The 85,190-nt window shown below is 54.4% G+C and carries 64 protein-coding genes, 1 tRNA gene, 3 pseudogenes and 2 riboswitches; of the genes and pseudogenes, 38 read left to right on the top strand and 30 right to left on the bottom strand.

Translation table 11 applies throughout. From position 1 onward, the window contains the following. From PGR91_RS12955 to PGR91_RS12945, 3 genes are all read left to right on the top strand, one after another. Positions 1 to 326, top strand: a 326-nt coding sequence (locus PGR91_RS12955; protein WP_270399380.1) for a hypothetical protein, incomplete at its 5' end; no start/stop codon positions are given. Between the two features lie 334 nt (positions 327 to 660). Further along, positions 661 to 1,080 carry a Fur family transcriptional regulator gene (locus PGR91_RS12950; protein ID WP_118657256.1) on the top strand — a complete coding sequence of 140 codons (420 nt, stop codon included), beginning with the start codon at positions 661 to 663 and terminating at the stop codon, positions 1,078 to 1,080. Between the two features lie 2 nt (positions 1,081 to 1,082). Next, positions 1,083 to 2,549, top strand: a complete 1,467-nt coding sequence (locus tag PGR91_RS12945; RefSeq protein WP_101573923.1) for a catalase — start codon at positions 1,083 to 1,085, stop codon at positions 2,547 to 2,549. 146 nt (positions 2,550 to 2,695) lie between these two features. On the opposite strand, the pseudogene PGR91_RS12940 reads toward PGR91_RS12945, so the two are convergent. The 9 genes and pseudogenes from PGR91_RS12940 to PGR91_RS12900 form a co-directional block, all read right to left on the bottom strand. Continuing rightward, positions 2,696 to 3,147 (bottom strand): annotated as a pseudogene (locus tag PGR91_RS12940) (alcohol dehydrogenase); the annotation flags it as partial. Positions 3,148 to 3,189: 42 nt separating this feature from the next. Beyond that, a complete protein-coding gene (locus PGR91_RS12935; RefSeq protein ID WP_118657255.1) occupies positions 3,190 to 5,193 on the bottom strand; it encodes a hypothetical protein in 2,004 nt (667 codons plus the stop codon). Between the two features lie 19 nt (positions 5,194 to 5,212). Next, positions 5,213 to 7,330, bottom strand: a complete 2,118-nt coding sequence (locus PGR91_RS12930) for a hypothetical protein (protein WP_259336748.1) — start codon at positions 7,328 to 7,330, stop codon at positions 5,213 to 5,215. A gap of 18 nt (positions 7,331 to 7,348) precedes the next feature. Further along, positions 7,349 to 9,118, bottom strand: a complete 1,770-nt coding sequence (locus PGR91_RS12925; RefSeq protein WP_118657254.1) for a PKD-like domain-containing protein — start codon at positions 9,116 to 9,118, stop codon at positions 7,349 to 7,351. Between the two features lie 31 nt (positions 9,119 to 9,149). Continuing rightward, positions 9,150 to 10,322 carry a YncE family protein gene (locus tag PGR91_RS12920; protein ID WP_101573929.1) on the bottom strand — a complete coding sequence of 391 codons (1,173 nt, stop codon included), beginning with the start codon at positions 10,320 to 10,322 and terminating at the stop codon, positions 9,150 to 9,152. A gap of 15 nt (positions 10,323 to 10,337) precedes the next feature. Continuing rightward, entirely contained in the window at positions 10,338 to 10,517 is a 180-nt protein-coding gene (locus tag PGR91_RS12915) for a hypothetical protein (RefSeq protein WP_145996580.1), read from the bottom strand. Between the two features lie 225 nt (positions 10,518 to 10,742). Beyond that, positions 10,743 to 10,948, bottom strand: a riboswitch (cobalamin riboswitch). Between the two features lie 647 nt (positions 10,949 to 11,595). Continuing rightward, a complete protein-coding gene (locus PGR91_RS12910; protein ID WP_055205163.1) occupies positions 11,596 to 11,964 on the bottom strand; it encodes a winged helix DNA-binding protein in 369 nt (122 codons plus the stop codon). A 239-nt stretch (positions 11,965 to 12,203) separates the two neighbouring features. Then, on the bottom strand, positions 12,204 to 12,680 hold the full coding sequence (locus tag PGR91_RS12905) for a hypothetical protein (protein ID WP_118657253.1): 477 nt from the start codon (positions 12,678 to 12,680) through the stop codon (positions 12,204 to 12,206). A 14-nt stretch (positions 12,681 to 12,694) separates the two neighbouring features. Beyond that, positions 12,695 to 15,136 (bottom strand): FAD-dependent oxidoreductase, encoded by a 2,442-nt coding sequence (locus PGR91_RS12900; RefSeq protein WP_118657252.1) that lies wholly within the window; start codon positions 15,134 to 15,136, stop codon positions 12,695 to 12,697. A 312-nt stretch (positions 15,137 to 15,448) separates the two neighbouring features. On the opposite strand from PGR91_RS12900, the gene PGR91_RS12895 reads away from it, so the two are divergent. From PGR91_RS12895 to PGR91_RS12885, 3 genes are all read left to right on the top strand, one after another. Next, positions 15,449 to 15,652 (top strand): hypothetical protein, encoded by a 204-nt coding sequence (locus PGR91_RS12895; RefSeq protein ID WP_118657251.1) that lies wholly within the window; start codon positions 15,449 to 15,451, stop codon positions 15,650 to 15,652. Between the two features lie 384 nt (positions 15,653 to 16,036). After that, positions 16,037 to 16,465 carry a DoxX family protein gene (locus tag PGR91_RS12890; protein ID WP_101573941.1) on the top strand — a complete coding sequence of 143 codons (429 nt, stop codon included), beginning with the start codon at positions 16,037 to 16,039 and terminating at the stop codon, positions 16,463 to 16,465. An 83-nt stretch (positions 16,466 to 16,548) separates the two neighbouring features. Continuing rightward, positions 16,549 to 17,355, top strand: a complete 807-nt coding sequence (locus PGR91_RS12885) for an alpha/beta hydrolase (RefSeq protein WP_101573943.1) — start codon at positions 16,549 to 16,551, stop codon at positions 17,353 to 17,355. Positions 17,356 to 17,452: 97 nt separating this feature from the next. Here PGR91_RS12885 and PGR91_RS12880 read toward each other — a convergent pair whose 3' ends face one another. After that, complete coding sequence (locus PGR91_RS12880; RefSeq protein ID WP_055205090.1) at positions 17,453 to 18,268, bottom strand: hypothetical protein; 816 nt, start codon at positions 18,266 to 18,268, stop codon at positions 17,453 to 17,455. Positions 18,269 to 18,350: 82 nt separating this feature from the next. After that, positions 18,351 to 19,247 carry a 1,4-dihydroxy-2-naphthoate polyprenyltransferase gene (locus tag PGR91_RS12875; RefSeq protein ID WP_118657250.1) on the bottom strand — a complete coding sequence of 299 codons (897 nt, stop codon included), beginning with the start codon at positions 19,245 to 19,247 and terminating at the stop codon, positions 18,351 to 18,353. 106 nt (positions 19,248 to 19,353) lie between these two features. On the opposite strand from PGR91_RS12875, the gene PGR91_RS12870 reads away from it, so the two are divergent. From PGR91_RS12870 to PGR91_RS12855, 4 genes are all read left to right on the top strand, one after another. After that, positions 19,354 to 20,064, top strand: a complete 711-nt coding sequence (locus PGR91_RS12870; RefSeq protein WP_101573947.1) for a class I SAM-dependent methyltransferase — start codon at positions 19,354 to 19,356, stop codon at positions 20,062 to 20,064. A gap of 639 nt (positions 20,065 to 20,703) precedes the next feature. Then, a complete protein-coding gene (locus PGR91_RS12865; RefSeq protein ID WP_118657249.1) occupies positions 20,704 to 22,515 on the top strand; it encodes a hypothetical protein in 1,812 nt (603 codons plus the stop codon). A gap of 161 nt (positions 22,516 to 22,676) precedes the next feature. Beyond that, complete coding sequence (locus PGR91_RS12860) at positions 22,677 to 23,549, top strand: ComEC/Rec2 family competence protein (protein WP_118657248.1); 873 nt, start codon at positions 22,677 to 22,679, stop codon at positions 23,547 to 23,549. Positions 23,550 to 23,629: 80 nt separating this feature from the next. Beyond that, positions 23,630 to 24,952, top strand: coding sequence for a hypothetical protein (locus PGR91_RS12855; protein WP_259336747.1), 1,323 nt, complete (start codon positions 23,630 to 23,632; stop codon positions 24,950 to 24,952). A gap of 97 nt (positions 24,953 to 25,049) precedes the next feature. On the opposite strand, the gene PGR91_RS12850 is transcribed toward PGR91_RS12855, so the two are convergent. Beyond that, on the bottom strand, positions 25,050 to 26,222 hold the full coding sequence (locus PGR91_RS12850) for an FN3 domain-containing metallophosphoesterase family protein (protein ID WP_055205095.1): 1,173 nt from the start codon (positions 26,220 to 26,222) through the stop codon (positions 25,050 to 25,052). A 290-nt stretch (positions 26,223 to 26,512) separates the two neighbouring features. Here PGR91_RS12850 and rbsK point away from each other — a divergent pair, with 290 nt between their 5' ends. The 3 genes from rbsK to PGR91_RS12835 are packed head-to-tail and all read left to right on the top strand — an operon-like array spanning position 26,513 to position 29,212. Beyond that, on the top strand, positions 26,513 to 27,439 hold the full coding sequence (gene rbsK, locus PGR91_RS12845) for a ribokinase (protein ID WP_118458272.1): 927 nt from the start codon (positions 26,513 to 26,515) through the stop codon (positions 27,437 to 27,439). A 26-nt stretch (positions 27,440 to 27,465) separates the two neighbouring features. After that, the gene (locus tag PGR91_RS12840; protein ID WP_118657246.1) at positions 27,466 to 28,467 is read left to right on the top strand and encodes a GRP family sugar transporter; all 1,002 of its coding nucleotides are present in this window, start codon (positions 27,466 to 27,468) and stop codon (positions 28,465 to 28,467) included. Between the two features lie 43 nt (positions 28,468 to 28,510). Beyond that, positions 28,511 to 29,212 carry a hypothetical protein gene (locus PGR91_RS12835; RefSeq protein ID WP_118458268.1) on the top strand — a complete coding sequence of 234 codons (702 nt, stop codon included), beginning with the start codon at positions 28,511 to 28,513 and terminating at the stop codon, positions 29,210 to 29,212. 7 nt (positions 29,213 to 29,219) lie between these two features. Here the strand turns inward: PGR91_RS12835 and ispG are convergent, their stop codons facing one another. After that, positions 29,220 to 30,815: a (E)-4-hydroxy-3-methylbut-2-enyl-diphosphate synthase gene (ispG, locus tag PGR91_RS12830; protein ID WP_118657245.1), complete on the bottom strand. Its 1,596-nt coding sequence runs from the start codon at positions 30,813 to 30,815 to the stop codon at positions 29,220 to 29,222. 77 nt (positions 30,816 to 30,892) lie between these two features. Here ispG and recG point away from each other — a divergent pair, with 77 nt between their 5' ends. The 3 genes from recG (at position 30,893) to PGR91_RS12815 (ending at position 34,968) form a co-directional block, all read left to right on the top strand. Continuing rightward, positions 30,893 to 33,004, top strand: a complete 2,112-nt coding sequence (gene recG, locus PGR91_RS12825) for an ATP-dependent DNA helicase RecG (protein WP_118657244.1) — start codon at positions 30,893 to 30,895, stop codon at positions 33,002 to 33,004. A gap of 96 nt (positions 33,005 to 33,100) precedes the next feature. Then, positions 33,101 to 33,922, top strand: coding sequence for a DUF3108 domain-containing protein (locus PGR91_RS12820; protein WP_259336746.1), 822 nt, complete (start codon positions 33,101 to 33,103; stop codon positions 33,920 to 33,922). A gap of 41 nt (positions 33,923 to 33,963) precedes the next feature. After that, complete coding sequence (locus tag PGR91_RS12815; RefSeq protein ID WP_055205100.1) at positions 33,964 to 34,968, top strand: hypothetical protein; 1,005 nt, start codon at positions 33,964 to 33,966, stop codon at positions 34,966 to 34,968. Positions 34,969 to 35,281: 313 nt separating this feature from the next. Here PGR91_RS12815 and PGR91_RS12810 read toward each other — a convergent pair whose 3' ends face one another. Continuing rightward, the gene (locus tag PGR91_RS12810) at positions 35,282 to 36,148 is read right to left on the bottom strand and encodes a UbiA-like polyprenyltransferase (RefSeq protein ID WP_118657243.1); all 867 of its coding nucleotides are present in this window, start codon (positions 36,146 to 36,148) and stop codon (positions 35,282 to 35,284) included. A gap of 61 nt (positions 36,149 to 36,209) precedes the next feature. Here PGR91_RS12810 and lepA point away from each other — a divergent pair, with 61 nt between their 5' ends. Both lepA and PGR91_RS12800 read left to right on the top strand, forming a co-directional pair. After that, a complete protein-coding gene (lepA, locus tag PGR91_RS12805; RefSeq protein ID WP_101573965.1) occupies positions 36,210 to 37,997 on the top strand; it encodes a translation elongation factor 4 in 1,788 nt (595 codons plus the stop codon). Between the two features lie 168 nt (positions 37,998 to 38,165). Further along, positions 38,166 to 38,238: transfer RNA gene (locus PGR91_RS12800), tRNA-Gly, on the top strand. Positions 38,239 to 38,364: 126 nt separating this feature from the next. Here PGR91_RS12800 and PGR91_RS12795 read toward each other — a convergent pair. Then, complete coding sequence (locus tag PGR91_RS12795) at positions 38,365 to 40,743, bottom strand: ABC transporter permease (protein WP_055205103.1); 2,379 nt, start codon at positions 40,741 to 40,743, stop codon at positions 38,365 to 38,367. Positions 40,744 to 40,991: 248 nt separating this feature from the next. Here PGR91_RS12795 and PGR91_RS13620 point away from each other — a divergent pair. Both PGR91_RS13620 and PGR91_RS12785 read left to right on the top strand, forming a co-directional pair. Continuing rightward, positions 40,992 to 41,273, top strand: a pseudogene (locus PGR91_RS13620) (hypothetical protein); the annotation flags it as partial. Between the two features lie 513 nt (positions 41,274 to 41,786). Beyond that, positions 41,787 to 41,987, top strand: a riboswitch (cobalamin riboswitch). Between the two features lie 143 nt (positions 41,988 to 42,130). Next, positions 42,131 to 43,528, top strand: coding sequence for a threonine/serine ThrE exporter family protein (locus tag PGR91_RS12785; RefSeq protein ID WP_055205105.1), 1,398 nt, complete (start codon positions 42,131 to 42,133; stop codon positions 43,526 to 43,528). A 28-nt stretch (positions 43,529 to 43,556) separates the two neighbouring features. Here PGR91_RS12785 and PGR91_RS12780 read toward each other — a convergent pair whose 3' ends face one another. Genes PGR91_RS12780 through PGR91_RS12770 form a run of 3 tightly spaced genes read right to left on the bottom strand, consistent with a single transcriptional unit; the run spans position 43,557 to position 46,002 of the window. Further along, on the bottom strand, positions 43,557 to 44,090 hold the full coding sequence (locus tag PGR91_RS12780; protein WP_101573993.1) for a methylated-DNA--[protein]-cysteine S-methyltransferase: 534 nt from the start codon (positions 44,088 to 44,090) through the stop codon (positions 43,557 to 43,559). A 7-nt stretch (positions 44,091 to 44,097) separates the two neighbouring features. Further along, positions 44,098 to 45,282 (bottom strand): MFS transporter, encoded by a 1,185-nt coding sequence (locus PGR91_RS12775; RefSeq protein ID WP_118657261.1) that lies wholly within the window; start codon positions 45,280 to 45,282, stop codon positions 44,098 to 44,100. Positions 45,283 to 45,327: 45 nt separating this feature from the next. Then, entirely contained in the window at positions 45,328 to 46,002 is a 675-nt protein-coding gene (locus PGR91_RS12770; RefSeq protein WP_259336745.1) for a FadR/GntR family transcriptional regulator, read from the bottom strand. A 710-nt stretch (positions 46,003 to 46,712) separates the two neighbouring features. Here PGR91_RS12770 and PGR91_RS12765 point away from each other — a divergent pair. The 10 genes from PGR91_RS12765 to PGR91_RS12720 all read left to right on the top strand — a co-directional run bounded on the left by PGR91_RS12765 (position 46,713) and on the right by PGR91_RS12720 (position 58,930). Further along, positions 46,713 to 47,246, top strand: coding sequence for a UpxY family transcription antiterminator (locus PGR91_RS12765; protein ID WP_172970798.1), 534 nt, complete (start codon positions 46,713 to 46,715; stop codon positions 47,244 to 47,246). Positions 47,247 to 47,303: 57 nt separating this feature from the next. Further along, complete coding sequence (locus PGR91_RS12760) at positions 47,304 to 48,158, top strand: hypothetical protein (protein WP_101573997.1); 855 nt, start codon at positions 47,304 to 47,306, stop codon at positions 48,156 to 48,158. A gap of 183 nt (positions 48,159 to 48,341) precedes the next feature. Beyond that, positions 48,342 to 49,856 (top strand): oligosaccharide flippase family protein, encoded by a 1,515-nt coding sequence (locus PGR91_RS12755; protein WP_118458262.1) that lies wholly within the window; start codon positions 48,342 to 48,344, stop codon positions 49,854 to 49,856. A gap of 154 nt (positions 49,857 to 50,010) precedes the next feature. Continuing rightward, the gene (locus PGR91_RS12750) at positions 50,011 to 51,120 is read left to right on the top strand and encodes an NAD-dependent epimerase/dehydratase family protein (RefSeq protein ID WP_101574001.1); all 1,110 of its coding nucleotides are present in this window, start codon (positions 50,011 to 50,013) and stop codon (positions 51,118 to 51,120) included. A 35-nt stretch (positions 51,121 to 51,155) separates the two neighbouring features. Further along, the gene (locus PGR91_RS12745) at positions 51,156 to 52,892 is read left to right on the top strand and encodes a thiamine pyrophosphate-binding protein (protein WP_101574002.1); all 1,737 of its coding nucleotides are present in this window, start codon (positions 51,156 to 51,158) and stop codon (positions 52,890 to 52,892) included. A gap of 37 nt (positions 52,893 to 52,929) precedes the next feature. Next, positions 52,930 to 54,054: a polysaccharide pyruvyl transferase family protein gene (locus PGR91_RS12740; RefSeq protein WP_145996583.1), complete on the top strand. Its 1,125-nt coding sequence runs from the start codon at positions 52,930 to 52,932 to the stop codon at positions 54,052 to 54,054. Positions 54,055 to 54,291: 237 nt separating this feature from the next. After that, positions 54,292 to 55,374 carry an EpsG family protein gene (locus tag PGR91_RS12735; protein WP_180951586.1) on the top strand — a complete coding sequence of 361 codons (1,083 nt, stop codon included), beginning with the start codon at positions 54,292 to 54,294 and terminating at the stop codon, positions 55,372 to 55,374. Continuing rightward, positions 55,367 to 56,488: a glycosyltransferase family 4 protein gene (locus PGR91_RS12730; protein WP_101574007.1), complete on the top strand. Its 1,122-nt coding sequence runs from the start codon at positions 55,367 to 55,369 to the stop codon at positions 56,486 to 56,488. Before PGR91_RS12735 ends, PGR91_RS12730 begins: the two co-directional genes overlap by 8 nt. Beyond that, a complete protein-coding gene (locus PGR91_RS12725) occupies positions 56,485 to 57,624 on the top strand; it encodes a glycoside hydrolase family 99-like domain-containing protein (RefSeq protein WP_101574009.1) in 1,140 nt (379 codons plus the stop codon). The genes PGR91_RS12730 and PGR91_RS12725 overlap by 4 nt, the downstream gene beginning before the upstream one ends. Positions 57,625 to 57,799: 175 nt before the next feature. Then, positions 57,800 to 58,930, top strand: coding sequence for a glycosyltransferase family 4 protein (locus tag PGR91_RS12720; protein ID WP_101574011.1), 1,131 nt, complete (start codon positions 57,800 to 57,802; stop codon positions 58,928 to 58,930). A gap of 155 nt (positions 58,931 to 59,085) precedes the next feature. On the opposite strand, the gene PGR91_RS12715 is transcribed toward PGR91_RS12720, so the two are convergent. The 4 genes from PGR91_RS12715 to PGR91_RS12700 form a co-directional block, all read right to left on the bottom strand. Then, positions 59,086 to 61,830 (bottom strand): alpha-L-rhamnosidase, encoded by a 2,745-nt coding sequence (locus PGR91_RS12715; protein WP_219618099.1) that lies wholly within the window; start codon positions 61,828 to 61,830, stop codon positions 59,086 to 59,088. A 10-nt stretch (positions 61,831 to 61,840) separates the two neighbouring features. Continuing rightward, positions 61,841 to 62,974, bottom strand: a complete 1,134-nt coding sequence (locus PGR91_RS12710) for a sialidase family protein (protein ID WP_118657242.1) — start codon at positions 62,972 to 62,974, stop codon at positions 61,841 to 61,843. A gap of 128 nt (positions 62,975 to 63,102) precedes the next feature. Then, positions 63,103 to 63,771, bottom strand: a complete 669-nt coding sequence (locus tag PGR91_RS12705) for a YczE/YyaS/YitT family protein (RefSeq protein WP_101574045.1) — start codon at positions 63,769 to 63,771, stop codon at positions 63,103 to 63,105. Positions 63,772 to 63,908: 137 nt separating this feature from the next. Beyond that, positions 63,909 to 66,626, bottom strand: a complete 2,718-nt coding sequence (locus PGR91_RS12700) for a hypothetical protein (protein ID WP_118657241.1) — start codon at positions 66,624 to 66,626, stop codon at positions 63,909 to 63,911. A gap of 369 nt (positions 66,627 to 66,995) precedes the next feature. On the opposite strand from PGR91_RS12700, the gene PGR91_RS12695 reads away from it, so the two are divergent. Genes PGR91_RS12695 through PGR91_RS12685 form a run of 3 tightly spaced genes read left to right on the top strand, consistent with a single transcriptional unit; the run spans position 66,996 to position 71,764 of the window. Next, a complete protein-coding gene (locus PGR91_RS12695) occupies positions 66,996 to 70,238 on the top strand; it encodes a glycosyl hydrolase (RefSeq protein ID WP_118657240.1) in 3,243 nt (1,080 codons plus the stop codon). Positions 70,239 to 70,249: 11 nt separating this feature from the next. After that, positions 70,250 to 71,029 (top strand): 4Fe-4S binding protein, encoded by a 780-nt coding sequence (locus tag PGR91_RS12690; RefSeq protein ID WP_101574020.1) that lies wholly within the window; start codon positions 70,250 to 70,252, stop codon positions 71,027 to 71,029. Between the two features lie 57 nt (positions 71,030 to 71,086). After that, positions 71,087 to 71,764, top strand: a complete 678-nt coding sequence (locus tag PGR91_RS12685; protein ID WP_101574022.1) for a DUF2461 domain-containing protein — start codon at positions 71,087 to 71,089, stop codon at positions 71,762 to 71,764. 11 nt (positions 71,765 to 71,775) lie between these two features. On the opposite strand, the gene PGR91_RS12680 is transcribed toward PGR91_RS12685, so the two are convergent. From PGR91_RS12680 to mtaB, 7 genes are all read right to left on the bottom strand, one after another. Continuing rightward, positions 71,776 to 72,426, bottom strand: a complete 651-nt coding sequence (locus PGR91_RS12680; protein WP_055205115.1) for a lactate utilization protein — start codon at positions 72,424 to 72,426, stop codon at positions 71,776 to 71,778. A gap of 152 nt (positions 72,427 to 72,578) precedes the next feature. Then, positions 72,579 to 73,544, bottom strand: a complete 966-nt coding sequence (gene floA, locus PGR91_RS12675) for a flotillin-like protein FloA (RefSeq protein WP_101574024.1) — start codon at positions 73,542 to 73,544, stop codon at positions 72,579 to 72,581. 27 nt (positions 73,545 to 73,571) lie between these two features. Next, complete coding sequence (locus PGR91_RS12670; RefSeq protein ID WP_055205169.1) at positions 73,572 to 74,078, bottom strand: NfeD family protein; 507 nt, start codon at positions 74,076 to 74,078, stop codon at positions 73,572 to 73,574. Between the two features lie 162 nt (positions 74,079 to 74,240). Beyond that, on the bottom strand, positions 74,241 to 75,803 hold the full coding sequence (locus tag PGR91_RS12665; RefSeq protein WP_118657239.1) for an SPOR domain-containing protein: 1,563 nt from the start codon (positions 75,801 to 75,803) through the stop codon (positions 74,241 to 74,243). Positions 75,804 to 75,863: 60 nt separating this feature from the next. After that, positions 75,864 to 77,309, bottom strand: coding sequence for a TrkH family potassium uptake protein (locus PGR91_RS12660; RefSeq protein WP_172970801.1), 1,446 nt, complete (start codon positions 77,307 to 77,309; stop codon positions 75,864 to 75,866). A 6-nt stretch (positions 77,310 to 77,315) separates the two neighbouring features. Further along, complete coding sequence (locus PGR91_RS12655) at positions 77,316 to 78,068, bottom strand: hypothetical protein (protein ID WP_055205118.1); 753 nt, start codon at positions 78,066 to 78,068, stop codon at positions 77,316 to 77,318. A gap of 53 nt (positions 78,069 to 78,121) precedes the next feature. After that, positions 78,122 to 79,429 carry a tRNA (N(6)-L-threonylcarbamoyladenosine(37)-C(2))-methylthiotransferase MtaB gene (gene mtaB, locus PGR91_RS12650; RefSeq protein ID WP_118657238.1) on the bottom strand — a complete coding sequence of 436 codons (1,308 nt, stop codon included), beginning with the start codon at positions 79,427 to 79,429 and terminating at the stop codon, positions 78,122 to 78,124. 121 nt (positions 79,430 to 79,550) lie between these two features. Between mtaB and PGR91_RS12645 the strand changes: the two genes are divergently transcribed. The 5 genes from PGR91_RS12645 to fmt are packed head-to-tail and all read left to right on the top strand — an operon-like array spanning position 79,551 to position 84,517. Further along, the gene (locus tag PGR91_RS12645; RefSeq protein ID WP_055205120.1) at positions 79,551 to 80,390 is read left to right on the top strand and encodes a metal ABC transporter permease; all 840 of its coding nucleotides are present in this window, start codon (positions 79,551 to 79,553) and stop codon (positions 80,388 to 80,390) included. Next, on the top strand, positions 80,374 to 81,846 hold the full coding sequence (locus tag PGR91_RS12640; RefSeq protein ID WP_118657237.1) for an LptF/LptG family permease: 1,473 nt from the start codon (positions 80,374 to 80,376) through the stop codon (positions 81,844 to 81,846). Before PGR91_RS12645 ends, PGR91_RS12640 begins: the two co-directional genes overlap by 17 nt. 42 nt (positions 81,847 to 81,888) lie before the next feature. Continuing rightward, positions 81,889 to 83,121, top strand: coding sequence for a bifunctional 3,4-dihydroxy-2-butanone-4-phosphate synthase/GTP cyclohydrolase II (locus tag PGR91_RS12635; RefSeq protein WP_055205122.1), 1,233 nt, complete (start codon positions 81,889 to 81,891; stop codon positions 83,119 to 83,121). A 24-nt stretch (positions 83,122 to 83,145) separates the two neighbouring features. Beyond that, on the top strand, positions 83,146 to 83,532 hold the full coding sequence (locus tag PGR91_RS12630; protein WP_153498284.1) for a VOC family protein: 387 nt from the start codon (positions 83,146 to 83,148) through the stop codon (positions 83,530 to 83,532). 16 nt (positions 83,533 to 83,548) lie between these two features. Beyond that, entirely contained in the window at positions 83,549 to 84,517 is a 969-nt protein-coding gene (gene fmt / locus PGR91_RS12625) for a methionyl-tRNA formyltransferase (protein ID WP_118657236.1), read from the top strand. A gap of 25 nt (positions 84,518 to 84,542) precedes the next feature. On the opposite strand, the pseudogene PGR91_RS12620 reads toward fmt, so the two are convergent. Further along, positions 84,543 to 85,190: pseudogene (locus PGR91_RS12620) on the bottom strand (hypothetical protein); the annotation flags it as partial.

Here is an 85,190-nt window from a genome sequence, read left to right as displayed (position 1 = left end):
TGTCGGGGCGCTGGGCATTGCTTCGTACCGAGCATTACTGGAGCGACGGCCGCCGTCCGGGCGCGTGGCTTCCGGGCGAGATTTTCGAACCGGGCGTCGTCGTGTGGGATTTCGGCCCGGACGGTCTGCTGGACCGTTACGAATCGTATCTGAAAGTCGCTACGGTTCCCTATGCGTTCGACCGACCGCGCGGGTGGCTGCTGCACGAAGGCCGCCCGGTGCTGGTCGATAAGCTGACCCCGGTCGAACTGGAGTTTCTCGACTGGTCGGACATGGGGACGGGCCCCGTCGTGCGTTTCGTATTCAAAAAGGAGGAGTTCGTTTAGCGCCGGGAGCGCGCAAAAGAAGACCCTGCGGCCGCAACGGGAATTGCGGCCGCAGGGCTTCCTGCGTTTCGGTCGTCTGAAATCCGGCCGTACGGCGCGTCTGTGCCCGTGCGACCGGACGGTCAGCGGATTTCGTTCCGTCCGCTGCGAAGCGTCAGGTTCCGGTCGCCGTGGCGGTAAGTTTTTTCGAGTCCTTCGGGCAGGACGATCGCCCCGTTCTCCCGGAAAAGCCTTGCCCGTATTTCGTCTTACGAATATTTGCAGGCGTTGTCGATCTGTTTTTAGATGCAATTTTTTTGCAACTGATAATTTTTATATTTATATTGCGATAGATATGGAACGGAAAACGGATATAACTCAGGCAATCAAGACTGCGGGACTGAAAGTCACCCCGCAGCGCAGGACGGTTTACGAGGTGATGCAGGAGCTGCGGCATGCTTCCGTCGATACGGTTATCGAGAAAGTGCGCGAACGCAATCCGGATATCACGGTGTCGACTATTTACCGGATTCTGGATTCGTTTTGTAGGGCGAAGGTGCTCTCTTCGGTCGGCAATCCCGCCGATGGGAAACATTATTTCGACATAACGGTCGGGAATCACCATCACCTGTTCGACGGACAGAAGATTGCGGACTACGACGATCCGGAGCTTACACGGCTGATTTATCGCTATCTGGCAGGAAAATTGCCCGGCGACACGAATATCGACAAGATACAGGTGCAGATTATTATTAACCATTTAAAATCCGAATGATTATGGAAAAGAAAAAAATGACTACGGCTTCCGGTCGTCCAGTGGCCGATAACCAGAACGTACAGACGGCCGGCCGGCCGGGTCCGATGCTTCTGCAAGATCCCTGGTTTTTGGAAAAACTTTCGCATTTCGACCGCGAGGTGATCCCCGAACGGCGTATGCATGCCAAGGGTTCGGGCGCTTACGGTACGTTCACCGTGACGCACGACATTACCAAGTATACCCGCGCCTCGATCTTCTCGGAAGTAGGTAAGAAAACGGAATGCTTCGTGCGTTTTTCGACCGTCGCCGGCGAGCGCGGCGCAGCCGATGCAGAGCGCGACATTCGCGGTTTCGCCATGAAGTTCTATACCGAAACGGGCAACTGGGATCTGGTGGGCAACAACACCCCGGTTTTCTTCCTGCGCGATCCGCTGAAGTTCCCCGACCTGAACCACGTCGTCAAGCGCGATCCGCGCACCAACATGCACAGCGCCAACAGCAACTGGGACTTCTGGACTTCGTTGCCCGAAGCGCTTCATCAGGTGACTATTACCATGAGCGATCGCGGTATCCCCGCTTCGTACCGCCACATGCACGGTTTCGGCAGCCATACGTTCAGTTTTATCAACAAGGACAATGTACGCACCTGGGTGAAATTCCACTTCAAGACCCTGCAGGGGATCAAGAATCTTACCGACGAAGAAGCTATGGAATTGATCGGCCGCGACCGGGAATCGCATCAGCGGGACCTTTACGAAGCCATCGAGCGGGGCGACTTTCCGCGCTGGGAACTCAAAGTACAGTTGATGACCGAGCAGGAGGCCGACGGTTACCGCATCAATCCGTTCGACCTGACTAAGGTATGGCCGCATGCGGACTTTCCGCTGCACGATGTCGGCGTGTTGGAACTCAATCGCAATCCGGAAAACTATTTTGCCGAAGTCGAACAGTCGGCCTTTAATCCGATGAACGTGATCGACGGTATCGGTTTCTCGCCCGACAAGATGTTGCAGGGCCGCCTGTTCTCGTACCGCGATGCCCAGAACTACCGCCTCGGGGTCAACCACGGTCAGATTCCCGTGAACCGTCCCCGATGCCCGTTCCATTCGTACCACCGCGACGGGATGATGCGTACCGACGGTAACAATGGCTCGGCGATCGGTTATGAGCCCAACAGCTACGGCGAGTGGCAGGACAGCCCCGAAATGAAGGAACCGCCTTTGAAGCTGCACGGCGACGCTTACAACTACAACGAGCGCGAATACGACGAAGATTATTACAGTCAGCCGGGCGATCTGTTCCGATTGATGTCGCCCGGACAGCAGAAGGCGCTGTTCAAGAACACGGCGGCCAACATGGGCGACTCGGAACTGTTCATCAAGCAGCGGCACGTACGGAACTGCTATAAGGCCGATCCGGCTTACGGTCGAGGCGTGGCCGAGGCGCTGGGTATTTCGCTGGAAGATGCGCTCCAATCGGCAAAGTAATATTGTGAGAACGAACTAATCTCTTTTCCTGACGGGTATGCTGGTGGCGCTACTCGTGGCCGGGGCCCATCACTGACAAAATCGATGCTATTTATTTTTACTGCAAACGGGGGTACAAATTTGTACCCCCGTTTGCAGTAAAATGCTCCGTCCTGCCGGCTTTCGAAAAGGCGGTATGCCTCCCCGATCCGGCTCAATGGAAAGCGGTGCGTAATGAGCGGCATGGTGTCGATCTTGCCCTGTCCGATCGGGCGCAGTCGCAGCCATCCATGCCGCCGATACAGAAGGTGAGGTTCTTGCCATACATATCCGCTAAAAGCAGTGTCTGCGGCCGGTCGTAAAATGCCACTGCGGTGACGACGACCTTGGGCCGAACGCACTCCCAGGGCAAGCGGAGCGTATCGACGGCTCCCGCCGCTTCCAGCGCCGCGTCAGCCCTTCCGCGATCGCTGTGGTGCAGTGCGAAATCCCGGCATACCTCCGGTTCGGTAACCAGCGCATCGGAGTAATATTCCCGCACGAAACGAATCCATTCGGGCGACTTTTCACAGACGATGATGCGCCGGGAGTATTTCAGCAGCACGCAGAGTAGGGTGCAGTTCACAAAGCCGGGGCTTTATCGGTATAACGTTAAAATCTGTTAGGGCTTTGTGAAATCGCCGTTTTTTAAATCTGAGTATTTAGGATTATAAGCGCATTCGGTCACATTCCACCGCGTAGCATCGATATAAGGAACCAAAGCCGTGAACCCTGAGAAATCTTTCAGGCCTTTCAGGTTGTCGACGGTAACGCTGTTTACGGAAGTCAGCTTCCCGAAATCGAGCGATGTGATCGCCGTATTCGGCTTGAGAAGAGCTATGGTAGATGTCGGGCCGACAAAAAGATTTCCTCCGACGGCGGTAAGGGCCGGCATACCGATGGATTGCGGTGTGCCCGGACGTCCGGTTGCAAAAGTCATGTTGCCGCCGATCGTTTCCAGAGCAGGCAAGGTAAAAGACGTCGCTTTTGTCAAGGTGGTGATAACCGCTTCGAATTCGCCTCCCACCCGCTTTAGGTTCGGCATTTCGAAGGATGGGCAGCCGCCCATTTTGGTCAGGGTCAAATCACCGAGGATCTCTTCGACGGGCAGCGACACGGCATCGGACGGATTGGCGTTGATCGTCAATCCGCCCATTACCCGAAATCCTTCGATAACGGGCAGTTTAGTAGCCGAACTATTATTCAGGTTTAGCGTGCCTTCAAAACGGTCGGGACCGATGATCTTATCGATCAGCATACTGGAACCCGAAAGCGTGATATCGCCGGTGATGCCGGATTGGGTGAAGTCCAGTTCTCCTCCATCGACAGGAATATTGTTCAGTCCTAGACCGCCTATGTTTTTCAGAGTCCCCAGCTTGTCGAAAGAAAAGGTCAGTTCCTTCACCCCGTCCAGGCTCAGTATCCCGCCTACGGTTTCGAGTTTGCCGAATACGCCCAGATCGGACAGGGTCATCGAGGTCAAAGTAAGATCACTCGTCACGGTCGTCAGGGAGGAAAAGTCGAGCGAAGTGAGGCTGCTATTGCAAATGATGCTCCAGGCTTTTTTCAGCGTAGGGAATTTATAGGAGGTCAATTGGCTGCACCTCTTGAAGTCGATGCTATAGGAGGTCGTCTCTTCCAGCGCCGGACAAGAGAGTTCGGTAAACTCCCTGCAATCTTCCAAATATATTCCGCCCACGATTTTCAGGGCCGGAACATCCAACTCGACCAATTGTCGTAGACTGTATAAATATAACCGTTTCCCGATGGTTTGAAGCGCGCCCAGCGAGATTTTTTGCACCTGTGCCTGGTTATTGTTGAGCTGTTGAATCTGGAGTTCTCCACCGATCGAAACGAGGGCGGACAACGATATTTCTTCCATTTTGTCGGCTTTCAGTATGAAATCCCCGTCAACCCGTGAAAGGCCCGCAAGATCCAGCGACGTGAGTTCGCCGCTGCATATTTCGGCGTTCATGCTTACGGCCTCCAGCGCGGGCAACGAAAGGCTCTGCACCTCGTCGGCCAGACTGCTCAATCGAAGGGCTCCGGTGCGCTGTAGGTTTTCGAGCTTTATTTCCGGCAGGGTACAGTATTCGCCTATGGTCAGGATGTAACGCACGTTTTTAAGGTTCTGCAATCCGTCGAGATTGGTAATGGGATCGTCTTCCGACGTTTCGGTTCCGACCGACAGGTTCCCGTCGATCGTTTCTATGCCCATCGTCGCAAACGCATCTACCGACGCCTGGGTGTTCAATACGAAATCTCCTTTCGTGTCGGCTTCTGTACGTACCAGCGAATAATGATAGGTTCGCTGCGTCTGGTTGTACGATACGGCTGTGAAATCACGGGACGCCTCCCAATCCGTAATCGAAGCCGGATCGGGCGAAACCGCCACGTGTTCGCAGGTTTCCAATACGACCGCGGCTCCGGACAGATCGGCACCGGCCGGAACGGTAACGGTTATGTTGTTATCGGCGATAATAGCCGGCCACTCCTGCTCCCCGTTTACCAGTTTAAAAGAGGTGATATAGTTGTCGCTCCCTACGAAGTCGTTGTTCTCCTTTTCGCACCCTGCCAACAGCAGTGAAAAGAATGCGACGCACAGTAAATTGATCTTATTTTTCATGATATTTTGTACTGTTTGGTTAATTATTGCCTTCCGGAGTGTATTTTCCATCGAGCATATCCTGATAAGTCGGGTCGTAAACGCCTTGCCTTGTCTCCCATGTCGTCTCGTTCAGGCTCGGGATGACCTTTTTGAATGTCGAAAAATCGGTCATCCCGATGCGGCTGATATATACCGACCCGGCCGATTCAAGGTTGTCGAAATTCCAACTGGATATTCCCGTGCTTGCACCCAGATTACGGTTTATAATGGACAGTTTTCCTCCAACGGTCGTCAGGGCTGAGAAATCCAGCGATCCTGGGCCTGTTTGAGTGGATACTTCGATCTCTATACTCCCGCCTATCGAGGTCAGGGCGGGAACGGAAAATCCGTCCGGGAATATTCCTTTTATATCCAGATTGATACTGGCGTCACCGGTGATGGTTTCCAAAAGCGGGAAATTGAAAGTACGCACATCCTCCGCTTTGCTGGTGTAGAGTCCGCCGAAAGTCAGGCCGCCTATGCTGACCAGATTCTGAGCGTTTACCTTGCGGAAATATTGATGGTTCGTATATATGCGTAGTAAGCCTGTAATACGGGTAAGGTTCCCAAGGTCGGCCACCTCTATTCCCATCGTGGTGAACTGTAGGTTAAGGCTCCCGATCTGCTTGATCCCTTCGAAAAGGGGCATTTTCGTGACTCCGAAATAGTTGGTTCCGTCCATCGTAACGTCGCATTCGAGCACTTCGGGGCCGACGATCTTCGGCACGTTGAGCGTCGATCCGGTCAGTTGCAGTTTGGAAGTTACCTGAAGGTTCGTCAGGTCGAGTTCGCCGCTGATAGGGATGCGGTCGAGTATCAGTTCGCCTACGCTTTGCAGCGACTCCATTCCGTCGAAAGACTCGACCAGTTCCATATTCGTCAGGGATATTTTAGCCGCCGTTTTCAGGGACTTGAACCCGTCGAGGTTCATAATGGTCAGGGTCTGAAGGTCGAGGATGCCCACCTCGGCAAGGGCGGTGAAATCGACAAAACCTACCGTGCCGTCCAGGATATTGACGCTGCCCGCTTTTTTCAGGGTCGGAAATTGCACTTCCGACAGCGAATTGTTACCCGAGAGGGTCAGTTCCCCGGTCAGGTTTTCGAGTATCGTATTGGTCAAATTGGATATCTTGACACATCCGGTCATGCTGAATCCCCCGGCGGAGGCCAGATCAGGCAGATCGACCGCGGTCATCTGGGGAATATCCGAAAGGGAAAGCGTACCCCCCAACTCTTTCAGGGCCGGCAGGGAGAATGTCTCCAGTTTCGTACCGTTGCGGCCGGATGTAAACGAGAGGTCGCCCCGTACCGTCTCCAGCGAGGTCAGGTCTATGGCATTCAGTTCATCTGTATTGACGGTCATATTCCCGCCGACACGGACCAGTGCCGGCATTTCGATCCGCTGTATATGGGGTTGCCTGATCGTTATCCCGGATACTACTTCAGTCAGCGAGGGCAGGACGATGTTTTTCAGGTTTTTGCAGATAATATTATTGCCCCTGTCATCTGTCGTGCGCGTCAATCCGTACATGCTGCGAAGGCTTTTCAAGTTCAGGGTTTCCCCGGCGAACGTTTCGTTGACGATGACGTTATACTCGACCTCCAGCAGGTTTTCCAGTCCTTCCAGGTTGCGGATGGAATCGAAGGCCGGGCCCCCTTTTTCCGCGCCGATGATCAGGTTCCCCCGGATGACGTCTATTCCCGAACGGGCGAATGCGTCCACATCGGCCTGCGTGTTCAGTACGACGTTGCCGTCGGTGCTGACTTCGGGATGAATGATGCGGTAGCGGTAGATCCTGTCGCTGTTGTTATACGAAGTGGCGATGAACTGGTATTCTTCGCCCCAATCGGTTATGGTCGACGGATCGGGGGTCAGCCTCATGTTCTCGCACAGGACGATATCGGGTTTCCCCTGGCTCAGGTCGGTGCCTTTCGGGACGGTAAGACGGATCTCGTTATCCAGTATGACGGCCTTGTAATTTTCCGAACCCACTTTCATTTCGAACGATATGATGTGGTTGTCCGTTCCGGCGAAATCGCTCTCCTCCTTGCTGCATCCGGCCAGTATCAATCCGGCGAGCGAGGCGCAGAAAATATTTTTCAGTATATTTCTCATGGTTTAATGTTGTTAAGATTATTGAATCGCGGCTTCCGGATCGAGAGATGCGTAGCCGAATACCTCGGTCGAGTTTTCGCCCAGTGCGCCGGCCGAAACGTTCAGGGCCGTATGCACCTTGATAAAGTCGATATATTTCAGGTTTGCCGGTTTCCCGTCCGGGGTGATGGCGTCGCTGATACGGATACGGTTGCCCGAGGCAGTTTGCTGGGTCATGGGATTCTTTGTTGTTATGAGGTCTGTCGTACTGTAATTGTCCACATAGCCCCAGTCGAACGATTTGTTTTTCCAGATACCGCCTTCCTGCACCGTCCTCGGTTCGAGGCGCGTTCCGCGGAGCGTGTAGCTGTTCGGCCTGATCCATTTCGGATACATGGACGAAGTTCCGTGATTGATAAAGCCCATGCTGCCGTTGTTTCCCTGGTTGTCCGACCAGCGGATAGCGGATTTTTCGGAACGGTAATAAGTGATCGCGTAATCCTGGATCGTTTCGGGTTTGCCCGTTTCGCTGCCTTTCACTTCGTACCACGTATCGTTGGGAAGTCCGTCGCCATTCTCGTCCTGCATGACGTATACGATACCGGGTTCGGAACTTCCATCGAACGGGTTGCCGAACACACAGAAATCATAATCGCCGTTGCTGCTGACAATGCTGTGGCTGCAATATACGGTCAGGTAGCCGCCGAAACCGCCGAGGCTGACGTAGTTGCCTTCGTTCAGGCGTTTTTGGGCGTATGCATTGGCTTCTTCGTAGGTAGTCGCTTCATAACCCGCATTGACGAACTGGCCCGGAGCAGCCACGAATTCCATGACGGTAAAGCGTTCCGTGCCGGCATAAGGGCGGAAGCGGTTCATTTCATTGTCCGTACCGACGCAATTTACCTGGATCGTTGCGGATGCGGTATTGCTTTCGCTTTGGGTAAGATTCCGGGAAAACACGGACCGGACCTGTGGCGTATGATTGGTAACGGTCAATTTTACCGTGTATTCCTTTTGTTCCGCAGGCGTGAAATTGAAATACGGGGTTGTAACGCCTTCCTGCTCGATGTCGTCCACGCTCCAACTGTAAGTCGGATCGACCGCATTGACGATAATGGGCTTGAGGAAAACGGAACGCCCTTCCATTACTGTGCGGGGAGCCGATTTGATGTGGGAAACAGGATCGGTCGTCTCGATTCTAAGCGTCGGGCTCTCTTCGACGCGGACAATCGTTTCGTACTCGGTTGTTCCGTCTTCGTTGGTAGCCACAAGCTTTACCTGGTAATCGCCCGTTTCGGTCTTGGTGAAAACCTGATCTTTGTCCGTCCCCGCCTTTTCATTGTCGATATACCATTGGTAGGTCGCCCCCTCGCTGTTCTGTACATCGGGCGAAAGGGTCAGTTCCGTATTCACATAAGTGACGATACCGCCTTCGGGCACAGCCAACGATATGACGGGAGGCGCCATCTCAAGGACGTCGACGCGCATCTCTTTTTCGGCATAACCGTTCTTGGTGTCAACCCTCAGCGTAACGTAATACTCGCCCGTTTTGTCCGAGCGGAAAATACAGACCGGTTGCGTACAGATGATTTTCCCGTCCTGTTTCCACGAATATATGCCGCCGTCGCCGTGTTCCACGGTGGCTTCAAGCACGATATCGCGGTTGACCTTTCCGGTGTAGATGCTGGTCGAACTACTCAATGTGATTTTCGGCGCGAGTGCATCGTTCACATCGTCTTTGCTACAGGCTGCGAACAAAATACAGCCGAGCAACAGGCATAACCAAGATGTTTGGTACATGTTTTTCATAGCGTAATAAATTATAAATGTTGATTATGAACTATTCCAGAGGTCGGAGTTTCCGTTTGGTAAATGCAAAATGGGCGGGAATATCCCCCGTAGTAGCCGACCATTTTTTCATGCCTTGGGGCGAGAAGCAGTATATCGTTCCCGGTGTTACGTAGTCCCGGGCATCGGTAGCGAAGATTTCACGCGTAACGGGATTGACCGCTATCCCGTATGGTGAGACTATGCTTTTTTCCGTTCCGTCTTTAATAAAATTGCGGGAGACGATCTTTTTCGTTTTGACGTTGACGATGGCATACGATTTTTTCCATGAATTGGTAACGTAGCTCCATTCGTTACTGTAAACATAAAGGGAATCGCCGCACCGGGTCATTTCACTGTTGGGAAGCAGATCCAGCACGTCGGTCACTTTATCCGTCCGGCTGTCGATAACAAGGGTTTTCGACGATGTCCCGTAATAATCTCCGCGGGACGAAACCCATATCTGGCCGTAGACATCCAATTCCATTCGGTGGAGATTGATGACGCCGGTTTCTATTTTTTTTATTTCGGTGAATGTCTCCAGGTCGACCACCGACACCGTACAATCATAATTCGGGTACCGGTATCCGCCTGAATTGGCTACGTATAGTTTATCTCCGGCCACCACCATTTCTTCGGGCTGGTATCCGACATCGCATGTACCTATTATCTCGAGGGTTGCCGTATCTACCTTGGCAATGTATCCGAGCCGGTAATTAGGATCGGATTCCACTACCGGGCCAGCATAAGAACTCACATAAGCATATTTGCCTTTGAACGCGATATAGCGGCAGTTGGGAATAGAAAAAACACCAATGTGCTTAGCCGTATTCACATCCATTACTTCGACGAAATTGGAGCAGTTGATGACGGCATACAAACGGCTGCCGTATATCTGCAAATCATTGCCCACATCGCCGAGCTCTTTCACTACTCCCGGATTGCGTTCTGCATAAATATTTTTGGTATATACTCCGGTTTCATAATCGAAATAATCGAGCGTGGCTTTATTGTTGCCCATATTGCCTTCGTTGAGCAGGAAAAAACCCTTGATCTCGCCGGGATTTGGATCCGGATAAACTACCTGTAAGGATGTCGAAGGGACAATCTCCTCCTCTTTGCGACAGGATGTAACGCACACGATTGCCGCCAGTATCAGGACATATATCAGTTTGTTGTTTTTCATATCGTTATGTTTATTTTAATTTTTAAATTCGTCCCGTGCATCAGGTAGCACTTGGGCGATCTCGTATTGTTGGTTGAAAATATTGTTGACTTCAGCCGTAATCCGTATGCCTACCCGGTTCCACTGAAAATTCTTGGACAACGACATATCGCGGGTGTACCACGGCTGTGAGTTGTTCACCGGTATAGAGGCCATAATCTTTAGCCGATTGGAACCCTGCCGAGGAATTGCCGCACGTTCTATATCCGATATCCCAAAAGGGAAATCATGATTTTTCTTTTGTTGCAAGGTGTTTATTTTCAGTTGTTTGTGTGCAAAGTTATTCGTTTATACAATTTACCTCTGCAATTGACCGAACAGAACAAACGCACTGAATGTTTGAGAAAGTCAATTACCTACCGCCCGTGTTCCCGCAGGGGTAAATCTTCGTTGTCGCAAGGCAGGTCTTCTGACTCGTTTCCTCCGCTGCGCCTTCCCAGTTTAAAACCAGTGGCAAAGAGTGCGCGAAGTTGCCCAATCAGGGCTGAAACTCACAGCAACGGGTATTGTCGCCGATTCTCACGGCATTCCCTTATTATTTCCGGCAACAGAATAACTTCCGGAAAACCTTGCGACGCAAAGTTAAAAAAATATTTGTTTTATCGCTTTAAAATACAATGGAACATATTGCCAGATATGTGGAAGAAAGACATTTTATTCAAACGAGGACTTGCCGGTATCGGCTGGTGTCTGTCTTACCTGCTACGTAACGAGCAGGTCGAAAGCGACATGAATAGTATTTTGAGGGCTACCGATGCCGTGATTTTTCGGCGAATGGTTACGATGATTCAAGAGCCGCTACTACGGGATCTGTCCCGTTCGGTCGGGATCGGACTCTATGCAGTGAACAGGGATAGTCGTTTGTTTCAGGAGTTGTTGCGACGTTATGTTCTGGAATTATGTAGTCTGAGACAAAGGATCTAAGTACTCGCACAGCCGTTTGGAACGATTGCGGGCTTTATTCGACCGAAGGGTAAAATTGCAGATAAGCATCCCGATATCGCGCATTCATTCGATGTGCAAGACTATTTTTACGATTTACTGGAAGTCATGCCTATACAGGATCTCGATCTGAAATCGCAGTTTCTTATGGTAGATAAGGAAATTTGTCGTCCCGTAGCACTGAACGAACTGAATCGCCGCGCCCGCTGGACGGTCGAAAATGTGAAAGTCCTGCAATCTGAGGGGGCCGTACAGGCATTCAATACCAGTGTAACTTCATATGTTAACAACTCTACTCGGCTGTTCCGCTCCGTTCCAGTAACTCCAGAAGCGGCGGGGCGATTTCAATCTGTTCGCATTTGAGGGACGAAATCAATTCCTTTCCCTTCGGGGTTAACGAAAAATACATCTGACGCTTGTCTTTTGTGCCTATCACGCGCTCGACCAGTCCTTTTTTCTCGACCGAGCCGATCACTTTCGAGTTGTTCGACGAAGTCAGTCCCAACAGCTCGCCGATTTCTCCCGAAGAGAGGCTGCCGGCTTTGAGCAACGAACACAGCGCCATTCCTTCGTTCAAACAAATTCCGTATGTTTTTTCAAATCCTTGCTCGAATTGGTTGACTGCGCGCTGAATGTCGCGTATTTTACATAGTCTATCCATGTCTTTGACGTTTCGATGCATGTTGCAGTATTTTAGTTATTTACCGCATTCGGTTTTCAAAAAGTTATTTATTGTCTTTTCTCTTTTTGGAACAGCCCGAACAACAGCGCCCGTCGACGCATTCCGGGCGACGAGGCGATCGGGCTCGCAGCCTACAAGTCCTCGATAGAGATCTCCGCCGGGTGAATCGTGGCAATACTGAGCCGGATGATCCCAAACCTGTTCATGATCCTTTCCGTTTAGAATGCAAAAGCGGCATGTACGCCGGCCGACACATGGGAGTGATCCCGCGTCCATGCGTAACCTACGACCGGGCCGAAATGAAAGCCCCCCAGATGAATCGCTTCGTAAACGGCCTCGGTGTGCAGGGAAAACTTCGCTTTGTCGACGATCGATATGCCCGGCATCAGCGACAGTTGAAGATCGTTCAGTACCTGAAATCTCGCTCCTGCGCCGATCTCCCAATGACGCTCCTCGCCGGGAATGAATTCTATTCCGGCGCCCAGGGCCCAGCGACTGTGCGGGGCGAGCGTCCTGAAATAGTGCGCGTGGATCGCCGGAGCCCACTCTTTATGCTCGATGCCGTATGCCGCGCCGAGGCTCAGTCCTGCTTCGTTTCGCGGGTGGGCGTGCTCTCCGTGTCCCGCTCGCTCTTGCGCCCGGAGACCGAGGACGGAGGTTGCCGCCGCGAGAACGACTAAAATTCCTTTTTTCATAGCATATGTCGGTTTTAGACGAACAGGTTTACATTCGCTCCTTCGGCACGCTCCATGTAGGTCGCAACGCCGCCTACGGTCGCTTCGTCCAACAGCTCTTCGCGTTTGACACCCATGACGTCCATCGACATCTGGCAGGCGATAAATTCCACGCCGCTGTCTATGGCCTGTTGCCGTAACGATTCGAGCGAGTCGATACCCTTTCGTTTCATGATGTGGCGCATCATCCGGTCGCCGATTCCCAGCATACTCATTTTGGAAAGGTGTAATTTCAGTGAACTTGACGGTAGCATCATGCCGAACATGCGTCCGAAAATATCCTTTTTTACCTTCGGCTTAGCGACTTTCTTGATCACGTTCAATCCCCAGAACGTAAAGAATATCGACACCTTCTGTCCGGTAGCCGCCGCGCCGTTGGCCAGCACGAATGTGGCCAAGGCTTTATCCAGGTCGTCGCTGAACATGATGAGCGTTTTGGCTTTGCCGTCGCACGAGGTGGCCGTCCTGCACGCTTGGGGCGAACCTTTTTCAATGACGACCGTATATTTGCCCTTTTCTTCCGAATTGGATATCAGGATGTTTCCGGTCGTGTTGCACCATGCCTGCGCGTCGCGCGAGAATCCGGCGTCGGTGGCGACCATTTCGATTCGTTCGCCTTCGCCGATCGAGTCGATCGCCTGTTTGATCTTCATGACCGGGCCGGGGCACTGCAATCCGCAGGCGTCGATTTTCAAGGTTTTTATCCGCTCCCCGGTATGCTGCGTATCCGTTTTGCCATTCGTTCTGATCGTCGCCGTTTTATTTTCGATCGGCGCGGTCGCCGTCGCATAGGTTTTGTATCCGCCCGACAAGTTTTTGACACGGGTAAACCCGTGTCCCGTCAGAATTTTCAAGGCCAGGTATCCCCGTAGACCAACGGCGCAATAGATGTAAATCTCTTTGTCGCGCGGCAGTTCGCCGATCCGGCCGCGAAGCTCGTCCAGCGGAATGTTCACCGAACCGGGGATCGCTCCGAAGGCGTGTTCCTCGCGGGTACGCACATCCAGAAACAGCGTGTCGCAGCGATCCGCTTCCGCCATTTGCCGCCAGGTCGCCACAGGCATCGCCCCGCTGATGATGTTGCCGGCCACATAGCCGGCTATGGCGATCGGGTCTTTTGCCGATGAAAAAGGAGGGGCGTAAGCGTGCTCGACTTTTATCAGATCGTAAACCGTGCCTCCCTGCTTGATCAGCAGGGCAATCTGGTCGATACGCTTGTCCGCTCCGTCGTAGCCCACGCACTGACCGCCGTAGAGTTTGCCGCTCGCGGGGTCGAAGGTCAGCTTGAGGGTCAGCGGCAACGCATCGGGATAGTACCCCGCATGCGAGGCCGAATGGGTGGTCGAACTGGCATACGGAATGCCGAACTGTTTGAGCCGCTTGGCCGCAAGTCCGGTCGAAGCCACCGTCATATCGAACACCTTGGCGATAGAAGTTCCTATCGCCCCTTCATATCGGGTCGTATTGCCGAAGACCATGTTGTCCGCCACGATGCGTCCCTGGCGGTTGGCGGGATTGGCCAGGTAATTTAGCCAGGGTTTGCCTGTCAGCGGATGCGGAAATTCGATGGCGTCTCCCACAGCATAAACATCCGCCGCCGAAGTCTGAAGATAGTCGTCCACCCAGATGCCTCCCGTCTCGCCGATCCTGAGTCCGGCTGCTTTGGCCAGTGCCGTTTCGGGACGGATGCCGATCGAAAGGATAACCAGGTCGGTCGCGATACTCTTCCCGCTTGTGAAAAAGACCTCGATTTTGTCGTCCCGTTTTTCGAAGCGTTCGACGCTCTGCTCCAAATAAAGGTGCACCCCTTTTTGTAACAAGTGTTGGTGCACATGCGAGGCGATGGAGAAATCGACCGGCGCCATCACCTGATTGCCCATCTCTACGATCGACACTCCCGCTCCCGCGCGATGCAAGTTCTCGGCCATTTCCAATCCGATAAATCCCGCGCCCACGACGACAGCGCTGGCGACCGTTCGTGTAGTTATATAGTTTTTGATACGGTCCGTATCGTCGACGTTTCTCAGGGTGAAAATTCCTTCGCTGTCGATGCCCTTCAGCGGCGGACGCACAGGCGAAGCGCCCGGCGACAGGAGCAGCTTGTCGTAGCTTTCCGTATAGGTCGATCCATCCGCACGGCGCACTTCGACGCTCTTTGCCGCGGTATCGATGCCTACCGCCTCGTTTTCGATCCGCACGTCGATATTGAATCGTCCGCCGAACGAAGCCGGGGTCTGTAAAAAGAGTTTTTCCCGTTCGGCGATCGCGCCGCCGATATAATACGGCAGACCGCAGTTGGCGTACGAGATGTATTTGCCTTTTTCGAGTAGGACGATCTCGGCCTCCTCGTCTGCCCGACGAATCCTGGCCGCCGCGGTTGCACCTCCCGCGACGCCTCCGATAATGATATGTTTCATATAGCCTGTTTGAAAATTATTTACAATGCGATCTAATGGAAGATACTTCTGTAGGAAAGTAATGGCGCAAAGGTGCGAATTGTTTTCCGATAAAACAAGATTCCTGTGGAAAATAATTTCCGGATTTGTATCGTTGTTCTTTTAATGATTTTATAATTAGTATATTATGTCTTTTGTGGGGCGGGTATGCGTTTAAAAATAATGACGTGACAACAGATGAGGGGCGGGAAATAGGTCTTTTTGAAACGGTCAATAGGGCCGGAACGACTTAAAATATGCTATCTTTGCGGCTCAGCCGTAAATTGACATGAAGTGAAAACAAAAAGAATTACCGAACGCGATTACGTCAAAGCCAGTCGCAGAGGAAGCCGCGAGGCCGAGATCGAGAATCACAACCGTCCGATCTGTTTCAGTCGGATACACAAATCGAAAAAGGTCTACGACCGCAAACGTCGGAAGGCAGATGATAAAAGGCATCTGCCTTCGTCGTTTTACCGGGTCGGACGAATTTGGTAAGCGGACGGTGTCGATATTAAAGATATTTTCCGTCAAGGGAATATCCCTGATTCGTTGCGTTCCGCACTTTATTCGCACAAATCCGGCAGTATAGAATCCCAAAATATTACGGTGTTTCACCGAAAAAGATCTAGGCGCTTTGTCCGTTATTCTGAGCGATCAAAAAGTCAATCGGTTTCTACCGAATTATTTTTATTAAATTTACGGTTGTAGCCGTTCGTCGACGAAAGCCGGAGAATCGTATCGTGCGGGGCCGGGTTCTGCGGTTGCGCGTGAAACGCGCCGGGCGTCGAAAGGGATCGGTTCTTCGATTCGGCAGGACGGCGCGTTTCGTGGCAAAGTATTTGATAAGCTTGTAGTTGGTATGAATTTAAATTGAATGTTATGTTATATCGTTTTTTATTTCCCGTTAGACCGGAAGGCGCGAAGACGTCGCTGTTATTGTTGGCGGCGAGGGTTATTTTCGGCGTATTGCTGATGTCGCACGGGTTGCAGAAGTGGGCCGGATTCGCGCAGATGGCCGATGTCTTTCCCGATCCGTTGGGCGTCGGCAGCCGTTTCTCGCTGATGCTGGCCATATTCGGCGAGCTGGTTTGTTCGTTCGGTTTTTTGATCGGCTTTTTGTACCGCCTCGCGATGATCCCGATGATTTTTACGATGGCGATGGCCTTTTTCGTGATTCATAGCCAGGATGCCTTTGCCGTTCGCGAGTTGGCGTTGGTGTACCTGGTCGTTTTCGTGCTGATGTACATCGCGGGGCCGGGCAAGTTCGCCGTCGATCGGTATTTTGCGGTGAAAGAGCGCGGCCGCTGAGCCGACGAACCGGCGGCAGGCGCGCGGGGAACGGGCTTCGCTCGCTGCGCGTGTCGCGTTTCAGATAGATAAAAGATGAACTGATGGAAGAATTCGGATCGATTTGCCGGGAGGTGCTTTTGTGGCCCGAAGGCGTGCCTTCGTCCAACGGCCTTTCTGGAGCGGAGCAGACGCTCGGGCCGGGACTGATCGGCAATGTTTCCGTCCCCGTGTTATACGTTTATCCGGCCTCGCAGCCGTGCGGGCAAGCCGTTATCCTGTGTCCGGGCGGAGGATTTCGGGGCGTGGCCGTGGAGCACGAGGGCCGCGCTTTCGCATCGTGGTTCAACGAGCGGGGCATTACGCTGGCCGTATTGAAATACAGGTTGCCGAACGGCCGCCGCGAGATTCCCGGAGAGGATATCCGCCGGGCGGTACGCCTGTTGGAAGAGCGTTCCGGAGAGTTGCGCATCCGGTCTCTGGGGGTGATGGGGGCCTCCATCGGAGGCTATGTCGCGGCGTCGGCGGCCCTGTTCCCGGAGACGGGAATGCGACCGGATTTTCAAATCCTGCTTTATCCGGTTATCAGTATGCGGGACGGGCTGACGCATCTTCCCTCGCGCGAGCGGTTGATGGGACCGCACCCTTCCGGGGATGAGATCGCCGCATGTTCGCTCGACCGGTATGTTTCCCCGGAGACGCCGGCCGCCTTTATCGCGCTGGCCGGGGACGACCAGGCCGTTACGCCCGAAAACAGCCTGCTGTATTACCGGGCCCTGATGGATAATCGGGTTCCCGCTTCGCTGCATATCTATCCCGAGGGGGGACACGGTTTCGGGTTCAGCGATACGTTCCGCTATAAGCGGCAATGGCTCGCCGAACTGGAGAAATGGCTCGACGGGTTGAGGTAGCGCTATTTTGCGACGGGCGTCCGCCATAAGAAAACCGTTGCGCGGAATGCGGTCGGAAATGCGTCTTCGTATTTTGCCGGATTCTCCCGGGGCCCGTTTATTTGCGGGGCAGGGCGATTTCGGGCAGCGGGCCGGGGGCGACCGGTTCGACGTTGATCAGCCGCAGGTTGTCGAATACGGTCTGCTGCGCCACTTGTCGCAGGTATTCCGCCTGCTGCTGCGGAACGCCCGCCCGGATCTCCGAGGCGTACGGTTTGCCGTAGATAACGCTGAAAATTACGTTCGCCGCGAGCAGCGTGCCCGCTTCCGACGGATGGCTTCCGTCCGGCATATACAGTTCGTATTCGGGTTTCTCGCTCCGTACCCGCATCCAGGCCAGTCCTACCGGCGCGCACCAGCCGCCGCTGCGGTAAGCCATCTCCAGGTAACTGGTCGCCAACCGCTGCTGCATACCTTCGTAGGTCGCTACCGGCGGATAGTGGTTCCCGTAAGTCTTACTGCCTTCTTTGCGTCCCCAGGTCATGTAATAGATTACCCGCGCCTGCGGACTTCCGGCGTGAACGAGACTGTCCAGCGTCCGGGCGGGCCGGTACGTTCCCTCGGCGACCAGTTCGGTCGGCAGGGCCGGGGCTTCGCTCTGCTCCTGTAGGACGACGTAGTCCCATCCTCCGGCGGCGAGCATCCGAAGCAGTTTCCCGTTTTGCAGGTGGCCGGTAAAGCGTTGGCTGCCCTTGGTGCAGGCCGTCGCGTCGATCGGAAAGCCGACGCTTTCGCCGATTTGCGACACCAGATCGGGAAGGTTATGATAAAAGGTATAACTGTTTCCGATGAAGAGCACTCGGATCGGTTGGGATTTCTGGGCCGCCAGGGCGGTTCCGGCAAGCAGGAAGACGAAAAGCAGAATTTTTTTCATGATAAAGGATTTTGGTGGTTACGGTAACGGTTCAAATCCCATGCCCGGCGGATCGTTCCGCCGGAGCCGCTCGTTCGCCGCATTACCGCAGGATCAGCCCCGCGGTTAGCAGTATTCCGAAAATCAAGATGTTACGGGACGTTTTTCCCAGGATGAGATTCAGTTCCCGGCCTTCGCGGATTCGTACCATCCGTCGCCAGGCTGCCAGGTGAAACGGCAGGTAGGCCAGCGGGAGTAGCCCCGCCGCGAAATACCCGCCGGAGAGCAGCGTCAGACAGAGTCCTGAGGCGACTATTCCCAGCGTCAGGTACGCCAGGCTGCCCGCTTTCGGGCCGAAACGCACGACCAACGTCCGTTTGCCGCTCTGCGCATCCTGCTCGCGATCCCGGTAGTTGTTTACCATCAGCAGCGTATCGATCACCATTCCGCAGGCCAGCGAGACGACCGTTACTTCGGTCGTCCATCCGTGACACAGCACATAGTAGGTGACTCCGACCGGAACGAAACCGAAAAAGACGATCACCAGCCCGTCGCCCCAGCCGTGGTAGGCCAGCGGGTACGGCCCGGCGGTGTACAGGAATGCGAATACGACGCAGACCGCTCCGACGACGATCAACTCGGTTCCTCCGTAAAAAAGCAGGCAAAGGCCCGTCGCGCAGGCGGTCGCGGTAATCAGGGCGATTCCCCGTTTCATGGCGCGCGGCGAAATCCAGCCCTGCGCGCAGGCTCGTTCGGGCCCGAGGCGGTCTTTGCGGTCGCTTCCTTTGCGGTAGTCGAACAGGTCGTTGATCAGATTTGCGTCGATCTGCATCAGCAGCGCGAACAGCAGGCAGAGCAGAGCGGGAATCCACCGGAATCCGCCTTCCGCCAGCGCCAGCGCGCATCCCAGCAGTACGGGAACGGCTGCCGCGGGGAGCGTTTTCGGGCGCGCCGCAAGTATCCAGGCGCGCATCGAGTGGGGGCGGACGGTTTGTTTCATAGGGTGTGGTATATTTATGCAAATGTAGGATTAATTTTGTGATAATTAACGTTATCTTTGCTATGAATGTCCGGGTTTTCCGGATATGGAATTCAATTTATAAGATATGCGGGAAAAATCGAGTGTGGAAGAGATCCGGGAACGCTTCGATCACGATGTCGAGCGTTTTTCGAATTTGCAGAGCGGACAGGTTTCGACTGTCGATGCGGCGTTGTCGCTGGAATTGATTACCGAAGCCGCGGCGCGTCTGACGCCTTTGGCGACGGATCTGCTGGACGTGGGCTGCGGGGCGGGAAACTATACGCTCAAAATGCTTTCGAAACGGCCGGGGCTTCATTGCACGCTGCTCGACCTGAGCCGCCCGATGCTCGACCGGGCCGTCGAACGCGTTTCGGCCTGTTCGGCCGGCCGGGTCACGGCGGTGCAACGGGATGTCCGCGAGGCCGATCTGGGCGAATGCCGGTACGATATCGTGCTGTCGGGAGCCGCGCTGCATCATTTGCGCGGGGACGAGGAGTGGCTGACCGTGTTCGCCCGGTTGTACCGGAGCCTGCGTCCGGGCGGCTGCCTGATGATTTCCGACCTGGTCGCGCAGCAAACGGAGGTACTTTCCGCCTATTTTCGGGAGCGTTACGGCGATTACCTGACCGTTCTGGGCGGAACGGAGTACCGCGACAGGGTGCTGGCTTACGTGGAGCGGGAGGATTCTCCCCGGCCGTTGAACTACCAACTCGACCTGATGCGCGAAGTCGGTTTCCGCGAGGTGGAGATCCTGCATAAGAACGTATGTTTTGCGGCTTACGGCGGGGTGCGGTAACCGACGATTGCTCCTGTCCGTTTTTTCGTCCGGGAGATTTCGCAGAACTCCGGAGGAAAAGAGGATGCCGATTCTCTCGTTTTAATCCCGTTTTTGTCTTTTTTCGGAAAACGAAAAAAGGCGGGTCGTGTATTCCAGGCGGTGAAAAACGGGCTGTAAATCCCGTTTCGGTTTTGTTTTTTACGGAAAATGCGAAAAAAGTAATGAAAATGTAACGGGAATTTGTTGTTTATTTAGAAAATTAAATCTAATTTTGAAAACAGAGGTTCGTAAAAGAGGATAGAGCGAACGAAAAAGCGTCGTAACGGCGGCGATTAGTTCCGGTTTGCGAAAGTAATGAACCGAGTAAAAGTAAGAGGCGCTCTCTGTAACGGTAAAGTGCGGTTTTTGTATATTTTTAATAAATTATGAAAAACGTGGATGGCATTTGTTTTTTAACGGTTGTTTTTTTTGAAATTCGAACGGGAGAAAAATCTTTTTTAGGTAGCATAGCTTAACCGTTTAAGTAGTAGTAATGGCGGACCGGACCGCGAAAAAAGCAACGGATTGAATACGAGACGATACCGAATGAAGTAACAAACATAATCTATTAACCATTAATTACTTTTGGCAGAAATGCCGCTTTAAAACTTGATGCGTATGAAAAAGTATTTATTGTTGTTGGCGTCAATCGCCACGATGGGATTCGCCGCTACTTCGTGTAGCGACGAGAAGAACGACGGCGGGGAGGACCCCGATCTGACGACTCCGATCGAGTTGTCCGGCGTCGTGATCCCGACTTTCCAGGAATCGATGAAGGGAGCCAATGTCACGATCCAGGGCAAAGGTTTTCTCGGTAAGGACAAAATCGCCCTTACGCCCCGTCCCAGCGGTACGGCCGTCGAGGTCGCTCCGGCGGAAATTACGGCTTCCAAGCTGGTGTTCAAGTTCCCGAGCGATCTGGCCACCAGCGAAGAAGGTTGGACGCTGACGCTCAAGCGCGGTACGCAGAGCAAGGAAATCGGCACGATGATGCCCGAAGATCCGGAAGACCCCGAACTGACGACGCCGATCGAACTGTCGGACGTGGTGATTCCCGATTTTACCGAATCGATGAAAGGCGCCAGCGTTACGATCGACGGCAAAGGTTTCCTCGGTAAAGACAGGGTGGAACTTAAACCCGTTTCGGGCGGCGATGCCGTGGAGGTTACCAATTCCGAAGTTACCGACGCCAAACTGGCGTTCACGTTCCCCGACGACTTGGCCATCGACGAACAAGGCTGGACGCTGACGCTCAAACGCGGTACGCAGAGCAAAGAGTTCGGTACGCTCAAACCGGTCGATCCGGCGGACGATCCCGATCTGAACACCCCGATCGAACTCGCTTCCCTGTCGGTTCCTTCTTTCGTGGAATCGATGGTAGGAGGGAACGTGACGGTTACCGGCCGCGGTTTCCTGGGCAAAGATAAAATCGTTCTCCAGCCCCGGTCCGGCGGCGACGCCGTAGAGACCGTATCCGGCGAGATTACCGACGCCAAACTGGTGTTCGCGTTCCCCGCCGACCTGGCTGTCGATGCCAAAGGCTGGGTGATGACGCTCAAGCGCGGTACGCAGACGCAGGAACTGGGATGTTTCCGTTCCGCGGTAGGACGCTTTATGGTTCCCGATGCCGCATTCCGCGAATATTTGCAGAGTCTCGTTCCGGACAATAAGTACCTGTTCGACGAAAAGGGCAACGCTTACAAACCCGATGCGGCCGAAGTCGTATTCCCGGACGAAGTGAAATACGAATCTACTTATAAGACGCTGAACCTTATCGATAAAGCGGTGACTTCGGTGGAAGGCTTGGAAGGATTCCCGGATGCTGCGAACATCAAATTCTTCTCGCTGGACAATTCCAAGTTGCAGTCGCTCGACATGACGTTGTTCCCCAACTGCGAAAGACTGGAAGCCCGGAATACGGGAACGCTCGAAACCGTGAATTTCGGCGCCGTGGGAGTCGCTCCAGCCAACGAATTGCGGTATCTGCATCTGAACGGAAACAAAATCAAGAGGCTCGACGTCAGCAACGTTGTGAAGCTTTGCGAACTGACGATCATGGACAATCCGCTCGAATACCTCGATATCCGGAACATGATGGCCAATGCCGACGGATACATGTATTTGTGGAAAAAACCGGGTCGCGCGGCTGTTAATTTCGAATTTACCGAAGATACTTCCGTAGAACGTACGCTGAAGGTGGAATACTACTGGTGGAGATGCGTTTCGCAGTCCAATGTCGATACGGTGGGCGCCGAGCTTACCTGGGTGACGGATAACCCGGCCATCGATGCGCTGAATGCCGGCGTAATCGTGGAATGCTGGACTTACTGGGGCGAAAACGGGCAACCGCAGACCTTGATGCACACGCACAACAAGAACGGCGAGAACCACGAGATATGCGATTTGTATCCGGGTTCGCTCCATCCTTAACTGCGGAGATCGAAACGCTTTAAAACTGAAAAGAATGTCCGTGAGAACGGACATTCTTTTTTCCGATTTTTTTTTGAAATATCCGTTGCGGATTCCTGAAGCCGGCCGGAGGCCGGAATGCACGGGGAACGGACGGAAAAAATTCGTTACACGATTTCGATATGAAGAACAAATTGATCGTATGCCTGCTGTGCGGCCTGATGTCCGCCTCTTTCACAGCGGCTAAAAAGCCCGGTTTCGCCGTATGGCAGCTTTGCGCCCAGGGGCCTTCCCAGATGAATTCCTACGTGTTCGTGACCGACCGGGGACGGGTGGTCGTGCTGGACGGGGGAACCGCTGCGGACGCGCCTTTTTTGCGAGGATTCGTGGCCGCCCTGGGCAACCGCGTCGATAAATGGATCGTCACCCATCCGCATGTGGATCACATGGGGGCGCTGACCGAAATCCTGAAAGATCCTCGACAAATGATTATCGACACGGTTTATCAGTCGCCGATGACCGACGAGCAGCTCCGCACGGACATGAACCGCAAAAAGCTTGCGGACGCTTACTACGAAGCGCTCCGGGATTCCGGCCTTCCGGTCGTAAACCTGACCGAGCCGGGACTCGAGATGAAGATCGACGGCATGAACCTGAAAGTGCTCGGCGTCGCCCATCCGTCCATCCTGACGAATGCCTACAACAATGCGAGTATCGTGCTGAGGGTGTGGGACCGGAAAAAGTCGATGGTCTTTCTGGGCGATACCGGCGTCGAGAGCGGCAAAATGCTGCTCGAAGGTACTTATAAACCCCTGTTGGATTGCGATTACCTGCAAATGGCGCATCACGGCCAGCAGGGATGCGACGAGCATTTCTACAAATCGATCCGGTTCCGCGCCTGCCTGTGGCCTACGCCGCTGTGGGTATGGAACAACGATGTGGGCGAAGGTTTCGATACGGCCTACATGAAAACGATCGAGACCCGCCGCTGGATGGACGAGATCGGCATTACGGAACATTATATCAGTTGGCAGGGGATCGTGAAGATCGAGTAGGGGAATTTGCGGCGCGCGCGCCGTTTGGCCGCTTTGCCCGGCGGACAGCCCCGTTTTAACCGAATAAACTACTGATTGGCATGAAAAAATTGTTTTACTTGTGCGCGGCTGCGGCCGTCCTCGTTTTCTCGTGCGGCAAGGACGAAACGTCTTCGAAGGGCGGCGACGGGCAGCGGCCCGCTCCTCCGGATACCACCGCCGTAACGCCTCCGGATACGACCGGCCGGCCCGATCCGGATCCTTTTCCCGAAAAGCTGCCTTCGCCGGGCCGGATTCCGATCGTCGCCTGGCACGGAGTGCGGGCGAGCCAGGTTAGCGTAGCCCGTTTCCGGGAAGCCGCCGAACTGGGCATCACCGTGAATTACACCCGTTTTTCGGATACCGAGACGGCTTGCAAGGCGCTCGAATACGCCGGGCAGGCCGGCGTGAAGCTGATCGTCGAGTGCGATGCGCTGTATTCGGATACCCGGCGCGAAGCGGCCGTGAAAAAACTGATGAGGTATCCGGCCCTCGAAGCCTATTTCTGCAAGGACGAGCCGCTGTGCAGCGAGTTTCCGACCATTGCCCGGATGATGAACGCGGTCCAGGCCGTCGACCCGGATCACTACTGCTATGCGAACCTGTTCCCGGGCGGGCCTGCGGAGCATTTGCAGGCCTTGGGCGTCGCTACCTACCGGGAGTACGTGCAGCGCTACTTGAACGAGGTGCCCGCCGCTTTTCTGTCGTTCGACGAATATCCGTTGGTGACTAATCCGGGTTCTTCGGTGCGTCTGATCAAAGACACTTGGTACGAGGATCTCGAAATCGTTGCCGACGAGGCCCGGAAGGCGAATAAGAAGTTTTGGGCTTTCGCGCTGACATGCCCTCACGTGGTGTATCCCGTTCCGACTTTGTCCGATCTGCGGTTGCAGTTGTACAGCGATCTGGCTTACGGGGCGCAGGTGCTGCAATACTTTACTTATTGGACGCCGACGGTGTCGGGCGACTGGAATTATCGGATGGCGCCGATCGCCGAAGACGGAGCCCGTACGGCGACGTACGATCTGGTGAAAACCGTGACGAGTGAAATTCAGCGATTGAGCGGCGTTTTCCTCGGAGCCAGGGTTGTTTCCGTACGCCATACGGGGACGTCCGTTCCGAAAGGAACCGTTCGGCTGACCGACCTGCCCGAACCGGTCAGGCGACTGGAAACCGAGGGAAGCGGAGCGGTCGTTTCACAGTTGGAAAATCAGGGGTATACGTTCCTGGTGATCGTTAACCGCGATCCGAATACTGCCATGGGGCTTCGTTTCGAAGCGGAGAGCCGGGTACGGCAGGTACTGAAAAACGGTTCGATCGTGCCGGCGGACGACATTACCGAGATGACGGTTGATCCGGGCGACGCCGTGATCTACATGTGGTAGCGGGTTCCTTGTCCGCATATACGGCAGAAGCCGTATTCTTCGACAGAATACGGCTTCTTTTTTCGAGTGACGGCTCCATGTCTTTTCGGCTGGCCGGCTATTGTTTGGCTTTCAGCGTCAGTTCCTGAACAACCTGTTTTTTAGTATCTTTGACCTTCAGGTTCAGTGCGTCGGCCGTCGCTTCGACTTCGACCGCCCGGTCGTTCGAGTTGATCAGCACCGGGAAATCGCATTCGGTTTGGCCGGCCGGCAGGTAGTGGTACGAATGCAGGTGGCCGCACAGCATCAGGTCGATCCCGGCGTCGTTGAGCACCGGCAGGAAATGCTTCTTGACGTCGAGCGGCCCGTGCCACGTGCTGTTGACCGGCGGAACGTGTATGATCGCCACCTTGAACGGGGCCGTGCGGAACGCTTCGCTCGCGACGGTTTCCTTCAGCCAGGCCACCTGATCGGCGCGGTAGCGGTCGAAGTCGGACAGCCCGTAATATTCGATGTCGCTGTCGGGCTTGTCTTCTCCGCCGTCCATCACGACGAAAAATACGGGCCCCTGGCGGAATGCGTAATACGGTTCGCCGGTCGGGGTGGGGAAGTAGTCGAGGTAATGATCCGAGAACAGGCCGCGCGTTTCGTGGTTGCCGCGTGCGAACAGGAACGGGATTTCGGCGGCGAACAGTTCGGTCGAACGGCGCAGAAAGCCGTCGATCAGTTGTTGTTCGCTGCTCATGTTGTTGACCATGTCGCCGTTGAAAAAGACGAAGTCGCGCTGCTCTTTTTTGACGTCCGACAGCAGCGTCGCCAGCATGTCGCTGTTTTCATGGATGTCGTTGACCACGGTGAACGATACGCTTTGCTGCGCGGCGTCCCGCGTTTTGAAGCGGTACGGTTTTTTGCGGTAGACGTCCGAGCAGATCGTCTGTCCGTAGCTGACTTTGTACGGTTGCAGTTCGGTCACTTCGCGCGAGCATACTCGGTAGCGGTAAAACGAGGCGGGCTTCAGTCCGGTGATCCGCACCGTATGCAGTCGTCCCACCGTCCGTTTGCCGAGCTTGGTCTGGTAATACTGCGGGCGTTCTTCGGCGTAGAAGTGGTCTTCGCCGTCGGGTGCGGCTTCGACCCACGACAGCGCGTCGGCGGAGGTTCCCCAGATTACGGTGGCTCCGTCGGCCGTCACGTTTTGTAGATAGGGGCCGAAGGTGATCTGAAACGGAGTTTGCGCTCCGGCCGACAGGCCGAGGAAAAGCGCGGTAAGTAAAATGCAAAATTTTTTCATGACGGGTTGTTGTTCAGGTTGGATTTGTCCGGGCAAAGGCGGCAGGCCTTTTGCACGGATCGGTAAAATTAGCAAAAATGGCCGGAAAAATCCAATTCCCGCGGCAAAATACCGGAATTCCGCTCTCGGCGGCGTCCGGAAGCGGATGCTACGGACGGTGCGGAAAAGCTGTCCCGGCGGTCGCTTTTTACAATCGGTCCGTTTTTTGGGAGTTTAAATATTCGGCGTCCGGGTTGCTTTTTCGGAAAATAGAGTTTAACTTTATCAAATCAATCTAAAATAGTGTCGCGATGAATGGGTTAAGAAAAGGAAAAATTCTGGTGGTCGGCAGTACCAATACCGATATGGTGGTCAGAACCGAACACCTGCCGCGGCCGGGGGAAACCGTACTCGGCGGAACTTTTTTGATGAATCCCGGCGGCAAAGGGGCCAACCAGGCCGTTGCGGCGGCTCGGCTCGGGGCCGACGTGATTTTCGTTTGCAAGACCGGCAACGACATGTTCGGCATCACCACCCGCCAGCAGTTGGCTCAGGAGGGCATCGATACCCGTTTCGTGTTCATCGACGATCATAATCCGTCGGGGGTGGCGTTGATTTCTGTCGACAGCCGCGCCGAAAATACGATCGTCGTGGCTTCCGGGGCCAATGCGAATTTGCTGCCGCTGGACGTGGCCAAGGCCGAAACGGCGTTGGATGATTGCGATATCGTGCTGATGCAGCTCGAAACGCCGATGACGACGATCGAATACGTAGCCGCCGAAGCCGCCAAGCGCGGCAAGCGGACGGTGCTCAATCCGGCTCCCGGCGCCGCGCTGTCGCCGCAATTGCTCAAAAGTCTTTACCTGATTACGCCGAATGAAACCGAGGCCGAGATCATTACGGGTATCCGGATCCACAATGCCGAGACCGAAGCCGAAGCGGCCCGCAGTATCCGGGCGATGGGCGTGCAGAACGTGATTATCACGCTCGGTTCGCGCGGAGCGTATATCTGCAACGACCGGTTCGACGAAGCGGTTCCGGCGCAGAAAGTGCGGGCGGTCGATACGACGGCAGCCGGGGACGTATTCAACGGGGCGCTGGTCGTCGCGCTGTCCGAAGGCAAAAGCCTTGAGGAAGCCGTGCGTTTCGCAAGCCGCGCATCGGCGATTTCGGTGACTCGCATGGGGGCGCAGTCGTCGATTCCGTATCGCAGCGAAGTCGATCGTTTCGTTCCGTAGGATGTCGAACTTTTAAAAACGAAATTATGTATATCGTAAACAATTACACGTTGGCCGTGATTTTCTGCGTCGTCACGATGATCTGCTGGGGATCGTGGGGAAATACGCAGAAACTGGCCGCCAAAGCCTGGCGTTACGAATATTTTTACTGGGACTATGTGATCGGGTTGCTGCTGTTTTCGATCCTGTCGGCCTTTACGCTCGGTAGCGTCGGCTCCGAAGGGCGCAGTTTCCTGCCCGATCTGGCGCAGGCCGACTGGAGCAATATCGGCAGCGCGCTGCTCGGCGGCGTGGTGTTCAATGCGGCGAATATTCTGCTGGCGGCGGCTATCGCGATCTGCGGACTGTCGGTGGCGTTCCCGGTCGGGATCGGGCTGGCTTTGGTGCTCGGCGTGCTGGTCAACTATTTCGGGGCCGCGAAGGGCGCGCCGTTGTTCATTTTCATCGGGGTGGCGCTGATCGTCGTAGCCATCGTACTGAACGGACTGGCCTACCGGAAAATGCTGACCGGCTCGAAGAAGGTTCCCGCCAAGGGGATCGGGATTTCGATTGCAGCGGGCGTAATCATGGCTTTCTTTTACCGTTTCGTCGCGGCGTCGATGGATCTTACGAATTTTGCCGATCCGGCTCCCGGGAAGCTGACGCCCTATACGGCCGTATTCGTCTTTGCCGTGGGAGTGTTCGCCAGCAACTTTATCTTCAATACGATTGCGATGAAACGTCCGGTCGAGGGCGAGCCGATCTCGATCGGCGGCTATTTCCGGGGCAGTGCGAAGACGCACCTGGTCGGTATCTTGGGCGGTGTGATCTGGTGCGTCGGTCAGTCGTTCAGCATGATCGCTTCGGAACAGGCCGGGGCTGCGATTTCCTACGGACTGGGGCAGGGAGCCACGCTGGTCTCCGCCATGTGGGGTATCCTGGTCTGGAAAGAGTTCAAAGGCGCTCCGAAAGCGTCCGACCGACTGAATGCCTGGATGTTCGTTCTGTTTATCGTCGGACTCGGGTTCCTGATCTACGCGGGGGCTTGAGCGGAAAGCTGGCATCGAAACACTAGCCTAAAAATAGATTCCGATGAGAACGATTGCGAAAAAGTTATTTTGCCTGGGATTTATCGAGTTGCTTTTGTCGTTGATGGTGTGTAGCGACGCACATGCTACCGTTTACGACGCCGATAGATTCGTCAAATGTCCGAAGTGCGGTCATATTTTGCGCGAAATTAGTTGGAGTTCGGGCAATACGTTTAATTCGACGCTATGGTCGGATGGGAAGCTCGATGCGCCGATGCTGCCGTCGGTGCCGTCGTTTGTGCAGTGTCCGGCGTGCGGAGAATTTTTCTATCCGAAAGACAATCATTGCGAGCTTTCACGGCAGCAGGCCGACAAGGTCGAAAAAGAGTATACGAAAGCGCTTAATTTTAGTCAGTGGGTAAGAGCGTTTCCGTTGATCGGGGACAAAAAAATAGCTTACTGGGGTATCTGGCATACTTATAACGATTTTCTCCGCAGCGGAGATAAGGCTTCGTACGATCGGTTACGCAATGTATTTGTTCTTTATGCGTCGAAATTTATCGACGAACTTGATTCGACGCGGGACAAAGACCGTCTTTTCAAAGCCGAATTGTGCCGCGAAATCGGCAGGTTCGACCGGTGTGTCGAATTGCTCGACTGTAAGCAGTTTCCCGATAATATGAAATCTTTTGCTGATAAAGTAAAACAGGCGGCCCTGCGCAAGGACCGCGCTTTGTTCAAAGTCTTCGAGCCGCAAAAAAAGTAAGGGGGAATCAACGTTCCATTTGCGACTTCTCGATCAGTTCGAGCAGCGCGTCGATGGCCTGCTCTTCGGGGATGTTGCGGCGTACCACTTCGCGGCCTTTGTACAGCGTGATCCGTCCGGGGCCGGAGCCTACGTAACCGTAGTCGGCGTCGGCCATTTCGCCGGGTCCGTTGACGATGCACCCCATCACGCCGATCTTCACGCCGACCAGGTGTCCGGTGCGCGCTTTGATCGCGGCCAGCGTTTTTTCGATGTTGTATAATGTCCGTCCGCAGCTCGGGCAGGCGATGTATTCGGGTTTCGAAATGCGTACCCGCGCCGTTTGCAAGATGTCGAGGCTCAGTGCGTCGATTTCGCTCTGCAGGATGGCCGGATTGAGGTTCTCGATCCGAATGGCGTCGCCGAATCCGTCCAGGAACAGCGGGCCGAGATCGGCCGCCGCTTTGATTTGTAAAACTTCCGGATCGCTTTCGTCGTACGTGCGTTGGATAATGACCGGGTTGGTCAGCCCGCGTCCGGCCATCGTCAGCAGCGCGGCCCGCTGCTCGGCGATGCCGTTGAGGTTGTTTGTTTTCAGCAGCACGATGCGTCCCCGGGGAATCCGGTCGACCGTCCGGATATCGGCTTCGAACAGCGTTTCGCGGACGGCGGCCGGGATTTCGCTCCAGATCGCAACCTGTGCGTCGCCGCCGATACCGCCGATTTTTTCGGACGGGCGTTTGCGGTAGCTGTAAGGCGAATACAGGGATTCGTCTACGGCAGGGATCGGCGCATGGTTTTCGCGGCCGGCGAAATAGTCCGCCAGCATCCGCGCCACCGGAATCTCGCGTTCGGGGGCTTCGGTCAGCGAAACGCGGATCGTGTCGCCGAGCCCGTCGGCCAGCAGCGCGCCGATGCCCGCAGCCGACTTGATCCGTCCTTCGCGGTCGTTGCCCGCTTCGGTGACGCCCAGGTGCAGCGGATAGCGCATCTCCTCGGCGCGCATGGCCGCCGCCAACATCCGGTAGGCCTGCACCATCACGCGGACGTTGCTCGATTTGACCGATAGCACCACCCGGTCGAACGCCGCCGCGCGGCAGCGGCGTAAGAATTCCATCGCCGAGGCGACCATTCCCTCGGGCGTATCGCCGTAGCGCTCCATGACGGCCGGGGCCAGCGAACCGTGGTTGACGCCGATACGCAGCGCGGCTCCCCGTCTTTTGCAGATGGCCAGCAGTTCGTCGAACTGACCGCCCTTGTCGTTGAAGTTGCCGGGGTTGATCCGTATTTTCTCGACATGCTCCGCCGCGACGAGCGCCGCCGACGGCAGAAAATGGATGTCGGCCACCAGCGGAACACGGCATCCGCGCCGGTCGAGTTCGGCGCGGATGGCGCCGAGGTTTTCGGCCTCGCGGCGGCCCTGCGCCGTCAGGCGTACGATTTCGCCGCCGGCGGCGGCGATCCGTTCGGTCTGCGCGACCGAAGCGGCGGTGTCGTTCGTGTCGGTATTGGTCATCGACTGGATACGGATCGGGTTGTCGCCTCCGATAGCGGTGTTTCCTATCTGAACGGCAACGGTTTCCCGCCGGCTGTACCGGGTCAGCGAATCGCAAAATTTCTCCATGTAGCGTTTAAATTTTTCGCAAAGTTACGAAACTCTGCCGCAGATTCGGTATCTTTGATCCAAATTCGCGACGGAAGATGGGTTATATTCTCGACAACGACGTCAAGTTTCTCACCGGAGTGGGGGAGCGGCGCGCCCTGCTGCTGCAAAAGGAGCTCGGTATCCGCACGCTCGGCGACCTGCTCTACTACTTTCCGTTCCGTTACATCGACCGCAGCCGCATCTGGCGCATCGGCGAGATCGCCGACGATTCGCTGACTTATATCCAACTCCGGGCACGCATCACCGGTTTCCAGCATGTAGGTTCCGGGCCGAAGAAGCGTTTTATCGCCGTCGTTGCCGACGGTAGCGGTACGGCCGAACTGGTGTGGTTCAAAGGGATCAACTGGATCGAAAAACGGCTCGAAGCGGGGCGCGAATACATTATTTTCGGACGGCCCGCTTTTTTCAACGGCGCGCTGAACCTCGTGCATCCCGAGGTGGAATCCGTGCTCGAACAGGCGAACCGTTTCCATGCCGAAGTGCAGGGAGTGTACAGTACGACCGAAAAGCTGAACAACGGGCAACTGGGCACGAAGGCGATCTATACGCTGATGTGCAATCTGTGGCCGCAGGTCGAGGGACATCTGCGCGAGACGCTGCCCGGGGACGTGATGAGCCGTTACGGGTTGGTGCCGTTGCGCGACGCGCTGTACAACATCCATTTTCCGACTTCGCAGCAGGCGTTGCGGGCGGCCGAATACCGGCTGAAGTTCGAAGAACTGTTCGGCATCCAACTGAATATACTCCGTGAGCAACGCGGTCGGAAAGCCCGTAACGACGGGTTTCTGTTTCCGGCGGTCGGTCGCTTTTTTAACGGTTTTTACAACGAAAAACTGCCGTTCCCGCTGACCGGAGCGCAGAAGCGGGTAATCCGCGAAATCCGGCAGGATACCGTCACCGGCCACCAGATGAACCGGTTGCTGCAGGGCGACGTGGGCAGCGGCAAAACGCTCGTCGCGCTGATGAGTATGCTTCTGGCATGCGACAACGGTTTTCAGGCCTGCCTGATGGCGCCGACCGAGATTCTCGCGACGCAGCATCATGCCACGCTGTTGCGGATGCTCGACGGACTCGGCGTGCGGGTGGAGTTGCTGACCGGATCGACCCGGAAAAGCGAGCGGACGGCGTTGGCCGAAGACCTGCTTTCCGGCGACGTGCATATTCTGGTCGGGACCCATGCGCTGATCGAGGATACGGTGCAGTTCAAAAACCTCGGGTTCGTGGTGATCGACGAGCAACACCGTTTCGGCGTCGAGCAGCGGGCGCGGCTGTGGAACAAAAACCGCCGGCCGCCGCACGTGCTGGTAATGACCGCCACGCCGATCCCGCGTACGCTGGCGATGACATTGTACGGCGACCTGGACGTGTCGGTGATCGACGAACTGCCGCCGGGCCGCAAGCCGATCCGGACACTGCACTACCGCGATGCGCACCGGTTGCAGGTGTTCGGTTTCATCCGCAACGAGATTAAAAAAGGCCGTCAGGTCTACATCGTCTATCCGCTGATCAAGGAATCCGAAAAAATGGATTATAAAGACCTTGAGGACGGTTATGCCGGTATTACGCAGGCGTTCCCGCCGCCGGAGTACGTGACGGTGGTCGTGCACGGCAAGATGAAGCCGGCCGACAAGGACTACGGCATGAACCTGTTCAAGCAGGGCGTCGCGCACATCATGATCGCCACGTCGGTGATCGAGGTCGGCGTCGACGTGCCCAATGCGTCGATCATGGTGATCGAGAGCGCCGAGCGGTTCGGACTGTCGCAGTTGCACCAGTTGCGCGGGCGTGTCGGACGCGGCGGCGAACAGTCGTACTGCATTCTGATGAGCGGCGACAAACTATCGTCCGATTCGCGCAAGCGGCTCGCGGCGATGGTGCGGACGACGGACGGTTTCGAATTGGCCGAGATGGACTTGCAATTGCGCGGTCCCGGCGATCTTTCCGGGACGCTGCAAAGCGGTTTGGCCTTTGATTTGAAGATAGCGTCGCTGGGTAAGGACGGGCAGATCCTGACGTTGGCGCGCGATGCGGCCGAACGGGTGCTGGCCGACGATCCTGAGCTTGCGAAGCCGCAAAACAAGCTGTTATGCGAATTGGCGGCAAAATATGTTTCGAAAAAAGAGACGGATTTCAGCATGATTTCATAACTTTCGGCGCGATTATCCGTTATTTTTAGGACGGAGTACGCGCAGTCGGGTGATTGCGGATCCGGTTACGGAGAATTGAACCGTGGGGAAAATGTTATGAGACGATTTTTTTATCTGTTTGTGTCGGCCGTAGCGATGGCCGTTCAACTTCGGGCGCAGGATGCGTTCGACGGCAGGGCGTTCGGCGACGGCGAACGGTTGGAATATGCGGTGAGTTACAAAGTGTCGTTCGTGATGACCGACGTGGCCGAAGTGATTATCGCCACGTCTTCGAAGGATTACAAGGGGCAGCAGGCTTTTCAGGTCGATGCGCTCGGCAAGACCTATCCGTTTTACCGTTGGTTTTTCGATTTGAACGATCAGTATGTCAGTATTCTGGATTCCGTAACGCTGCGTCCGCTGGAGTTGCAGACCGAGATCCGCGAAGGCAAGTACCGCTATTCCAGCAGTTTTGTTTACGACTGGGAGCAGTACGTGGTGAACAATACCTTCCGGAACCATAAGAACGAGAACAGCAACCACAAACAACTGAAGCTCATCGACGGCAGTTACGATGCGCTGGCGCTTTTTTTCAATCTGCGCGGGTCGGATCTGAGCGAGTTGGAGAAGGCCGGCGGAGCCGGGACGATGAACCTTGTGCTGGAGGATACGATCCGCGTGATCCGTTACAAGTTGCTCGGACGCGAGAACAAGAATGTCCGCGGTACCGGGAAATTCCGGACGCTGAAGTTCCGCTGCCAGATGGCCACTTCGACCGGCGAGTCGTTTGAGGACGGCAACGAGTTCACGCTGTGGATCACCGACGACCGCAACCGGATTCCGGTTTACGTCGAGTCGCCGATCCGCGTCGGTTCGATCCGGGCGCGGCTGCTGAAGTACGAAAATCTTAAATACCCGCTGGATAGCAAAATAAATTAAAAAGTTATTATATTTGCAACTGAAAGATATCTTTTGACGTTATGGAAGATTACAATCAACAGCAGCCGTACAATAACCAGGGTTACGGGAATCAGAACTACGGTAACCAAAACTATGGCAACCAGAACTACGGAGGCCCGAATTACGATTACAACAACAATTACGATCCTGGATACGACGGCGGCGGCCCGAACAAGTCGGTCAAAGGATTGAAGATCATGATTATCATCATGGCGGTGATCCTGGTGGCGCTGTCGGCGATCTACTTTATGCAGGTCAAGCAGATGCAAGAGGATTTCGCTATCGAACGGGATACGCTGACCAGTCAGCTCACTTCGCTGCTGAACGATTACGACACGTTGAAAACGCTGAACGATACGCTTTCGGTTCATTACGAGGGCGAACGGCAGAAAGCCGATTCGCTGTTGCAGACCCTGCAGAAGGAGCGCCGTCTGAGCTATGCGAAAATCCGCGAATACGAGAAAAAAATGACCTATATGCGCGAGGTGATGACCGGGTACATCCGTCAGATCGATTCGCTCAATACGATCAATAAAAAGTTGGTCAGCGAAAACAGCTCGATCCGAAAGAAAATCCTGGATTACCGCCTGCGCGCCGAGTCGGCCGAGGAGAAATCGCAGGAGTTGTCGACGAAGGTGCGGCAGGGTTCCGTAATCCGGGCGCGCGACATACGCCTCGTGGCGCTCAGTAAGTCCGACCGCGAAGTGTCGCGTGCGAACCGCGCGGAACGGCTCCGGGTCGATCTGGTGCTGGTAGGCAACGAACTCTCCACGCCGGGCGAGCGGAACGTTTATACGCAGATCATCGGCCCCGACGGCTATCCGCTGGTGAACGGCAGCAACGCGCTGTTCGATTTCGAAGGCAGTTCGATCACCTATTCGGCGATGCGTTCGGTAGATTACCAGAACAATGATCTGAATGTAAGTCTCTTCTATAACGGGCCGGGGATTACCAGCGGGAAATACCAGGTCAAGATCTATACCGACGGGCATATGATCGGTTCCAGCGAGATTTCGCTGCGATAGAAAAAAAGAAGAATAATCATATAGAAACGGGCGGGAAGTCGATACGGCTTCCCGCCTCGTTTTTTGTAGGTTCGTTCGGGGGGATACTCGGGAAACAAAGGTCGGGCCGCGGAGGCGGGATATGCGTTGCATCGGTTTTTTCTCCTTTGCAGATGTCTCTGCCCATAGACTTGCCGGGGAAGATCGGAATGCGACGATTCTACGGGAAAGGCGCGGACGATCCTTTCGTTCGGGAGTTCTCGGAACGGACAGGTTTTGTCCGGCCGGCTCGTTTATTTGCCGTCGGCCGGCGTATGTTTCCGGCAGAAGCGTTTTAGAAACACAGGTCGGCGATCGTGAAAGCGGCGTAGCAGACGCTGGCAATGCCGTTCGTCGTTCCGAATGCCAGACCGATCCGGGAGAGGTTCTTCGGAGACACCAGCAGGTGTTGGAAGATCAGCAATCCGACGAACAGTCCCGCGCCGATCCAGTACAGCGTGCCGCCCCCGTAATACAGTCCGGCGACGACGACCGCGTAAACGCTGATCAGGTGCAGCAAAATGCTGATCAGGATGCCTCCCCGTACGCCGAAACGCGCCGGGATCGAGTGCAGCGAATGACTGCGGTCGAACTCGACGTCCTGCAGGGCGTAGATCACGTCGAACCCGCCGCACCAGGTGATGACCAGTCCGGTCAGCAGGACGGGGAAGACGGCTATTTCGCCCGTTACCGCGATGTAAGCGCCCACCGGAGCGATTCCGAGCGCGACGCCCAGCACGATGTGACACCAGGCCGTAAAACGTTTCGTAAAACTGTATCCGACCAGCACCAGCAGTGCTGCCGGCGCGAGGAAAAATGCCAGCCGGTTGATCCACAGCGCGACGGCCAGGAACAGCGCTGCGTTGACGATCACGAAGATCAGCGCCCGGCGCGGGGTGATTATGCCCGCCGGGATCTCCCGGTTGCGGGTGCGCGGGTTCAGCGCGTCGATCCGCCGGTCGGCATACCGGTTGAATCCCATCGCCGTGTTGCGGGCGAACACCATTGCCAGCAGTACCTTTACGAGCAGCAGCAGCGAAAATTCCGCATCGGTCGTTTGCAGCGCATAGGCGTAGCCGACCAGCGCGAACGGCATGGCGAAAATCGTATGGCTGAACTTGACCATCGAGGCGTATCGGGAAACGGTTTGCGGACGAATCATAAGGGTGTTTTTTTCAGGATTCGCAAAAATAACTAACTTTGCGTAGCTTTAAAAAGAATGTATGAAGAATATCCGGAATTTTTGTATCATAGCCCATATCGACCACGGTAAAAGCACGTTGGCGGACCGTTTGCTGGAGATGACCAAGACGCTGACCGCTCGCGAGTTACAGGCGCAGGTGCTTGACGATATGGAACTGGAGCGGGAGAAGGGGATCACCATCAAGAGCCATGCGATCCAGATGGAGTATGCCTATCGGGGCGAGAAGTACGTGCTGAACCTGATCGATACTCCGGGGCACGTCGATTTCTCGTACGAGGTATCGCGTGCGATCGCATCGTGCGAGGGGGCGTTGCTGGTGGTCGATGCTACGCAGGGGATTCAGGCTCAGACCATTTCGAACCTGTATCTTGCGCTGGAGCACGATCTGGAGATTATTCCGGTGCTGAATAAGATCGACATGGACGCTGCGATGGTCGACGAGGTGAAGGACCAGATCGTCGACCTGCTCGGGTGCGATCCCGACAGCATTCTGGCCGCTTCGGGCAAGACCGGACAGGGCGTCGAAGAGGTGCTCGGAGCCATTATCGAGCGTATTCCGGCTCCGCAAGGCGATCCGCAGGCTCCGCTGCAGGCGCTGATTTTCGACTCGGTGTTCAATCCGTTTCGAGGCATCATCGCCTATTATCGGATTTTCAACGGCTCGCTGCGCAAGGGCGAGCGTGTCAAGCTGTTCAATACCGGCAGCGAATATTCGGCCGACGAAGTGGGCGTACTGAAACTCAAGATGGCTCCGCGCGACATGATGAGTACCGGCGACGTGGGATATATTATTTCCGGGATCAAAACCTCTGCCGACGTCAAGGTCGGCGATACGATCACTGCGATTGCCAATCCGTGCAAGGAAGCCATCGCCGGGTTCGAGGATGTGAAACCGATGGTTTTTGCGGGACTCTACCCGGTCGAGACCGACCAGTACGAAGACCTGCGCGCTTCGCTCGAAAAACTGAACTTGAACGACGCCTCGCTGACTTACGAGCCCGAATCGTCGCTGGCCCTCGGGTTCGGTTTCCGCTGCGGTTTCCTGGGGTTGCTGCATATGGAGATTATTCAGGAGCGTCTGTATCGCGAGTTCAATATGGACGTCATCACGACCGTGCCGAACGTGTCGTACAAGGTGCATACCAGTAAGGGCGAAGTGATCGACGTGCACAATCCGTCGGGGCTGCCCGAACCTACGCTGATCAGTTCGATCGAAGAGCCCTATATTCTCGCTCAGATCATTACGAAAGCCGAGTTTCTCGGCAGCGTTATCAAACTCTGTATCGACAAGCGGGGAACGTTGCTCAACCAGGTTTTCATCACGCAGGATCGTGTCGAGGTCAATTTCGACATGCCGCTGGCCGAAATCGTGTTCGATTTTTACGATAAGTTGAAAAGCATTTCGCGCGGTTACGCATCGTTCGATTATCACCAGACCGGTTACAAACCGAGCAAGCTGGCCAAACTCGACATTCTGCTGAACGGCGAGCCGGTCGACGCGCTGTCGTCGCTGACCTACGTCGATCATGCTTACGATTTCGGCCGCAGGATGTGCGAGAAGCTCAAAGAGTTGATTCCGCGTCAACAGTTCGATATCGCTATACAGGCTGCCATTGGCGCTAAGATCATCGCCCGCGAGACGGTCAAAGCGGTTCGCAAGGATGTGACGGCCAAGTGTTACGGCGGCGATATCAGCCGCAAGCGCAAACTGCTCGAAAAGCAGAAAAAGGGGAAGAAGCGGATGCGCCAAGTCGGTAACGTAGAAGTTCCGCAGGAAGCGTTCCTCGCCGTGCTGAAAATGGATTGACGTTTCGCTCCGGGGAAAGCGGTTTCTTCCGGGCTGTCCGTACCGGCGCCGACGGTTCGTAAACGGGGATGCCGACAGCCGGGTTGCCGTTTTTTGAGAAAATGCGTTGTTTTTGTCTGAAAATACTTGCTAAAACGGATAAAAAAACGGATATTTGCAACGCTCAATGCGGAAATAGCTCAGTTGGTAGAGCATCAGCTTCCCAAGCTGAGGGTCGCGAGTTCGAGTCTCGTTTTCCGCTCTTAAAGCCTTGATAAAGAGGCTGCAAAAGACAGAAAAATCCTTATGTATCAATGATATGTAAGGATTTTTTCTTTTTAGGCCCCTGAAAGGAAAAGCAGGAAAAGACCGGGGTACGTAATCTGGTTTATTCCGATTTCAGGTTGTTGACCGGATTCTCGTTGGCTACTTTCCAGGTGCGGTAAACCACGCAGGCGGTGACGATGATGCAAACGCTCAGGCCGCCCGCGATAAAAAACAAAGGGTTCTGCGGAACTTTCTCGGCAAATTGCCGTTGCCAGTATTCCGAAACGAAGTAGGAAATGCCGCAACCCAGCAGGGCTGCCGGGAGGGTTATCCTCAGAATGTCCCCGAGGAAAATCCGGAGAATGGTTCGTACCGATGCGCCGTTTATCTTGCGGATGGCTATTTCCTTGCGGCGGCGGTTGATCTCATCATTCGTATAACCGATTAGGCCGATCAGCGAGATGATTACCGTAATCAGACCTCCGATCGTAACATAGATCCAAAGCATACGCGAACTCTCGTACAGTCCGGCTATTCTCGAGGAGTAAAGCGTCAGCTCCAGTTCCGCATCCGGCATCAATTCTTGCAATCTGGAATCCGCTTTTTCTACGGCTTGCGCCGTCATCCTGCGAAACTTCACGAGCAGGTATCTCGACGGAATGCGCCGATCCTGGCGGCCGTAGAGCATGACGGAGGGCCGATCGTCCAGGTTGCCGGCCAACGATCCGATGCGGTAATTCTCGTATACGCCGCAGATCGTAAAGTCTCTCTGCTCGTGCCCCGTGATCGAGATCCGCTTGCCGACCGCACCGTCGGGCCAATCCGCGAAATCCTTCATCCGATCGACGAAAGAGCGGCTTACCATAATTTCATTGGAATGGGATACTTCTTCCGTAAACGAACGTCCTTCGACGACCGGAATTTCCATCAGGGCCAGAAATCCGTCGCCGACGCGGAAATGATCGGCGATCTCGAAACAGGTCTGGTCCGTGCCGGGTAACATCGCCGCGCCGCCCGGCATTTGGCCGAACGGCAGTCTTATGCAGGAAGACACTTGTTCCACTTCCGGAAGTTTTTCGATTTCGTCGGTCAACATCGTTCGAGCCGTCGAATCCAGATCGGTGACCGCGCAGTAAGCCAGGCGATCGTACGAGTATCCCGGATCGCTGTTCAGCATATGCCGGTGTTGTTCGCCGATTACGATCAGCAGCGAAACCAGCAGCGCCGAGGCCGTAAATTCCATGAACAGCAATCCCTGCTTCCAATGCCGCTGGTTTTCCTTGAAATTGCGGAAGGCGGACGCTACCGGAATGCGGGCGAACAGCATGCCGGGGACGAACCCGGTTACGAAAAATACAATGGCGCAAATGCCCGACAGGATGAAAGCTCCTTTGGAGAAGAACAAGGCGGCAAGCGAAACGTTCAGCAATCCTTCGACGGTGTCCCGGCACGCGAGGATCAGCAGGACGGCCAGAGTGAGCGAAAGAATCATATGTACCAGCGTTTCCGACATCGTCATACGGTGGATGTCGGTCCCGGATGCGCCGTACGATTTAGTCAGGGCGATTTCTTTGCTACGGTTCACGATCGCCGAGATCGCAATCAGGATATAATTCATCACGGCCGTGAACAGCAGCGCGAAAGCGAGGATCGCCAGCATGACGGTCATGTTCCGGATATTGGCTTCGCCGGTATGCACTTCCCTTATAGGTTTCAGGAAAAATGCCAATCGGTCGACGCCGGCATTTTGCAGGGCTTGGGGGACGATGTGTTTTTGTTGCATCCGGTCGATGGCCGGACGCAGGGTTTCGGGCGTGACGCCGGGGGACAGAAGCACATAGGTTAGGTAGTGGCGGCCGAACCAGGCCAGGAAGCCTCCGTCGTCCGCTTCCTCCAATGTGACCAGTACGTCGTAGCGCAAGTGCGAGTTTTCCGGCGGATCTTCGAATACGCCTCCGATGGTCAGCGTCATCTCCGGTTTGTTGTCGGAAGCGATGACCGTGCCTTCTGCCCGGTCGATTCCTCCGAGCTTTTCGGCGAACGAGCGCGAAATCATCGCATAGCCGGGCCGGGCCAATACCTTTTTCGGATCGCCCGACAGTACCGGACGCGGCAGCACGTCGAACAGGCAACTGTCGGCCATCAGGATGCCGCCGATCGAGTAGCGCCGCTTATCGGACGTTATGAATTTGTTCCTGTCTCCGCCGATATGGGTCAGCCGGGTTGCGGCTTCGATGCCCGGTACTTCCTCTTTCATGGTCGGAGCGACGATTGCCGAAACGGATTCGCTGACCTTCGACTCGTTTTCGTTGCTCGTGTAGCCCGTCAAACGATAGATCCTATCCGCATTCGGATAAAACGAGTCGTAGGATTGTTCGAAATAGATCTTGGCAATCAGTACCAGACCGATGGCCAATCCGATACTCAGCGAGACGATTTTTGTTACGTTATGCCGTCCCCTTTTGAAGAGCGAGCGTATGGCGATGTTCAGATCCCTCATATTGGTCGTCGGTTTTTATTTTTCCGCTTTGGATCCGGCGGAGTGCTTTTTCAATCGATACAGCAATGTTCGAAAATAATGCCGCGATGTGCTAATGTTTGTAATACAGGATTTTATGTTGTGTGGTTCGATCCGGGTGTGTAAAATTAATGGACACTGTTGAATGAATCCTTTACAGATGAGGGCAAAAGAGTGTTAAGAACCTGCTCGGAAGTCGGATGGATTGAAAATGAACGGATGGAAAAACGTGGAGCCTGGAAAGACGCAAGAAACTGGCCGGACTGCCCTCGAAATACGGCGTCGCGGTACAGGAAGACAATCCGTACGGCGAGCTAAGATTCGAAGGAGCGTCTTTGCCGTCGGTAAAGTCTTTCGACACGACCGGCAACGTCCCGTGCACGGGACGTTTTTCTAAAATTTTCTGCCCCGGATTCCGGATCGGCTGGATCGCCGGAGACAAGAACGTTATCCGCAAGTACGTCCTGGTTGGTCAAACAGGGAACCGACCTGCAATACGATGGCCCAGATGACCATCGTCCGGTATCTACAACGGTACGACATCGACCGGCATATCGGAAAGATAGTCGAAGTGTACAAAAGGCGCAGGGACGTTGCGGTCGGATCCATCGAACGTTACTTCCCCGCGAACATAAGATTCATTCGGCCCGAAGGCGGACTATTTATCTGGATCGAACTTCCGACAGGGATTTCGGCGCGCGAAATTTTAAACAAATGCCTCGAAAAAAAATAGCTTTCGTTCCGGGCAGCTCTTTTTTCCGAACGAGCATAAAGAGAATATCCTCAGGATCAATTATTCCAATATACCCGGAGACCGGATCGAGAAAGGACTTAAAATCTTCGGGGAGGTCGTCAAAGAATATATCGGCAAATCCGAATGACCTTTTCCGGCGACCGTCCCGGCGCGCAAACCTCGAAAAACGCTCTTCCCGAAGGGAGTTTTTTATTTGCCTTTCTCGCCCGAAAAAGTTCGCAGGTTGCCCTAAAATATCGCGGCGGATCTATTTTAATTAATTTTAAAAACTTATCTTTGCCTCGGAATCGGTTCCGGGGGCGCTTTTCTGTCGTCCGGATTAAAAGGGAATCGGGTGAAAATCCCGGACAGTCCCGCTGCTGTGAAGCTCCGTTTACGCTTTGATCATACGATACCACTGGTTTCGAAAGGGGCCGGGAAGGTTTCAAAGCGGGAGTCAGTCAGAAGACCTGCCGTTCGTAAAAGGCTGTTTTTGCTCGTGGGTTTAGAAAAATAGCGAAAAAAATTATCCTCGTTTTGAGAAATATACGGATGAGAAAGTATGTCAGCGTCGTAGTGGAACTTTTGAACACCGGCACGGCAATGCCGGTTTGTCGGATGTAAAGAGAGGCGGTTATGGAAAAGACATCACAGTATTCGGAAAAACTTTTGCACCGGAAGCTCGACCTGCTGCTGCGTACGGGCAAGCTATTGATGGAAAGCGCGGCGGACACGAGCCGCATCATGCGCAACATGAAACGCACGGCGGCCTACCTGGGACTGCCCGACGAACACCTGCATATTTACATCAACTACAACATGCTGATGGTAAACCTGGGCGACGAAGAACATTCGTTTTCCAAATTCCAGAGTTGCGAAAAACACGGCATCAACATGACTGCTATTTCCGCCGTCAGCAAACTCTCCTGGAGAGCCATCCGCGAGGACTATTCGCTGGAAAAATACGAGGAGGAGCTGGAAAAAATCCGTACCCGCAAACGTAACTACACCCCCTGGCAGGTAGCCGTCGGCGCGGGATTCGCCTGCGGCGGGTTCTGCATCCAGTTCGGTTGCGACTGGCCGGCCTTCTTCTACGCTTCGGTGGCCGCTATCCTGGGGTTCCGCTTGCGTGCGGTGCTCAATGATCTGGGTTCCAATCACTTTATGAATATTGCCGTCGCCGCCTTCGTCTCAACGTTGCTGGCATGGGTTTCCACGTTTATATCGACGCTCGCACTGCCCGGACCGCTCCATGCCGTTCTCCATTCCGATACGCCGTGGCATCCGCTGATGGCCTGCGCTCTTTTCATCGTCCCCGGCGTCCCGCTGATTAATTTTGTAAGCGACATGCTGGATAACTACGTGCAGGTGGGTATCACACGGGCCGTCAATACATTGCTCATCGTGGTCGCCATGTCGTTCGGCATCGCGCTGGCCATCCACGTCTGCGGGATCGACAACTTCGTGAAGGATCTGAGCATGACGCCGCATCACACCTATTTCGAATTCGCCGTAGCGGCCGCCATATCGGCCGTAGGATTTTCGATGATCTTCAATATCCCGCGCCGGTTGCTCTGGGTGGTGGCCGTAGGAGGCGTCATCGCCGTTTGCTCCCGCAACTTTGTCAATCTTGGCCCGAGCAACCACAATATCGGACTGGACATGGGTCCAGTAATCGGTTCTTTGGTCGGCTCGGCCCTTATCAGCATCATCGTAACGCGGGCGGTGCATTGGTTCCACACCCCTCACCATTGCCTATCGATTCCCAGCGTCATCCCGATGATCCCGGGCGTGCTGATGTATCGGGCGCTGTTTGCTTTCATCGATATGCGCGGCGTGGTGGGCGAAGTCACCGTAGCGATGAACAATGCCATCCAGGCCTCGCTTATGATCCTTTGCATCGCTATCGGCGTGGCCATCCCGAACATTTTTGCACGCCGCTGGATCACTCCCAAACGTCAAAAACAGTTGAAACTGCTCATCGAGCGGCGCAGGCTGCACGGTAAGTTCGTCAACCTGACGGACATCGGCTAAACGAGAAGACGCGACAGCGGCCGGCCGCCTACAATGCGGTCCCTTTTTTCGGAACGAACAATCCCGACATTTCCGCCCGTTCGAGATTCAGAAGCCGCACTTTCCGCGTAATGCCGCCCGCATAACCCGTCAGGCTTCCGTTGCTCCCGACGACGCGGTGGCAGGGCACGACGATGCTGACGGGATTGTGCCCCACGGCGCCGCCTACGGCCTGCGCCGATACGTTCCGTACTCCCTGTCGCCGGGCGATCTCCCGCGCGATCTCCCCGTAAGTGACGGTTTCCCCGTACGGGATTTGCCGCAGCACGTCCCAGACGGCGAGCCGAAACGGCGAACCTTGTAGGTGCACCGGCGGCGTAAAACCGGGGATGCCGCCGCCGAAATAACAGTCCAACCATTCCCTGACCTGCCCGAATACCGGCAGCATTTTCTCTTCGTGCCGGGCCGACAGCGTGTCGGCAAAGTATTTCTGCCCGTCGAACCACAGCCCTGTCAGGCCTTCGTCGTCGGCTGCGATCGTGATCCCGCCGAGGGGCGACCGGTATTTAAAAGTGTACTGCATCGCTGATTTATTTATTGGTTTTCTTCGATTCGATATTAGGCAGAAAGCCCGTTATTACACCCAGCAAAGGCAACAACGTACTGATCTGAAAAATATACTCGATGCTGGTTTTGTCCGCCAGCCAGCCGAAAAAGGCGGAACCGAGTCCCCCCAGCCCGAACATCAGTCCGAAAAATACTCCGGCGATCATGCCGACCTTTCCCGGCATCAGGTCGGTCGCATAGACCAGAATCGCCGAAAACGCCGACGAGATGACAAGGCCGATCACGACCGCCAGTACGATGGTGCAGGCCAGGTTGGCATAGGGAAGCATCAGCGTGAAGGGAGCGGCCCCCAGAATGGAACCCCAGATCACGTATTTCCGTCCGATGCGGTCGCCCAGCGGCCCGCCGAAGAATGTTCCGACCGCCGAAGCCGCCAGAAATGCGAAAAGACAGTACTGCGCCCTCTGTACCGACATCGAAAATTTATCCATCAAAAAGAACGTGAAATAGTTGGTCATACAGGCGATGTAAAAATATTTCGAAAATACCAATACGCCCAGGATAATGAGCGCGGCCCGGATTTTTCGCTTCGTAAGTCCGTGAGCCGGCGCCGCCGCCGTTGCGACGGTCTTGCGTGCCGCTACGGCCAGCCGCCGTTTGTACCAGTTCCCGATCTTAATAAGTATGAAAATAGCCAGCAGCGCGGCCAATGCGAACCAGCCGATCGAAGCCTGACCGAACGGAATCACGATCAAAGCCGCCAACAACGGCCCCATAGCGCTTCCCGCGTTGCCGCCGACCTGAAAGATCGACTGTGCCAGTCCTTTGCGCCCGCCCGAGGCGAGCTGCGCTACCCGCGAGGATTCGGGATGGAAAACCGACGAACCGCAGCCGATCAGGCCGACCGCCGCCAAAATAAAGACAAAGCCGGGGGCTACGGACAGCGCGAGCAGTCCGGCCAGCGTGAAACACATCCCTACGGCTAGCGAGTAGGGCCTCGGATGACGGTCCGCCAGACGTCCGGCGAAAGGCTGCAAATGCGACGAAGTCATCTGAAAAACCAGCGTGATGACGCCGATTTGTGCGAATGTAAAGCCGAATTTCTCTTTGAGAAGCGGATAGACCGCCGGAATGACGGACTGCATCATGTCGTTGAGCAGATGAGTGGTGCAAACCATCAACAGGATCGGATAAACTGTCCGGTTCATCGGATTACGGAGCGGCCGCGCGCAGGAGGAGTTCGTATTCATGGGTTACGGTTCTTTCAGGATAATGCCGATCGTATGCAGCGCCTTCCGGGCATCCCGGGCGATTATATCCCGTACCAACCGTTCGTGCGTAGGCTGCGATGCGAGAAAATAGCCCGTATCGACGTAAATGTGTTCGAAACCTTTTTGCAGGTGGATGGTCGCCGACCGGTAGAGTTCGTACAAAATCTCGTTGTGCGTAGCTTCCGCCAAAGCGACATGAAACCGGATATCCGCTTCGATACACGCCTCCAACCGCCCCGCCGCTGCCGTCGCGCCGCGTTCCGCAAGGAATCTTTCGATCTTTTCGATATCCTGCTCCGTACGCCGTCCGGCAGCCCGCTCGACGATGGCGACCTCCAGTATTCTCCGCACTTCGTCCAGGTCGCGGATGTCGGCACGGCGGAGACGTTGCGCCATCGGGTCGTCCGCCGCCGCCCGGCTCTCGACAAACGTCCCGGCTCCTTGTTGCACTTTCAGGAACCCCATGTTAACCAGTATCTTCACAGCTTCGCGCACCGTCGAACGGCCGATGCCGAAAATACGCATCAGTTCCGGCTCGGCCGGCAGTTTTTCGCCTACCTCGAATTGCCCGTCCGTAATCCGTTGGCGGAGCCGTTCGGCCAACTCTTCGGCCAGCGATCTTTTCCGTATGACCGAATCCGGTCGCTCTTTCATCATATCATCTGATGTTTCTTGCAAAGATAACCGTTTATTCGGAACCGGAGAATTTTTCCGGTATTTTCCTCCAAAATCATTATAATGGCGGCGGCTCGTTTTCGATAACCGAATGCGAAAAATAGCTTTAAAAGCGAATCCCGGAATCTATACGAAAGAGATGCAGGATGATCCCCAAGGGCTGGGTATCAATGTTTTCTTTGTTGCGGATCGCTGTTGGTAATTTATAGGTTTAGGATGTTTCTTTGTAAGAGACGGCATGGAATAATAAAATACTGTAAACAAGTGTAATAAACAATGAGAGAGTAGCGTTTATACATCATTCAGGATAAGAGATATATAAATTGGGCAATGGGATCGTCGATTCGATAACGTATTCCGAACTTTTCCGGAGTAAATGCTGTTGCGATTTGAAAGTCACGTATATAATTATATAAATCAATGTGTTAGTAATACATAAAAACGCGCGAAATAGCTATAAATGATAATGGAATATTTGGCCGTTAGATTTATATTTCCAATATTTGTACCCATAAAGTGCCGTCTCTTACAAAGAAACGATACTGATACGAAAGTGCGTATTTAGAATTTTAGTTTCCAATGACCTTAGTATTAGTGATATAGGTGATATTAGGGGATTCAGAGTTATGTCCATAGCTCAAATTTAGCGATGATTAAGCCTGAAAGCAGAGAGAATTCGAATGTCACAATGCATGGAGGAAGAACGACTCGTTTGGTATGTAATGCGTTTTCTGTATAATCGCAAATCGGATACGCGGGACCGTCTCGATAAAGCTTCTGTCGAAACATTCGTTCCTATGCGTTGCGAGATTAAAAATCGAAATGGTAAGAAAATACGCGCTTACGTTCCTGTAATATGGGATTTGCTGTTCGTTCATTCTACCGAAAAAGTTTTAGCTCCTTTTTTGGAAGCCGATAATTATTTCCAATATCGGTACCGCCGGGGCGGCAGACAGGCAGAACCTCTTATTATTCCCGACAGCCAGATGGAACAGTTTATCAATGCGGTGAAAGGATCGGAACGTCCCATTTATTTTACGCCTCAGGAGTTGAATATCGATAAAGGAACCCGAATCCGAATTCACGGAGGGCCGTTTGATGGAATTGAAGGCATATTTATGAAGGTAAAAGGCGCAAAGGCCAAACGGCTGGTGATAGAGTTGCCCAATACTTTGGCTGTCGCGGTTGAAGTCAATCCCGATCTGATCGAAATTTTATCCGAATAGACAGCGGTCGTTTCATCCCGTTCATCTCTTATTTTAACAGCCATAACCGGAATTTCCATGACCGAAACAGATTTACAGGTATTGCTTCCGTTTTTGTGTAATCACCGCATAAAAGGACAAAGCGAAGTACGTATCGATGCTCTTCTTCGTATGTATTTGTCGATTAGTATGTTGTGTTGTGTTGCGTCGTCTTGTGATTATTTGAATTGCAATAAAATTATCCGCAAGATGGACATTCTTTATCAGATCATGGATCGTACCTCGGTTAATGGTTTGTGCCGGATGTATCGCCTGGTTAAAGAATCCGCATGGGGCGTTTACGGAAAAAAAGACGAAGAATGTAGCGGATTATATTACCGACTTTTAGACAGTTATTTGAAAGATCCCGATCCAGGACAGGAGTTGGATGTACTGCGCTGTATAGCTTATGAGTTGGGAAATGTTATGGGTGATAATACGGAATTGGATTATTACCCGTTTTACCGAGCAAAGTGCGGGCAATGGGTCGGCGAACTGGATACGAAGGGTTGCTGGAGAAGACTTCCTCAGGAAATAGCCGTACGTAGGATCGAGTTGCTGCAAAATTATAGCGATGCTTTCCGGGACGATCGTTTTCACGATGCGGTGTTGCGTGCGTATAACTATTATAAGAAACGTTTGGTTCTTCCTGAGAACGCTGTCGCCGAACAACTTCCGTTGTTGACGGCATGGTATGATCTGTTGCGGATTTCCGGTGCGTTCCCTTGTGAGCACGATCTGCCGAAGCGGATTGCCGGATTGATCGAAGGGGTGGCGAATACTGTCGAGACTCGTACCGATACATGGTATCTTGCTACCAGTTACGCCGTCGAGCAATGTTGCTCCGATATTATGGACAGGGTGCAGCATGAAATAATGCAGGAGGCCGAATGAATTTGCCTGTACGTATTGGGGTAATCCCGTGTCTTTCGGGCGGTACGAGACATTCGTACCGGCCTTATAGGGATATGATATTGGGTGTGTTTCGAGAATGTCTCCTCGCTTTATGCGTCGGTGCTGGATGCAATATCTGTTACAAAAGATTTATTTTTCGGACATAGTAATGGGTAAAATCCGATGGTCGTAAATCAACTGAAAGCCGGAGCCGTTCTAAATTACGTAGTGATCGGGCTGAACTCGCTGGTCGGGCTGCTTTATACGCCCTATATGCTGCGGATGATGGGGCAGAGCGAATACGGTCTTTATTCGCTCGTGGCGTCTGTGATCGCCTATCTGACGATCATGGATTTCGGCTTTGGAAATGCTATTATCCGTTATACGGCTAAATTTCGCGCGGAAGGCAGACAGCAGGAGCAATACGCCATGTTCGGAATGTTTCTGATCCTCTATTCGGTGATCGGTATACTTGCATTCGGAGCCGGCTTGGGACTGTATTTCAATGTCGAAGCATTGTTCGGAGATACGATGACCGTCGTTGAGGTCGAACGGGCTAAGGTGTTGATGATCATTTTGATTTTTAATTTGGCCGTCACTTTTCCTCTGAGTATTTTCGGAGCCGTTGTTACGGCTTACGAAGATTTTATTTTTCAGAAAGTCGTTCAGATCGTCCGCATCTTGCTTAACACCGTCGTGATGATCTGTTTGTTGAAAATGGGGTATCGGGCCGTAGCGATGGTAGTCGTGCAAACGCTGTTCAATCTCGTTACACTGTTGTTGAATTATTATTACTGTCGTCGCAAAATCGGGATACGGATCGTTTTCGGACGTTTTCGCTGGGGGTTTCTCCGGGAAGTGACCGTTTATTCGTTTTGGATATTTCTGAATGCGATTATGGACCGCATTTACTGGGGTACGGGGCAGTTTGTGTTGGGAGCCACCGTCGGCACCGCAGCCGTGGCCGTTTTTGCCGTAGCGATTTACCTGAAAGATATGTACTATTCGTTTTCGACCTCGATATCCGGCGTTTTCCTACCCAAAGTTACGGCAATGATCACTACCGGCGCGTCGGAGCAGACCGTATCCGATCTGTTTATTCGTATCGGACGTATCCAGTACATCGTACTGGCATATGTCCTGTCTGCTTTTATTCTGTTGGGGCGGCCGTTTATCGCGTTGTGGGCCGGCGAAGGGTATGACGAAACTTATGTTATCGCGTTGATGTTTTTTGCTTCGACCCTGATTCCGATGATTCAGAATCTGGGAATTACGATTCTTCAGGCGAGGAATGAAATGAAATACAGGTCGATCCTTATTCTGGCGGTTTCCGCGGCGAGTCTGGCTGCGGCCATCCCGGCAGCCAGACAGTTCGGAGCTTTCGGTGTGGCGGCGGTAACTTCCGTAGCGGTCGTGCTGGGACATGGCATCCTGTTGAATATCTATTATAAGCGCAAAATTCATTTGGATATACCGCTTTTCTGGACGGAGATCGCGCGGATGAGTGTCGCTCCGTTGATCATTACTGTCGGCGCGTTCATCTTGTTGAAATACGTATCGGTAGACAGCGTACTCTCTTTCCTGTGTGTTGCGGTTGTTTTTTCGTTGATATATTTTCCCTGTATCTATCGGTTCTCAATGAATCAGTATGAACGCGACCTGTTCATAAAGCCTATTCGCAAAATAGTACGGCTCTGAGTAGTCCGGTTGATGCCTCGTAGACAGGCGTCTGCTGAATGGTTGTTCATTTCGGTATTTTTTAAGAAGAAATTCTCGGCGGAGACTCCTTGTAGAATACATGTCCGGATTATTTCATTCCGAATTGACAGGCCGGTAAAATGTCTGAAAAAGTATGCGGATTTTAATTATGGGAGGTACCGGCGCCATGGGATCGCACCTGGTCGGGATCCTTGCGGCCGATCCTGCGAATGAACTGACGGTTACCACCCGCAAAGAATTTCCCTCCGTCGAAAACGGTTGTATACGGTACGTACGGGGAAATGCCCATGATATCGGCTTTGTCCGATCGCTTGTCCCTGTGGGGGCGAAGTGGGACTGCATCGTGGATTTTATGGTTTATACGCCCGACGAATTCAGGGAGCGCGTGGATTTCTTGTTGTCGGTATGCAAACAATATGTTTTTTTGAGTTCGGCCCGGGTTTATGCCGGATCGAACGAGCCGATCGTCGAAACCTCGCCGAGGTTGTTGGATACCGTAAACGATGAAGTTTACCTGCGAACCGACGAATACGCCCTTGCAAAGGCCCGCGAAGAAAATTTACTGTCGCAGTCCGGAAAAACGAACTGGGTGATCGTCCGCCCTTATATAACTTACAGCGAAATACGGTTGCAACTGGGCGTACTGGAAAAAGAGCAGTGGCTATACCGGGCTATGAACGGTAGAAAAATCGTTTTTCCGAAAGATATCGCGGAAAAAATGACTACGTTGACCTATGGTTACGATGTGGCGTGCGGTATAGCCGCTGTTGCCGGAAAACCGGCGGCTAACGGCCGTGCGTTTCATGTTACTGCTGCGGAGGCGATCAGATGGAGCGATGTGCTGGGAATATACCTCGATGTACTTGAAACTCATCTGGGGACACGTCCCGGAGTGGTGATGCCTGACGCGGCTCCCAACCTGAAAAATCCGGAAACGCAATATCAGGTGCGATATGACAGATGGTATGATCGCAAATTCGACAATACGCAAATCGACCGGTTCTGCGACACGGCCGGTTTTACGAAACCGGCCGACGGATTGCGGTTCTGTCTGGAACGTTTTGTTCGGAATCCGCGGTTCGCGCAGATCGTTTGGACGGCGGAAGCCCGTTGCGACAGAATCACGGGCGAACGGACTCCGCTTCGTGAGATTCCGTCCGTAAAATTCCGCTTGGCGTATCTGGCGGCAAGGTATATGCCCCGTAATTTATTTGAACTCATACGAAAACTTATCAAACGGTAATTGATCCTTTTTTCGATAATCGTCAGACAAATATCATGGAAAAGTATTACACCTCCGAACGCAATGCGCAGATCGTGATCGCTCTGTTGAAAGCTAATAACATCCGTAAAATCATAGCATCTCCGGGCGCTACGAACATAACGTTCGTCGCTTCGATACAGCAGGATCCCTATTTCGAGATCTATTCTTCGGTCGATGAGCGTTCGGCGGCCTATATGGCGTGCGGTCTGGCGGCAGAGTCCGGCGAGCCGGTCGTCTTGAGCTGTACGGGCGCTACAGCTTCGAGAAATTACCTTCCTGGGCTGACCGAAGCCTTTTACCGGAAGTTGCCCGTACTGGCGATCACGTCGACGCAGTACGAAGGCAGGGTCGGGCATCATATACCTCAGGTAATCGATCGCAGCAGACCGCTCAACGATATCGTTCATGTAAGCGTTTCGCTTCCGGCCGTAAGGGACGAGGAAGAAGCGTGGAGTTGCGAAATAAATGCCAATAAGGCGATCCTGGCCCTCAAGCATCGCGGCGGCGGTCCGGCGCATATCAATTTGGCGACCACTTACAGCAGGGATTATTCGGTGAAGGAACTGCCGTCCGTCCGCGTGATCGACAGGATTTGTGCAGGAGACCGGTTTCCGGAATTTCCTGAAGGTAAAGTTGCCGTTTTCGTCGGTTCCCATCCGAAATGGACTTCGGAGCAGACCGAGGCGGTCGATCGATTCTGCGAGGCGCACGATGCCGTCGTTTTCTGCGATCATACGAGTAATTACAAAGGGAGATACAGGGTTCTTTATTCGTTGGTGCAGAATCAAAAGATGCTTACAACCGAAACCAACAGCGTCGATTTGCTGATTCATATCGGAGAGGTATCCGCGTCTTACTATCCTTCGGCTCGGACTGTATGGCGCGTCAGCGAGGACGGCGAGATCCGCGATACCTTTCATAAACTGCGTTATGTATTCGAAATGTCCGAGCAGAATTTTTTCGGGCATTATGCCGGTGTATCCGATAGGCATTCCGATGAATATCTGAAAAACTGTCGGGCGCTTTATCAAAAAGTTTACGACGCTATTCCGCAGAATTTGCCCTTTTCGAATGTTTGGACGGCGTATAAAATGGCGCCTCTTCTTCCGGAGAACTCCGTGTTGCATTTCGGCATTCTGAATACGCTGCGATCGTGGAATTTCTTCGAAATACCGAAGTCCGTGTTTTCCGATTCGAACGTCGGCGGGTTCGGGATCGACGGCGGCGTCTCTTCGCTGATCGGGGCTTCGTTGGCCGACCCGACCCGACTTTGTTTCGGTATTTTCGGCGATCTTGCGTTTTTCTACGATATGAATGCGGTCGGAAATCGTCATGTCGGCAACAATGTCCGGATTTTGATAATCAATAACGGCCGGGGAACCGAATTTCGTCAGTATGACCATCCTGGAGCTCTTTTCGGAGACGAAGCCGATCCTTATATCGCAGCGGCAGGGCATTTTGGCAACAAATCGCAGGCATTGATCCGGCACTATGCGGAAGATCTCGGATTCGAATACATGTGCGCTTCGGACAAAAATGAATTCGAAGCGCTGTACGAGCGGTTCCTCTCTCCTGAACCGGCCGCCCGGCCGATGCTTTTCGAAGTGTTTACCGACAGCGGGGACGAGAGCGATGCCCTTCGCGCCATTCGCTCCGTCGAACAGAATACGACAGGGAAGTTGGTGGATTTCGCACGATCGGTTATGAGCGAAAAACAAAAAAGTTTCATCAAAAAAACGCTGGGCCGGTAACTATTGGCTTTTTGTCTCATAAGAATATTTGCAGAATATGAAAATTGGAATCGTAACTTTCTGGAACAGCGAGGATAATTACGGTCAAATACTTCAGTGTTATGCTCTTCAGCGTTTTCTGCGGGATAAAGGGCACGATGCTTTTCTGATAAGATATGCGCCCGGACGGAAAATAAACCTGAAATGGGTTTTGTCTCTTCCGTGTAGAATCGTCAGGAAGATCTCGCTACGGTTATTCCGTCGGAAGGAATTCCGTTTTTCGCAGCGATTTAAAGAAATGAACCGGATCGTGAGGCAGGAGAATGCTGCCCATCCGCGTCATTTTTCGACATTCAAAGAGCGCTTTATTGCGGTCACTTCGAGAGTCTATGATCAATATGATATTTTCACCGATCCGCCCGGGGCGGATGCATACATCGCCGGAAGCGATCAGGTCTGGGGATCGGTCGATCCGGTCTATTACCTGATGTTCGTGCCGGAAGGTTGCAAAAAAATTGCTTATGCGCCGTCGTTCGGCGGTATGAAACTCGCCGGGAGCCTCCGGAAAAAGATTAAACGGTACATATCCGGGTTCGACGTACTGGCATTGCGGGAGCGACAGGGCGTGGAAATATGCAGGGAGTTGGGACGCAGCGACGCTTCATTGGTACCCGATCCTACTTTGCTGTTGTCCGTGCACGATTATTCGTCGATAGCCGCCCCGTGCCTATATTCGCAGGATTACCTGCTGCTTTACCTGCTCGGCAATGAAATCGATTTCGATGTGGCCGAAGTTTATGCTTGGGCTCGAAGCCGGCATATCGAGGTGAAATACGTCGCAAGTCAGGGACGGCAGGACGCATACGACAAAATCTATCCCAATGTGGACGAGTGGCTCAGTCTGATCCGGAATGCCCGGTACGTCGTCACCAATTCGTTCCATGGAATGGTGTTCAGTATTATTTTCAATAAACCGTTCGTCGTCATTCCGTTGGCCGGGTCTTTTACGCGGATGAACGATCGTATCTTCGATACGCTGTCGGCGGTGCATCTGACCGAAAGGATTTATAAAAATTCACTCGATATTTTACTCGACCCGCTGGACATCCGGGCGATCAACGATTATTTGAAACAAACGGGGAACGACATATCCCTAAAATTCGACTATTGGCTGGGAGCGTAAATAGTGCCCGGCATATATGCCTCGAAGTCGTCTGTCGACGTCGGTTCCGGGGAATTCGGGGCAGGCTGTACGTTCTCCCCATAAGATTGATCAAAAGCATCGGCCGCATGGCGAACGCTTGCCGTAATCGATAGAGCGGCATTTATTCGGATGTACTACCTCATTTTTTTCTTATTTATCGTCGTATGCTGCAGCCTCTCGCTGCACGGTCGTTTGTCTCCGGAAACTAAACGGGGATTGCAATTTTTGTTGTTTATCTTTTTCTGGTTTACGGCCGGATGGAGGTATGAAACGGGGACGGATTACCTGGCGTATGTCCGGATTTTCGACAGTTCCTCCGATCTCAGCCATTTATTGCATACGGGTACGTTCGATGTGCCGATGATCGAACCGGGGTATCTGTTTATTAATTCCATATTCATTTCGTTGGGAGTGGATGTCAATTACATGTTTCTGTTTATCTCTTTCTGTACGACTTTACTGTTATTCCGTTCATTCGAAGATTATCTGCCCGATTATAAATACCTCGGATTGTTGACTTACTTCGCTTTCATCTATTTTCAAATGGATATGAGCGGATTGAGACAGGCCATCGCATTGAATGTATTTTTCGTGGCGCTTCGATATATTTACAGGCGCCAGTTTTGGCGTTATACGCTTTGTATCCTGTTAGCTGCGACTTTTCATGTGTCGGTGATCATCGTTTATCCGTTATATTTCTTTTTGAATAAAAAAATATCGTCCCGGCTGATCGTGGGAACGTCCGTGGCAGGATTGCTGGTAATCGGTTTGCAGTTGCCGATTATAGGTTGGATAACCGAATATCTGATTTCACCGCTTTTCTCGTCGAATATACTATACAAGGTATTGTATTATACGACTTCCGATATAGAACCCTGGCCGATCAATATTAAAGTATTCTTCTACCTGGCCATACTCTTTGTCATCGTATATAACCGAAATAAACTGGCGGAACGTTTTCCTTATTTCAATATTATATTGAATCTGCTTTTCCTTTTTGTGCTGCTCAGAAACGTATTGTGGGAATCCGTCGAACTGGATATGCGATTGGGCTTTTACATGTCGTTGGGCATGACGATGGGATTTCCGCTGTTATTCGAGATCGTATCCCGGAAATTGATCCGGCAGTTGACCTTCGTAGTTTTCGTTTTTGTCAACTGGTATCAATGTCAGAATTATTTCTTTTCGATCCCGACTTTTTCGCCGTACCAGAATTACATCGTGCATAAAATCTTTAAGCTCCCCAGTAACGGCGAGGAGCGTTTGTACGAATTGATGAATCGTGAAAATAATGACTAAAACCCGGCTCCTCATCGTCGCGCATTCGGGTTATATGGGAGGGGCGGAGACCGTGCTGGCGCACGCGATCAACAACGTGTTGTCGGATTCTTCCCGGTATGAAACGGATGTATATTACCCGCTGGGAACGGGTTCCCTTTTCAGAACAGCGCTTCGTTCGGAAACCGTAAGGCGATGTTGCGCATTGCCTTACCGGAATATAGCTTCGGGCTCATTAAAGACATTGATTGTTCTCCTGTACAGCCTTCCGACGATTTTGTGGCTTATCGCTGTCTGCCTGTTCCGCAAGACCGATCGGATTTATGTGAACAGCGCTGTTAATTTCCCCGGAGCATGGGTCGCTTACATTACGGGGAAACGCTGTCTGTGGCATATTCATGAGCAGCCCAATGCACATACCGATTACCTCCCCCGCTGGATGATTTCGACCTATCGAAAACTGTTTACGGCATCCAATATCACTCCCGTATTCGTGACCGAACGGTGCCGTAGGTTATGGAGTCAAAAATTAGCGTGCGATTTCCCCGTTTACAGGATTGCTTATCCTCCGTTGAAAGAGCTGCCTTTAACGGTTTCGAAGAAAACAGGAACGGCTCTCACGATCGGTTATCTGGGGGCTTTGATTCCGGGGAAGAACGTCGCTGCGCTCGTGCGGTCTTATGCGCGGTTGCATACTTCTCATCCGCAGGATCCTCCTTATTTGCTGATATGCGGAAGCGGGCCTTGCCTGCATGAATTGCAGGATTTGGCCCGTACGCTTCATGTAGAGACGTTTACCGAGTTCCGGGCTTTTCAAAACGATGTGTCCGGCTTTTTTGCCGATATCGATATGCTTGTCCAGCCTTCGCTGAACGAATCGTGGGGATTGACTGTTTTGGAAGCCATGAGCCAGCGGAAGGCGGTCATTACGACGACGGAAACCGGTTTGCACGAGATACTGACCGGAGAAGAGTGCCTGTTTTTCGACCCGTCCGACGAAGACGAATTGTATAAGTGTTTGGAAGCATTACAGGAGGAAGGGCTTCGCAACAGGCTGTCTTCTAACGGATATGATAAAGTCCGCCTTCTAAATCTCAATCATCAGTTTGAACTAACGATAAAAGACATATTATGACTATTCCGAAACTTATTGCATTTTATTTCCCTCAGTTTCACGCTATTCCGGAAAACGACGTGTGGTGGGGGGCCGGATTTCATGATTGGCAACTGGTGCAAAATGCAAAACCGCTGTTTAACGGACACTATCAACCCCGTATCCCCATAGATGGAAACTATTACAACCCCTGTGATAAAGAGACGCTTGCCAAACAGGCTCGGCTGGCTTCGGAATACGGTGTCGGAGGATTTTCTTTTTATCATTATTGGTTCGACGGTAAATTGATGCTGGAGAAGCCGCTGGAGACTTTTCTGGAACATAAGCAGATTGATATTCCGTTTTGTCTGACCTGGGCCAACGAGACCTGGACACGGGCATGGATAGGACATCCCGAAGCGGTATTGATACAACAGAATCATACGGACAATGTAGATCTGTGGCGCAGGCATTTCGATTACCTGTTGCCGTTTTTCAAAGACGAGCGGGCAATCCGCATCGACAATAAGCCTTTATTGTTGATTTATCAGCCGTTTATTATTGCGAATACGCAGGAAATGTTCGGATACTGGCGTAAATGGGCGGAAGAAAGCGGCCTGCCCGGTTTATACCTGATGGCCGTCAAAGGACACCAATATCCTTCCTGCGATTTTCTAAAATCATATGATGGTTTGTTAAAAACGCAGCCACGGGAAGCCTTCGGTTCGAAACATTTCAAACATCAGAATCTAACGGATCGTTTTTACTGGCTGCGCAAACTCCCGGAAAGCATTCAAAATTATTTGCGTAAAATCAATCAAAGTATACGCAGCTATCAAATCATCGATGCGAATGAATTGTGGGAGGTGATTTTAAAAAATGCTTATTGTCCCGAATTCAAAGAGTCTGTCGATATTTATGAAACGGCGTTTTTTGACTGGGATAATACGGCCCGCTACAAAAACAAGGCAAAAATATACCGGGGGCTCTCTTTCGACTCCATGGAAAACAACCTGACCGAACTCATGAAAAAGGCGCGGGAGCACGACTCTCCTTATGTGTTTTTCAATGCATGGAACGAATGGTCGGAAGGCGCTTATCTTGAACCCGACTTGAGAAACGGTTACCGTTATCTGGAGATCGTAAAGCGTGTGAATCAAAATCTGAGTGCGCTGTAGGATGCGCAGGTTGCCGATTGAATCTCTGTTATGACTTTCGGTATTCTGTTTCGCTAGTTATTGTCCCTGTTTACATTCGGCTTTAAAATTCAATCGAACAAATAATACAGGATAGTCCTGTATCGGCGCCGCGTTGTTGCTGCCCGTATAGGACTGTTCGGTGCATATATCAATTATGAAAACAAAAATTCTGCACATTCAGGTGCTTCCGAAATTATCCGGCGTACAACGCGTATCTCTGGAGATTATGAAGAGTCTGCCCGATAGCCAGTATGACAAATGGATACTTTTCAGCGATTCGACGGACGTCGGCGATCGGGAGCAGTGTGAAAGAGAATTCCGGAGAGCCGGCGTTCGGGTTATCTACTCGAATAAAATGAAGCGAGCGATCGGATTGTCGGATATCGGAGCTGTCCGGGAGATTTATCGGTTATGCCGGCGGGAAAGATTTGACATCGTACATACCCATTCCACGAAACCGGGTGTGGTCGGGCGCATAGCGGCGACGTTGGCCCGTACGCCGCGGGTAATACATACCGTGCACGGACTGGCCTTTCATAAATTCGTCGGGCTTCCCCGGTGGCTGTTTTACTGGGGATGCGAGATGTTTGCGTCGTTGTTTTGCGACAGAATCATCCTGGTCAACCGTTATTACAGCAAATATTTCAAATGGTGCGCCCGTAAAGTTTCGACCGTTTATAACGGGATAGATTTTTCCGCTTATCCGGGACATCTTCCGGTTTCTCAGAAAGGAACGACGCCCCGGATTCTTTTTGTCGGCAGGCTGGATACGCCGAAAGACCCTCTGACTTTTCTCGAAGCGGCGAAAATCCTTATCGGGGAATACCCCGACGCAAAGTTTACTATGGTCGGAGACGGCGAAAAATACGGGGAGTGCAAGCGTTTTATCCGAGACAATGGTTTGACGGCCAGTATCGATTTGGCCGGATGGCAGCAAGATGTTTCATCGTTCTATGTTTCGCACGATATTTTTGCGATGTCTTCGATCTACGAATCTTTCGGATTGATTTTCGTCGAAGCCGCCCATTACGGGCTTCCGGTAGTTGCGACCAACGTGGAAGGTATTCCCGAGGTCGTTTCGGACGGAGAAACCGGACTGTTATGCAATCCGCGTGATCCGCAGGCTTTGGCGAAAAATATGATGACCCTGATCCGGCACCCGGAACTTCGGGATTCTTTCGGACAAGCGGCCCGCAAACGGGCATATGCCCTGTTTACGAGCGAACTTATGACCGATCGTTACAAAAAAGTTTATCGGGAACAGCGTAAAATGCCGGTGACATGAGGGCGTCCCGAACGGGCCGGCTTGTATATCCGACTTGAGGGCGGTTCCGCTCAGTGGGCAAAATATTCGTATTTATTTTTTCCGGTATGCGGATCAAAATCGCCTGAGGCCATCGGCCTCAGGCGATTTTGATTGATCGTCGTTTGTAAATCGGGTTAAAATACGAAGCTATATTCGCCGGACAGCACTTCGAACACCTGTTTGCCGTTTACGGTGCCCCGATACCTGATGTTTTCGTCGTCCGCCGCGACGGTATGTCCCGATTCGGTGATCTTTTCCCTCGCCGCTGCGGGGAAGTGCACCTCGGCGCTGCAATTGGCCGGTATCCGGATATTCCATTCCGTTTTTTTGCGCTTCGTCCGCCGCCACCTGCTCTCTATTTTTCCGGAAACCGAATGGTGGGACGCTTCGACGAAGTCGAGTCCTTCGGGAAAGTCGGGATTCATGACGATCCGCCGGAAGGCCGGTTTCGCGGGATCGGTTCGGATGCCTGCAAGGTTCTCGTAAAACCATACCAGCAGGTCGCCGAGCATCATCACGTGGTTTTGCGAATTCATATCGGGTGCGGCCGTATCGAAATTCCAGAGCTCCCAGATCGTCGTGGCGCCATGCGTTATCATATAACCCCAACTCGGGTAGGTCTTTTTGAGGGCGATGCCGAGCGCGAGATCCGGACGGCCGATGCCCGAAAGCGTTTTCATCAGCCATTGGGTGCCGATGACGCCCGTACTCAGGTGGCCCCGATTCTTCACCTCGACGAGGTCGCCGACGTAAGCGGTCACGCGGGGCAGTTCTTCCGCCGGCACCATTCCGAACGCTACCGGCAACAGGTTGGATGTGAGTTCCCCATTGTCGTAATAGCCGTCCTCGGAACGGTAGAACCTGCGGTTGAATCCGTTTTTGATGTTTTCGCCCAGCTCGGCGTAATAGGCTTTATCCTGCGGCCTGCCGGTCAGTTCGGCGAATTTTTGCATCAGTCCGGTGAAATGATAATAGTATGCCGTGGATAGGAGCGGGTTCGGTTTTTTTACGTTCCCGCTCAATCCTTTCCCGGCCTCGGCCGTAGAGGGAGGCGCGCACCAGTCGCCGTAGACGTCCCTGCTGACGATATACTCCGCGGTCATGTAACGCCCTTTCATGTAGGCCAGCCATTTCTTCATGGCATCGTAATGATCCGATACGGCGGAGAGGTCTCCCGTCTGGGTATAAAGCATGTCCGCTATGATCAGCATGACTCCGGGCCAGGTCATGTTGTCGCTGAAATAGCGCCAGAAGTCGGGCGCCAGGTCCGGCAGCGAACCGTCCGCTTTCTGCGCCCTTTTCAGGTCGTCGAGCAACTTGCGATAGAGCTTCGCATTGTCGAACACGAAATTCTCTCCCAGAGCGGCTACTCCCCGGTCGCCCAGCCACGGCTGTTTTTCGTTGCGCTGCGGACAATCCACCGGCATTCCCTTGTAGTTGCCCGCAATGCCCCACCAGGCATTGCGGTAGATCCTGTTGAGCAACTCGTCCGAGGTTTTGAAACTGCCTACCGTACGCATATCGTCGGAGACCATGCAGGCCGTGAAATCGGACGGGTCGCATTGTCCGGGATAACCGGAGACTTCGACGAATCGGAAACCGTAGTACGTAAAAGCCGGTTCGTAGGTTTCTCGTTCGCCGCCCCGCAGGGTGTACAACCCTTCGGCTTTGGCGCTCCGGAGGTTGGCCGTGAATAGCTCTCCGTTTTCGTCGAGCGATTCGGCGTATCTCAGCCGGACAGTCTGTCCGCGCTCTCCGCGGACGCTGAAACGCATCCATCCCGTCAGGTTTTGCCCGAAATCGACGATGAACCGGCCGTCCGTTTTCTCCGTTACGGAGACGGGGGCGAGTTCTTTTACGACCTTCATCGGGTCGGTCGTCTGCGCCTCGTAGGTTCCGCCCGGCTCCTGGACGAACTCGGCCTGCAGCCATCCGCCGTCGTCGAATCCCGGCGCGTCCCAGCCCGGAAACTCCCGGGTCGCGTCGTACTCTTCGCCGTCGTACAGGTTGTTGGCCCGGATGGGGCCGTCGGCCGTTCCCTTCCACGAGTCGTTCGTGAAGATCACTCTCGAGGAGCCGTCGGCGTAGGTGATCGCCAGGTTGAACAGTACTTTCGGATAGCCGAAGTTTTTTATTTTGAACGCTTGCTGGAACTGCTGCATCGTGAAATACATACCGTTTCCGAGGACTATGCCGATCGCGTTGCGGCCGCGTTTCAGCGCGTCCGTTACGTCGAATGCATTGTACTTTACGTTTTTGGTAAATTCGGTCTGTACGGGAGCCAGTACCCGGTCGCCTATTTTTCGGCCGTTGATGCGAAGTTCGTAAAATCCGAGCCCGATGATATAAGCCGTCGCCGAACGGATCTCCTTGTCGCAGTCGAACTCTTTGCGGAAGTAGCGTGCGGAGAGTCGCGAACCTTGCGGATCGCCGTCCCACGGGAAGCGGCGGTCGAAACCGATCCATTGGCCGACCCAGTCTTGGAATTGAAGAAGCCCGACCTGCCATAGCGCCGGTTCGCTCCATGCCGTTTCTCCTTTGTTGGTATTCGCTTTTACCTTCCAGTAGTAATAGCTGTTGCGCTGCAGCGGCTTTCCCGCATATTTTATCCCCGACGTCGCGTCGCTTTCGATCTCTCCCGAATCCCACATGTCGCCCTGGTCGCGGTCGAGCAGAGTCTTGTCCGTAGCGACGAGGATCCGGTAAGCCGTCTGAAGCACGCCCCGCCGGTCGGATTCGAGTTCCCAGCTCAGCCGCGGCTGCAATACGTCGATCCCGATCGGGTCGGTCATCTCTTCGCAGCGGAGGCGGGCTATGCGCTCGTTCGCAAATAGGCTGCCGGTCAGTAGCAGCAGGGCGGATAACAATAGTTTTTTCATGGGTAAATGATTATCGGGCCTCCAGAGCATCGTTTGCGAACTCCCAAAAAACGATGCGTTGCCGGTTCCACGTGTAAGTGACCGCCACACGGTCTCCGTGGGCGATAATCGCCGGGTAGGAATACTCCGCCGGCGGATTGTCGTTTTCGAGCGCGATTGTCTTCGGCCACGTTTTGCCGTTGTCGAACGATACGGCCAAGTTGAGCAGCGACCTCGACCCCGCATCGCCGCCGACCGGATTGTATGCCAGAACCAGCACGCCGTCCGGGAGTTTTATCAGGTCGATGCCGCTGTTGTTGTTCGGCATGTCGGTCGGGTAGAGCGGACACCAGGATTTTCCGTAGTCTTTCGAGTCGCTCCGGTAGATGCGGGCGTTGCTGCTGCGTACGAGCATGTGGACGATTCCCGGCTCCGATTCCCAGAGCGTGGGCTGGATGACCCCGTGTCCCCTGAAATTGCTGCGGTCCAGTTCCAGAAAGGGCGTCGCCTTCCATGTTCTGCCGTTGTTGCTGCTGCGGTCGACGAATACGTCCCAGTGTTTGTCGCCCGTCTCGCTTTCGAACGATGCGCCGGCCAGCCATACGCCGTTCGATAGGACGATGGGCTTATTGCGAACAGGGCCCCGGCCTCCCCGGTCGCCTTTGACGAGTTCGACGGGTTTCGACCAGGTCGTTCCGTCGTCCGACGAAGCCGTCCACCAGGTCTCCCATTCGGTTATTTTTTTCCCCGCTTTGAAAAAAAGATAAACTTTTCCCTTCCCGTCGCGGAACAGCACCGGATTCCAGTGGGCGTCGTCGCGGATTTTCGCGACTCGGCGAGGCGCCGACCAGTTGCCCGGCTTGCCTTTGGACAGCCATATGGCTACGTTGTCCGCGCTCTCCTTGTCTCCGCCGAACCATGCTACCAGGAAATTGCCGTCGTCGAGTCCTACCAGCGTGGATGCATGGCACTGTTTGAAAGGACGGTCGTCGCCGAACAGGAAATCCCGTTCCGTCAGGGCCGCGTCTTTCCCTTCGACGTTCACGGCGCGTTCCGGTTCCGTTTGTAGCGCCGGTTCCGCCGGGATTTTCGGATAAGCGGCTTTCGGGCCGGCAATGCAGAAAAAAAGGAGGACGGGTAAAAACAGTCGATAAGGTTTTTGCATACTGGGCTTCGTTTTATTGTACGTCGGATATTCCGGATGTCCGGCTGCCGACAGTCGGCCTATCGCGGATAAAAATACGAATAAAATTCGAGATGTCGAATTTTCGGCGGCGTTCTCCGAAGCGACGGCTATATTCCTTTGATCGGCAGTACGCGGCGGAGCGTCGCCCGCGTGAGTATCCTGCGGTTCAGAAAACTGACGATGTATCCCGTGCTGCAAGCGGCGATCAGTGTTCCTTCGCGCACGCCTTCGATGCGCCGTGCCAGCAGGAGCGACAGCAGCGTGGCAACCGTTACGAGCGAGATGTCGAAAGCGACTTTGAATTTTCCGAAATCCGTATTATAGCGCCGCGAGGCGTAGTTGACGAATCCTTCGGCGCTCATCATGACCACGCGGGGTTTGATCTCCAGTACGACGCCGATCGACTGCACGATACAGCCGGCCAACAGCAGTACGATCGCCGCTGCGTAGTTCGGCGGCAGCAGATGTTGCGTCAGGACCATGTTGAAATCGATGAACAGCCCGAAAAGCAACGAAAAAGGCATCTGTAACAGGATTTCGACCGTGTCGCGTCGCGTCATGCGGTCGCGAATAAACCAGAACTGTCCGGCGATAAGCAGCATGTTTATCACGAATGTCCAGGTTCCCAACGTCAGCGCGCTGTTGAGGCTCAACACGTAGTTCACGCTCGATATCGGGGTTGTCCCCAACGACGAACGCAGGATCAGCACGATTCCGGCGGCCAGGAAATAAAGCCCGGTCACGAACAACAGGTATCTGCCCACAAGATTTTTCATCGATACGAAAAACAACGACGCGAATTTACGAAAGATTTTCGTATTTCGCACCGACGCGGCGTCGGCGATCCGGCAGGCGATCTTCGTGGGAGCGTAAGGCGTGTCGTCCGCATTCGGATTCTCGGGAATCCGAATGTTTAGAATTCGAGCCGTATTTCAGTCTCTCCGTCGAAAGGGCGGACGACGACCGTTTCGTCGTCCGCGTTATATGTGCCGCCCGTTACCCGCACGGGTTTTTTCCCTTCGGGATGCGGCAGCCTGATTTTCACGCAGGCGGGTTTCCGGGCCGGGTCGCATCGAACGCTGGCTTCGATCCGGTTGTTGCGGACGTTCGATACCGCCCGGACGTTCAGCGGCCCGAAATAGCTTTGCACGCCGCTCAGTTCGATTCGATCGCCGTCCGCCATCCACCGGCGCGGAATTACCCGGAAGAGATTCAGCGTATCCGCATCCTCCATATAAAGCATCCAGCGGGTTTCCATCAGGAAGTTGGCTTCTTCGTGGGTCTTGTGGGGACTCAGTTTGTAGAGATGCTCCCAGAACGTATAGGTTCCCGGATCGGCGTAGGGGGCCATGGTGTGGTAATAGGTGCTTAGGAAAGGTTTTACCATTCCTTTTTTCGCTTGCAACCAGTTGTGACGGCTGTAATACGGTTGGCTGAAAGTCGAATTTTCCTGGAACATCAGTTCGCTGTGATATTTCAACAACAGATCCGAAACGGGCTCTGCCGGGTCGATTACCTCGCAAAAAACCAGGTACATCGGCCCCAGCATGGCATCCGGGACGGTAAAGGTGCCGTGAGAGCGGAAACATTCGGCCTGTTGGTACAGCAGGCGCGGTCCCGGAGCTTCCGTCCAGGGAGGCGCGGTCGGGCTCCACGTTCCGTCTCCCAGCGGAACGACCGGCGAAAGAGCCATCGTCCGTTCGAGCGATTCGCGGATGTCGTTTCTCCAGTCGGCCGCTTCCTTCTGCAGGCTTTCGGCCTCTTCCGCTCCGATGGCTTCGAATACTTCTCCCATGCGTTTCATGCCGAGGTAACCGTAGCCGTTCAGCATGAATTGGTGGAAATAGTCTTCCGGATCGGCGACCTTTCCGTCGATCATGCCGTATCCGCGTCCTCTGAGGCTGTCCTTTTTACTGCGGTTTCTCCATTCGGTCAGGTAGCGGCAGGCTTTCAGCAAGGCCGGTTTGATTTCCCCGATCCATTCCTTGTCCCGGGTGTAGCGGAAGTATTCGCCCACCGACCACAAAACGGCCCCCGTTTCGACCATATAGCCGTTGTAATTCTCGATTTTTCCATTCTCCTGCTGGGTTTCGATAAAGTAGTTCAATGCCCGCCGGGCCAGGTCGTTCAACCCCATCGAGGCGTAAAATTGAATGATCGGGGCGCTTTCCGTTCCGATCGGAGAGTAAACGCCCACGTTAGCGGCCAGCGTCCCGTCCGGCTCCTGCCCGAAAGTCACCAGGTCCAAATGCAGCAGGCCCGCGCGGACCATCTCGTCGATCCTTTTTTCCGGGACATGGATACGGGCGGCGCGCTCTAGTTTCCCGTTCCAATAGGCCCTGCACGCTTCGTAGCGTTTTTCGAACGACTGTGCGGCCAGTTCTTCGGCCCGCTGTCGGGAGACGGGTTCGTGCGGAATGTAAAAGTTCACTTCGATCCGTTCCCCGGGTTGGAGCAGTACGGCGAGTTCCTCGTTACACAGCGGTTTCCCTTTGATTGTGGAAATACAGAATACCCGGTCCTCCGAGAAAAATGAAAATCCTTTTTCCCGGTCGAATTGATAAGCCGCTCCGATATACAGATTGTTGGTGGGCATTGCCGGGCGGGGGGCCTTGATCCAGGCGTAGCGGGGAACGGCTCCTTCGTTTTCGATTTCCGTCCGGATGTAGAGGACGGCTTCCTCGTCGGCGGGCGGGATCGCGGCCTGTATGTCGGCCAACTGTTTCTGCTGCGTTTCGGTAAATACCCTCCCTCCGGAACGGCTGTCCGAGATCAGGAAGTGGGTTCCCTGCACGTTGCCGGCGTTCAACTCCGACTTTTCGAGCGACACGAACGATACGCTGTGGTAACGGACATCGTCGTCCGTGAGTTCGGAGTGGTAAATGGGAAGTACGCCCTCATCCAGATGCCGGGCGATGTTATCCATGACTCCCACGCCGCGTCCCAGCGCGTACCGGTAGTAGAGCGCCGAAGGGGCCGTTTCCGGCAGTACGACGGGGGAAGAAGAGAAAATCGGACGGATCAGTTTGTCCTCTAATGTGCCGTCCGGCAGCTCTTCCGATATTTCGAACATGCGGATGTCTCTTCCCATGCCGAGCCAGATCGGAACGTTCGACCGGCGGGCGCGTGCCGCCGCGGTTTCGAAAGAGACTTCCGGCTCGGTTTCGATCCGTTCGATCTTGGTACGGCTTTTTCGGGAAAGGATCTCTCGCTCGACCTCCGCATAACAACGGCCGTCTCCGGCCGGGAGTACCGTTACTTTGTAATTCGGAATGTAGATCGGCGTATTCCGGTTTACGTCCCTCAGGAAAAAGGAGAAGGAACCCTGCGGAGCTTCGACGTGGATCAGAGTCGCCTCCGGTCCGATTTTCGTATCGGCGCTGTCGACGAAGCATTCCAGCCGAGCTCCGGAAGCGTTCCGGATGCGGTAGGCGTTCCCGTCGATCCGGACATTCCCTTTTACGGCTTCGATCCGGGCGATTTTCCCGTTCGTAGCCGAAATGCTTCCCGTTCCGGTTCCCCCTTCCCATTCGATGGTAAAGGAGCCGGTCGTTTTATTTTCGGTTTGTGAAGACAGTTTTCCTCCGACAATCAAAAAAAAACAGAGCGCAACGAGTACTTTTTCCTTCATTTTGTTTAGATTAAGTATTCTACAAAAATAATATTATTTTCGGTTCGTCGCGAATGCGGAACCGAATATTGTCGAATCGGCGGAATTATGTGCGTCCTGCATTCCGCTCGCGTCCTTTCCGGCGGCGGAAACGGCGAAATTCGGACGGATTACCGATAAAAGCTTCGTTGTCGGTACGGGCAAATGATTTTCGTACCGATATTTACACTATATTTGAATGTGCTTTGTCGAACGGGGACGCATGTTTTGTCCGTCGATCCCGAATCATGAAAAGATGACCCGTTGCCCGATCGTCGATTATGCGCCCGAGCGGCTTGTGCCGGTTCGGAATACGGATGAATTCCGGTAAACAGAAAAAACTACTAAACTATGTCCCACACTCTATTCGGAGCGCGGCTGATGTTGATCGCCGCCGTGTTTTTAACGGGTTGCCGCAGCGATGCGGGAACCGTTGCTTCGTCCATGCTCGAACGGGGATTCGTCGCCCCGCCCGATTCGGTAAAAATCAGTACGTATTGGTATTGGATTTCCGGAAACGTATCGAAAGAAGGTGTAGCCGAAGACCTGCGATCGATGAAAGCAGCCGGAATCGACCGCGCCTATATCGGCAACATCGGTCACGACGACGTTCCTTACGGGCCGGTCGAGCTGATGAGCGAGCCGTGGTGGGAGATATTGCATACGGCCCTCAAGACCGCAACGGAACTGGATATGGAGATCGGCATTTTCAACTCTCCGGGGTGGAGTCAGTCCGGCGGTCCCTGGGTGAAGCCGGAAGAGTCGATGCGTTATCTGTGCAGTTCGCAGGTGCGGGTCGAGGGCCCTTCGAAGTTTTCGGGCAGGTTGCCGAAGCCCGAAGGGATGATTCAGGACGTGCGCGTGATCGCCTATCCGGTGCCGAAAAACGATGGAGTGCTGCTGAACGACGCGTCCGGAACGGTGCGTTCCGTACCGGCTTTGCCCGGTATCGGACGGTTGGTCGACGGGGATACGCTTACGTCCGTCCGGCTCCCCGTCGGGAAAACCGCGATCGTTTTCGAGTCGCCGGAGCTTTTTACCGCCCGCAGCATTACCGTACGCCCGGAACACCGCCCGATCGTAGCGAATGCCGTCCTCGAGGCTTTGGACGGGAGCGACTACCGGCCGGTGGCGGAGTTCGATATCAGTCGGTTCAACGAAATGCCCAATGTCGGGTTCGATGTTTATGCTCCCGTTACGATCTCTTTCCCGCCCACGTCTTCCCGGGCGTTCCGCCTTTCGGTCGATAATGCCGGCGGACCCGCCGCCCTGCGCGAGGTGGAACTTTCGGCAGCGGCGCGGGTCGAACGTTACAGCGAAAAAAGCCTGGCTAAAATGCACCAGACTCCTCTGCCGTACTGGAAGGACTACCTTTGGCCCGCTCCGGCCGAAACGGACGATCCTTCGCTGGCGGTCGATCCTGCCGCCGTGCGGGATATCACGGAGTTCGTATCCGCCGGGGACGGTATGTTGACATGGGACGTCCCGGCCGGGGAGTGGGCGATCCTGCGTACCGGAATGGCTTCCACGGGCGTTACGAACAGTCCCGCCGCCCCGGAGGCTACGGGGCTGGAGATCGACAAAATGAACAGGGAGCATGTCCGTACCCATTTCGACGCTTTTATCGGTAAGATTCTTGAGCGGATTCCGGAGACCGACCGCCGGTCGTTCAAAGTGGTGGTGCAGGATAGCTACGAAACCGGCGGGCAGAATTTTACGGACGATTTCATCGCCCGGTTCGAAAAATGTTACGGATACGATCCGGTGCCGTTTTTGCCGGTGTTCGAAGGCGTCGTGGTCGGAAGCGCCGAAACTTCGGATCGTTTTCTGTGGGATGTGCGCAGGATGGTGGCCGACGCCGTGTCGTACGAATATGTAGGCGGCATGCGCGAAGTCTGTCACGAACACGGGCTTACCACATGGCTCGAAAATTACGGGCACTGGGGATTTCCGGGCGAGTTCCTGCAGTACGGCGGACAGTCGGACGACGTGGCCGGCGAGTTTTGGAGCGAGGGCGAACTGGGCGATATCGAGAACCGGGCGGCTTCGTCCTGCGCGCATATTTACGGCAAGTCCAGGGTGTATGCCGAGTCGTTTACATGTGCGGGGGCGGCTTTCAGCCGTTATCCGGCCAATATGAAACAGCGTTGCGACCGTTTTTTCGCCGAAGGGATCAACAGCACCCTGCTGACGCTGTTCATCTCGCAGCTCGACGACGGCCGGCTTCCGGGCGTGAATGCCGCTTACGGAAACGAATTCAACCGCAACAACACGTGGTATCCCCAGTTGAATACTTTTATCGAGTACCTGCGTCGCTGCAATTTCATGTTGCAACAGGGGCTGAATATAGCCGACGTGGCCTATTTTGTCGGCGAGGACGCTCCGAAGATGACCGGCGTCGCCGATCCCGCGTTACCTGCCGGTTATCAGTTCGACTATATCAACGGGGAGGTGCTGCGCGACCGGGCGTCTGTGCGCGACGGGTTGCTGACTCTGCCGCACGGAACGCAGTACAGATTGCTGGTGCTTCCCGAACTCGAAACCATGCGGCCGGAACTGCTGACGAAGATCGCCCGGTTGGTAAGGGACGGGGCCGTCGTGCTCGGCCCGTGTCCCGACCGTTCGCCCAGCTTGCAGGGACAGCCCGGCGCCGACCTGCTGGTGCGTGCGCTCGCTTCCGAAATGTGGGCGGAGGTGGACGGAGTGACCCGGAAGTCCCGGCGGTACGGCAAAGGAGCGGTGTTGTCCGGCATGAGCATGGAGGAGGCCCTGGCCTATGTCGACTGCCCGCCGGATCTGAAAACCGATTGCCGCGATATCGTATACGGGCATCGCAGGGTGGGGGAGACGGATATCTATTTCGTGGCGAACCAATCCGCCCGTCCGGTTGCGTTCGAGGCCGGTTTTCGCGTTAGGGGGCTTCGACCGGAGCTGTGGCTTCCCGTTTCGGGTGCGATGCGCCCGCTTCCCGAGTTTACGGTTTCGGACAGGAGCGTTTCGGTTCCGTTGAAGCTGGAGCCTTACGAAAGCGCGTTCGTCGTTTTCCGTGAGCCTGCGCAGGCGTCGGACGCTTCCCGCGGGGGAGTCAACTATCCGGAGCCGGTTCCGGTCGTCGAGATAACCGCTCCCTGGACGGTGGCTTTCGACGCCGCCCGGCGCGGACCCGGAGAGTCCGTAACGATGGATTCCCTGACCGACTGGGCGCTCAGCGACGACGACCGGATCCGGTTCTATTCGGGAACGGCTTCGTATAAGAACCGGTTTACCTGGCAGGCGGCCGATCCTTCCCGGCGGTTGTTGCTCGACCTGGGGTGCGTCGCCGCGATGGCCCGGGTCAGGCTGAACGGACGCGACGTCGGAGGGGTGTGGACTTATCCGTACCGGCTGGACGTAACCGACTTCGTAAAAGAGGGCGGGAACGATCTGGAAATCGAGGTCGTCAATACCTGGGTCAACCGTCTGATCGGCGACAGCGCGTTGCCCGCCGGCGAACGTCCGACGTGGTCTCCGCACAATCCGTGGACCCCGTCGTCGCCGTTGCAGACATCCGGGCTGCTGGGCCCCGTACGTATAGAAAGCGTTTGTTATCAATAAATCGTAAGAATGTGAGGACGGAAAATATTCACCTGGTATATTTCAGCGCGACTTATACGACCCGGAAGGTCATGAGACAGATCGCCGCGCAAATCGAAGGACGGAAGACGGAGTACGACATTACCCGGAGCGCGCCCGGGGCGGAAGTAACGATGGACGACGGCGACCTGCTGGTAGTGGGTATGCCCGTCTATTCCGGACGCATTCCCGCATCCGCGCTGCCGGCGCTCCGCAAGTTCCGGGGAAACGGGACGCCTGCCGTCGTCGTATGCGTTTACGGCAACCGGGATTACGACGATGCGTTGCTCGAACTGACCGATGTTGTCGGAGAAAACGGATTCAGGGTCGCCGCCGCCGCCGCGTTCGTCGCGCAACACTCCATATTTCCGCAGGTCGGAACGAATCGTCCGGATGAGGAAGACATACGGCGGATCGCCGCATTCGTTCGGCAGTTCCGTCGGAAAATCGATTCTGCGGCCGATTCCGCCTCTTTGCAGGAAGTCGTGCCTCCGGGCGGCCGTCCTTATAAAACGCCGGGGAAAGTGCCGTTGCGACCGACGGGCGGCCGCAAGTGCACGGGGTGCGGCGTATGCGTCGAACGATGCCCCGTACAGGCCATTCCTGCCGGCCGTCCCCGGCAAACGGATCCGCAGAAGTGTATCGCCTGCGGCCGCTGCATCGTCGTATGTCCGGCCCGCGCCCGCCGTTTCGGGGGATTGCTGTATAAAATCGTCCGCCGGAAATTCGTGAAAGCTTATTCCGTGCGGAAGGAGCCGGATATTTATGTGTAGTTCCGCGACCGTCCGGATATTTCGTTATCTTTGTATCCTTACTCAATTCGGATAGGCATGGAAGATATCATACGGTTTCTGGAACAGTTGAGGCGCCATAACAACCGGGAATGGTTCGAAGCGAACAAGCTTTGGTACCGCGACGTAAAGGCCCGGTTCGACGGTTTGGTCGCCCGGCTGATCGACGCGATCGCCGCTTTCGATCCTTCGGTCGCTGGGCTTGCGGTGAAGGACTGCACTTATCGGATTTACCGGGATACGCGGTTCAGTCCGAACAAAGAACCCTACAAAACCCATTTCGGGGCTTATTTTTGTCCTCGCGGGAAAAAGTCGGGGTATGCCGGTTATTATTTCCATGTGGAGCCGCAGGGCGACGGGCTGATCGGCGGTCACCTGCTTTCGGCCGGATTGTATATGCCGGAACCGAACGTGTTGAAAAGCGTCCGGGACGAGATCTTCGATAACGGGGAACGTTTCGCCGCCGCTGTCCGGGGAGCGTCCGGTTTTTCGTTGAACGCGGAGAACCGGCTGAAACGGGCGCCGGCCGGTTTTCCGTCCGACAGTCCGTATGTCGAATACCTGAAACTGAAGGACGTCTATTTGGAAAAGTTCGTCGACGACCGTTTTATGTTGCAGGCGGATCTGGTCGAAAGCGTTGCCCGCGAGTTCCGCGCGACGATGCCTTTCATCGCTCTGTTGAACAGGGCCGTGGATTATGCCCGTGAGGAGATGTAGTCGCCGGTTTGCTAATAGCCCAGATCCTCGTTGATCAGGATGACGGCGATCCGCTCTTTCGGAAAACACTTTTCGAGGATCAACCAGCCGTTGCAAATCCGGTCGGGACTGTTGCAGTCGTGACACCGGGCGGTCGTCCGGCAGGGCGTTTTGAATGTCGCATGAGCGAGGGCGTTCATCGGGGCGGCGAGGGTCTTGATCCGCTGGCGGGCCGATTCGAGGTCGGGAGTCAACTTGTTCCGCCCGATGAACAACAGGACGTGTTCTGGCCCGAATGCGACCGCCGCGATGCGGTTGCCGATCATATCCAGCCATACCAATTCCCCCTTTTCTGTCACGGCATTCGCTCCGGTCAAAAACAGATCGGACAGCAGGGCCTGCCGTCTGGTCAGGAGATTCTCGGCGCGTTCTTTCGACGGGTCGAATCCGTCGATCAGCGTGCGCCGGTCGTCCTGCCGGATGACGTTCAGGATTCCGCTGCGGTGCATGGTGCGCGAATCGGCATAACCTATCGTACGGGGAGCCAGCTTTTCGATGATCTCCGCCGCCGCGTTTGCCGCATCTTCGATCCGGTCTACGACGATTGCCGAGAATCCGTTTTTAGTCAGCGCTTTCGCACAACTTTCCAGGCGTGTCAGCCAGTATTTTTCGGATGGATTCATGTTTTTCGTATTCTGGTTTCAGATCCGGAAACGATTCGGACGTTGCAATGTTAGGGATTTCCGCCTGAAAAAACAAATAGAGGCGGGGATAACGAAAAACTCCGCGAAGAGATCCTCTTCGCGGAGTTTTCATACCGGTGTACGGCCGGATGTTATTTTTTATCCGGCTTCACGATCCCTTCGCGCATGTGGGTGTCGGCCTGGATGTTCTGTATTTTGTAGTAATCCATCACGCCGAGATTGCCGTTGCGGAAGGCTTCCGCGATCGCCATCGGGATTTCAGCCTCGGCCAGGATGACTTTGGCCCGCGCTTCCTGCGCTTTGGCTTTCATCTCTTGTTCCAGCGCTACGGCCATCGCCCGTTTCTCTTCGGCTTTGGCCTGCGCGATGTTCTTGTCGGCATTGGCCTGGTCCATCTGCAAGAAAGCGCCGATGTTCTTGCCCACGTCGATATCGGCGATGTCGATCGACAGAATTTCGAAGGCGGTTCCCGCATCCAGTCCCTTTTCGAGTACTACCCGCGAGATGAAATCCGGATTCTCAAGCACGGTCTTGTGCGACGTCGACGAACCGATCGACGATACGATCCCTTCGCCCACGCGGGCCAGCACGGTGTCCTCGCCGGCGCCTCCGACCAGTTGTTTGATATTCGCCCGTACCGTTACGCGGGCTTTGGCGATCAGTTGGATGCCGTCTTTGGCTACGGCCGCTACCGGAGGGGTGTTGATCACTTTCGGGTTGACCGACATCTGTACGGCTTCCGCCACGTTACGGCCGGCCAGGTCGATGGCCGCCGCCATCCGGAAGTCGAGCGTAATGTTGGCTTTTTGCGCCGAGATCAGAGCCGTCACGACGTTGGGCACGTTGCCGCCCGCCAGGAAGTGCGCTTCCAGGTCGTTGGAGGTCAGATGCAGACCCGCTTTGGTTCCGGCGATCATCTGGTTGACGATGACCGAGGGCGGCACCTTGCGGAACCGCATCAGCACCAGTTGCAGCAGACTGATGCGTACTCCCGATACGAGGGCCGAAAACCATAGCCCGATCGGAATAAAGTATAAAATGAACCATAACAGAACGAGCGCGACGAACGCAATCACCCAAATACCAAATCCTTCCATAGTCATATTTTTAGTGTTTTTGTGTTTTTAATCGAGCGGTTCGGAAAATGTTCCCCGGTATCCGGCCGCGGAATCGACCCGCCTTACGATGACGGCGGTATTGTCGTAGCCGATCACTTCGATCGCCTGGTGCGGGTCGATGTAGGCGTCCACGGATTTTGCTTCGATGGTCACTTCGCCGAGCTGCACTTTACCCATCGGAGCGAGTCGGGTCAGCGTTTCGCCCCGTTGTCCGACATGGATGTCCTGCTGTTCGGGGGTAGGGGTAGACGTGCTGTCCACGGTCGCTTTCAGCGAGAAACGGCGCCATGTATTGGCTCTGAGCGAAACGACTACCGCGATGACGCAGAGGATCACGATCGTTGCGAGGATCAGTGCGCCGCCCATTACGCCGTATTGCATGAAACCGTAAAATGCGGCCGCCAGAAATGCGACGAATGCTCCGATCCCGGCGACGCTGATTCCCGGCAGCAGTACCAGTTCCGCTACCAGCAACAGTACGCCCACGACGATCAGCGCGACGATTAACCACATAAGCCTGTTTTTATCAGATTTTATCCCGGACGGGAAATTCTTTTCCAAGGTACGGATTTTTTGGAAACCTGCAAAAGAACCGGTCGAAAATAAGGTGAAAAACAAATGCCTTCCGTTTTTTACCGGGGAAGGCATCGTTTTTAGGGGGCGCGGAACCGGTCGCTAATAGTCGAGGGCCAATACGGTCGCGCTACCCTGCGAGACTGCATTGATAGCCCGGCACAGCGAATCGGCGGCTTCCTTGCTGTCGAAATTCCCGATCGAATAGAGGTAAGATCCGTCGTCGTTCGTGGCGCGCGAGAGTTCCTTGCCGGCCGCCTGGCTGTCGGTCACTTCTTTGATCGCCTCGCTAATGGTTTCGCCCTGCCCGGCGATCTCTACGCGGTACAGGGTGGAAAGCTCGCCGGCCGTTCCTTCGCCGCCCGTTTCACCGGGAATTTCGAAGCGGCCGTCACGCCATACGACGATTTCCGGTTTGCGGAATCCCATGCTTTTCAGCTTGGCCAGTCCGGCGTCGGCGGCGGCCGCATCGCGGAACGCCCCGGCGAAGTAGCGGAATTTCCCGTCTTCGCTCTTCTCGTAACACAGCGGATAGACTCCCTTGAAGAGCGAAACCGCTTGCTTCTGGGTGAAAGCGCCCAGTTGGATGCGGTATACGGTTCCCTGTCGGTATACTTCCATTTCCGGGATCGGGTTCGAGGCGTTGTATTTCGACGGGCTGGCCCGTTCGATATCGGCGTATTCGATGAAAATACGCTCTTTAGGAGCTATTTTCGGCAGGTCGTAGTGCAGTTTGCCGAAAATTTCGGACTGTTTGTTCACCGAGTCCCGGGCCGCCGTGTATCCGAGGATTCCGGCCAGGGCCTCCTCGTAGCCGAGCAGCAGCCGTTTGTTCAGCGGGTAGCCGTAAACGGTTTCCGAGGCTACGCTGTCCTGCATCGCGGCGATTTGCTGGCGGTTGTTGCGGAATTGCGTGCCGAATTTGTCCAGCATCTCGTTCTTGCCCATCTTGTCGAGCAGGTAGTTGTAAGCGTAGGTCTTGTTGTCGTAAATGTAATTCCAGACATGCGACAGCGAGTCGCTGAGCGCCCGGTTCAGCGATCCGATCGATTCCAGTTGCGCATAGGTCTCTTCGGCCAGCGTTTTGTTGGCGGTCGTGTCGTACAGGGTTGCCAGCGAGTCTGCTTTCCGGTAGTTTTCCAGATAGGTTCCCAGCAGTTTCAGCGGCAGCGGTTCGAGTTCCTGCGCGTGCCGCAGCGCTTTGTAATCCTGCTCCGACAGGTTTTCTTTGAAGTAGACGTTGTAGACCAGATTCGGAGTTTGTTTTCCGCCCGCCGGAGCCGGAGTGCCGGCTGCCGCCGGATTTTCGGCCGTACCGTTCAGATTCTTTAGGATGAAGTCCTGCTCGATCGCTCCGATTTCATTGGCCGTGACCCCCTGCTGGTTCCGGATTTCGAAGAGTTCTTTTTCGAGTTGCAGGATTTTGGTTCCGAGCTGTTCTTTTTCCGAATCGGTGGTTTCGGCGGTAAAAAGTTTGCGCGTGTCGTTGATGACCTGCACGACCGAATCTTCGGTTCGGTGCAGACGCTGTTCCTGTTCGAGCAGGGACATGTATTTCGCATTGCTTTCCAGTCCCGCTACGCGCGCCGTGACCTGCTGTCCTTGCAGTCCGGTCGAGAGGGCAACCGCAAACAACGTAACAAATAGCTGACTCAGTCTGTACATGGCAATATCAATCTAACTGCAAAAATATATTTTTTAACGACACGGACGTGCGGCCCGGCGTCATTTCCACTTGTTCAAAAAGAAAAGCTGGATGAATCCGAAAATTTCGAACCGTCCCAGCAGCATCATGATCGTGGCGATGAATTTCACCATCCCCGGCATCTCGTGGTAGTTGCCCATCGAACCGACCTGCCCGAACCCGGCTCCTGCATTCGCCATGCTGGCTACCGTCATGCTGAAGCTGGTTTCAAGATCGATGCCGAAAGCGGCTACCGCGACCGTTCCGATCCCCAGCAACATCAGGTACAGTACGATAAAAAGCATCGCCATGTTGACCGTATTGTTCTCCTGGATCACTCCATTGAGTTTCACCCGGATGATGGCGTTCGGATGTTGCCGCTGAATGATGGCGGCTTTCATCGCTTTGAACGACAGTAGAATACGGTCGCATTTGATGCCGCCTGCGGTCGACCCGGCGCAGGCGCACTGGATCGTGAACAGCATCAGCACGACGATGGCAAGCGGCGTCCATACCGACGAGTCGGCCGTGGCGAAACCGGTGGTCGAAGCGACCGATATAATCTGGAATAGGCTGTATCTTAGTGAAATCCATATATTCGGATAGATGTCCGTCAGCCACAGGCTGATCGCAATGACGACGCCTCCCGCGAGTGTCGAGAAAATGTAGTATTTGCTGATTTCCGATTTGAAGATGTTGTTGTTCTTGCCGGTCAGCGTGCCGTATATCAGGCCGAAATGCAGTCCGGAGACCAGCATGAAGAACATCACGATGAATTCGACCCCGGCGTTGTTGAACGACGCGATGCTCGAATTGCGGGTGCAGAATCCGCCGGTAGCGATGGTCGAGAACGAGTTGCAGACCGCGTCGAACCAGCCCATCCCGACGATCTTCAGCAGCACGGTCTGGATCAGCGTCAATCCGACGTAAACGACGATCAGGATTTGCAGCGTTTTCTGGGTGCGGTACCGGAAATTGTCCTTGGCCATCGACGACAGTTCGACGCTCGAAAGTCGCATCTTGGTCGAGCCCATCGACGGCAGCACGACCAGGACGAACATCACGACCCCGACGCCTCCCAGCCAGTGTGTCGACGCCCTCCAGAACAGCAGTCCTTTGGGTAGCGCTTCGACGTTGCTTAGCGACGTAGACCCGGTCGTCGTGAAGCCCGAAACGCTTTCGAACCATGCGTCGGCCAGCGTGAATTCGCCGCCCCAGAGCATGTAGGGCAGCATACACATCAGGCACGACATCAGCCACGCCCCGACCACCACGCCATAGCCTTCGGAGCTCGATATCTGTTCGCCGCCTTGCACGAAGATCAGCGGGAAGGCTCCGAGGATCGCCGTCAGCAGGAAACTCTGCAACAGCGGGTAGAAAGCGGTATCCATGCCGTTCAGCAGCGAAACGCAAGCCGACAGCAGCAGGAACGCCGCGTTCAGCAGCAAGATGAGACCGATGTATCTGAGTACGATGTTCAACCGCATGTCCGACTATTCGTTTCGTTTGCTTTTTTGCTGATCGATCAGTTTTTCGATGGATTCCTTCAGCCGGAACATTTCATCCCGGCCCTCGACGTTCACCTTGAACGGGATTTTCGAATTCAGGTAATTTTTCAGCGCGTCGGTGATTTTCAGCACCGGGGAGATGTAGTACAGGTTGATGAAATAGAAAAATACCACGACGATCAGAATGCCGATCAGCAGCGCGATGAAGCCCGGCATCGTAGCGCGGTAGGCGTTGTCTTCGAGCCGCTGGGCTTTGACGTCCATGATGCGCTGCGAGGAGACCATGAAATTTTTGATCGACGTGGTCAGGTCGGCATACGACGTTTCGTAGATGTTGACGTACCAGCCGACGCTGTTTTTGTGCAGACTGTCGCTGAGGTAGGCGTCGACGATCCGGTTGTAGGCGACGTTGGCGGCGTAGATCGAGTCGAACCCCTGTAGGTCGCGGATCAGCACGTTGGCTTCGCGCATCGACGAGTCGAATTTTTGCCGGCCGACGATCAGCATCGAGTCGCTGTTGCGGCTGCCCGAGACGATCATCTGCAGCAGTGCGGTGTTCTGATCCTGCACGGCGTCCAGCATCGTTTTCGACAGTTCCATGTTGCGGAAACTGGCTCCCAGCATGCTGTGCGTCGAATGGCTCAGCCTGCTGAGCTCGAAGTAGGAAATGATTCCCGAAAAGAAAAGCAGCAGGGCCAACGAAAGGAAGCCCAACCGTATTTTGTTTTTCAAACCCATGCCCGATTGTCGTTGTTCAAGATTACAAATATAAACAATTTGGCGTACTTACGCTATTCCCGGCTGAGAATCGCCGCATCCATTACCTCTTCACCGTCCGTCGCAGTCAGTTTCACCGGCGTGATCGTATTGATTAGCGCACGGTCGAACGGCGTGCGGACTTTGACGTAGTTGCCTGTGTATCCGTACATATATCCGTTGCGACGCGTGCTTTCCCACAATACTCGCGCTTGCGTTCCGACCTGCTTTTCGTAAAAAGCGCGGTGCAAACGTTCCGACAGCGCGCCGAGCTCGGCGGCCCGTCGTTCGGCGACCGGCGGCGGAACCCGGTTCGGGAATCCGGCGGCGGGGGTGTCGGGACGCGCGGAGTAGGGGAAAACGTGCAGGAATGCCGGGGCGAGACGTTCGAGGAAACGGTAGGTGTCGGCGAAGTCTTCGTCCGTTTCGCCCGGGAATCCGACGATCACGTCGATACCGAGGAATACGTCCGGCACGGCGCGGCGCACCGCAGCGATCCGGTCGGCGAACTGTGCCGTGTTGTACCGGCGGCGCATCAGCGCCAGGATGCGGTCGCTTCCGCTCTGGATCGGAATGTGAAAATGCGACTGGAATCGTTTCGAAGCCGCTGTGAAAGCGATGACCTCGTCGGTCAGCAGGTTCGGCTCGATCGACGAAATGCGGTAGCGATCGATGCCTTCGACCCGGTCGAGGGCCCGCAACAGGTCGATGAACGGTTCGCCGGTCGTTCGGCCGAAATCGCCGGTGTTGATACCCGTCAGTACGATTTCGCGTTGACCTTGCGCGGCGATTCGCTGCGCTTCGGCCGCGAGATCGGCGATCGGGAGGTTGCGGCTGGCGCCGCGCGCCAGCGGAATCGTGCAGTAGCTGCAATGGTAATTGCACCCGTCCTGTACTTTCAGGAACGAGCGGGTGCGGTCGCCGGTCGAGAACGCGGCGAAAAAGTTCGTCAGTTCGCCGGCTTCGCAGGTGTGTACCGATGCTTTGCGTTTGGCGCCGAGTGCGGATACCCGTTCGTAGATCGAGCCTTTGTCGTTGTTGCCGATCACCAGGTCGACCCCGTCGATGGCGGCCAGATCCTGCGGCCGTAGCTGGGCGTAGCATCCGGTGACCGCGACGATGGCATCGGGATTCGTCCGGACGATCCGGCGCACGATGTTGCGGCACTTTTTGTCGGCATGTTCAGTGACCGAACAGCTGTTGACGACATATACGTCGGCGGTTTCCCCTTGCCGGGCGCGTACGAAGCCGCCCGCTTCGAATTCGCGGGCGATGGTCGACGTCTCGGAGAAATTGAGCTTGCAGCCCAATGTGTAAAAACCTACTTTTTTAGCGGATGACATGGCGTTGTATTTCGATACCGGCGCAAAGGTACAAAACCGCCGCCTAATTTTTGCCGCTTATGCCGCATTGTGGAAGAATTCCCGAAAAAAACGCGTAGCTTTGTAGTTCGATCGACGGTTTATGGATTTCTTTTATGAACTTTTTCAATACAGGTTTCTGACCCATGCGACGCTTGCCTGCCTGTTGTGCGGTCTGGCCTGCGGCATGGTCGGTACGTACGTGGTGTGCCGCCGGCTGGTTTTCCTCAGCGGCGGGATCACCCATTCGTCGTTCGGCGGGATCGGGATCGCCTACTATTTCGGGCTGAATCCGATTGCCGGCGCGTTCTGTTTCGCGGTGCTGTCGGCGTTCGGGATTGAAGCCTTTACGGCCGGCAAACGGATCCGCGAGGATTCGGCGATCGGCCTGATCTGGTCGCTCGGCATGGCCGTCGGGATTATCTTCGTATACCTGACGCCGGGATACGCTCCGAACCTGATGAGTTTCCTGTTCGGGAATATACTGAGCGTCACCTCCTCCGACCTGATCTGGATGGGGATCGTCGACCTGGCGATCGTGATCGTTTTCGCCGTCTGGTACCGGCCGATCTTGTACGTGGCTTTCGACCGGGAGTATGCCCGCAGCCAGAATATGCCGACGCGGTTGATCGGTTACCTGATGTCGGCGCTGATCGCCGTGACGATCGTCATTTCGATCCGCGTGGTGGGGATCGTTCTGCTGATCTCGCTGCTGACCATGCCCGCGGTGATCGCCAACCAGCTGACCCGCTCGTTCGGACGGATCATGGCCGGGGCTTCTGCGATCGGCGTGCTCGGTTCGTTCGCCGGACTTTACGTCAGCTACAAGGGCGATATTCCGTCGGGCGCGTCTACAATATTTATACTGACCGTTACGCTTATTATTGTAAAACTATTACCTTTGCGTGACTTTATGCGGAAGCGGGATGAAAACGGTACATAAGCTCATATTGAAATCGTACGTAGGGCCGATGGTGCTCACCTTCTTCATCGTCCTGTTCGTTTTTATCATGCAGTTCATGTGGCGCTATATCGACGAACTGGTCGGCAAGGGGCTCGGCATGGGCGTGATTATGGAGCTGATGATGTACGCCGCCATCACGCTGATACCGATGGTGTTGCCGCTTGCGACGCTGTTCGCCGCCGTGATGACGATGGGCAACATGGGGGAAAATTACGAGTTGCTCGCGCTGAAATCCGCCGGCGTATCGCTGCCGAGGATCATGCGGCCGCTGATCGTACTGGTCTTTTTCGTCGCCGTCGGCAGTTTTTTCGTCGCCAACAATCTGGTGCCGATGGCGATGCGGAAGATGTCGGCGCTGATCTACGACATCCGGCAGCAGAAACAGGTCATCGAATTCAAGGACGGGCTTTTTTTCAATCTCGACAACGACATGAGCATCCGGGTCGACCACCAGGACCCGAAGACGAAGCTGCTGACCGATATCCTGATCTACGATACGCGCAATACCAATATAAACGGCAAGATGGGGACGATCGTAGCCGACTCTGGCTACATTTCGCTGTCCGACGACAAGCGTTTTCTGCTGGCCACGCTGTATAACGGCGAGATGCACGAAGAGGTGCGCAACTACCAGTGGATGAAAGATAATACGCTGGAACGCCGTTATTTCGACGTTTACAACATGGTGATCCCGATGTCGGGTTTCGATTTTTCCCGAACCGACATGTCGCTGTTCAACAACAGCCAGACCAAAAATACGAAAGAACTTTCGGCCGGGATCGACTCGCTGGAGAAAGTCAGCGCGGCGGCGGCCAGCGCCTCCTACCAGCCGCTGATCACCACCTTCATTTTTCCTTTCGACCAGGGTCTCGGCACCGATTCGATCGCTCCGTTGCACGGGCGGCCCGTTTACCTGAATGCGCACATCGACAGCATGGGTCTGAAAGACCGGCAACGGATTTACAACGAGGCGCTCAACAAAGCGCGCAACTCCCGCAGTTTCTACTCGTTTGACGAGGTAACCTCGAAAGACGCCCTCACGCAGCTCTACAAATTTAAGGTCGAGTGGCATAAAAAAATGGCCCTGCCGGTTTCGATCATGATCTTTTTCCTGATCGGAGCGCCTTTGGGAGCGATCATCCGTAAGGGAGGGCTGGGGATGCCGGTCGTCGTATCGGTCGGTTTCTTCGTAATCTATTACATCATTACGATCACCGGCGAGAAGATGGCGCGCGAGGGCTCGTGGAACTCTTTTATCGGGATGTGGATCGCCACATTTATCCTGTTGCCGATCTCCGTCTACCTGACCTATAAAGCGACCAACGATTCGAACCTGTTCAACGCCGAATGGTACCTCGCCCACACCCGGAGAATCCGCGGATTTTTTAAACGGATATTCCCGCGAAAACGGCGTATGCAGCCGGAGAACCGGTAACCGTACGAAAACCGAAAATTAAAAATACAAAATCGAAATATCATGTCACAAGAACAAAACAACGAAAAGATTCTCAGCAGTGTGGACGAAGCGATCGAAGATATCCGCGCGGGCAAAGTCGTCATCGTGGTCGATGACGAGGATCGGGAGAACGAAGGCGATTTTATCGTCGCCGGCGAAAAGATCACCCCGGAGATCGTCAATTTCATGCTTCACAACGGCCGCGGCGTGTTGTGCGCTCCGTTGACCGAAGACCGCTGTCGGGAACTGGATCTGGAGATGCAGGTTGCCAACAATACGTCGCTGCTCGGTACGCCTTTCACGGTGTCGGTCGATTTGCTCGGACACGGTTGTACAACCGGCGTGGCTGCGACCGACCGCGCGGCTACGGTGCGGGCGCTGGTCGATCCTGCCACCAAGGCGTCCGATCTGGGCCGTCCGGGGCATATTTTCCCGCTCCGGGCGCGTAACAAAGGGGTGCTCCGCCGTCCGGGTCATACCGAAGCGGTGATCGACCTGACGCGGATGGCCGGACTGACTCCCGGCGGCGCGCTGATCGAGATCATGAACGAAGACGGTACGATGGCCCGTCTGGGCGATTTGCGGAAAATCGCTCAGCAATTCGGCCTGAAGATCGTTTCGATCGCCGATATCATCGCTTACCGCCTGAAAACCGAATCGATCGTAGAGCGGGGCGAAATGGTGGATATGCCGACGGCATGGGGACATTTCAAGCTGATCCCGTTCCGCCAGACGAGCAACGGGCTGGATCATGTGGCCTTGATCAAAGGGGAGTGGGAGCCGGACGAACCGGTGCTGGTGCGCGTGCATTCTTCGTGCGTGACGGGCGATATTTTCGGTTCGTGCCGCTGCGATTGCGGAGCCCAGTTGCACGAAGCGATGAAAATGGTCGAGCAGGAAGGAAAAGGCGCGGTCGTCTATCTGAATCAGGAGGGCCGGGGAATCGGCTTTTTCAATAAAATGAAAGCCTATAAATTGCAGGAAGAAGGGTACGATACCGCCGAAGCCAATGTCAAACTGGGTTTCGGGGTCGACGAGCGCGATTACGGAGTCGGAGCCAGCATTCTGCGCGAGATCGGTATCCGGAACATGCGGCTGATGACCAACAATCCGCAGAAACGCGCCGGGCTGGAAGGCTACGGCCTGCGAATCGTCGAGAATGTCCCGATCGTGATCGCTCCGAATCCGTACGACGAAAAATACCTTCGCACCAAAGAGCAGGTGATGGGGCACCGGCTCGGATTGTTTAAGTAATAACGGATAATACGCTGTGGTCTAATGGGAATAGCTGTTGCTCATATAGCGCTTTGGACGAACCGTCTGGAAGAACTGCGGGATTTTTACGTGCGTTATTTCGACGGGGAGAGCGGCCCCGTATACCGTAATCCGGCCAAGGGATTCGAGTCTTTTTTCGTCCGTTTCGACGGCGTCGTCGCGTTGGAACTGATGCGGAGGACGGATATCCGGGATTCGGACGAAGGCGAGCATACCGGCTTTTGTCACGTCGCGTTCGGCGTCGGCAGCCGCGAAGCGGTGTGCAGCCTGACCGAACGGTTGCGGCGGGACGGGTATCGGATCGCCGGCGAACCGAGGCAGACCGGGGACGGATACTTCGAGAGCGTCGTTTGCGACCCCGACGGCAACCGGATCGAGATCGTAGCTTAACGGGATATTTAGAGATATGGACAGCAAGAAACTGCGTATCGTTTATATGGGTACCCCCGATTTTGCGGTGGCCCCGTTGCGGAGATTGGTGGAAACGGGTTATCACGTCGTCGGCGTCGTGACGATGCCCGACAAACCGGCAGGCCGCGGGCTACATTTGCAGCAGTCGGCCGTCAAGCGGTATGCCGTGGAAGTCGGGTTGCCGGTTTTGCAGCCCGAAAAATTGAAAGATCCGCAGTTCGTCGAGACGTTCCGGGCGTTGCGGCCCGACCTGGGAATCGTGATCGCTTTCCGGATGCTGCCCGAGATTATTTGGTCGATGCCTGCGCTGGGGACGTTTAACCTGCATGCGTCGTTGTTGCCGCAGTACCGGGGGGCCGCGCCGATCAACTGGGCGATTATCAACGGCGAGACGGAGAGCGGCGTCACTACCTTTATGCTGAACCACGAGATAGACAAAGGAGATATCCTGTGCCGGAGCCGTGTCCCGATCGGGCCGGACGAGTGCGCAGGAACCTTGCATGACAAACTGATGGTCGCGGGGACGGATTTGGTCGTCGAGACGGTCGAAAAGATCGCGGCGGGAGACATCGTACCTGTCGGACAGGATGACATAGCGCCTGCCGAAATCCGGGAGGCGCCGAAAATATTCAAAGACACCTGTCGGATCGACTGGAAATCCGACCGCCGGACGGTGTTTAACCTGATCCGCGGACTGAGTCCCTATCCGGTCGCATGGAGCGAACTCCGCAGGGACGATGCGGCTCCGCTTGCCGTCAAGATTTACCGTGCTCATCCCGATCCGGATGCGGGAGCGGGGTGCGCTCCCGGAACGATCCTTTCCGACAGAAAAACCTTTCTGAAAGTAGCCTGTGCGGACGGATACGTTTTTCTCGACGAACTGCAGGTGGCCGGTAAAAAGCGTATGCCCGTAGCCGATCTGCTGCGCGGTTTTCAGCGAATCGACGCTTGCGTATTCGTGTAGGAAACAGAAAATGCCGCCGTCGTATTTACCGGGCGGATATATCTTTTCGGTAGCGGCATGTTTTTCCGTCGGGCGTTATTCCTTCGATAGCGATATCGTATTGCTGGTTTTTATGATCGTTTGAGTAAAATTCGATTTGGGCGGTGCCGTCCGGGCCGATTTGCAGATAAGGGTTCCAGTACAGCGTCGTCCGGATATCGGGTTTTTCGTCGGCGATCTTTTCGGGTGTGTCGTATATCGGACTGTAAAATTCCACGCTTTCGGCATAACCGATCGTGCGATACATTTTAATCTCAGAGCCGACCGTCGAAACACCTTCTTTTAAAATTATCTCTATATGATTTTGACATTCGCCGCTACCGGATAAAGACATTATTTCTGTTGTCCTTACATTGCTGATATACAAAACGTCATCAATTATATAGTGAGCTAAATCGCTTATAGAACAACTCGTCCCATTAAGCGATAAAGTAACAGGAGCATAAAGTTTACTGAAATCAACTTTGGGATCTAATGGATTTGGCAACCCTTTTCTTTTTACAAACAAACCTCCCCCCACCCTTACCACTCCCGGCAAGAACATCATGTAGTTATACAGGGACATTGGTTTGTACTTAGCGAGCGCGGTTGTATCGTATAGCGTACCGTAACTGTTCGCCTTTGGTTTTCTAGG

This window comes from Candidatus Alistipes pullistercoris (assembly GCF_027665465.1).
Taxonomy (GTDB): Bacteria; Bacteroidota; Bacteroidia; order Bacteroidales; family Rikenellaceae; genus Alistipes_A; species Alistipes_A hominis.
This window is presented reverse-complemented; position numbering and strand designations above follow the sequence as displayed.

Bases quoted from the DNA above. Each gene is read 5' to 3' on its own strand.
- PGR91_RS12760 (WP_101573997.1), top strand. From the start codon at position 47,304: ATGACCGAAACAGATTTACAGGTATTGCTTCCGTTTTTGTGTAATCAC.
- PGR91_RS12705 (WP_101574045.1), bottom strand. From the start codon at position 63,771: ATGAAAAATCTTGTGGGCAGATACCTGTTGTTCGTGACCGGGCTTTAT.
- PGR91_RS12640 (WP_118657237.1), top strand. From the start codon at position 80,374: ATGAAAACGGTACATAAGCTCATATTGAAATCGTACGTAGGGCCGATG.
- PGR91_RS12635 (WP_055205122.1), top strand. From the start codon at position 81,889: ATGTCACAAGAACAAAACAACGAAAAGATTCTCAGCAGTGTGGACGAA.
- PGR91_RS12770 (WP_259336745.1), bottom strand. From the start codon at position 46,002: ATGATGAAAGAGCGACCGGATTCGGTCATACGGAAAAGATCGCTGGCC.
- PGR91_RS12855 (WP_259336747.1), top strand. From the start codon at position 23,630: ATGAAAAAATTGTTTTACTTGTGCGCGGCTGCGGCCGTCCTCGTTTTC.
- PGR91_RS12765 (WP_172970798.1), top strand. From the start codon at position 46,713: ATGGAGGAAGAACGACTCGTTTGGTATGTAATGCGTTTTCTGTATAAT.
- PGR91_RS12865 (WP_118657249.1), top strand. From the start codon at position 20,704: ATGAAAAAGTATTTATTGTTGTTGGCGTCAATCGCCACGATGGGATTC.
- PGR91_RS12885 (WP_101573943.1), top strand. From the start codon at position 16,549: ATGGAAGAATTCGGATCGATTTGCCGGGAGGTGCTTTTGTGGCCCGAA.
- PGR91_RS12715 (WP_219618099.1), bottom strand. From the start codon at position 61,830: ATGAAAAAACTATTGTTATCCGCCCTGCTGCTACTGACCGGCAGCCTA.
- PGR91_RS12680 (WP_055205115.1), bottom strand. From the start codon at position 72,426: ATGAATCCATCCGAAAAATACTGGCTGACACGCCTGGAAAGTTGTGCG.
- PGR91_RS12785 (WP_055205105.1), top strand. From the start codon at position 42,131: ATGGAAAAGACATCACAGTATTCGGAAAAACTTTTGCACCGGAAGCTC.
- PGR91_RS12875 (WP_118657250.1), bottom strand. From the start codon at position 19,247: ATGAAACAAACCGTCCGCCCCCACTCGATGCGCGCCTGGATACTTGCG.
- PGR91_RS12860 (WP_118657248.1), top strand. From the start codon at position 22,677: ATGAAGAACAAATTGATCGTATGCCTGCTGTGCGGCCTGATGTCCGCC.
- PGR91_RS12920 (WP_101573929.1), bottom strand. From the start codon at position 10,322: ATGAAAAACAACAAACTGATATATGTCCTGATACTGGCGGCAATCGTG.
- PGR91_RS12930 (WP_259336748.1), bottom strand. From the start codon at position 7,330: ATGAGAAATATACTGAAAAATATTTTCTGCGCCTCGCTCGCCGGATTG.
- rbsK (WP_118458272.1), top strand. From the start codon at position 26,513: ATGAATGGGTTAAGAAAAGGAAAAATTCTGGTGGTCGGCAGTACCAAT.
- PGR91_RS12810 (WP_118657243.1), bottom strand. From the start codon at position 36,148: ATGATTCGTCCGCAAACCGTTTCCCGATACGCCTCGATGGTCAAGTTC.
- PGR91_RS12925 (WP_118657254.1), bottom strand. From the start codon at position 9,118: ATGAAAAACATGTACCAAACATCTTGGTTATGCCTGTTGCTCGGCTGT.
- PGR91_RS12750 (WP_101574001.1), top strand. From the start codon at position 50,011: ATGCGGATTTTAATTATGGGAGGTACCGGCGCCATGGGATCGCACCTG.
- floA (WP_101574024.1), bottom strand. From the start codon at position 73,544: ATGGAAGGATTTGGTATTTGGGTGATTGCGTTCGTCGCGCTCGTTCTG.
- PGR91_RS12905 (WP_118657253.1), bottom strand. From the start codon at position 12,680: ATGAAAAAAGGAATTTTAGTCGTTCTCGCGGCGGCAACCTCCGTCCTC.
- PGR91_RS12725 (WP_101574009.1), top strand. From the start codon at position 56,485: ATGACTATTCCGAAACTTATTGCATTTTATTTCCCTCAGTTTCACGCT.
- PGR91_RS12935 (WP_118657255.1), bottom strand. From the start codon at position 5,193: ATGAAAAATAAGATCAATTTACTGTGCGTCGCATTCTTTTCACTGCTG.
- PGR91_RS12630 (WP_153498284.1), top strand. From the start codon at position 83,146: ATGGGAATAGCTGTTGCTCATATAGCGCTTTGGACGAACCGTCTGGAA.
- PGR91_RS12710 (WP_118657242.1), bottom strand. From the start codon at position 62,974: ATGCAAAAACCTTATCGACTGTTTTTACCCGTCCTCCTTTTTTTCTGC.
- PGR91_RS12700 (WP_118657241.1), bottom strand. From the start codon at position 66,626: ATGAAGGAAAAAGTACTCGTTGCGCTCTGTTTTTTTTTGATTGTCGGA.
- PGR91_RS12695 (WP_118657240.1), top strand. From the start codon at position 66,996: ATGTCCCACACTCTATTCGGAGCGCGGCTGATGTTGATCGCCGCCGTG.
- PGR91_RS12850 (WP_055205095.1), bottom strand. From the start codon at position 26,222: ATGAAAAAATTTTGCATTTTACTTACCGCGCTTTTCCTCGGCCTGTCG.
- PGR91_RS12755 (WP_118458262.1), top strand. From the start codon at position 48,342: ATGGTCGTAAATCAACTGAAAGCCGGAGCCGTTCTAAATTACGTAGTG.
- PGR91_RS12950 (WP_118657256.1), top strand. From the start codon at position 661: ATGGAACGGAAAACGGATATAACTCAGGCAATCAAGACTGCGGGACTG.
- PGR91_RS12880 (WP_055205090.1), bottom strand. From the start codon at position 18,268: ATGAAAAAAATTCTGCTTTTCGTCTTCCTGCTTGCCGGAACCGCCCTG.
- PGR91_RS12780 (WP_101573993.1), bottom strand. From the start codon at position 44,090: ATGCAGTACACTTTTAAATACCGGTCGCCCCTCGGCGGGATCACGATC.
- PGR91_RS12660 (WP_172970801.1), bottom strand. From the start codon at position 77,309: ATGCGGTTGAACATCGTACTCAGATACATCGGTCTCATCTTGCTGCTG.
- PGR91_RS12835 (WP_118458268.1), top strand. From the start codon at position 28,511: ATGAGAACGATTGCGAAAAAGTTATTTTGCCTGGGATTTATCGAGTTG.
- PGR91_RS12665 (WP_118657239.1), bottom strand. From the start codon at position 75,803: ATGTACAGACTGAGTCAGCTATTTGTTACGTTGTTTGCGGTTGCCCTC.
- PGR91_RS12655 (WP_055205118.1), bottom strand. From the start codon at position 78,068: ATGGGTTTGAAAAACAAAATACGGTTGGGCTTCCTTTCGTTGGCCCTG.
- PGR91_RS12745 (WP_101574002.1), top strand. From the start codon at position 51,156: ATGGAAAAGTATTACACCTCCGAACGCAATGCGCAGATCGTGATCGCT.
- PGR91_RS12915 (WP_145996580.1), bottom strand. From the start codon at position 10,517: ATGGCCTCTATACCGGTGAACAACTCACAGCCGTGGTACACCCGCGAT.
- PGR91_RS12840 (WP_118657246.1), top strand. From the start codon at position 27,466: ATGTATATCGTAAACAATTACACGTTGGCCGTGATTTTCTGCGTCGTC.
- PGR91_RS12645 (WP_055205120.1), top strand. From the start codon at position 79,551: ATGGATTTCTTTTATGAACTTTTTCAATACAGGTTTCTGACCCATGCG.
- fmt (WP_118657236.1), top strand. From the start codon at position 83,549: ATGGACAGCAAGAAACTGCGTATCGTTTATATGGGTACCCCCGATTTT.
- PGR91_RS12870 (WP_101573947.1), top strand. From the start codon at position 19,354: ATGCGGGAAAAATCGAGTGTGGAAGAGATCCGGGAACGCTTCGATCAC.
- PGR91_RS12685 (WP_101574022.1), top strand. From the start codon at position 71,087: ATGGAAGATATCATACGGTTTCTGGAACAGTTGAGGCGCCATAACAAC.
- PGR91_RS12670 (WP_055205169.1), bottom strand. From the start codon at position 74,078: ATGTGGTTAATCGTCGCGCTGATCGTCGTGGGCGTACTGTTGCTGGTA.
- PGR91_RS12890 (WP_101573941.1), top strand. From the start codon at position 16,037: ATGTTATATCGTTTTTTATTTCCCGTTAGACCGGAAGGCGCGAAGACG.
- mtaB (WP_118657238.1), bottom strand. From the start codon at position 79,429: ATGTCATCCGCTAAAAAAGTAGGTTTTTACACATTGGGCTGCAAGCTC.
- PGR91_RS12910 (WP_055205163.1), bottom strand. From the start codon at position 11,964: ATGGATAGACTATGTAAAATACGCGACATTCAGCGCGCAGTCAACCAA.
- PGR91_RS12900 (WP_118657252.1), bottom strand. From the start codon at position 15,136: ATGAAACATATCATTATCGGAGGCGTCGCGGGAGGTGCAACCGCGGCG.
- ispG (WP_118657245.1), bottom strand. From the start codon at position 30,815: ATGGAGAAATTTTGCGATTCGCTGACCCGGTACAGCCGGCGGGAAACC.
- recG (WP_118657244.1), top strand. From the start codon at position 30,893: ATGGGTTATATTCTCGACAACGACGTCAAGTTTCTCACCGGAGTGGGG.
- PGR91_RS12945 (WP_101573923.1), top strand. From the start codon at position 1,083: ATGGAAAAGAAAAAAATGACTACGGCTTCCGGTCGTCCAGTGGCCGAT.
- PGR91_RS12815 (WP_055205100.1), top strand. From the start codon at position 33,964: ATGGAAGATTACAATCAACAGCAGCCGTACAATAACCAGGGTTACGGG.
- PGR91_RS12730 (WP_101574007.1), top strand. From the start codon at position 55,367: ATGACTAAAACCCGGCTCCTCATCGTCGCGCATTCGGGTTATATGGGA.
- lepA (WP_101573965.1), top strand. From the start codon at position 36,210: ATGAAGAATATCCGGAATTTTTGTATCATAGCCCATATCGACCACGGT.
- PGR91_RS12795 (WP_055205103.1), bottom strand. From the start codon at position 40,743: ATGAGGGATCTGAACATCGCCATACGCTCGCTCTTCAAAAGGGGACGG.
- PGR91_RS12740 (WP_145996583.1), top strand. From the start codon at position 52,930: ATGAAAATTGGAATCGTAACTTTCTGGAACAGCGAGGATAATTACGGT.
- PGR91_RS12720 (WP_101574011.1), top strand. From the start codon at position 57,800: ATGAAAACAAAAATTCTGCACATTCAGGTGCTTCCGAAATTATCCGGC.
- PGR91_RS12820 (WP_259336746.1), top strand. From the start codon at position 33,101: ATGAGACGATTTTTTTATCTGTTTGTGTCGGCCGTAGCGATGGCCGTT.
- PGR91_RS12775 (WP_118657261.1), bottom strand. From the start codon at position 45,282: ATGAACCGGACAGTTTATCCGATCCTGTTGATGGTTTGCACCACTCAT.